Raw genomic sequence first — 114,561 nt, 5'->3', positions numbered from 1 at the left:
GCGCCTGCGGCGGGTTGGGTCCGTTACCTGCCGTTGAGCCGCGCCAGCGAGGCACCGCGTGTCTGGGACGAGCTGCCGCTGAGTCGAACCCTGGGCACCCGCCAGGCCAACCAGGAATATCGGATTGGCATCGCCAGCGAGAGTTTTCCCCAGCTGTACACGCAATGGCTGGCGTGCCGCACACTCAGTGAGACTCAGCGGCGTCTGTTGCCGGAAACCGTGGCCGGTTGGGCGCGGCAACCGAAAATCGTCCCGATCATCATCGATGAGCAGGCCAGCCGAGCCAATCTGGATCTCACCCTTAAAAGCCTTGCCGGTCAGCTTTATGCGCCGGAGCTGACCCTGGTGTTGTCCAGCGCCTGTACCGAAGCTCAGCTCGATGAGCGGGTGTTCAACCTGCCGTTGCAGGAAGACTGGTGCGCGCAACTCAACGCATTGCTGGCGCAACTCGACGGCGTCGACTGGTTCTACGTGCTGCGTGCCGGCGATCGTCTGGTGGAGCCGGCGCTGTTGCTGCTGGCCGAGCGCATCAGTGCATCACCGAGTGCATTGTGTGTGTATGGCGACGAAGGCGGATTGCGTGATGGTGAATCGGCAGACCCGGTTTTCAAGCCGGATTTCAACCTGGACCTGATGCGCAGTTATCCCTACGTCGGGCGATCCCTGGCGTTCCAGCGTGAGCGTTTCCTGGCGCTGGGTGGTTTCAATTCAAGCTACGGCGAGCTGGCGCCTCACGATGTGCTGTGGCGCATGGTCGAGGATGACGGCATCAAGGTCGTCGAACATATTGCCGAGGTGATGCTGGAGTCGACATTCGGCCTGGCACAGTGGCTGGCGCTGCCCGAAGTCATTGAGCTCAACCCGCAAGTGTTGGAGGCGCATCTTCAGCGATTGGACGTTGCCCACGAGATTCGCCAGGGCAGTTTTACCTTGCTCAATCGTGTCGATTACCTGCACGCGGATCGGCCGCTGGTGTCGATCATCATTGTCTGCAAGGACCAGTTGGCGGTGCTGCAGCGCTGTGTCGAAAGCCTGTTGGAGAAAACTGCCTACAGCGAGTACGAGTTGCTGCTGGTCGACAACGGCAGTGAGTCTGCGCAGACGCTTGAGTGGCTGAGCGCCATGGCGCAGCTGGGCTCAGACCGGTTGCGGGTGCTGACGTATCCGCAGCAGGGGAATGTCGCGGCGACGCGCAACTTCGCGGCGCAACAGGCTCGTGGTGAATACCTGCTGATGCTTGACCCGTATGTGGTGGTCACCCGTGCGGACTGGCTGGATGAGTTGCTCAATCATGCGCAGCGTCCAGAAGTCGGTGTGGTCGGGGCCAAGCTGTTCAATCCTGACGGTTGCGTGCTGCATGCCGGTCTGATTCTCGGGCTGCATGGGCCGGCCGGTTCACCATTTTTCGGTGACTCGCTGAACGCCGCCGGCTACATGCACCGGTTACAGGTGGTTCAGGACTTGAGCGCGGTCGGAGCGGATTGCCTGATGGTGCGCAAGGCGATATTCGAGAGTGTCGGAGGGCTTCAGGCGGAGGATTTTGCCTTGACCCTCAACGAGGTGGACCTGTGTTTGCGGGTCCGTCAAAACGGCTATCTGGTGGTGTGGACGCCGTACGCCCAACTGGCCCTGGGGACACAGCCCGCGGCGGCACCGGACAAAGCCGAGCAGGCGCTGCGCACGCAAGAACAGGAAACCTTCTACCGGCGCTGGCTGCCCGTCGTTGCTCGCGACCCGGCGTACAACCCGAACCTGATGCTGAATACGCTGGGAGGCTCCAGTTACAGTCTGGAGCCAGGCTTGCGCACCGGCTGGAGCCCGTTTTCCGTTCGCCAGTTACCGAAGGTCATGGCGTTGCCGGTCAATTCCTCGGCGGTCGGTCACTATCGGGCGATCCAGCCGCTGGTCGAACTGGAGAAGGCCGGTCGGGCGACCGGGCGGATCTACTACGACCTGCCGTCGGTCATCGAGATCGAGCGTGAGGCACCGGACGTGATCATTTTGCAGGGGCGCTACAGTGAAGGGCCGATCAACGAGATTGCTGCCTTCAAGCCCTATACCAAGGCCCGACTGATTTACGAACTGGATGACTATGTCATCAAGGCGCCGAAGAAGAACTTGCACATTCGCAATATGCCGGACAACGTCGAGATGGAGCGTCTGGTCCGTCGCGGCATCGGCCTGTGCGATCGGGTGGTGGTTTCAACTCAACCACTGGCCGATGCGTTGTCGTCGATGCATCACGACATTCGGGTCGTGCCGAACATGCTCGCGACTCATCTTTGGGATGGTCTGCGCAGTCAGCGTCGCACCTCTAAAAAGCCACGGGTTGGCTGGGGTGGCGGTACCAGTCACTCGGGCGACCTGGCGATCATTGCCGATGTCGTTCGCGAACTGGCCAACGAGGTGGATTGGGTGTTCTTCGGTATGTGTCCCGAAGAGTTGCGCCCTTACATGCATGAGTTCCATGGCGTGATCGATCTCAGTGTCTACCCGGCGAAACTGGCCAGCCTGAACCTCGACCTGGCACTGGCACCGCTGGAGTTTCATATCTTCAACGACTGCAAGAGCAATCTGCGTCTGCTGGAATACGGCGCCTGCGGCTACCCGGTGGTCTGTACCGATACCGAGGCGTATCGGGGTTATCTGCCATGCACTCGGGTTGTCAGCAACAGCACCGATGAGTGGTTGCAAGCCATCCGCATGCACCTGGCCGACCCGGACGCCAGCTACCGCATGGGCGATGAACTGCGCGAGGCGGTGCTGCGCGACTACATGCTGCGCGGAGATAACGTGCGGTACTGGGAAAATGGCTGGTTGGCCGACTGACGCCCGCTTACCTTCGTAGGAGCTGCCGCAGGCTGCGATCTTTTGACCTTGGCGGCCTGGCAGCCGACCAAGCTCTCGCAGATGTACACAGTCCAACTGTGGGAGCTGGCTTGCCTGCGAAGGCGGCCTGACAGCCGGCCAATCTCTCGCAGACGTACACCAATCAACACTGTGGGAGCGAGCTTGCTCGCGATGGCGGCCTGATAGCCGACCAATCTCTTGCAGGTGTACATATCCATTCCTGCGGTAACGGCCACTTAGGGTTCCGCCCTTACGGCGAGTCCCTTTTTCAAACGCCAAAAAGGAACCAAAAGGCTTCGCCCCAAGCGTACGGCACCTCGCCTAGGCTCGGCGTACCCTCACTCCGGCATTCATCAGGGGGCATCGCCTACGGTCTGCTTCGCGACGACCTCCTCTCGATGTGTCCGGCTGCGCCGTACGGCGCTGCGCGCCAACCCCCTGCTGAACACCTCCACTCGGCCTCCCGAAAGGGGCGGGTGGATCAAGATCAAGAGCTGCAGGCGAGCTAACGCTCGGCCTGTTGAGTGGTGAAGGCGAGCCACTTCATTGCGGGCGGTTGATATCCGTAGCTGGCGCAGGCTTCGGTTCCCGTGTCAGCGCCAGCTGGCGCGTTTCCTGCAAGTCCCCCTGAAAATCGCCATAAATCGAGCATGTGCGGTGCAGCCGGAAGGTGATGGGTGCAGCCTCATACGATTTATCCAGACGGTCGCAAAGCCTTGCAGGGCTTGGGCTGGCCCTGTGACGAACAAGAGGGGACAAGATGAAGGCAGTTATTCTGGCGGGTGGCCTGGGCACGCGGATCAGCGAAGAGTCGCACCTCAAGCCCAAGCCGATGATCGAGATCGGCGGCAAGCCAATTCTCTGGCACATCATGAAGCAGTATTCCGCACACGGAATTCACGACTTCGTGATTTGTCTGGGCTACAAGGGCTACGCGATCAAGGACTTTTTCGCCAACTATTTCCTGCATACCTCTGACGTCACGTTCGACATGTCGAACAACCGCATGGACGTTCACCAGAACTACAGCGAGCCTTGGCGTGTCACTTTGATCGACACCGGCGAAGAGACCATGACCGGTGGCCGTTTGCGTCGTGCCAGCCGCTATCTGGAAGATCAGGAAGCGTTCTGCTTTACCTATGGTGACGGTGTTTCGGACCTGAATATTGGCGCGCTGGTGGATTTCCACTTGAGCAGCGGCAAGCTGGCCACGGTCACGGCGGTGCAGCCACCCGGACGTTACGGCGCGCTGGAACGCGACGGCGATCTGGTGCGCGGTTTTACCGAGAAACCTCGCGGTGATGGTGGCTGGATCAACGGTGGCTTCTTTGTCTTGTCACCCAAAGTGCTGTCGCTGATCAAAGCCGACGAGACGGTCTGGGAATCCGAGCCGTTGATGACGCTGGCTGCCGAGGGGCAACTGAATGCCTTCCAGCACGATGGTTTCTGGCACCCGATGGACACCCTGCGTGACAAGAACCATCTGGAGCACCTGTGGCAGAGCGGGGAGGCCCCATGGAAACAGTGGGACTGAGTTCGCAATTCTGGCGCGGCAAGCGGGTACTCGTCACCGGGCATACCGGTTTCAAAGGCGGTTGGTTGACGCTGTGGCTACACAGCCTGGGGGCTGAGGTCACGGGCTTTGCCCTGGACCCGTCCACCGAGCCGAGTCTGTTCGAACTGGCGCGCGTTGCTGAAGGCATTAATGACCAGCGCGGCGACTTGCGTGACCTGGGTGCGTTGCTGGAGCTGATCGCCGAGGTTCAGCCAGAAATCGTCCTGCATCTGGCAGCGCAACCATTGGTGCGCGAAGGCTACCGTGACCCGCTCGGGACTTACTCGAGCAACGTCATGGGCACGCTCAATCTGCTGGAAGCGATTCGCCAGATTGGCGGGGTACGTGCGTGCGTGCTGGTGACCACCGACAAGGTCTACGCCAATCAGGAATGGCTGTGGCCCTATCGCGAGAACGAAGCCCTTGGCGGCCATGATCCTTACAGCAGCAGCAAGGCGTGCTGCGAATTGTTGGCACAGTCTTACGCGGCCTCGTTTTTCCCTGCCGAGCGGCATGCCGAGCACGGTCTGGCATTGGCCACGGCGCGGGCCGGGAATGTGCTCGGTGGCGGTGATTTCGCCCCGGAACGGTTGATTCCCGATGTGCTCAAGGCGTGGTCGGCGAATGAGCCGGTGACCCTGCGTTACCCACAAGCCGTTCGCCCTTGGCAGCACGCGCTGGAACCGCTGGCCGGTTACCTGCAATTGGCGGCGGGTCTGTATGAGCACGGCCCGCAATTCGCCGGTGCGTGGAACTTCGGGCCGAGTGAAGGCGACATGTGCAGCGTCGGTGAAGTGGTTGAACTGCTCTCCAAACGTTGGCCGCACGCGCGAGGTTTGCGTGTCGAACCGAGTGAGTTGCATGAGGCCGGCCTGTTGCGCCTGGACAGCAGTCGCGCCCGTCAGTTGCTGGCATGGCAGCCGCGCTGGTCGCTGCAAGACTGTCTGACGCACACGCTGGATTGGCACCTGGCCTGGGAAAATGGCGATGACATGCGAGCCATCACGCTGAATCAGCTGAACCTGTATCGGGGGCTGCGGTGAGTGAATTTCGCATCAGTGCGTTGCCTCTCCGGGGCTTGTTCAGTGTTCAGCACAAACGCCATGAAGATCAGCGCGGGCACTTCGCCCGGCTGTTCTGCGAGGGCAGCCTGAGCGCCTTTGGCGAGCCGTTCCATATTCGTCAGATCAACCAGTCCTGCACCCGTGAGCGCGGTAGCGTGCGCGGTTTGCATTATCAGAATGCCCAGGCCCCGGAAGCCAAGCTGATCACCTGCCTGCGCGGTGAAGTCTGGGACGTCGCGGTCGATCTGCGACCGGATTCGGCGACCTTTTTGCAGTGGCACGCCGAGCACCTGCGCGCCGGTGATGGTCGCAGCCTGTTGATTCCTGCCGGTTTCGCCCATGGCTTTCAGACCTTGAGCGACGATGCCGAGCTGCTCTATTTGCACAGCGCCGATTACGCCCCGGATCACGAGGGTGGCCTGTCGGTGCTCGATCCGCGTCTGGCGATTGCCTGGCCCGAGCCTGTCAAAAATCTGTCGACCCGGGATGCCGCTCATCCCTGGCTTGATGACCATTTCCCTGGAGTGCGTCTATGAACTGCCGAGGTTGCGGCACCCCGTTGGCGTTGCCGTTGATCGATCTGGGCACCTCGCCGCCGTCCAATGCGTACCTGCGGGCCGAGCAGTTGGAGCAGGCCGAGCAATGGGTCCCGTTGAAAGTTGCGGTCTGCCAGGAATGCTGGCTGGTACAGACCGAGGACTACACCAGCGCCGACAGTCTGTTCGATGCCGACTATGCGTACTTCAGTTCCTTTTCCAGTACCTGGCTGGCCCATGCCGATCGGTATGTGGCCGAGATGGTCGAGCGTTTCGGGCTGACCGCCGACAGTCGTGTCGTGGAAATTGCCGCCAACGATGGCTACTTGCTGCAGTACGTTGCACAACGCGGTATCCGTTGCCTCGGCGTCGAGCCGACCCGCAGCACGGCACAGGCCGCGCGGGAAAAAGGCCTGGACATACGCGAGCTGTTCTTCGGTCGCGACAGCGCCTCGCAGTTGCTGAGCGAAGGCTGGGGCGCGGACCTGATGGCCGCCAACAATGTGCTGGCGCATGTGCCGGACATCAATGATTTCCTCAGCGGTTTCGCGACGCTGCTCAAACCCACGGGCGTGGCGACGTTCGAGTTCCCGCAGCTGCTGACGCTGATGGCCGGGCAGCAGTTCGACACCCTTTACCACGAGCATTATTCCTATTTGTCGCTGACCGCCGTACAGCGTTTGTGCGAGTGCAATGGTCTGGAAGTTTTCGATGTCAGCGAGCTGCCGACCCATGGCGGATCGCTACGGGTGTTCGTGCAGCGTGCCGATGGTGTGCGCCGTGAAGTGACGCCTGCAGTGCAACAACAGTTGCAGGTCGAGCAGTTGGCCGGGGTGAAAACCGCTGCCTACTACGCGACCCTGGCCCCGGCCGCGGAACAGATCAAGCACGGACTGCTGCGTTTCCTCTTGCAGGCCAAGGCCGAAGGTAAACGCGTAGTCGGTTATGGCGCCGCCGCCAAAGGCAACACCTTGCTCAACTATGCCGGCGTCAAGCCAGACCTGCTGGCCTGGGTGGCGGATGCCAACCCGCACAAGCAAGGCAAGTTCTTGCCGGGCAGTCGCATTCCGGTGGTGTCTCCCGAGCGGATTGAAATCGAGAAACCGGACTATGTCCTGGTGCTGCCATGGAACCTGCTGGACGAGATCACCCAGCAATACGCGGTTGTCCGCAGTTGGGGCGCGCGTTTTGTCGTTGCCATTCCGGAGTTGAGCTTCAGATGAGCCGAATTCACTACACCAAGCCCAGTGTGGGCGAGCTGGAAGCCAAGTACGTGCTGGATGCTGTGCAGCATGGCTGGGGCGAGCGTTGCTACGAATACATCACACGTTTCGAGAAGTCCTTCGCGCAGCATATGGGCGTGCCCTATGTCATCGCGACGTCCAGCTGTACCGGAGCCCTGCACATGGGCATGGCCGCACTGGGGATCGGCCCGGGCGATGAAGTGATTCTGGCCAACACCAACTGGATCGCCTCGGCGGCCCCCATTGATTACCTGGGCGCGACGCCGGTTTTTGTCGACGTGTTGCCGGACAGCTGGTGTCTGGACCCGGAGCAGGTCCGGCAAGCCATTACGCCACGGACCAAAGCCATCGTGGCGGTGCATTTGTACGGCAACCTGTGCGATCTGGACGCGTTGCTTGCGATCGGTCGCGAGCACGGGATTGCGGTCATCGAAGACGCTGCCGAAGCCATCGGCTCGCAATGGCGTGGTAAAGCCGCGGGTTCGTTGGGGGCCTTCGGCGCCTTTTCCTTTCATGGCACCAAGACCATGACCACCGGGGAAGGCGGGATTTTCGTGACCTCGGACAAGGCGCTGTATGAACGAGTGCTGACACTCTCCAACCACGGTCGGGTCAGTGGTAGCACGCGTCAGTTCTGGCCGGATTTCATCGGTTTCAAATACAAGATGAGCAATCTGCAGGCCGCTATCGGTTGCGCCCAGATCGAACGTGTCGATGAGCTGATCGACCGCAAACGCGCGATCTTCGATCGGTATGCCCAGGGACTGCTGGATATCCCGTTGCTGTCCATGAACCCGCAACCGGAGCATTCCAGGAACGGTTACTGGATGCCCACGGTGGTGTTCCATGAAAGCACCGGTATTACCCGAGAGCTGTTGATCGAAGCCTTTCAAGCGGCGGATATCGATGCCCGGGTGTTTTTCTGGCCGTTGTCGGCGTTGCCGATGTTTGCCGATAAGCCGGTGCACACGCCGACGGCTTTCTCGCTGTCGGAGCGGGCGATCAATCTGCCGAGCTACCACGATATGACCGACGCTGATCAACAGCGGGTGATCGAGGTGATTCGCACGGTCTGCCAGCAAAGGAATGTGCTGTGAAGGTCTACCTGTTGGGCGCGGCGAACCCTGAAGCAGTGCGCATGATCGGCTCCGTCAAACGGGCCAACCCTGCTGTGGAATTTGCCTTTCTCGACAACGATGCAGCCAAGCACGGCACGCTGTTTCATGGCGTGCCGGTGATCGGCGGCGTAGAGCGTGTGGCCGACTTGAAAGGCCCCGACACGCACTTCGTGAACCTGATCACCCGCGACACCAAAACCCGTTACGAGACGACACGGCAGATCATCGAGGCCGGCGGAACGCTGGGCAACTTCCTGCACCCCGGTATCGATCTGAGCATGACGCGCATGGGCACCGGCAACTATCTCCAGGAAGGCGTGATCATTCAGGCCGAAGTGTCCCTGGGCGATAACAGCAGCATCAGCTACGGCAGCCTGATCGGGCACGAAGGCCGGATCGGGCATAGCGTGTTCATGGCGCCCGGCGTTGCTATCGCCGGCTGCGTCGAAGTGGCTGACGGCGCTTTCATCGGCACCAACGCCACCATTCTTCCGCGTTTGCGGATAGGCCGCTGGGCAACGGTCGGCGCCGGCGCCGTGGTCACCCGGGACGTTCCCGACTATGCAGTCGTCGTCGGCAATCCCGCACGAATTATCAAGACTCAGGCTGTCCCTTATCGGGACGGTCGGGTTTTCAACTAACAACACCCCGTATCGGAGCGTTTGCATGAATCCTCATGAGCAGTTTCGCGAAGAAGTAAGCCAGAACATCGAAGGCTTGCAGCAGGACAAAAAACTTCAGTCCGAGTCGCTGGACTGGGTCGGTGTCACGGCCAAACACAAATACACCTACAACTTCAGCTGGATGGGCCGGCCGATCATTCAGTTTCCTCAGGACATGGTTGCCATGCAGGAAATCATCTGGGACCTGCGCCCGGATGTGATCGTCGAAACGGGCATCGCCCACGGCGGCTCCCTGGTGTTTTACGCCTCGATGCTGGAACTGATCGGCCACGGCGAAGTGCTGGGTGTGGACATCGACATTCGTCAACACAACCGCGAAGCCATTGAAGCCCACCCGATGGCGCGACGCATCAGCATGATCCAGGGTTCGAGCATCGATCCGGCCATCGTTGATGAAGTGCGTGCGCGGGTTGCCGGCAAGAAAGTGCTGGTAGTTCTGGACTCCAACCACACCCACGAACACGTCCTTGAAGAATTGCGCCTGTACGCGCCGATGGTTTCGCTCGGCAGCTACTGCGTGGTGATGGACACCGTGGTCGAAGACATGCCGCAAGACGCTTTCCCGGATCGTCCGTGGGGCAAGGGCGATAACCCGAAAACTGCTGTCTGGGCCTACCTGGAAGAAAACCGCGACTTTGAAATCGATGCGCGGATTCACAGCAAGCTGCTGATCACCGTGGCGCCGGACGGCTATCTGCGTCGGGTTCGTTAAGCAACGACATCATTGTTGAGTTCATCGGGCGATACGCCGGTTGTGGGGAAAGACTATGCAAGGCAAGTACGGTTCTGAAAGCGGATTACCATTGAACGAGTTGTTGACGGTGGTACTCATCACCCACAACCGCCCGGCCTTCGCGCGCCGGGCGGTGAAGTTCTACAGTGCCTTGCCTTGCAGGATTCTGGTGCTGGACTCTTCGACCCAGGTCACCGATGGCATCGACGGCGTGTACCCCTCGGTCGACTATCAGCACCTGCCGCAGTACGGTTATTGGGGCATTCGGGCCAAGCTCGACTATGGCGTACAGCAAGTCACCACGCCCTACATGGTGTTTGCCGCCGACGATGACTTCATCGTGCATGACGCCCTCGACGCTTCGGTGTCGTTCCTGGAAGCGAATCCGGATTACGGCATGTGCCATGGCTATTGCCTGATGTACCTGACCCTGGCCAACAGCGTGAGCTACTACCGTCGGGACAAGAAGGTCTGTGAGGACTATTCATCCGAGCGCGCGCAGGACCGGGTCATCGACTTCATGCATCAGTACATCCCGCCGTTCTATGCGGTTCACCGCACTGAGCTGTTGCGTGACTGGTACGCGCTCATGCCGGAGAACACCATCTTCGAATGGCAGGAAATCGGCCATGCGTACTACATGCTGGCAATGGCCAAGGCGCGAATTCTGCCGATCCCGTATGTGGTGCGAGAGGTCAATTACCTTGAGTCGGAGCACAACACCGAGATCTACAGCACCCTGACCCTCGCCGATGCCAAATCGGTAGCGGATCGTGAAGCGTTCGCCCAATTGCTGGCGACGTTGCCGAGTACCCGCACCGGTCTTGATGTGGAGCAGGCCAGGCAATTGGCACTGGACAGTTTCGAGGCGCTGGCCGACAGCTTGCGCAACCGTCGGGCGTTGACTGCCGAGCCGATTTTCGAATCGCGCTGGAACAATGTGCAGAAGGGGCCGGACCGCCAATTCGGGCTTTTGCAATACGTCGAAATGCCTTTCTACAATCAACAGTTCTTCGACCTGTTGAGCCAGTTTGAATTTCTGCTGCACGCCATGCCGGCCGGCCGCGTTCAGCTTCAGGGGCTCGAAGGTATCTGGACGATGCAGGCTGACATGATGCGGCCACGCAATAACGACACCCCTGAAAGCGTTGTCGAGCGCCTGGGGTACGCGTACGCCAGCAACCCGTTCAACCGTCAGGTGGTCAAGCGTCTGGCGCAGCAGTTGGAGCTTCTGGGCGAAGCGGACGACGCGCGGGACATGTTCGCCTGGGCCGAGCGTCTGGACGCAGTGTCGACTCAAGGCAATGACGAGGTGTTCGGTGCCATGCGCTCCGGTCGCCTGCTCAAGTGGCTGGCGGCGCGCACCCCGGACGCTGACGAAGTCGCTGCGACGTCGCGTTATCTGGCTGCCCACAACGGCGGTCCACAGTTCGGCATTCTGGTGCTGGATCTGGACAACGACGCGGCCAAGCTACAGATCACCCTCGACAGTCTGCTGGAAGGTCACAACCACGCCTTCAAGATTGTGGTGTTCACCACGGGCGAGCCGCTGGCGGCAACGACGGTGCACAACACCTTGCACTTTGTCTGCGTGACGCAGGCCAACTATGTCGACAAGCTTAATCAGATCACGCGTCAATCGCCGTGCGACTGGTTGCTGCTGGTCGAGGCGGGGGACGAGTTCACCGCTGGCGGTTTGTTGCGTGCAGGTCTGGAACTGCACGCCGCGCCCGAATGCCGAGCGGTGGCAGCGGACGAGATTCAGCGTGACACCACTGGCGCGCTGATCGATGTGTTCCGTCCAGGCTTCAACCTCGACCTGCTGCAAAGCCTGCCAGCGCTGATGGCGCGGCATTGGCTGATCCGCAAGGATGTGTTGTTGGACGCGGGCGGTTACCAGGCCGACTTCAGCAAGGCGCTGGAGTTCGACTTGCTGCTGCGCATCATCGAGCAGGGCGGCCTGGCCTGGCTGGCTCATCTGGACGAACCGTTGCTGATCGCCCGGGCGCCGGTGCTGGAAGACAATGCCCACGAACGTCAGGCGTTGATCCGTCATCTCGCGACCCGTGGCTACAAGGCGCAAATCAGCTCCGCCGAGCCTGGTACTTATCAAATCGATTACCGTCACACCGAGCGTCCGCTGGTGTCGATTATCGTGGCGAGCCAGGACAATCTGGAGCAGCTGCAACGGTGCCTGACCGGGATTGTGCAACGAACCCGCTACACCCGTTACGAAGTGCTGATCGCCGACAACGCGAGCCAGTCACCGGACATCCAGCAATGGCTGGACAGCCTCGGGCAGCCGGGCGACAAGGTCCGTGTCCTGCGGGCGCACGAGCGTCTCAGCCTGTCGGCGTTGTATAACGAGGCCAGTCAGCAGGCCCAGGGTGAATACCTGGTGCTGCTGGCGGCAGACAGCGAAGTGGTCAACCCGAACTGGCTCGATTCCCTGCTCAACCAGGCCCAGCGCCCGGAAGTTGGCGTGGTCGGCGCCAAGCTGCTGGATCGCGACGGCAAAGTGACTCAGGCCGGGCTGATTCTGGGCATGAACGACGGCGTCGGTTCGGCCTTCGTCGGCGAGCCGAAGGATGCCAAGGGCTACCTGAATCGCCTGGTGCTGGAGCAGAATTACTCCGCCGTCTCGGCGGTGTGCCTGATGATCCGCAAAGCGTTGTTCGACGAGGTTGGCGGGTTGGACGAACACGCGTTTGCCAACACCTACGGCGATGTCGATTTGTGCCTCAAGGCCGGTCAGGCCGGCTATCTGGTGGTGTGGACGCCGCAAGTGCAGGTCATCCATCCAGGCACCTTGCCCGATGCACCGCAGGCACTTGCGGCCTTGCGTGAAAAATGGGCCGGGCCGTTCCAGCATGATCTGGCGTACAACAAGAACCTCGCCCTGACCGGCAAGGGTTTCACCCTTGGCAATGCGACCAGCGTGGATTGGGCGCGGTTGCTGGTTTAAGTCTGGCGTAACGGTAGAGGGGCGCTGTCCATGTTCATTGGCAAATTGATTCTCGCTTCCGGCAACTGCCGGGAGTGTCTGGATGGGGTATGGATGAGCGGGTTCCCGTCATGCTGACCTATCAGATTCCTTATGGTTGCCAGAGCATCGAGCAAGCGGATATCGATGCGGTGGTGCAGGTGCTCCAATCACCCTGGTTGACCCAAGGGCCAACCATTGCGCGTTTCGAGAGCGCGATGGCCGAACATTGCCAGGCTGATTTTGCCGTGGCCGTGTGCAATGCCACGGCGGCGTTGCACATTGCCTGTCTGGCGGCAGGGTTGGGGCCGGGGGATCGGTTGTGGACCAGCCCGAATACCTTCGTCGCGTCCGCCAACTGTGGGCGCTACTGCGGGGCCGAGGTGGACTTTGTCGACATCGATCCGCTGACCTTGAATCTCGACGCCCGGTTGCTGGCAGCAAAACTTGAAGTTGCCGAGGCCGCTGGACAAATGCCCAAGGTCGTCGTGGCAGTGGCCTTTGCCGGCCAGAGCTGCGACATGCGCACCCTGGCCGCGCTGGCCGAGCGTTACGCTTTCACCTTGATTGAGGATGCCTCCCACGCGGTGGGCGCTTCGTATCTGGGGCGACCGGTGGGGTGTGGTGAGTTTGCGGCAATGACGATTTTCAGTTTTCATCCGGTGAAGATCATCACCTCGGCCGAAGGCGGCATGGTGTTGACCAATCGCCCGGAACTGGCCGAGCGCCTGCGGCGCTTGCGTAGCCATGGGATCACCGGCGATCCGGCGCAGATGGACGTGCCCGATCACGGCTTGTGGTATTACCAGCAACTGGAGCTGGGCTTCAATTACCGGATGACCGACCTGCACGCGGCCCTGGGGCTATCGCAGATGGCCCGGCTTGACAGCTTTGTCGCCAAGCGACGTCAATTGGCCGCCCGCTATGACCGTTTGCTGGCGGATTTGCCGCTGGTATTGCCGGTCGCCCAAGCGGGCGCCGAATCAGCGTGGCATCTGTACGTGGTGCGTTTGCGGCTTGACGAGATCAGTGTCACGCAGCGCGAAGTATTCGATACGCTGAGAGCTGCCGGGATCGGTGTGAACCTGCACTATATTCCCGTGCACCTGCAACCGTACTACCGCGAATTGGGCTTTGAAGAGGGTGATTTCCCTGAAGCCGAACGTTATTTCAGAGAGGCAATCAGTTTGCCGCTATTCCCGCTTCTAAGCGATGAGCAGCAGGATTACGTGGTTGAGCAATTGCGCCGGCTGATCGAATAAATATTGCTCAATAGCCCGTAGGAGCTGCCGAAGGCTGCGATCTTTTGATCTTGTTTTTCGGCGATCTTGAAAAGATCAAAAGATCGCAGCCTTCGGCAGCTCCTACGGGGATAGCACCAGGCCATAGTCATGAGCGGATGGGAATGTGTGATGCGCGAACTGAGCGAGCAGGAAAAATTCTGGCAAGGCGACTTCGGTAACCAGTACGTCGACCGCAACGTGGGCCAGCCTTTGGTGGCGGCCAACCTGGCGTTGTTTGCCAAGGCGTTGACGCGGGCCGGGCGTATCGACAGCCTGGTGGAGCTGGGCACCAATGCCGGCAACAACCTGCAGGCGCTGCGTCAATTATTGCCGCAGTGCGAACTGTTTGGCGTGGAGATCAATGCCAACGCATATGCCCAGGCGCAGGCACTGGGGATTGCGCAGATCTGGCACGGTTCGTTGTTCGACTTCCCCCGCGAACGCACCTTTGACCTGACCCTGAGCAAAGGCGTGTTGATTCACCTGGCGCCACAACTGCTGCCGGCGGCCTATGCGCAGCTGTATGAACTGAGTCGGCGCTACATATTGATCGCCGAGTACTACAACCCGGCGCCGGTCGAGGTGTCATATCGCGGTAACAGCGGCAAGTTGTTCAAGCGCGATTTTGCCGGTGAAATGCTTGATCGCTATGATGACTTGCAACTGGTGGACTACGGGTTTGGCTATCACCGCGACCCGCAATTCCCGGTGGATGACATCACCTGGTTTCTTCTGGAAAAACGCCGTTGAGCAACGTCGCCATCATCCCGGCCCGCGGTGGCAGCAAACGCATACCGCGCAAGAACCTCAAGCCGTTTGACGGCGTGCCGATGATTGCCCGTTCAATTCAAACGGCCCTCGATTCGGGGTTGTTCGCCCAAGTGGTGGTCAGCACCGACGATGACGAAATCGCCGATCTGGCCCGAGCCAGTGGTGCGCAGGTGCCGTTCGTGCGCCCGGCAGCTCTGGCCGATGATTTTACCGGTACGGCGGCGGTGATTGTCCATGCACTGGAAGAACTGCATCGACAGGGCAGCGACTTTGATTACGCCTGCTGCATTTACGCCACCGCGCCACTGCTGCAAACGCGGTTTCTGCAACAGGGTCTGGAGCGGCTGGAACAGCATCCGGACAAGTCGTTTGCGTTCTCGGTGTGCGACTTTGGTTTTCCGGTGCAGCGTGCCCTGACTCTTGACGATCAGGGCGCCTTGAGTGCGTTGTACCCGGAATTTCGTAACACTCGCTCCCAGGATTTGCCGCCGGCCTATCAGGACGCCGGGCAGTTCTATTGGGGCCGCAGCAGTGCCTGGTTGCGCGGCGATGTGTTGTATTCGTCGCAGAGCCTGCCGGTGATCCTGCCGCGCCATCTGGTGCAAGACATCGACACCCTCGAAGACTGGAAGCGCGCCGAGTACCTGTACGCCGCACTGAAGGCTGGCGGTGAATTGCAATGAGAGTGCTGATCCGTGCCGACGCCTCGCCGACCATTGGCAGCGGCCACATCGCCCGCTGCCTGACCTTGGCCAGAGCCTTGCGCCAGATGGGCGCGCACGTCGCGTTTGCCTGTCGCCTGTTGCCGGGGCATCGGCTCGACAGTCTCGCCGCTGAAGGCTTTGAAACCTTCGCGCTGCCGGATCGCTATCCCGATGAAGACCCGCAGCAAGCCATCGAGGCCATGCTGCTGTGGCAGGCGGACATCGCCGCGCTGGGGCAAGCGCTGGAACAGCACGCGACGTTCGACTGGATCATTGCCGACCATTACGGCCTCGATCACCACTGGCAGACCGCCGCCCGTCGCTGGGCACCACGGATCGGCGCAGTGGATGATCTGGCAACTCGCACCTACAGCGTCGATCTGCTGCTCAACCAGAATCTTTCTGGCACGCCAGAGGCCTATGCTTCGCTGCTTGCCCCGGGATGTCAGACCTTGTTTGGTCCGCGTTTCGCCATGCTGCGGGATGAGTTCTGCTGCCCGGCAATCAAAATCAAACCCCGGGCCAAGCGCGTACTGGTGAACTTCGGCGGCTTCGATGCGGAGAGGCAGACTCACCATGCGATGCTCGCGATGACCGATTTCCATGAACTGGAAGTCGACTTCGTCGCCGGTGCCGACAACCCGGCGTGGGAGCAGATGCAGGCGCTGGCGGTCAGTCGCCCGAACTGGCGTTTACAGCGTTTTGTCAACGACTTTTACCGGCTGATGACCGAAGCCGACCTGTTTATCGGCGCCGGTGGCGGCACCAGTTGGGAGCGGGCGGCCATGGGGCTGCCGACGATTTGTATTGCGGTGTCGAACAATCAGCAGGCCAATGGCGAGGTCATGGCGACGTCGGGCGCCCATGTGTTCCTGGGCGCGCGGGAGCAGGTCAGTGTCGAGCAACTGCGCCAGGCTATCGGCTTTGTCGCGGGTAATCAGGGCTTGCGCCAGAGTCTGGCCGAGCGCTCTCGGCAATTGGTCGATGGCCGTGGGGCGCAGCGGGTCGCGGCGGCGCTGGCCGGTGCTGTGCTGCCGGTGCGCAAGGCGACGCTGGACGATGCGCGTCTGTTGTTTGATGGACGTAATGCCGAGGCGGTACGGCGCTGGTCGCTGGACAACCGCAGCATCGACTGGCAAGCGCACCAGGCCTGGCTGGCCGCGAGTTTGAGCAGTCAGCAGCGCTTGCTGTTGATTGCCGAGGCCGGTGATGGCCCGGTTGGCGTGCTGCGCTACGACCTTCATGGGGTGAGCGCCGAAGTCTCGATTTATTTGTTCGAAGGCCGTTTCGGTCTGGGATGGGGCAGGGTGCTGCTGGCTCGTGGCGAAGCCTTTGTGACGGCCCATTGGCCGCAAGTGCGCACCATCACCGCACAGGTGTTGCCTGCCAACCGGCCGTCGCTGAGCCTGTTTCGCGAAGCCGGTTTTACCCAGAGCGCTTGCGCGTTCACGCGCGTATTGAAGGAGCACAGACATGACTAGCTTCAAGATTGGCGACCGCATGATCGGTGTCGATGCGCCACCATTCATCATCGCCGAGATGAGCGGCAACCATAATCAGTCTCTGGAGGTCGCGTTGCAGATCGTCGAGGCCGCGGCCAAGGCTGGCGCGCATGCCTTGAAACTGCAGACCTACACCGCGGACACCATGACCCTGGACCTGGATCACGACGAGTTCTTTATCAAGGATCCCAATAGCCTTTGGGCAGGCACTTCGCTGTATGCGCTATACGAGAAGGCGCACACCCCGTGGGAATGGCATGCGCCGATCTTTGCCCGGGCCAAAGAGCTGGGCATGCTGGCGTTTTCGACACCCTTCGATGAGACCGCCGTGGATTTCCTCGAAAGCCTGGACGTGCCGGCCTACAAGATCGCCAGTTTTGAAAACACCGACTTGCCGCTGATTCGCCGGGTGGCGGCCACCGGTAAGCCGCTGATCATTTCCACCGGCATGGCCAGCATCGCCGAGCTGGATGAAACCGTGCGTGCAGCGCGTGCGGCAGGCTGCAAGGATCTGGTGCTGCTCAAATGCACCAGCACTTACCCCGCCACGCCGGCCAACAGCAACGTGCGAACCATCCCGCACCTGCGCGAACTGTTTGGTTGCGAAGTGGGATTGTCCGATCACTCCATGGGCGTCGGGGTCTCGGTAGCGGCGGTGGCCCTTGGGGCGACGGTGGTGGAAAAGCACTTCACCCTGGATCGGGCTGCCGGCGGTGTCGACGCGAGTTTCTCGCTGGAACCGGCCGAACTGGCCAGTCTGGTGGTCGAGACCGAGCGCGCCTGGCAGGCCTTGGGGCAGGTGCGTTATGGCGTCACCGAGGCCGAGCAGAAGTCGCTGGTGTACCGTCGTTCGCTTTACGTTGCCCGGGACATGGCCGCCGGTGAGGTGTTCACGTCAGAGAACCTGCGAGCCATTCGCCCGGGTCTGGGCCTGGCGCCCAAGCACGCTGAAAGCATTATCGGACGACGTGCCCGCGAGCCTCTAAAGCGCGGCACTCCGCTGGCCTGGTCGCTTATCGAATGAGCGCTTGTGTGGCAGATTGCGCAAAATAGCGTGACCTGCGAGTCATAACGCGCATCTTCACTGTATTGTATTGATCGGGAAGATGGCGCCTGGCCGGGTAATCGGCTCAGTGATAGCCCTTTAGGCTTTCCGTGGTTGCCCGTTGCGGGCCTATGTGTCGGCGCCCCTCGATTCGTGCGAACGGGGGTATTCAGCTGTTTATTATTGGGAAGCCGTAATGATTGGCATAAAAAGCATTGCGAGCTACGTACCTGTAGCCGGCGTGGACAATTACGCACAAGGTGCAAAATTCGAAAAGGATGAAAAATTCATCCTGGGCAAGATCGGTTCCGCTTTCCTGCCGCGTAAAGACGCCGGGCAGGAAACCTCGGACCTGTGTGTCGAAGCGGTCAATGCGTTGTTTGCCAACAACCCCGAACTCAAGCGCGAATCGATCGATGTGCTGATCGTCGTCACCCAGAACGGCGACGAAGAAGGTCTGCCGCACACCGCAGCAATCGTTCAGGACAAGCTCGGTCTGCCTACCACCGTTGCCGCCTTCGATATCTCCCTGGGCTGCTCTGGCTACGTTTACGGCATCTACGCGATCAAGGGCTTCATGGAAGCCGCGGGCCTGAAGAACGGCCTGTTGGTGACCGCCGACCCTTACTCGAAAATCGTTGACCCCGAAGATCGCAACACCACCATGCTGTTCGGTGATGCCGCCACCGCGACCTGGATGGGCGAAGACGCCCCGTGGCAGTTGGGCAAGGCCAAGTTCGGCACCGACGGCTCCGGCGCACCGCACCTGAAAGTCACTGATGGGGTGTTCTTCATGAACGGTCGTCAGGTGTTCAACTTTGCGTTGCTGAAAGTCCCGGCGCATTTGCGCGAGTTGCTCGATGAGTCTGGCCTGCACGCCGACGATATCGATGCGTTCTGCATTCACCAGGGCAGTGCGGCGATTGTTGACGCCGTGGCGCGGCGCTTCGAAGGTGATCCTGAAAAATTCATCAAGGACATGGTCGAGACCGGTAATACCGTGTCTTCGAGCATTCCGTTGTTGCTGGAAAAACACGTACTCGACTCCAAATGGAAGCGCGTCGCGTTGAGCGGTTTTGGTGTAGGGCTCTCGTGGGGTTCGGCAATCATTTATCGCCCCTGAATCTTGTGGCATAAAACATAGCGTCCAAGGTGTAGCCTTGAACGCTATTTTTTTTTGCCTGAATGACAAGCGAGGCAGCATGAGCGACAGCGTTGCAGACAATTTCCAGGTGATAGAACGTCGCTGGCCGGCGCTGCATGTACGGTTGATGACTGAAGACAGCGCGGCGGTTCAGGCTGAGCTGGTGGAAGGTTTGGGGTCGACCCTGAGCATTGCCGGTATCCAGCTCACCAGTCGCCATGACCGCACGCGCGAAGCGCGGTTGCAAGCGGCCAGCCTGCCGCCGGCAAGCAACGTGGTCCATGTCTACGGCACAGGGCTGGGTGACTTGCAGTCTGTACTGCTTGAAAACACCGAGCTCCAGCGTTTGTACGTGCATATTCTCAATGGCGCGATTTTCTCGTTGACGTTGCAGTTGCTCGATCAGCGGCACTGGCTCAGTGATCCGCGGGTCGAGTTGATCTATGCCGGCGACTTGTCGGACATCCACCTGCCGTTTTTTGCGTTACCGTCCGAGATGCTGCTGGCAGATGATTTCAATGCCAAGATTCGCGATCGGCTGATCAGCGAAGTGCACCTTACCTTCAACAATCGTGAATTCGATCCGCAGTCTCCGGCGATCATTGAGCGGCTGGAGGAGAGTCGTGAGCTCGTTAGCCGTGATCGCGATGTGGCCGAGTTGTTCGCGACGTGTACCGGTCGGGAAGTCTATGTGATCGGCACGGGGCCAAGCCTTGAGCTGCATTTCGATCAGCTTCGGGCGGTGAGCGAGCGCGAGCAGCGTCCCTTGTTCATCAGTGTCGATACTGCCTACCGACCGTTGCGCGAGCATGGTATCCGGCCGGATCTGGTGGTCAGTATCGACCGGCGAATCAGCTTCAGGCACTTGCCGCCCGAGGACTCCGACAACATCCCGCTGGTGTACCTGCCCATGAGCGATCCGCAGGTGCTGAAAGCCTGGAAGGGCACGCGTTATGTCGGGTATTCCGCCAGCCCGGTCTATGCCGCTATTCGCCAACAGATCAGCAAGGCTGATCTGTATGTGGGTGGCAGCGTGATCCACCCGGCGGTGGATCTGGCGGTGAAGATGGGCGCGGACCGGATTACCCTGTTCGGTGCCGACTTTGCGTTCCCGATGAACAAAACCCATGCTGGCTGGAATGATGGCGATCTGGGGCAGGGGGTAAACCTGGCCAAGCACTGGGTGCTCGATGGACACGGGCAGCGGGTTCGAACGCAGTTGAACTTCCGCAGTTACCTGTGTGAGCTGGAGCGCTACATTGCCGGGCATCCGCAGGTCCGCTTTTTTAACAGCAGCCGGGCCGGGGCGATGATTGTGGGGACGACGTTCAATCAGGAGTTCGTGCAATGAACGGGCTTGCACAATGCATTATCGATTGCCGGCAGTGCGCCGGGCTGTTTCGTCTGGGGCGTGATGTCGAGGCAGCGCTGACCATGGTCGATGTGTTCGATAAGGTGCAAGACCTTCTTTGCGATACCTCGCAAGAGATCCAGCAACAGTGGGCACAACTGCTCGTGTCGATGCTGGCCGCTCAGGAGGCGCAGGACTGGCTGCGGTTGGCCGACACCATGGAGTATGAATTGATCGATTTGCTGGAAGCCGGTCACGCTCACCACTGAATAGTTTTCTGCCGACAAAGGCGATCCTCTCGCGGCCCTGTTGTCGGCAATTTCCTGACGTCATTTTTCTCTCGTGGGTCTCGTACAAGCCTTTGTTTTCGCGGGGGTGGCAGTGTGATGGCAATTTTTTTCAAAAAAGCCCTCAAGCAACCTGCAATCGCGACGATAACTACTACGAAGGTTCTCTAGGCCACACCCGGCGGTTGCCAGGGCCGGAAGCCGCAGTACCCAACCAACGAGGAACTCACCATGTCTTTAGGCGTAAACACTAACGTCGCTTCCCTGTCTGTTCAGAAAAACCTGAACAATGCCGCTAACGCTCTGCAGCAGTCGATGACTCGCCTGTCTTCCGGCCTGAAAATCAACAGCGCCAAAGACGACGCTGCCGGCCTGCAGATCGCTACCCGTATGAGCAGCCAGATCCGCGGCCAGACCGTAGCTATCAAAAACGCCAACGACGGCATCTCGATGGCTCAGACTGCTGAAGGCGCTCTGCAAGAGACCACCAACATTCTGCAACGTATGCGTGAACTGGCTGTCCAGGCACGTAACGGCACCAACGGCACAGCTGACCAGACCGCGACCAACGCGGAATTCACTCAGATGTCCGACGAGCTGACTCGTATTTCCCAGGCTACCAACCTGAACGGCAAAAACCTGCTGGACGGTTCCGCTGGCAGCATGACCCTGCAAGTGGGTTCCAACACCGGTACTGCCAACCAGATCACTCTGACCCTGAGCAGCAAGTTCGACGCCGCCAGCCTGTCGGTTGGTAGCGGTACTACTGTTCTGACCGGTGCTACCAGCGCTGCTGCTGGTTCCGCCATCGACGGCGCAATCACTGCAATCGACGCTGCACTGGCCACCGTTGGTGCCGTTCGTGCAAACCTCGGTGCTGCACAGAACCGTCTGACCAGCACCATCTCCAACCTGCAGAACGTCAACGAAAACGCCACCGCTGCACTGGGTCGCGTACAAGACACCGACTTCGCAGCAGAAACTGCTCAGCTGACCAAGCAGCAAACCCTGCAGCAAGCTTCCACCTCGGTTCTGGCTCAAGCCAACCAACTGCCTTCCGCTGTACTGAAGCTGCTTCAGTAATTTCGGAATGAGTTTTGGCGGGGGAGTGTGCTGGTCGCGCTCTCTCGCTTTTTTACGTTAAGAGGTGATGGATATGGACATGAGCGTGAAGCTGAACTTGTCTTACCCGACCGCTCAGCCGGCGAGTACGACTGCCGACAAATCGGCTGCAGCACCTCGTAGCAGCAGTGACAGTGTGCAGGCTGTGGCTGGAAGTAAGGACGCGGACGCGCAAAAGCTGAAACTGGCCGTGCAAGAGATCGAAAAGTTCGTACAGTCGATCAAGCGCAACCTGGAGTTCTCTATCGATGAGGCTTCCGGCAGGGTGGTGGTGAAGGTGATTGCCACTGAATCGGGTGAAGTGGTGCGACAAATCCCTTCCGAAGAGGCGTTGAAGCTGGCGGACAGTTTGAGTTCGGCGAGCAATGTGCTGTTCGACGCAAAAGCCTGACAACTGGCATGAATAGTGTTTGTACGCTGATTTGACGGCGTGAGTGGTCAAAAGACCGGCGACAGACAGAAAGGGAGATGCACATGGCAAGTCCAATTTTACCGGGTACAGGTCTGGGTTCCGGCCTGGATATCGGTTCGATCGTTACAGCGTTGGTCAACAGCGACAAGTCGGCCAAGCAGACTCAGATCACCACTCAATCCTCGCTCAACACCTCGAAAATTTCCGGTGTGGGTTCGCTGAAAAGTGCTTTGGCCGCTTATCAGGCCGCCATGGACAAGCTCAATAGCTCGACAAGCCCTGCGTTTGGCGGGTTTGCGGCTACCTCGTCGACTCCGGCGAACTTGACCGTGACCTCCGATAACACTGCGGTCAACGGTACTTACAGTATTAATGTGAAGAATCTGGCTACCGGTTCCAAAGTTGCCAGTGCTTCTTTTGCAGGCGGTGCTACCAGTGCCATTCCGAGTGGTACTTTGAATATCAGTCAAAATGGCACTGCCTACAACGTCACTATCCCGTCCGGTGCGACGCTGCAGTCGACTCGCGATGCAATCAACACCACGCTGACAGCCCAGGGCATCACCGCCAACATCGTCACTGACAGTAACGGTTCGCGTCTGGTGATCGGGTCGACCACGACGGGCAAGGGCTCGGACCTTACTGTCAGTGGTATTGCCGGTCTGGCAATCGACGGCACCAAGATGATGGGCACTATCCCGGATCCGTCGTCGACAACTGGGGGGACGATGCCTGATCCTGCCAGTGCCGGTACTATCGGCGCGTTTGCCACTGATGCAAGCCTGACGATTGATGGTCTGGCAGTCACCAGCAAAACCAATACCGTCAATCAGGCGGTGGGTGGCTTGAGCATGACGCTGGTTGCACCGGGCACCTCGACGGTGACTGTAGCGACCAACACCACCGGTTTGCAGACGTCGATACAGTCGTTCGTCGACGCCTATAACACGCTGGTGAAGACGGTGACGTCGCTGACCCAGGCCTCGGCCGATGCCAATGGCAAGCTGACCGTCTCTGCGGCGCTGACCGGTGACTCGATGCCGCGCTCGTTGATTGCCGATATTCGCAATCAGCTGGTGACTCCTGGGCCAGGGGGGCAATTGGCGGTGTTATCGCAATTAGGTATCACCACCGATCAGAAACTCGGCACGCTGAATTTCGACTCCGTCAAGTTCAACGCTGCGATGACTACCAAGGGGTTGAGTAGTCAGGTCCAGACGCTGTTCACCGGGACCAACAGCACCAATGGCCTGCTGGCCCGGATGAGCGCGGCGATCAAGCCCTACTCGCAGACTGGTGGCATTCTTGATCAGCGCACCACCAGCCTGAACAAGCAGAAAAACGATCTGAGCAATCAGCAGGTGGCGCTGGACCTGCGCGTTACCACACTGACCGCGACGCTGACTGCCAAGTACAATGCCATGGACCTGTTGGTCGGGCAGATGAAGGCGACGTCGACCAGTATCACGTCGTTCTTCACCTCCTTGAACGCACAGAAGTCCGGCTAGTTTTTGAGCTAGCGCCAAAAACCCGGCTGCGTTTTTAACGCGCCGGGTTTTTGCCTTTTGATTTTAAAGTTTTTTGACTCGTAGACGATACATTGGTTATACGAGCCCTTGAATTGTGATGAGGTAGAGCATGAATCCGATGTTAGCCCTTCGGCAATATCAGAAAATTGGAGCGCAGGCCCAAACCTCCGAAGCCAGTCCGCACCGGTTGGTGCAGATGTTGATGGAGGGGGGGCTGGATCGCATTGCTCAGGCCAAAGGCGCCATGGAGCGAAAGGATATTCCGGGCAAAGGTGTGTTCATCAGCAAGGCCATCGGCATCATTGGCGGCTTGCGTGAAGGCCTGGACCTTGAGAACAAGGCGGATGAAGTAGGGGAGCTGGATAATCTCTACGTCTACATGATGAAGCGTCTGGCTGAGGCCAATATCAAGAGCGATCCGAAGATCCTCGACGAGGTCGCCGATTTGCTGGGTACGGTCAAAGAAGGCTGGGATGCCATCGCAGCGCCAGGTCCGCAGTTTTAAGGAGATCACCATGAGTCTTGTACTGCAGCGTATCGAACAAACCCGTGAAGCTCTGGTCGATGCACTGGCCGAGCGTAATTGGGAAGCTATCGGTCAATTGGACCTGGATTGCCGTTCCTGCATGGAAGACGTTTTGAGTGAGGCTTCGCTGGATGAGGCGGCGTTGCGCGATAACCTCGAGGAGTTGCTTGGGGTGTATCGGCAGTTGTTGGAGGCGGCGACGGGGGAGCGTCAGGCAATATTCGATGAGATGTCACAGATCCATCAAGCACAGAACGCGGCAAAGGTTTACCATCTGTTCGGTTAATCCTCAGTTAATCCGACCGTAGTGCGCCATAAATTTGACTGTGCACGGTTTTTTGACTTAACTAGTGGCTGTTTGAAGATTTCAGGCGTCTACCAGGCTTAACGTGCCTGCAAGCGTCTAGCTTGCCCACTCATTTCGGGCATTGAGTTGACTAGGGAAGTTGCTATTGCATGTGGCGTGAAACCAAAATTCTGCTGATTGATGACGATAGCGTCCGCCGCCGCGACCTGGCGGTGATTTTAAATTTTCTTGGCGAAGAAAATTTACCCTGTGGTAGCCATGACTGGCAGCAGGCTGTCGGCTCTTTGTCATCAAGTCGTGAAGTAATCTGTGTCCTCATCGGGACCGTAAATGCTCCTGGCGCTCTTCCGGGCCTGTTAAAGACACTCGCTACCTGGGATGAGTTCCTTCCGGTTTTGTTAATGGGCGATAATTCTTCCGTTGACCTGCCAGAAGACCAGCGTCGCCGGGTGCTTTCCACTCTGGAGATGCCGCCCAGCTACAGCAAGTTGCTGGACTCCCTGCATCGCGCCCAGGTTTATCGCGAGATGTACGACCAGGCCCGTGAGCGCGGTCGTCACCGTGAACCGAATCTATTCCGTAGTCTTGTCGGCACCAGTCGGGCGATTCAACACGTGCGCCAGATGATGCAGCAAGTGGCCGACACCGATGCCAGCGTGCTGATCCTCGGTGAGTCCGGTACGGGCAAGGAAGTGGTCGCGCGCAATCTGCACTACCACTCCAAGCGACGCGACGCGCCGTTTGTGCCGGTCAACTGCGGGGCTATTCCGGCCGAGTTGCTGGAAAGCGAACTGTTCGGCCATGAGAAGGGCGCCTTTACCGGGGCCATCACCAGCCGCGCCGGGCGTTTTGAGCTGGCCAATGGCGGTACGCTGTTCCTCGACGAGATCGGTGATATGCCGCTGCCGATGCAGGTCAAGCTGCTGCGGGTATTGCAAGAGCGCACCTTCGAGCGTGTGGGGAGCAACAAGACCCAGAGCGTCGACGTGCGGATCATTGCCGCAACCCACAAGAATCTCGAAAGCATGATCGAGGTCGGCAGCTTCCGTGAGGATCTGTACTACCGCCTTAACGTCTTCCCGATCGAAATGGCGCCGCTGCGTGAGCGTGTCGAAGATATTCCGTTGCTGATGAACGAGCTGATTTCGCGCATGGAGCACGAGAAGCGCGGTTCGATTCGCTTCAATTCGGCGGCGATCATGTCGCTGTGCCGTCATGGCTGGCCGGGCAACGTTCGTGAGCTGGCCAACCTGGTCGAGCGTATGGCGATCATGCATCCGTACGGGGTGATCGGCGTGGTCGAATTGCCGAAGAAATTCCGTTATGTCGATGACGAAGACGAACAACTGGTCGATAGCTTGCGCAGCGATCTTGAAGAGCGGGTAGCCATCAACGGCCATGCCCCGGACTTCAGCGCGAACGCCATGCTGCCGCCAGAAGGCCTGGACCTCAAGGACTACCTCGGTGGTCTGGAGCAGGGTCTGATCCAGCAGGCGCTGGATGATGCCAATGGCATCGTGGCGCGTGCCGCCGAGCGCCTGCGCATTCGACGTACCACCCTGGTGGAGAAGATGCGCAAGTACGGCATGAGTCGTCGTGATGGAGATGAACAGGCGGACGATTGACGCCTGTTTTTCAACCCGCTGAATAATGGGCGGTTTTTTTTAGGCACGGGTATTGCTACGTCCCTCGCAACGTTCCGTTTAACTGACGGTCAGCCAGCGAGAGAGCACGATGCCCCACGCCGCCCAAATGTCTCCTGCCTCCGAAGCTTCGGGGCAATCGTCCTCTGTAGAGCAGGCAAGTCGGCTTGGCCTTGAGCAGGCGTTCGCGCTGTTCAGTCAGATGTCGAGCCAACTTACCGACTCCTACAGCATGCTTGAAGCGCGGGTCACCGAGCTCAAGGGCGAGCTGGCAGTGGTCAGCGCTCAGCGCATGCAAGAGCTGGCCGAAAAAGAGCGCCTGGCCAACCGGCTGCAAAACCTTCTCGACTTGTTGCCTGGCGGCGTCATCGTCATTGATGCCCAGGGGATCGTGCGCGAAGCCAATCCGGCGGCCAGCGAGCTGCTGGGTCTGCCGCTTGAAGGCGAGTTGTGGCGTCATGTCATTGCGCGCTGCTTTGCCCCGCGCGAAGACGACGGTCATGAAATTTCCCTGAAGGATGGTCGGCGTCTGTCGATTGCCACGCGTTCGCTGGATGCTGAGCCGGGGCAGTTGGTGCTGCTCAATGACTTGACTGAAACCCGACATTTGCAAGCTCAGCTGGCTCGCCATGAGCGTCTGTCGTCTCTTGGGCGGATGGTTGCTTCCCTGGCACATCAGATTCGTACGCCGTTATCCGCGGCATTGTTGTACGCCAGTCATTTGACTGAGCAGGAACTGCCGGTCGCCACCCAGCAGCGGTTTGCCGGACGTTTGAAAGAGCGCCTGCATGAGCTCGAGCATCAGGTGCGTGACATGCTGGTGTTCGCTCGCGGTGAGCTGCCGTTGACCGATCGCGTGACGCCCAAGGCGCTGATGCAATCGCTGCAAGCGGCGGCATTGACTCATGTTCAGGATTGTCCGGTGCGTTGGCAGTGCGACAGCCATGCCGGGGAATTGCTGTGTAATCGCGACACGCTGGTCGGTGCGCTGCTGAACCTGATTGAGAATTCGATTCAGGCCAGTGCCGGCAATGTGCGCCTGAAAGTTCATCTATACACCCGTGGAAATACCCTTCGGCTGTGCGTCAGCGATAACGGCGACGGTATAGATGCGACAGTGCTGGCGCGCCTGGGTGAACCGTTTTTCACCACCAAAACCACCGGCACCGGTCTTGGCCTGACCGTGGTCAAGGCGGTGGCCCGTGCTCATCAGGGAGAATTGCAACTGCGCTCGCGGCCGGGCCGCGGCACCTGTGCGGTGGTGACTTTGCCGTTTTTTTCTTGTAAGCGGCCCAGCGCTCAAGGCGTGGAGTGAGGTTGATGGCAATCAAGGTTTTACTGGTCGAAGATGACCGCGCGCTGCGCGAGGCGCTAACGGATACGCTGCTGCTGGCCGGTCATGATTACACCGCAGTGGGTTCGGCCGAAGACGCACTGCAGGCTGTGGCGAGCGAGTCATTCAATCTGGTGCTCAGTGACGTCAACATGCCGGGCATGGATGGTCATCAGTTGTTGGGATTGTTGCGTATTCGCCATCCGCAATTGCCGGTATTGCTGATGACCGCTCATGGCGCGGTCGAGCGCGCAGTCGACGCAATGCGTCAGGGAGCGGCAGACTATCTGGTCAAGCCATTCGAGCCCAAGGCGTTGCTGGATCTGGTGGCGCGCCATGCCTTGGGGTGTCTGGGGGCGACAGAGGGCGAAGGCCCGGTAGCGTTCGAGCCGGCCAGTGCGCAGTTGCTTGAGCTGGCAGCCCGTGTGGCGCGAAGTGATTCGACGGTGTTGATCTCTGGCGAGTCAGGCACCGGCAAAGAGGTGCTGGCGCGTTATATTCACCAGCACTCGCACCGCGCGAGTCAGCCGTTCATTGCGATCAATTGTGCGGCGATCCCGGACAATATGCTCGAAGCGACGTTGTTCGGTCATGAGAAGGGCTCATTCACGGGCGCCATTGCGGCCCAGGCCGGCAAGTTCGAGCAGGCCGATGGCGGGACCATTCTGCTCGACGAAATTTCTGAAATGCCCTTGGGGCTCCAGGCCAAGCTGCTGCGCGTTTTGCAGGAGCGTGAAGTCGAGCGCGTGGGGGCGCGCAAGCCGATTGCTCTGGATATCCGGGTGGTTGCAACCACTAACCGGGATCTGGCGGGCGAAGTGGCGGCGGGGCGTTTTCGTGAAGATCTTTACTATCGCCTGTCGGTGTTTCCGCTGGCCTGGCGTCCGTTGCGTGAGCGCACTGCCGATATCTTGCCGCTGGCCGAGCGTCTGCTGGCCAAGCACATCAATAAAATGAAGCATGCCGCTGCCAGGCTATCGCCCGAGGCCCGGGCGTGCCTGATTGGTTATCCGTGGCCGGGCAACGTGCGTGAGCTGGACAACGCCATTCAGCGGGCGCTGATTTTGCAGCAGGGTGGCTTGATTCAGCCGCAGGATTTCTGTCTTGCAGGGCCGGTCGCTTGCGCGCCATTGCCGGTATTGGCGCCTGTTCCGATGTCGGCGCGAATGCTTGAGGTCGAGGCGCCGCAAGGCGATTCAGCGGGTGCGCTGGGCGATGACCTGCGACGTCGCGAGTTCCAGATGATCATCGATACGTTGCGTTCCGAGCGCGGGCGGCGCAAGGAGGCGGCCGAGCGACTGGGTATCAGTCCGCGGACCTTGCGCTACAAATTGGCGCAAATGCGCGATGCCGGAATGGATGTCGAAGGTTATTTGTTTGCGACCTGAGTTCCTATACGCCGCATACCGTAGGAGCTGCCGCAGGCTGCGATCTTTTGATCTTCGATGTCCTTGAATACGCCAAAAGATCGCAGCCTGCGGCAGCTCCTACAGGTAAGGCGCCACCCAAGACTTTTATGAAAGGTCGGCATGGAGCTGGCACCCTTGTTGCTAACACCACTCTATCCGCCGAGTGAGTGTCAAAAAATTGCGGGTCGTCAGAGAGAGTAGACCATGAGCCAGGGAATTGAATTTAATCGGTTGATGTTGGACATGCGGTCCATGCAAATGGACGCCATGGCCCAGCCGAAAGCCGCCGTCGCGGTGCCGGAAATGGGCGGTAGCAGCTTTTCCGACATGCTCGGCAAGGCCGTCAACAAGGTCAACGATACCCAGCAGGCTTCGAACCAACTGGCCAATGCGTTCGAAATTGGCAAAAGCGGCGTCGACCTGACGGATGTGATGATTTCCTCGCAGAAGGCCAGCGTGTCTTTCCAGGCGTTGACCCAAGTGCGTAACAAGCTGGTACAGGCATACCAAGACATCATGCAGATGCCGGTCTAAGGAAGTATTGAGTCATGGCAGAAGCAGTCGCCGATAACGTTCCGGCCAAGGCCACACCTGTCGACGGAAAACCGCCGTTGTTTGGTCTGTCCTTCCTGGAAAACCTTTCCGAGATGACCATGCTGCGTCAGGTGGGCCTGTTGGTTGGCCTGGCTGCAAGCGTGGCGATTGGTTTTGCCGTGGTGCTGTGGTCGCAGCAACCCGACTATCGGCCGCTGTACGGCAGCCTTGCCGGTATGGACGCCAAGCAGGTCATGGCAACCCTGGCCGCCGCCGACATTCCCTACACGATTGAACCCAACTCCGGTGCCTTGCTGGTCAAGGCCGATGATGTGGCGCGTGCGCGGCTCAAGCTCGCCGCTGCTGGCGTCACTCCCAGCGACGGCAACATCGGTTTTGAAATCCTCGACAAGGATCAGGGTCTGGGGACCAGTCAGTTCATGGAAGCGACCCGTTATCGTCGCGGCCTTGAAGGTGAGCTGGCGCGGACCATTTCCAGCCTGAACAACGTCAAGGGTGCCCGTGTGCACCTGGCCATTCCGAAAAGCTCGGTATTCGTGCGTGACGAACGCAAGCCAAGCGCATCGGTACTGGTTGAGCTGTATTCCGGTCGTTCACTGGAACCGGGACAGGTTCTGGCCATTATCAATCTGGTGGCGACCAGTGTTCCCGAGTTGAGCAAGTCGCAAATCACCGTCGTCGACCAGAAGGGCACCTTGCTCTCCGATCAGGCGGAAAACTCCGAACTGAGCATGGCCGGCAAGCAATTCGATTACAGCCGCCGCATGGAAAGCATGCTCACCCAGCGCGTGCACAATATTTTGCAACCGGTGTTGGGCAACGATCGCTACAAGGCTGAAGTCTCCGCCGACGTGGACTTCAGCGCGGTCGAGTCGACCTCGGAGCAATTCAACCCGGATCAGCCGGCGCTGCGCAGCGAGCAGTCGACGTCCGAACAGCGTACTGCCAGCAACGGCCCGCAAGGTGTTCCCGGTGCTCTGAGCAATCAGCCGCCTGCGCCTGCCTCCGCGCCGCAAACCACCGGTGGTTCGAGCGCTTCTGCTGGCATGGTGCAGCCAGGTCAGCCGCTGCTTGATGCCAACGGTCAGCAAATCATGGACCCGGCAACCGGTCAGCCGATGCTGGCGCCGTATCCGGCGGACAAGCGTCTGCAATCCACCAAAAACTTCGAACTCGACCGTTCCATCAGCCACACCAAACAACAGCAGGGCCGTTTGAGTCGCCTGTCGGTTGCGGTCGTTGTGGATGATCAGGTCAAGGTCAACCCGGCCAACGGTGAAACCACTCGTACGCCTTGGAGCACCGATGATTTGGCGCGCTTCACGCGTCTGGTGCAGAGCGCCGTCGGTTTTGACGCCAGCCGTGGCGACAGTGTCAGCGTGGTCAACGTGCCGTTCTCGGCCGAGCGTGGCGAAGTCATCGCCGACATCCCGTTCTACTCGCAACCCTGGTTCTGGGATGTGGTGAAACAGGTTCTCGGGGTGTTGTTCATTCTGGTGCTGGTGTTTGGCGTGCTGCGTCCGGTGCTCAACAACATCACCGGCGGCGGCAAAGGCAAGCAACTGGCGGGTCTGGGCAGCGATGTCGAGCTCGGCGGCATGGGCGGTCTGGACGGCGAACTGGCCAACGATCGCGTCAGTCTCGGCGGCCCGCAAAGTATTCTGCTGCCTAGCCCGAGCGAAGGCTATGACGCACAGTTGAACGCAATCAAGAGTCTGGTGGCCGAAGATCCGGGTCGTGTGGCTCAGGTCGTGAAAGAGTGGATTAACGCAGATGAGTGATAACCGAGCCGCTATCGCCAAACTCAGCCGGGTCGACAAAGCCGCGATTCTGCTGCTGTCCCTGGGTTCAACCGATGCTGCGCAAGTGCTGCGCCACATGGGGCCTAAAGAGGTCCAGCGTGTGGGTGTGGCCATGGCGCAGATGGGCAACGTGCACCGTGAGCAGGTCGAGCAGGTGATGAGCGAGTTCGTCGACATCGTCGGTGATCAGACCAGCCTCGGCGTCGGCTCCGATGACTATGTGCGCAAGATGCTCACCCAGGCGCTGGGCGAAGACAAGGCCAACGGCCTGATCGACCGTATTCTGCTGGGTGGCAATACCAGTGGTCTGGACAGCCTGAAATGGATGGAGCCGCGTGCGGTGGCGGACGTGATCCGTTACGAGCACCCGCAGATCCAGGCGATCGTCGTGGCCTATCTCGATCCGGATCAGGCTGGCGAAGTGCTCGGCAACTTCGACCATAAAGTGCGGCTGGATATTATTTTGCGGGTCTCGTCGCTGAACACCGTGCAGCCGGCGGCCCTGAAAGAGCTGAACCAGATTCTCGAGAAGCAATTCTCCGGCAACTCCAATGCCGCGCGCACCACCCTGGGTGGTATCAAGCGTGCAGCCGACATCATGAACTTCCTCGACAGCTCGATCGAAGGTCAACTGATGGACTCGATCCGCGAAGTCGACGAAGACCTGTCCGGTCAGATCGAAGACCTCATGTTCGTGTTCAACAACCTGTCCGATGTCGACGACCGTGGAATTCAGGCGTTGCTGCGCGAAGTTTCCTCGGACGTGCTGGTGCTGGCCCTCAAGGGCTCGGACGAAGGCGTCAAGGAAAAGATCTTCAAGAATATGTCCAAGCGTGCGGCCGAATTGCTGCGCGACGACCTGGAGGCCAAGGGCCCGGTACGCGTCAGCGATGTGGAAACCGCACAGAAAGAAATCCTCACCATTGCCCGCCGTATGGCCGAAGCCGGAGAAATCGTTCTCGGCGGGAAGGGCGGCGAGGAAATGATTTAACGCTATGGCATCCAAGAGTGATGAGTCGCCCACCGACCTGATCCGTGCGCGCGATGTCGGTGGTTTTGATCTCTGGTCGTTGCCCAGCTTCGACCCGTACGTCCCGGAGCCTGAACCCGAGCCTGAGCCCGAACCGCCGGAGATGGAAGAAGTGCCGCTGGAGGAAGTCCAGCCACTGACCCTCGAAGAGCTCGAAAGCATTCGTCAGGAAGCCTACAACGAAGGCTTCGCCACCGGCGAGAAAGAAGGTTTTCACAGCACCACGCTCAAGGTTCGTCAGGAAGCTGACGTGGCCCTGAGCGCGAAGCTTGCCAGCCTTGAATTGCTGATGGGCAATCTGTTCGAGCCGATTGCCGAGCAAGATACGCAGATCGAGAAATCCCTGGTCGGTCTGGTTCAGCACATCGCCAAACAGGTGATTCAGCGCGAACTGGCCATCGACTCGATGCAAATCGAACACGTCATGCGCGAAGCCTTGAAGTTGCTGCCATTGGGCGTCGGGAATGTGCGCCTGTACATCAATCCGCAGGACTTCGAGCAGGTCAAGGCATTGCGCGAGCGCCATGAAGAGACCTGGCGCATCGTCGAAGACGAAGCCATGTTGCCGGGCGGGTGCCGGGTCGAAACCGAGCACAGCCGCATCGACGCGACAGTCGAAACCCGTATCACGCAAATCATGGCCAAGCTGTTCGATCAGTTGCACGATCAGGCGCTGCATCCGGCCGAGGCGGATTTGACGCTGGAACTTCCGGTCAGCGAAAAACCCTCTGCCGCACTGCTTGATCCTGAACTGGAAACCGTTGATGCGCCTTGATCGCACCAGCTTCGGCAAGCGCTTGAGTACTTACGCGCACGCCACCGAGTTGCCCGGTCAACCGATCCTCGAAGGGCGCTTGCTGCGCATGGTGGGCCTGACGCTTGAAGCTGAAGGCTTGCGTGCTGCCATGGGCAGCCGCTGTATGGTGATCAACGACGACAGTTATCACCCGGTACAGGTCGAAGCCGAAGTCATGGGCTTCTCTGGCAGTAAAGTATTTCTGATGCCGGTCGGCAGTGTCGCCGGCATTGCTCCAGGCGCCAGGGTTGTACCCTTGGCCGACACCGGCCGCTTGCCGATGGGCATGAGCATGCTCGGGCGCGTACTCGATGGCGCCGGCCGTGCACTGGACGGCAAGGGCGGGATGAAAGCCGAAGACTGGGTGCCGATGGACGGTCCGACCATCAACCCGCTCAAGCGTGATCCCATCAGCCAGCCGCTGGACGTGGGCATTCGCTCCATCAACGGATTATTGACAGTCGGTCGCGGCCAGCGCCTCGGTCTTTTCGCCGGCACCGGTGTCGGCAAGAGTGTGCTGCTGGGCATGATGACCCGCTTCACCGAGGCCGACATCATCGTGGTCGGGCTGATCGGCGAACGGGGGCGTGAGGTCAAGGAGTTCATCGAACACATTCTCGGTGAGGAGGGGCTCAAGCGCTCCGTGGTGGTTGCGTCTCCGGCGGATGATGCGCCACTGATGCGTTTGCGCGCTGCCATGTATTGCACGCGAATCGCCGAGTATTTCCGCGACAAGGGCAAGAATGTTCTGTTGCTGATGGACTCCCTGACCCGTTTTGCTCAGGCACAGCGAGAAATCGCCCTGGCCATTGGTGAGCCGCCAGCGACCAAGGGTTATCCGCCGTCAGTATTTGCCAAGCTGCCGAAACTGGTTGAGCGCGCCGGTAATGCCGAGGCGGGCGGCGGTTCGATCACCGCGTTTTATACCGTGTTGTCCGAAGGCGACGATCAGCAGGACCCGATCGCCGACGCCGCGCGGGGTGTGCTCGACGGGCACATTGTGCTGTCGCGCCGTCTGGCGGAAGAGGGGCACTACCCGGCGATCGACATCGAGGCGTCCATCAGTCGGGTCATGCCGTCGGTGGTCACTGCGGATCACATGATGCGTGCGCAGTACTTCAAGCAGCTCTGGTCGCGTTACCAGCAAAGTCGCGACCTGATCAGCGTCGGCGCCTACGTGGCGGGCGGCGATCGGGAAACCGATCTGGCGATCTCGTTGCAGCCACAATTGGTCAAGTACCTGCGTCAGGGCCTGAACGACAGCATCAGCCTGGGTGAGAGTGAGGCGTATCTTGCTTCGATCTTCGCCCCGGCGGCTGGCGGCTAACACCTCATGGCCCGGAGCCGGTCAGCGCGTCTGGCGCCCGTGGTCGACATGGCTGAAAAGGCCGAAAAGACCGCCGTCCAGCGCCTGGGGCACTTCCAGGGCCAGGTGCGCTTGGCCGAGAGCAAGCTCGCCGACCTCGAAAACTTTCGCCTCGAGTACCAGGAGCAATGGATCGAGCGCGGCAGCCATGGCGTCTCGGGACAATGGTTGTTGGGGTATCAGGGCTTTCTCGCGCAGTTGGGGACCGCTATCGATCAGCAGCGCCAAAGCCTGGCCTGGCACCAAAACAACCTGAACAAGGCGCGTGAAGCCTGGCAGCAGGCTTTTGCCCGGGTTGAAGGGTTGCGCAAACTGGTGCGGCGTTACATCGATGAAGCCCGCCAACTCGAAGACCGGCGCGAGCAGAAGCTGCTCGACGAGCTTTCCCAGCGTTTGCCGCGCCACGACCCGTATTGAGAGCGTTGGTTTCAAAAGATCGTCCGAACGCGGCCCGAGCCTTCGGCAGCTCCTACGGGATCGGGTTTGCATGCGGTCAATGTAGGAGCTGCCGAAGGCTGCGATCTTTTAACCTTGCTCACGCTCCCCGCAAGTGCTAAACCTTCTACACGTTGCCAATGACAGGGAAGCCGTAACATGTCAGTCGTTACAGAAGTATCGCCGGATGGGCAAAAACTCACGATTTCGGTCAAGGGGCGGTTCGATTTCGCCAAGCATCAGGAATTTCGTGACTCCTACGAGCGCCCTGACGGGCAGATGCCAAACTCGGTGGTGGTCGACTTGAAGGAAGCGACCTACCTCGACAGTTCGGCGCTGGGTATGTTGCTGTTGCTGCGTGATCACGCCGGTGGCGACAACTCTGATATTCGCGTCGTCAACAGCAGTTCCGATGTGAAGAAAATCCTCGCCATCTCCAATTTCGACAAGTTGTTCGACATCAGTTGACCGTCATGTCGACGCTGCCCGAGCCACTGACGGTGCTGATCGCTGAAGACAGCGCGGCCGATCGCTTGCTGCTGTCGAGTATTGTCCGTCGTCAAGGGCATGAGGTGCTGACGGCGGCCGACGGTGCAGAGGCGGTCGAGCTGTATCGGCAGCAGCGTCCGCAACTGGTGCTGATGGACGCGATGATGCCGGTGATGGACGGTTTCGAAGCCGCGCGGCAGATCAAGCTGCTGGCTGGCGAAACCCTGGTGCCGATCATCTTCCTGACATCGCTGACAGAAAGCGAGGCCCTGGCGCGTTGCCTGGAGGCGGGTGGTGACGACTTTCTGGCAAAACCTTATAACCGGGTGATCCTGGGCGCCAAAATCAAGGCGATGGACCGCTTGCGGCGGTTGCAGGCGACAGTCCTGGAGCAGCGCGATCTGATTGCCAGGCACCATGAGTACCTGCTCAATGAGCAGCGGGTGGCCAAGGCGGTGTTCGACAAGGTCGCTCACTCCGGTTGCCTGAGTGCCCCCAACATCCGTTACTCACAATCCCCCTACGCACTGTTCAACGGCGATCTGTTGCTGGCGGCATTCACTCCGGCCGGTGACATGCATGTGCTGCTGGGGGATTTCACCGGTCATGGCCTGCCGGCGGCGGTCGGCGCCATGCCGCTGGCGGAAGTGTTCTATGGCATGACCGCCAAGGGTTACGGTCTGGCGGAAATGCTGCGCGAAATGAACGCCAAGCTCAAACGTATCCTGCCGGTGGATATGTTCTGTTGCGCGACCCTGTTGTGCCTGAGTTTTCAGCGCCGCTCGGTGGAAGTCTGGAACGGCGGTATGCCGGATGGCTATCTGCATCACACTGCCAGCGGCAAGCGCACCACGTTGCTGGCGCGGCATCTGCCGCTGGGTGTATTGAGCTCGCAAACCTTTGATGATCGCACCGAAGTGTTCTCGATGAGCCTCGGCGACCGGGTATTCCTGTTGTCGGACGGCGTGATCGATACCTGTGATGCCAATGAGCAACTGTTTGGTGTCGAGCGATTAGAGCGGGTATTTGCCGACAACCGCCAGCCAGAACGGTTGTTCGAGGAGATTGAACAAGCGTTGCGGGATTTTCGGGGCGAGGCGCGTGATGACGTCAGCATGGTTGAGGTCAGTCTGCTCGAGGCCGCACAAGTCAGTCCTCCGGCGATAGTCTATTCCGACAGTGGCCAGTCCTCTCCGCTGGACTGGTCGGTGAGTTTCGAGTTTCGTGCGGACACGCTCAAGCGCTTTAATCCGATGCCTTATCTATTGCAGCTGTTGGTTGAAGTGCATGGGTTGCGGGCGCAAAGCGCGACACTTTACAGTGTGCTGGCTGAGCTCTATTCCAATGCACTGGAGCACGGTGTGCTGGGACTCGATTCGAGTATCAAACGCGATGCCGCCGGGTTTGCGCAATATTACGAGCAGCGCAATGCGCGTCTGGAGGCGCTTGAGGATGGCTACCTGCGGGTGCATATGCAGCTGTCGCCGCAAGGTGCGGGTGGCTGTCTGGTGGTTGAAGTTGAAGACAGTGGCGCGGGGTTCGACGTGCAACGGGTCATGGCTCGACCTGTCGACAGTGGCTGCTTGTCAGGTCGCGGGGTGAGTCTGGTCCGCCAATTGTGCCGCAACGCCAGTTGGTCGGATGACGGCCGGCGTGCCCGCGTGGAGTTTTCCTGGGGGGCTCAGGCATAATCCGCACATTCTTGATCAAGGAGCGAACAAGTGACTGACATTCATCTGGATCACGACGTACTGGGTGCGCTGCAAGAAGTAATGGAAGATGAGTACCCAACGCTTCTGGATACCTTTCTTCAGGACTCCGAAGAGCGTTTGACTCAATTGCACAAAACCCAGGACCCTGATCAATTGCTCAGTACTGCCCACAGCTTCAAGGGCAGTAGCAGCAACATGGGCGCCAGGCGTCTGGCTGAGTTGTGCGGTGAGCTGGAACTGCGAGCCAGGGAAAAACAGACCTTCGGCATCGAAAAGCTGGTAGGCGAGATTGACGGAGAGTTCGCCATCGTCCGGCGCCTGTATCGTGAAGAGCGCCAGCGTTTTCATTGCTGAACGCATCATCGGCGCAGGTTTTTTCAGCGCCTGATCAAACTTGGCTCGAGCCTTGCAGTTCTGTTTCTCGACTGTACCTACGATCCCAGTGCAGCGGAGACCGTTATGCCCCTCGCCCCGAACTCGCTTCTTCAGGCTGCCTCGCAGGCCAAAACTCAGGCTGCGTCTGCCAACGTGTCTGTCAATGCCCCGGCAGCGCCTGTAGAGCCCAGGGATAAGGCCGCAAGCTTTTCTCAGGTCTACGCCAAACAGTCGCAAGCGACTCCTGCGTCAAGTGCCGACGGGGCGGGCAAGTCTGCGCGTGACAAAGTGGCGGATAACTCCGGCAAAAAGGTATCGCCTGACAACAAGTCTGCCGCCTCGCAACCGACGGTTGCCGATAACGGCAAATCCTTGCCCGCCGACAAGCCGGCGGATACCGTCGGCGATAAGGCCGCAAGCGCCGACGCAAAGGTCACGGATACTCCGGTGGCGGATAGCGCTCCGGTCGACCCTGCTCTTGATCCGGCGCTAGCGCAGGCGGTGCAACCGGCGCCGATGCCAGTGCCCGCACCAGACCCGCAAACACCGCCAGTGGTCACTCAGGCTCAGCCCCTGCCTCAGGTCGACGCAGCGCTTACGGCTGCGGTGACGCCTCTGCCGGCTGCGCCCGCTACACCTGCGGCCGCGACTGATCCCTCGTTCGATCCTGCATCCGATCCCTTGGACGCGATGCCGACCTTGCGTCTGGCGCTGGAGCAAAGTGGTCACGTGTCGGCTTCCAGTCAGTCCCCGACAAAAGCGGCGCCGGATCAGACCGATAGTGAGCCAACCGCGGCGCAGAACTTTGCCAACGGCATGGCAAGCATGCTTGACGTGCAAACCAGCAAGGACAGCACCAGCCAGGGGGGTGAAAAGTCCTTCAGCGGTTTGATCGATGATGGACTCAAGGATCTGAAGTCGGCGACCAGCGACACGCGCGTTGATGATTTTGCCAACCGTCTGGCGGCGCTGACCCAGGCCGCCACACCGAAGACCGCGAATGCATTGCCGGTGAATCAACCGATCGCCATGCATCAGAGCGGCTGGACCGAAGAGGTGGTCAATCGGGTCATGTACCTGTCGAGCGCCAACCTCAAGGCTGCCGATATTCAGCTTCAGCCGGCGGAATTGGGTCGCCTGGATATTCGGGTGAACATGGTTCCCGATCAGCAGACTCAAGTGACCTTCATGAGCGCTCACGTTGGTGTGCGTGAAGCGCTGGACAGTCAGATGCATCGTCTGCGCGACATGTTTGCCCAGCAAGGCATGGGGCAGGTCGACGTCAATGTCTCCGACCAGTCTCGCGGCTGGCAAGGGCAGCAGCAGGCTCAGCAGGGGCAGGGCGGGCCCGCCAGTGCCAATGGTGGTCGCCTCTCGGCGGATGAAGAGTTGCCGGTGAGCGTGGCTGAAGCGGCTGCCAACACCACCAGTGTCATCGGCTCCAGTGCGGTCGACTACTACGCCTGACCAAGCGTCAAACCCTGTGGGAGCGAGCTTGCTCGCGATGAGGCCTTAACAGTCGATATCTTTGTGGACTGTTACACCGCTATCGCGAGCAAGCTCGCTCCCACACTGGTCTTGTAGTGTTTTTTGGATTGCGCTCAATCCCCACCATCCCCCTTCTGACACTTCTGGCATAACACTTGCTCTTGCCTTGCCGTGCAACTGTGAAAACTCGAATAGTGACGGATTATTGGCATGGCGAAGAGCGAAGCAGCAGTGAAAGACCCCGCCGGGAAAGGCAAACTCAAGCTTATTCTCGTGATTGTGCTGGCCGTGCTGCTGGCGATCGGCCTGTCGGTGGGCGCGACCTGGTACTTCATGCACAGCGCTCAGAGCAAGCCTGCGCCAGCGGCCGAAGCCGCCAGCAACGTCAAGCCAGCGGCGATTTATGAGCCAATGGCTCCAGCCTTTGTCGCCAATTACAACCAGAATGGCCGTCAACGCTACATGCAGGTGAGCATTACCCTGCAGGCGCGTAATCAGGCGGATCTGGATGCGCTGAAAGTGCATATGCCGGTGATTCGCAACAACCTGGTCATGCTGTTCTCGGGGCAGAGTTTCGACACCCTGGCGACGCCGGTCGGTCAGGAAATGCTGCGCCAGAAAGCCACTGCCAGTGTGCAGGAAGTGGCGCAGAAGGAAGTCGGCAAAGTCGTTATCGACCAGTTGCTCTTTACCAATTTCGTACTGCAGTAGGAACACGACATGGCCGTGCAGGACCTGCTGTCCCAGGATGAGATCGATGCGCTGTTGCATGGTGTCGATGACGGTCTGGTACAGACCGACAACGCTGCTGAACCGGGCAGTGTCAAAAGCTATGACCTGACCAGTCAGGATCGCATCGTCCGTGGACGCATGCCGACCCTGGAAATGATCAACGAGCGGTTTGCCCGTTACACGCGTATCAGCATGTTCAATATGCTCCGGCGTTCGGCAGACGTTGCCGTGGGTGGCGTGCAGGTAATGAAGTTCGGCGAATACGTGCACTCGTTGTACGTACCGACCAGCCTCAACCTGGTCAAGATCAAGCCGTTGCGCGGTACCGCGCTGTTCATCCTTGACGCCAAGCTGGTGTTCAAGCTGGTGGATAACTTCTTCGGCGGTGACGGTCGTCACGCCAAGATCGAAGGCCGTGAATTCACTCCGACCGAATTGCGCGTCGTGCGCATGGTGCTGGAACAGGCCTTCGTCGACTTGAAAGAGGCCTGGCAGGCGATCATGGAAGTCAACTTCGAGTACATCAACTCGGAAGTGAACCCGGCCATGGCCAACATCGTGGGGCCGAGCGAGGCGGTGGTGGTCTCGACCTTCCACATCGAACTCGATGGCGGTGGTGGCGATCTGCACGTGACCATGCCGTACTCGATGATCGAGCCGGTCCGCGAAATGCTCGATGCCGGCTTCCAGTCGGACCTCGACGATCAGGACGAACGTTGGGTCAACGCCCTGCGTCAGGACGTGCTGGACGTTGACGTTCCGATCGGTGCCACGGTTGCCCGTCGCCAATTGCGCCTGCGGGACATTCTGCACATGCAGCCGGGTGATGTGATCCCGGTCGAGATGCCGGAAGAAATGATCATGCGCGCCAACGGCGTGCCGGCCTTCAAGGTCAAGATGGGTTCCCACAAGGGCAACCTGGCGTTGCAAGTGATCGAGCCGATCGAGCGCCGCTGATCGGCGCTCGTACACCTTCGCTTTTAAATGACGGCTCCAATTGAATGGCTGCCCGCCGAGGACAAATGATGGCTAACGATATGAATACCCAGGACGACCAGGCTCTGGCTGATGAGTGGGCTGCGGCCCTTGAAGAGACGGGTGATGCCGGGCAGGACGACATTGATGCCTTGCTGGCCGCCGATGCAGCGACTTCGTCGTCCTCCAGCCGTCTGGCGATGGAAGAATTCGGCAGCGTGCCGAAGAACAACGAGCCGGTGACCCTTGATGGTCCTAACCTGGATGTGATTCTGGATATCCCGGTGTCGATCTCCATGGAAGTCGGCAGCACCGATATCAACATTCGCAACCTGCTGCAGCTCAACCAGGGCTCGGTGATCGAGCTTGACCGTCTGGCCGGCGAACCGCTGGACGTACTGGTCAACGGCACGCTCATCGCTCACGGCGAAGTGGTGGTGGTCAACGAGAAGTTCGGCATCCGCCTGACCGACGTGATCAGCCCAAGCGAACGCATCAAGAAGCTGCGCTGAGTGAAGGCGTTTCTCGGCGTATTGCTGACCTTGCCGCTCAGTGCGTGGGCGGCAGAACCGGTAGCAGCGGTCGCGACACCTGCAATCAGCGCCGGCGTGACCGGGCAGTTGACTCAGTTGGTGCTGGGTTTGCTGCTGGTGCTGGGCCTGATCTTTTTCCTCGCCTGGTTATTGCGCCGCGTTCAGCAGGCGGGTCCTGCCGGCAAGGGGCAAGTGATCGAGCTGATCGGCTCGCGCGCCCTTGGGCCGCGTGATCGTCTGGTACTGGTGCAAGTCGGCAACGAGCAGATTCTGCTCGGGCTGACCCCCGGCACTATCACTCCGTTGCATGTGCTCAAAGAGCCGGTACAAGTGCCGAGCGCCGAGCAGGCGACCCCCGAGTTTGCCCAGCGCCTGATGGAGTTGTTGGGTAAAGATAAGGATAAGAAGTAATGCCGTTGCGCATCCTGTTGACGTTGGTCCTGATGCTGGCCGCGCCGTTGGCGTTCGCCGCCGACCCGTTGTCGATTCCGGCGATCACCTTGGGCACGAACGCCAATGGCGCTCAGGAATATTCGGTCAGCCTGCAAATCCTGCTGATCATGACCGCGCTGAGCTTCATTCCGGCGTTCGTCATGCTGATGACCAGCTTCACCCGGATCATCATCGTTTTCTCGATCCTGCGTCAGGCCCTGGGCTTGCAACAGACGCCGTCGAACCAGATCCTCACCGGCATGGCGCTGTTTCTGACCATGTTCATCATGGCGCCGGTCTTTGATCGGGTGAATCAGGACGCCTTGCAGCCTTATCTGGCCGAGAAGCTGACGGCTCAGGATGCGGTGGCCAAGGCGCAAGTGCCGATCAAGGACTTCATGCTGGCGCAGACCCGCAGCAGCGACCTTGAGCTGTTCATGCGTCTGTCCAAGCGCACCGACATCGCGACGCCGGATCAGGCACCGCTGACCATTCTGGTGCCGGCCTTCGTCACCTCGGAGCTGAAAACCGCATTCCAGATCGGCTTCATGATCTTCATTCCGTTCCTGATCATCGACCTGGTCGTTGCCAGTGTGCTGATGGCCATGGGCATGATGATGCTCTCGCCACTGATCATTTCGCTGCCGTTCAAGATCATGCTGTTCGTGCTGGTGGATGGCTGGGCATTGATCATCGGTACGCTGGCGAGCAGTTTCGGTGGTGTTTAGAACCTTGTGGGCGGGTAGGGCGATATGACTCCTGAAGTTGCGGTAGACCTGTTCCGTGAAGCGCTTTGGCTGACCACCATGATGGTCGCCATACTGGTGATTCCGAGTTTGCTGGTGGGGTTGCTGGTGGCGATGTTCCAGGCTGCCACGCAGATCAACGAACAGACCCTGAGCTTCCTCCCGCGTTTGCTGGTGATGCTGGTGACCCTGATCGTCGCCGGCCCTTGGCTGATACAAACGTTCATGGAATACATCCTGCGCTTGTACAGCAGTATTCCGCAGTTGATCGGCTAAGCCATGTCGTTGCTGGCGCTAACTGACGCGCAAATCAGTACCTGGGTGGCAAGCTTCATGCTGCCGCTATTTCGGGTCGGCGCAGTGCTGATGACCATGCCGGTCTTCGGCACGACCCTGATGCCCAGGCGTATTCGGATGTATTTCGCACTGGCGATAACGGTGGTCATCACGCCGGGCCTGCCGCCGATGCCGCAGGTCAATCCGCTGGATTTGAGTGGTCTGCTGCTGATTGCCGAACAGATCCTCATTGGCGCGCTGCTGGGGTTCTCCTTGCAGCTGTTCTTTCAGGCGTTCGTGGTCGCCGGGCAGATCATTTCAATCCAGATGGGCATGGGCTTCGCGTCCATGGTCGACCCTACCAACGGCGTGTCGGCGGCCGTTATCGGACAGTTTTTGACGATGCTGGTGACGCTGCTGTTTCTCGGCATGAATGGCCATCTGGTGGTGTTTGAAATCCTCACGGAAAGCTTCACGACCCTGCCGGTGGGCAGTGGCATGCTGGTCAATCATTTCTGGGAAATGGCCGGCAAAATGGGTTGGGTGCTGGGGGCCGCGCTGCTGCTGGTATTGCCGGCAATCACTGCGCTGCTGGTGGTCAACATTGCCTTTGGGATCATGACCCGCGCGGCACCGCAACTGAATATCTTCTCTATCGGTTTTCCGCTGACCCTGGTGTTGGGCCTGGTGATTTTCTGGGTCACCCTGGGGGATATTCTCAATCAGTACCAACCGTTGGCTGTCGAGGCTTTGCAGTTGTTGCGCGATATGGCACAGGCGCGCTGAGTCATGGCGGAGAGCGAGAGCGGTCAGGACAAGACAGAAGACCCCACGGACAAGCGCAAAAAGGACTCCCGTGAAAAGGGCGAGATCGCTCGCTCCAAAGAGCTCAATACCTTGGCGGTGATGCTGGCCGGGGCGGGAGCGCTGTTGATTTACGGCGGTGGGCTGGCGCTGGACTTGCTGGAAATCATGCGCCTGAACTTCTCCCTGCCTCGTGAAGTGGTGCTCACTCCGGGTGCCATGGGCCTGTATCTGCTGAACTCGGGCAAGATCGCGATTCTCGCAGTGCAGCCGGTGCTGCTCTCCTTGCTGCTGGCGGCGATCATTGGTCCGATTTCCCTGGGTGGCTGGCTGTTCGCGGGCAGTAGCCTGGCGCCGAAGTTCAGTCGAATGAACCCGGCCAATGGCCTCAAGCGGATGTTTTCCTCCACGGCGTTGATCGAGTTGCTCAAGGCTCTGGCAAAGTTCCTGCTGGTGCTGTTCGTCGCGCTGAGCGTGCTGCGCTCGGACATCGACGATTTGCTGCGAATCGCCCATGAGCCGCTGGAGCAGGCGATTATCCACAGCGTGCAACTGGTGGGCTGGAGCACGTTATGGATGGCCTGCGGGCTGATTCTGATCGCGGCGGTCGATGTGCCGGTTCAGTTGTACCAGAGTCACAAGAAACTACTGATGACCAAGCAGGAAGTGCGCGACGAGCACAAGGATCAGGAAGGTCGCCCGGAGGTCAAGCAGCGGATTCGCCAGTTGCAGCGTGAGATGTCCCAGCGGCGGATGATGGCGGCCATTCCTGAGGCCGACGTGGTCATTACCAACCCGACCCACTACGCGGTGGCGCTCAAGTACGACCCGGAGAAGGGTGGCGCGCCGATGCTGGTCGCCAAGGGTAACGACTTCCTGGCGCTGAAGATCCGCGAAATAGCAGTGGCTAATGAGGTCTTGCTGCTTGAGTCGCCGGCTCTGGCGCGTTCGATCTACTATTCCACCGAGCTTGACCAGGAAATTCCTGGTGGGCTCTATCTGGCGGTCGCCCAGGTACTGGCCTACGTCTATCAGATTCGTCAGTACCGCGCCGGCAAGGGCAAGCGGCCGGATCCACTCAAGGACGATTTGCCGATTCCACCGGATCTGCGCCGCGATTCTTGACCGGCTCATCTCTTGGCGGCGTACGCCGATCAAAATTGTGGGAGCTGGCTTGCCTGCGAAGGCGGCCTGACAGCCGACCAACCTCCTACAGATGTACATCAATCAAAACTGTGGGAGTTGGCTTGCCTGCGATGGCTGCCTGACAGCCGACCAATCTTTCGCAGATGTACACCAATCAAAACTGTGAGAGCTGGCTTGCCTGCGATGGCGGCCTGACAGCCGACCAATCTCCCGCAGATGTACACCAATCAAAACTGTGGGAGCGAGCTTGCTCGCGATGGCGGCCTGACAGCCGACCAACCTCTTGCAGATGTACACAGTTCAACTGTGGGAGCGAGCTTGCTCGCGAAGGCGGCCTGACAGCCGACCAACCTCTTGCAGATGTACACAGTTCAACTGTGGGAGCGAGCTTGCTCGCGAAGGCGGCCTGACAGCCGACCAACCTCTTGCAGATGTACACAGTTCAACTGTGGGAGCGAGCTTGCTCGCGATGGCGGCCGGACAGCCGGCCAATCTCTTGCAGGTGTACATATCCATTCCTGCGGTAACGGCCACTTAGGGTTTCGCCTGACGGCGACTCACTTTTTTTACAAGCGCCTAAAAAAAGTAAGCAAAAAAACGCTCGCCCCAAGCGTCCGGCCCCTCGCCTAGGCTCGGCGTTCCCTCGCTCCGGTGTCCATCAGGGGGCATCGCCTACGGTCTGCTTCGCGACGACCTCCTCTCGATGTGTCCGGCTGCGCCGTACGGCGCTGCGCGCCCACCCCCTGCTGAGCACCTCCACTCGGCCTCCCGACGGGGCGGGTGGATCAAGATCAAGAGCAAAGCACGGCGGCCTGACAGCCGGCCTGAGTGGTTGGGGTGTGCCACTTCGTGGAGGGTGGGTGATATCTGTAGGAGCTGCCGAAGGCTGCGATCTTTTGATCCTGGCGGCCTGACAGCCGACCTGTCTTTCGTGGATGTACACAGATCAAACTGTGGGAGCGAGCCTGCTCGCGAAGGCCGCGCCGCGGTGTATCAGGAGAATTGCTAATAGCCGTTTGAGCTGATGACCAAACACCTGAAAGCCCCGTCTTCAAGAGAAAGGCGGGGGCTTTTTATTCAATCGCGATTATTACCTGGCGCCCCCAGCACCTTCACCACGTCATCGATCACCGCCTTACTCATCTCCTGCAAATAATGCGATGCCCAGGCATAACGGTCCTTACCGCGTTCCATCGCTGCATCTTCGGCCAGCATCTTGGAGAGGTGGAGGAGGTCGGAGACGTGGGACAAGGCAGTGAGCAGAGGGACGCCACTGTTGACGCGGAACAGGGCTTGATCGTTGTGGATGGAGAAGGGGGTGAGTCCGGCGGTTTTTAAATCGTGGAGGTGCGAAGATTTGTTCATGGTGAGGTTCTCGTTTACTGGTTAGAGCTGCCTCGTTTACTCATCAGGTTTCCACGCCCGGTCGCTGATTTGGCAGCGACCACCGAAGACTAGCGATGCCACTTCCGAGGGGCAACCTTGAAAACCTGTCGGACGTTTCCCTGTGTTTCGCCGTCCTGTGGCTGTTTCAGGGAATGCGCGCTGAATGTTCCGGTCTACCCCCGTAGCAGCTGGCGAAGCCTGCGTTCGGCGACGTAGTCGTCGTAAAATCATGTGGCGCGGCGTGCTTGATTCACCGCGTTAGCTGGGTTTACGACCGCTTCGCGGCCGAACGCAGGCTTCGCCAGCTGCTACGGATCGCGTTGATGATCGTTCCCGCGCGGTCTATCTGTTGTCTTTCAAACCTTGTATTCCCACCCCCCCCGCAAAAGTTGGAAGGCTTCTTGCAATAGCCCGCCTGCGCCCGCTTCAGGCGTCAAAAGTTTGCTTCAAGGAACGGGGAATACCGGTGGATCGCTCTCAGTTAATCAACAGTGCCCGCAGCAACCTGGCAGACCTCAGTCGAGGCAATCTGGGTGTGCCGCTGTTGCTGTTGGTCATGCTGGCAATGATGATGTTGCCGGTCCCGCCGTTCCTGCTCGACGTGTTCTTCACCTTCAACATTGCGCTGTCGATTGTCGTGCTGCTGGTCTGTGTCTACGCCTTGCGGCCATTGGACTTCGCGGTGTTCCCGACCATTCTGCTGGTCGCCACATTGTTGCGACTGGCGTTGAACGTGGCCTCGACCCGGGTGGTCATGCTCCACGGTCAGGACGGCCATGCCTCCGCTGGCAAGGTGATTCAGGCTTTCGGTGAGGTGGTGATCGGCGGTAACTACGTGGTTGGTATCGTGGTCTTCGCGATTTTGATGATCATCAACTTCGTCGTGGTGACCAAGGGTGCCGGGCGGATTTCCGAGGTCAGCGCGCGCTTTACCCTTGATGCGATGCCAGGCAAGCAGATGGCTATCGATGCCGACTTGAACGCCGGCCTGATCGATCAGCCCGCCGCCAAGCTGCGCCGTATGGAAGTCGCCCAAGAGGCCGAGTTCTATGGTTCGATGGACGGTGCCAGCAAGTTCGTGCGCGGTGACGCCATCGCCGGCCTGCTGATTCTGTTCATCAACCTGATTGGTGGTATGGCGGTCGGGATTTTCCAGCACGGCATGACCTTCGGTGATGCCGGCAAGGTTTACGCACTGTTGACCATCGGTGACGGTTTGGTGGCGCAATTGCCATCACTGCTGCTGTCGACCGCTGCGGCGATCATGGTGACCCGTGCTTCCGGTTCGGAAGACATGGGCAAACAGATCAATCGGCAGATGTTCGCTTCGCCAAAAGCGTTGGCGGTGGCGGCCGGTTTGATGGCGGTCATGGGCCTGGTGCCGGGCATGCCGCACTTCTCGTTTCTCAGCATGGCGGCCGTGGCCGCGGGTGCCGCGTATCTGTTCTGGAAGAAACAAAACATCGTCAAGGTTCAGGCTCTGGAAGAGGTCAAGCGCCAGCAGGAGCTGCTGCCATCGCCGGCGCGAGCCATGGAAACCAAAGAGCTGGGCTGGGATGACGTGACCCCGATCGACATGATCGGCCTGGAAGTCGGTTACCGGCTGATTCCGCTGGTGGATCGCAACCAGGGTGGTCAGTTGCTGGCGCGGATCAAGGGCGTGCGCAAGAAGCTTTCCCAGGATCTGGGCTTTCTGATGCCGACGGTGCACATTCGCGACAACCTCGACCTGGCGCCGAGTGCTTACCGCCTGACCTTGATGGGGGTAATCCTCGCCGAGGCGGAGATTTATCCGGATCGCGAGCTGGCGATCAATCCGGGGCAGGTCTACGGCACACTCAATGGCATTACCGCCAAAGATCCGGCCTTTGGGCTGGAGGCGGTCTGGATCGAAATCAGTCAGCGTCCGCAAGCGCAGTCTCTGGGGTACACCGTGGTCGATGCCAGCACGGTGGTGGCGACTCACCTCAACCAGATTCTGTACAAGCACTCCAGTGAGCTGATCGGCCACGAAGAAGTTCAGCAGCTCATGCAGTTGCTGGCCAAAAGTTCGCCAAAGCTGGCCGAAGAGCTGGTGCCGGGCGTTGTTTCGCTGTCGCAACTGCTCAAAGTGCTGCAAGCCTTGTTGGCCGAACAGGTTCCGGTTCGCGACATTCGCAGCATTGCCGAGGCCATCGCGAACAATGCTTCCAAGAGTCAAGATACTGCCGCTCTGGTGGCCGCCGTCCGCGTTGGCGTATCGCGCGCTATCGTCCAAAGCATTGTAGGCACTGAGTCCGAGCTGCCTGTGATCACCTTGGAGCCAAGGTTGGAACAAATATTGCTCAATAGTCTTCAGAAGGCAGGACAAGGCTCGGAAGAGGGCGTTCTGCTGGAGCCAAGCATGGCAGAGAAGCTGCAACGCTCGTTGATCGAAGCCGCGCAGCGTCAGGAGATGCAAGGTCAACCGGTGATTCTGCTGGTAGCGGGTCCGGTACGCGCGATGCTCTCGCGGTTCGGACGTCTGGCAGTCCCGGGGTTGCATGTGTTGGCGTATCAGGAAATCCCTGACAACAAGCAAGTGACCATCGTTGCGACAGTAGGGCCCAACGGCTGAGGTAGTGGTTTATGCAAGTTAAGCGTTTTTTCGCCGCCGATATGCGTCAGGCCATGAAGCTGGTTCGCGATGAGCTGGGCGCTGATGCCGCCATTATCGGCAATCGCCGGATCGCCGGTGGTGTCGAGCTGACGGCTGCCCTGGATTACAAGCTGTCAGCGCTGGCCCCGCGTGTGCCGAACATTGAACTCGAAGACGAGTTGCGCAAGACCCAGTCGCGGATTGTCACGGCTCAGGCTGAGTTGAGCCTGCGTGGCGACGGTGAGAGTGACGCGAGCGCCGGCACCAATCGCCAGCTGTTCGCCGGCTTGCCGCTGACCGCTGCGGAGCCTTTGATCGAGCCGACCTTCGCTGAGCGGCCGCGTCCTGCGCCAGCGCCTGCGCCGTCCGCCGGGGTAGACCCGCGAGCGTTCGACTCGATGCGTTTCGAGCTCAATGGGCTGCGCGAATTGCTGGAAGTGCAGTTGGGCTCGCTGGCCTGGAACCAGCTGCAAGGCAGTCGCCCGCAGCAAGCCAACCTCTGGCGTCGCCTGCAACGCATTGGCCTGTCCGGCCCGCTGTCGCGCGATCTGCTGGAGTTGATTACTGAAATTGAAGAGCCTCGTCAGGCCTGGCGCATGCTGTTGGCGCACCTGGCGCGGATGATCGTCACCCCCGAGATCGAACCGCTGGAAGAGGGCGGCGTGATTGCCATGGTCGGCCCTGCCGGCATGGGCAAGACCACGACGCTGGCCAAGCTGGCCGCACGTTACGTGCTCAAGTACGGCGCGCAGAACATCGCGCTGGTGAGCATGGACAGCTACCGCATCGGTGCTCAGGAACAACTCAAGACTTTGGGGCGTATCCTCAATGTCTCGGTGACTCACGTCGACCCGGGCCAGTCCCTGGCGCAAGCCCTTGATCCGCTGCTGCGCAAGCGTGTGGTGTTGATCGACACCGCCGGCCTGCAAGCCAGTGATCCGGCGTTGCGCATGCAGCTGGAAAGCCTGGCCGGTCGCGGGATCAAGTCGAAGAATTATCTGGTGCTGGCCACTACCAGCCAGAAACAGGTGCTGACTGCCGCTTATCACAGTTACAAGCGGTGCGGGCTGGCAGGCTGCATCCTGACTAAACTGGATGAAACAGCGAGTCTGGGCGAAGTGTTGAGCCTGGCGATCAGTCACGAATTACCTGTCGCTTATCTGACCGATGGGCCACGGATTCCAGATGATCTACATTTACCGCGCCGGCATCAGTTGGTCAGTCGCGCCGTAAGCGTGCAGATGCAGGAAGAACCCAGCGAAGAAGCCATGGCTGATATGTTCGCTGACCTCTACCACAGCCCGACCAAGCGCGTCGGCTGAGGTAATAATGAATAGATTTGTATCTACATCGATGGCCTGCCATGCATTGTTCCGAAGTGAGCGCGCAGCCAGTCATGTAGCCCGCGTCTAAGCAAGACAAGGTAAAGAACGAACATGGGCAGCATGCATCCCGTACAGGTGATCGCAGTGACCGGCGGCAAAGGTGGCGTCGGGAAGACTAATGTGTCAGTGAACTTGTCCCTGGCTCTTGCTGAGCTCGGCCGGCGCGTCATGCTGTTGGACGCCGATCTGGGGCTGGCGAACGTCGACGTCCTGCTGGGGCTCACGCCCAAGCGTACGCTGGCCGACGTCATCGAAGGCCGCTGTGAGCTGCGCGATGTATTACTTCAGGGGCCGGGCGGAATTCGTATTGTTCCAGCAGCGTCCGGTACCCAGAGCATGGTTCACCTCAGTCCAGCCCAGCATGCTGGCCTGATTCAGGCATTCAGCGACATTGGCGACAACCTCGACGTATTGGTCATCGACACGGCGGCGGGTATTGGTGAGTCGGTCGTCAGTTTTGTTCGCGCGGCCCAGGAAGTGTTGCTGGTGGTTTGCGACGAGCCGACGTCGATCACTGACGCCTACGCGCTGATCAAACTGCTCAACCGCGATTACGGCATGAACCGCTTCCGCGTGCTGGCCAACATGGCGCAAAGCCCGCAGGAAGGACGAAATCTGTTCGCCAAGTTGACCAAGGTCACGGACCGCTTCCTCGACGTCGCCTTACAATACGTCGGTGCGGTGCCTTACGACGAATGCGTACGCAAGGCTGTGCAGAAACAACGCGCCGTGTATGAAGCCTTTCCTCGTTCCAAATGTGCGCTGGCGTTCAAGGCCATCGCGCAGAAAGTCGATACCTGGCCGCTGCCTGCCAATCCGCGTGGGCATCTGGAGTTTTTCGTCGAGCGTCTGGTGCAGCAAACTGCGGGTCCGGTTCTATGACAGCCAGCGGTTATAACCTGTACAAGAAGTCGGCGCGTGACGCGCAGTACGAACTGATCGAGCGTTACGCACCACTGGTAAAACGGATTGCCTATCACCTGTTGGCGCGCTTGCCGGCCAGTGTTCAGGTCGAAGACCTGATCCAGGCGGGAATGATCGGTTTGCTTGAAGTGTCGACCAAATACGACGCGAGCAAAGGTGCGAGTTTCGAGACGTACGCGGGGATCCGTATCCGTGGTGCGATGCTCGATGAAGTCCGCAAGGGTGACTGGGCGCCACGCTCGGTCCACCGCAATACCCGGATGGTGAGTGACGCGATTCGCTCAATTGAAGCTAAAACCGGGCGTGACGCTAAAGATCACGAGGTTGCGGCCGAACTCCAATTGAGTCTCGACGATTATTACGGGATTTTGAATGACACCTTGGGCAGTCGCCTGTTCAGCTTCGACGATCTGTTGCAGGACGGCGAGCATGAAGGGCTGCACGAGGATGGCGCGAGTGCTCATCTCGAACCGTCGCGCGACCTGGAAGATGAACGCTTCCAGGCTGCACTGGCGGATGCGATTGCCAATTTGCCGGAGCGTGAGCGACTGGTGTTGGCGCTGTACTACGACGAAGAGCTGAACCTCAAGGAAATCGGTGAGGTCCTGGGGGTCAGCGAATCGCGGGTCAGCCAGTTACACAGCCAGTGCGCGGCCCGTTTGCGGGGGCGTTTGGGGGAGTGGCGAGCGCGCTGACAGCAGTGTGGGGACACTGCGAACGAAACAGGCATGGCGTAACGCTGTGCCGGTCTCAATCCGTTGTGCTCCAGACAGTCGTTGAGTGCTCTGCCTGATTGATTGAATGGCGCGTCCAGGTGCTGGGCGCGTTTAAGACTGCTTGGAGGTCGAATTGGACAAGAACATGAAAATCCTCATCGTTGATGACTTCTCAACGATGCGGCGGATCATTAAGAACCTGTTGCGTGACCTTGGGTTCACCAACACGGTCGAGGCGGACGACGGTATTACCGCCATTCCCGTCCTCAACAGCGGGAGCATCGACTTTCTGGTAACGGACTGGAACATGCCTGGCATGACCGGTATCGATCTGCTGCGCCATGTGCGCGCCGATGAAAAACTTAAGCATCTTCCGGTACTGATGGTCACTGCCGAAGCCAAGCGCGAGCAGATCATCGAAGCCGCTCAAGCCGGTGTAAACGGCTATGTGGTCAAACCCTTCACGGCCCAGGCGTTGAAAGAAAAGATCGAAAAAATATTCGAACGCATCGGTTGATGTGCGGAGCCACTGCGCCACGGGGGGAGCTATGGAGCAAAGAGAATCTTCACAGGGCGATTTCGAATCGACCCTGAAAAAACATGCCCAGGAACTGGTCGAAAGCCTTGAAAAGGGCAGGTTCGGCGACGCTGTGCAACTGATCCATGAGCTCAATCAGACCCGTGACCGCGGCCTGTACCAGGAAGTGGGCAAGCTCACTCGTGAACTGCATAGCGCGATCGTCAATTTTCAGATTGACCCGCACATGCCGCAAGCCGAGGAAGTCTCGCAGATCACGGATGCTACCGAGCGCCTGTCCTATGTGGTCAAGCTGACTGAGGCGGCCGCGAACCGCACCATGGACCTGGTCGAGAACAGCACTCCGCTGGTCAATGGTCTGAGCACCGATGCCCAGGCCTTGAGCACGGACTGGGGGCGCTTCATGCGTCGCGAAGTCGGTGCCGAAGAGTTCCGCGAGCTGGCCCGGCGTGTCGACGCTTTCCTGACGCGTAGCGTCGAGCAGACTCAGGTCGTCTCGGGCAACCTCAACGATATTCTGCTGGCTCAGGATTACCAGGATCTAACCGGTCAGGTGATCAAGCGCGTGACCCAATTGGTCACCGAAGTCGAAAGCAACCTGCTCAAGCTCGTGCTCATGGCCAGTCAGGTCGACCGCTTTGCGGGCATCGAACATGACCATGAAGCGATGCTGGCTGAAAAAGATCCGCAAAAACATCTCTCGCAGGGTGAAGGTCCGCAGATTCATGCCGATAAACGAGAAGACGTTGTGTCCGGTCAGGACGATGTAGACGATTTGCTTTCCAGCCTTGGATTCTAGGAGCACCCATACACATGAGCTTCGGCGCCGATGAAGAGATCCTTCAGGATTTCCTGGTTGAGGCCGGCGAGATTCTAGAGCAACTGTCCGAGCAACTGGTCGAGCTGGAAAGCCGACCCGATGATGCGGACCTGCTCAATGCAATTTTTCGCGGTTTTCACACTGTAAAAGGGGGCGCCGGCTTCCTCCAGCTCAACGAGCTGGTGGAGTGCTGTCACATCGCCGAGAACGTGTTCGACATCCTGCGCAAGGGTGAGCGTCGCGTCGACTCGGAACTGATGGACGTGGTTCTCGAAGCGCTGGACGCGGTGAACAGCATGTTCAGCGAAGTCCGCGAACGTGCACCAATCACTGCGGCTACGCCGGAACTGCTGGCGGCTCTGGCGCGTCTCGCCGAGCCTCAAGCGGCCGATGTGGCACCTGTTGCTGAAGTGGTCGAAACACCTGCCGCTGAAAGCGAATCGGGCGACATCACCGACAATGAATTCGAACTGCTGCTGGACTCGCTGAACGCGGTCAAGGCTGAGGCCGAAGCATCCGTTGTCCAGGCACCTCAAGCGGCTGCCGGCAGCGATGAAATCACCGATGCCGAGTTCGAGTCGTTGCTCGACCAGCTACACGGTAAAGGCCAGTTCGCCGCCGATGCGGTGGTAGCGCCAACTGCACCGGTTGCCCCGAAAGCGGCAGGCGACAGCTCTGACATTACCGATGACGAATTCGAAGCATTGCTCGATCAGTTGCATGGCAAAGGCAACTTTGCCGTTGATGCACTGGAGTCGGCAATTGCCGCCGTTCCGGCGCCAGCCGCACCTGTGGCCGCGGCAGCCGGCAGCGATCTGATCTCCGATCACGAGTTCGAGTCGCTGCTCGACGAATTGCATGGCAAAGGCAAGTTTACCGAGGTCGGCACAGGTTCTGCTGCCTCGGTGGCGGCACCAGTCGCCAAGGCCGCAGCCCCCAAGCCTGTCGCCAAAGCGCCTGAGCCAAAAGCTGAAGCGCCGAAGCCTGCTGCCGCTGCTGCACCGGCTCCGGCCCGTGCACCGGCTTCTCCGCCACCGGAAAAACCGGCCAGTGAAGCCGAGACCACCGTCCGCGTGGATACCGCGCGTCTCGACGAAATCATGAACATGGTCGGCGAGCTGGTACTGGTCCGTAACCGTCTGGTTCGTCTGGGGCTTAACAGCGGCGACGAAGCCATGTCCAAGGCCGTGTCGAACCTCGACGTGGTCACGGCCGACTTGCAGACCGCGGTGATGAAGACCCGGATGCAGCCGATCAAGAAAGTTTTCGGGCGCTTCCCACGACTGGTTCGCGATCTCGCGCGTCAGTTGAAGAAAGAGATCAACCTGGAACTGGTCGGCGAAGAAACCGACCTCGACAAGAACCTCGTCGAGGCCCTGGCCGACCCGTTGGTCCACTTGGTGCGCAACTCGGTCGACCACGGTATCGAAGAACCGGCTGATCGTGAGGCGATGGGCAAGCCTCGCAGCGGCAAAGTGATTCTGTCCGCAGAACAGGAAGGCGATCACATCCTGCTGTCCATCTCTGATGACGGCAAGGGCATGGACGCTGATGTTTTGCGCGGTATCGCCGTGAAGAAAGGCTTGATGGACAAGGATGCGGCGGACCGTCTCAGCGAGTCAGACTGCTTCAACCTGATCTTCGCGCCGGGTTTCTCGACCAAAACCGAGATCTCCGATGTGTCCGGTCGTGGCGTGGGCATGGACGTGGTGAAAACCAAGATCGCCCAGCTCAACGGCACCATCAATATCTACTCGACCAAGGGCAAAGGCTCGAAGATCGTCATCAAGGTCCCGTTGACCCTGGCGATCATGCCGACGCTGATGGTCATGCTCGGCAATCAGGCCTTCGCCTTCCCGCTGGTCAACGTCAACGAGATCTTCCACCTCGACCTGTCGCGCACCAATGTGGTCGACGGTCAGGAAGTGGTGATCGTGCGGGACAAGGCGTTGCCACTGTTTTACCTCAAGCGCTGGCTGGTCAGCTCCGCCGCTCACGAAGAGCAGCGTGAAGGCCATGTGGTGATCCTTTCGGTGGGCACTCAGCGGATCGGCTTCGTCGTCGATCAACTGGTGGGCCAGGAAGAAGTGGTCATCAAGCCATTGGGCAAAATGCTCCAGGGAACCCCGGGCATGTCCGGCGCCACCATTACCGGTGACGGCCGCATCGCCTTGATTCTCGATGTTCCGAGCATGCTCAAGCGTTACGCCGCACGGCGTATTTGATTCTGGTGGAGCGGGGCGACTGAGCCTCGCTCCGTCTAACGGAGTGTTTATGGCAGTCAAAGTCCTGGTGGTGGATGATTCCGGTTTTTTCCGCCGCCGCGTCTCGGAAATTCTCTCAGCGGATCCGAGTATCCAGGTCGTCGGTACGGCGACCAACGGTAAAGAGGCGATCGATCAGGCCCTGGCCCTCAAGCCAGACGTGATCACCATGGACTACGAGATGCCGATGATGGATGGCATCACGGCGGTGCGGCACATCATGCAGCGCTGTCCTACCCCGGTTTTGATGTTCTCCTCGCTGACGCACGAAGGCGCTCGGGTCACCCTCGATGCGCTGGACGCTGGCGCGGTGGATTTCCTGCCGAAGAATTTCGAAGACATCTCGCGTAACCCCGAGAAGGTCAAGCAATTGCTGTGCGAAAAGGTTCACAGCATTTCGCGCAGTAACCGTCGTTTCAGCGCCTACAGCGCCCCGGCACCAGCCGTCGCGCCTGCCCCGACACCTGCACCGTCGAGTTTCGGCAGTTACGGCAGCAGTGCACCTGCACCTGTACCTGCGCGTCCGGCTCCGGCACCGATTCCTGCGCGCGCACCGGCTACCAGTGCATCGTCGCCGGCACCGAAACGCAAAGCCTACAAACTGGTTGCCATTGGTACTTCAACGGGTGGCCCGGTGGCGTTGCAGCGGGTGCTGACGCAGCTGCCGGCAAACTTCCCGGCGCCGATCGTGTTGATCCAGCACATGCCGGCGGCCTTCACCAAGGCCTTTGCCGAACGTCTGGACAAGCTCTGCCAGATCAGCGTCAAGGAAGCCGAGGATGGTGACATCCTGCGTCCTGGCCTGGCCTTGCTGGCACCGGGTGGTAAACAAATGATGATCGACGGCCGTGGCGCGGTGAAAATCCTCCCGGGCGACGAGCGTCTGAACTACAAGCCGTGCGTGGATATCACCTTCGGTTCGGCGGCCAAGTCCTACGGTGACAAAGTTCTGGCGGTAGTGCTCACCGGCATGGGCGCCGACGGTCGCGAAGGCGCGCGTCTGCTCAAGCAGGGCGGCAGTGCGGTCTGGGCTCAGGATGAAGCCAGTTGCGTGATCTACGGCATGCCGATGGCGATCGTCAAAGCCGATCTGGCAGACGCGATTTACAGCCTTGACGAGATCGGCAAGCACTTGGCCGAGGCGTGCATCTGATGGATGTATTGAGCCTTATCGGGATCATCATGGCGTTCATCGCCATTATTGGTGGCAACTACCTGGAAGGTGGTCATCTCGGTGCCTTGGCCAATGGCCCTGCGGCGTTGATCGTGCTTGGCGGGACCATCGGCGCTGCGTTGTTGCAGTCGCCGATGAGTGCCTTCAAGCGTGCCATGCAGATTCTCGGCTGGATCCTGTTTCCACCGCGCGTCGACCTGGCCGGTGGCATCGACCGCGTGGTCAACTGGAGCCTTACCGCGCGCAAGGAAGGTTTGCTCGGGCTTGAAGGCGTAGCGGACACCGAACCCGACAGCTACTCGCGCAAAGGCTTGCAGCTGCTGGTCGATGGCGCTGAACCCGAGTCGATTCGCAGCATTCTGGAGGTGGATTTCTACACCCAGGAAAGCCGTGACATCGAAGCGGCCAAAGTCTTTGAAAGCATGGGCGGCTACGCGCCGACCATCGGCATCATCGGTGCGGTCATGGGCCTGATCCACGTCATGGGCAACCTCGGCGATCCGTCGCAACTGGGCAGCGGTATTGCCGTGGCGTTCGTTGCGACCATCTACGGTGTGGCCAGCGCCAACCTTGTATTGTTGCCGATTGCCAGCAAACTCAAGTCCATCGCATTGCGGCAGTCGCGTTATCGCGAAATGTTGCTGGAAGGCATTCTGTCGATCGCCGAAGGTGAAAACCCTCGCTCCATTGAGTTGAAGCTTCAAGGCTTCATGGATTAAGGGAATAACCTCATGGCACGCCGTCGTCAGCATGATGAACACGTCAATCACGAGCGCTGGCTGGTGTCCTACGCGGACTTCATCACGCTGCTGTTCGCTTTTTTCGTGGTGATGTACTCCATCTCTTCGATCAACGAAGGCAAGTACAAGGAAATTTCCGAAGCGCTGGTGGGGGTTTTTACCAACTCCGACCGCGCCCTCAAGCCGATCCCTATCGGCGACGAGCGTCCGAAGACGGTCACCCCGGCCAAACCGCTGGTCAAGGACAGCGAGCAGATCGATGCCGGCATCGCCCAGGCCAGCAAGGATCCGCTCAAAAGCATTGCAGACGACATCAGTGCAGCGTTTGGCGATTTGATCAGCTCCAATCAGATGACCGTGCGTGGTAACGAGTTGTGGGTCGAAATCGAACTGAATTCCAGCCTGCTGTTCGGCAGCGGTGATGCGATGCCCAGCGATATCGCGTTCAACATCATCGACAAGGTCGCAGCGATTCTGAAACCGTTCGACAACCCGATTCACGTTGAAGGCTTCACCGACGATCAACCGATCCGCACCGCGCAGTACCCGACCAACTGGGAGCTGTCCTCGGCCCGTTCGGCGAGTATCGTGCGCATGCTCGCCATGCAGGGTGTCAACCCTGGGCGACTGGCCTCGGTGGGTTATGGCGAGTTCCAGCCGGTGGCCAATAACGCGACCACCGAAGGGCGTGCGCGTAACCGGCGGGTAGTGTTGGTGGTGTCGCGCAATCTCGATGTACGCCGCAGCCTGACCGGTACCGGAACCGCCAATGCAAAACCCGACGCTGCGTTGAAGCGTGCTGGCACACAAACTGCACCGACGACTGTCAAGTCGCCGGGACGTGAGAGTGCCGTCAATTCTCCGTCACCCGGCTTATAACGTTGAGCTATTTCTCGGTTGTATCTGTTCGACCGGGAGGAACGATCTGAATGAGAGTCTGGGCAGTCGCCAATCAAAAGGGTGGTGTTGGTAAAACCACTTCCTCCATCGCTTTAGCCGGTTTGCTGGCTGAGGCGGGCAAGCGCGTGGTTGTGGTCGATCTTGACCCGCACGGCTCCATGACCAGCTACTTCGGTTACGACCCCGACAGCCTGGAACACAGCAGCTACGACCTGTTCCTGCACAAGGGCAGCGTGCCGCAAGGCCTGCCCGGGCAACTGCTGCTGCCGACCAGCGACGAACGTATTTCCCTGTTGCCGTCGAGCACCGCTCTGGCCACCCTCGAACGCCAGTCGCCAGGGCAGAGTGGCCTGGGCCTGGTGATCGCCAAGAGCCTGGCGCAGTTGTGGCAGGACTTCGATTACGCGTTGATCGACAGTCCACCGTTGCTCGGTGTGTTGATGGTCAATGCCTTGGCGGCCAGCCAGCAACTGGTGATTCCGGTGCAGACCGAGCACCTGGCGGTGAAAGGCCTGGAGCGCATGGTCAACACCCTGGCGATGATCAACCGTTCGCGCAAACAAGCGTTGCCGTTCAGCATCGTGCCAACCTTGTTCGACCGTCGCACCCAGGCCTCGCTGGGAACCTTGCGGGTGCTGCGCGACATGTACCCGGAAGAAATCTGGCAAGGCTACATCCCGGTCGATACCCGATTGCGTGATGCCAGCCGTGCCGGTCTGACACCTTCGCAGTTCGACGGCAAGAGCCGTGGAGTACTGGCTTATCGTGCGTTGCTCAAACACTTGCTGGCCCAACAACTTGTTCCGCAGGTGGCGTGAGGTGAATCTTCTTTCTGTAGGAGCTGCCGCAGGCTGCGATCTTTCGATCTTGCTCTGTGACGCCCTGGAAACCGTTAAAAGATCGCAGCCTTCGGCAGCTCCTACGGGAGTGGCGTCTCGATGAGCCGGCCAGTAAAAATCACCAGCCGACCGCAACTGGCGTTGCAATCCTATCTGGATGCGTTGTTGCAAGACGCGACCGAGGAATGGCCGTCAGAGGTCGAGGTATTACCCGAAGTCGTAGAAGTCGTCGAGGTCGTCGAAGCCATTGAGGTTCAAGGCGCGCTGGACGAGTTCCAGGCTGCGGTGCTTGAAGAGCAGGCCCGTGATGCGCAAAAGCCAGCGGCTGCGGCGCCCGTTGTAGCGCCAGTTACCAAGACGCCAAGCGTGGCGCCGGTACTGGAAGCGCCCGCACCGATTCTGGCGCCAGTCTCATCCGTCGCACCGTTGCTGCAAGTGCTGGTCGAGCCGGTGGTCGAAGTTCATCTGCCACCGAGCAACACGCCACCACCAGTGGAAAGCGATGGCCGGCCAAGTTGGGCTGCCGAACCGTTCGAATGCCTGCTGTTCGACGTCGCTGGTTTGACCCTGGCCGTGCCGTTGGTCTGCCTGGGTTCGATTTACTCGTTGGCCGGTCATGAGCTGACGCCGTTGTTTGGTCAGCCTGAATGGTTCCTGGGGATCTTGCCGAGTCAGGCGGGCAACCTGAAGGTGCTGGATACCGCGCGCTGGGTCATGCCCGATCGCTATCGCGATGACTTCCGCCAGGGCCTGCAATACGTGATCTCGGTTCAGGGCTATGAGTGGGGGCTGGCGGTGCATCAGGTCAGCCGCTCGTTGCGCCTGGACCCGAACGAAATCAAATGGCGCAGCCATCGGGGTCAACGGCCATGGCTGGCCGGTACGGTGATTGAGCACATGTGTGCGTTGCTGGATGTCTCGGAGCTGGCGGAGCTGATCGCCAGCGGCGGTGCCAAGCACATGGGCGGCAGCAAACCGTCCCACAAACCTACATAACAAACAGCTGGCTGCATACAAGGTGCGGCCGGACAGAACACACACCGCCACAGGCGGTTTTTCGAGGGGTCAGGGTATGAATGATAAGGCGTCGTCTGCAAAGGGTTCCGAAGATCCGATCCTGCAATGGGTAACCTTCAAGCTGGACAATGAAACCTACGGCATCAACGTGATGCGCGTTCAGGAAGTCCTGCGTTACACCGAAATCGCTCCGGTTCCGGGTGCGCCAAGCTATGTGCTGGGCATCATCAACCTGCGCGGCAACGTGGTGACCGTGATCGACACCCGTCAGCGTTTTGGCCTGATGAATGCCGAGATCAGCGACAACACCCGTATCGTGATCATCGAAGCCGACAAGCAAGTGGTCGGGATCATGGTCGACAGCGTGGCTGAAGTGGTTTACCTGCGTCAGTCGGAAATCGAAACCGCGCCTAACGTCGGTAACGAAGAGTCGGCCAAGTTCATCCAGGGCGTGTGCAACAAGAACAACGAGCTGCTGATCCTGGTCGAGCTGGACAAGATGATGAGCGAAGAAGAGTGGTCGGAACTGGAGAGTATCTGATTGATTCTCGAGGTTGCTGTCATTGTACTGGGGCTCCTTTGGGTAGGGACCCTGGCGATGTTCCTGGCTTACACCCGTAAACAGCGAGAGCTGGCAGCGCTGCAAGCCCAGCGTGATGCGTTGCGTGATCAGCGCATCAAGGACCTGGCCAAGCGCGTCGACGATTACCAGAACGGTAACGTGCGCATGGGTGAAGACCTGCATGAACTGCGTGCGGTGGTCGGCCCCTTGCCAGACAAGCTGGCCCAGCTCGAACAGCGCGACCCGTCGAGCCTGTCATTCGCTCAGGCGGCACGTCTGGTGGGGATGGGCGCCAGCGTCGACGAATTGACCCAGTCCTGCGGCCTGACCCAGGCAGAGGCGGAGTTGATGAGCAAGTTGCACAAGAGCTGATTTTTGCGATTGGGCTGAGATTGCTATCGCGAGCAAGCTCGCTCCCACAAGGGGTCGGTGGTGGGCACAAAATGTGTGAACGCCGCCAATTCATTGTGGGAGCGAGCTTGCTCGCGAAGGCGTCCTTGAAACCTCAGTAATCATCCCCGCGTTCTGTCACATCCTTCTCAACCCTCCGCGCATTCGGATCCTGTCCCGCCGGGAGCTTGCCCTTCAGGCTCCGCGTCCTCAGAGCGGGATTACGCTCCCGTAGTCCCCTGCCTATAGTTTTTGCGGATTCCGCCGGATTGTGATCACGACCCGTCATCGTTAAATTGTTCACCGCTGATCAACGACGCCTGTTTCAGGTATTTGCAGTGCCAAGGAGGCTTATGCTCGACATTTTGCGCGGTACACCGCTGTGGGTTTATGCAGTCTTTTTTATCCTGACTTATTACGGTGTCAGTGCTTGTTTCAAGAGTCATGAATCGAAGAGGTCGTTGCAGATCACGCCGGCGATATTTGTCGTCATTTCCCTAGTCTCTCTGAAATTCTCCCAGGGTGCTGCGATCCCGCTCTCAGTGTATGCGCTGGGATTACTGGCGGGTTGGATTCTGGCATTGCGCTTTTACTCGTACCAAAGCGTAGAGCGCGATGGGCAGCGTCTGGTGTTGGGTGGCACCGTCAAGGTGCTGATTGTGTATTGGGGTTTCTTTGCCTGGCGTTACTACAGCGGGTACCAGGCAGCCATGCATCCGGAACTGGCTGATGAAGTGTCGGCGGTGGCATGGTCAGCATTGGGAGCCGGCATTATCAATGGTCTGATTGTTGGTCGCAGTTTCAGGCTTTTGCGTTTTTTCAAATCTGATAACGAGGCGACAGCGCCCTCGAAACCTCAGTAGTCATCCCCGCGATCAGTCACATCCCGCTCCACCATCGGCGCCTGCGAGTCATAGCCTTGCGGAAACTTGCCCTTGAGTTTCCACGCAAACGCAATGATCTCGGCAATCGTGCGGTACAACTCCTCTGGAATACTGTCCCCCAGTTCCATCCTCGCCAGCAGTTTCACCAGCTCGGCGTTCTCATAAATCGGCACTTCATAATCGCGGGCGATCTTCAGAATGGCTTCGGCCAGTTCGTCATCGCCTTTGGCGGTGAGTGTCGGAGCGTGGCTGCCGTCGTACTTGAGGGCGATCGCCTGGCGCGGTGGCGTGTGGTTGTTCATGCGGTTTCGTCGACCCAGCGTTGTTCGAGGCGGGTTTGATTGCCTTGGGGCGGTGTGCCGAGGTGGCAATTCAAATCGCCAACATTCAGACCTGATGCCAGCAACTGCGCACGTAATCCGCCCAAGTTACTTTCGATCAGGCTGGCGGTATAAGGCCGTTCGGCCCAGAGCTGGCTGGTGAGTTTGCCCTGAGCAAGCTGTGCCTGGATTTGCAGCGGCCCGAGGGGTTCCATGTCGAACGCCAGCTCGACCCGCCAGAGTCGCTGTTTCGGCTCGCGCTCGACGGATTTCTCGTGCTGTTCCTTTTCCGGTGTGTCCTCGCGTTGAAACTTGACCTGCAACGGCACGATGTCCTGCAGATTACGCATGGGGATTTCCAGCTGCCAGGTGGTTTGCAACTTGCCATCCTCGGTCATGCCGGTCTGTTCCAGGCTCGACAGTTGATGGCTTTGCAGGCGGGAAACGGCCGCAGCGGCCAGCCGCAGCAAGTGCTCCAGGTCACCTTCACCCTCCAGGCTTTGCAGCAACCGCGAGGGCAGGGGGAAGCTGCTCGGCTGCGGTTTGGCGCTGACCTGGCCGAGGGTGCCGAGGGCGCTGCGGACAAAGCTTGGTAGCACCTGGGCCAGGGTGTTGGCGGCGATAACCGCGTTGAAACTGGTATTGGCTGGCAGGCCGGGTGCCAGTTGGGCGATCAGTCGCAGCAAATTGCCTTTCATGTCCGGTGTCAGGGCAGGGTTCTGTCCGGCGAGCAATTTGGATTCCAGAAACAACCCACTGTTGGCCAGCGCCTGCGCCAGGCCTTTGGGCGTACTCAGCTGCTGAGCATCCGGCAGGTCGGCGAGCAGTTTGTCGACGGCAGCACGCAGGTCGTCGGAGGTGGTGTCGGAGTCTGGCAGATTTTGCAGGGCGTCGATCAGCCCGCTCAAAGAACCTTGGCGACTTTGCTGGGCCAGCAATTGCTGGGTCACCGCCAGTTGTTCCTGACGGCTGGCCAGTGGCACGAAACTCAGGCTTTGCGCGCCCTGGACCAAGGCGCTGAGCAGGCTGCCGATGCGTAACGGTTGTGGGCTGTCGATGCTCAAGGTGCTGCCACTTAATGCGGTATTGAGCAAACTCACCAGCGAACGATAGACCGCCGGCTGCCCCGGTGTTTGCGGCATCAGTAGGCTGGTCAGGACTTTACCTTGCAGCAACGTGCCGACCGGTAATTGTGAGGTGTCGAGGCGGGTGAGGGTGGCGACGTTGGAAGCGATGGCCTGCTGCACGGTGATTGCCAGGCTGCCGGCTGAAGGCTGGCTGACCGTCAGGTTGGTGCCCTGAGGCAACGGCTGGTTGCTGGTGGCTTGCACGGTGGTCTGGCGACCGCTGTCGAGGGTGACTTTGAGCAGCAGCTGGAAAGTCTGGTCGTTCTGTTTGAGCGACAACACTTCAGCGCTGGCGCTCTGGCCCGCGGCGATCAAACCTTCCACCGGGGTCTGCAACTTGAGCAACTCACCACTGACCACGAGCGGGCGCGAGGTGGCCGGCGTCGTAGGGGGCAGTGGAAGGATGTTCATCTCGCCGGTCATCAGGTCACACCCTGTCGAAATTGCCCTCTTTGGAGTAGGACATGACATGTATAATGCCGCCCCGTTGTTGTCGGGGCGCGGAAAACATCGCAAATGTTTGACGCAGCTCTCTAGAACAGGCCGTCAATGCATCTATGCTGCATCACTTTAACGGCCGCTCCACTGCCGACTTGAACCGTAAAGGCCCGCGATCTCTTGACCATCCCTCTACTAGAAGCCGTAGCGCTCGCCTGTGAGCGAGACTGGCGGATGCTCTTCGAAAACCTCGAGTTGCGTCTGGGCAGCGGTGACATGTTGCAGATCAGCGGCCCCAACGGCAGTGGCAAGACCAGCCTGCTGCGCCTGCTCGCCGGGTTGATGCAGCCGACCAGTGGCCAGGTGCTGCTCAACGGCCAGCCCTTGAACACACAACGCCCGGAGCTGGCCCACAACCTGTTATGGATCGGTCACGCCGCCGGAATCAAGGACCTGCTGACCCCCGAAGAGAACCTGAGCTGGCTCTGCGCGTTGCATCAGCCCGCCACCCATGAGGCGATCTGGCAGGCGCTGGCAGCGGTAGGACTGCGTGGTTTCGAAGATGTTCCTTGTCACACTCTGTCCGCCGGTCAGCAACGCCGCGTGGCCCTTGCTCGCCTGTATCTGGACAGCCCGGCACTGTGGATTCTCGACGAACCGTTTACCGCGCTGGATAAACAAGGCGTCGCACAGCTGGAAGAACACCTGGCCGCACACTGCGAGCGAGGCGGCATGGTGATTCTGACCACCCACCATACATTGACCCGGATGCCGGCCGGTTACCGCGACATCGATTTGGGGCAGTGGGCCGTATGAGTGTTTTTGCACTGTTGGTCGCCCGTGAGGCGCGTTTGCTGTGTCGTCGTCCTGCCGAGCTTGCCAACCCCCTCGTATTCTTCGCCATTGTTGTCGCATTGTTCCCATTGGCGGTCGGACCTGAGACACAATTGTTGCAAACCTTGTCACCGGGGCTGGTCTGGGTCGCCGCCCTTTTATCGGTTTTGCTCTCGCTGGACGGGCTTTTCCGCAGTGATTTCGAGGATGGATCCCTTGAACAGTGGGTCCTTTCGTCGCACCCCCTGCCTCTTCTGGTTTTGGCAAAGGTGCTGGCACACTGGGTGTTTTCCGGCTTGGCACTGGTGTTGCTTGCCCCGTTATTGGCGTTGATGCTCGGTTTGCCTGCCGCCTGTCTGCCGGTTTTGCTCTTGTCGCTGTTGCTCGGTACACCGGTACTGAGCTTGCTCGGTGCGGTGGGCGCGGCGCTGACGGTCGGTTTGAAGCGTGGCGGCTTGCTGCTGGCATTGTTGATTCTGCCGCTGTACATCCCGGTGTTGATTCTCGGCAGTGGCGCCTTGCAGGCTGCCTTGCAGGGCATGCCGGCAACCGGTTATCTGCTGTGGCTTGGTAGCCTGACCGCCCTGGCGGTAACCCTGACACCCTTTGCAATAGCTGCTGGCCTGAAGATCAGCGTCGGCGAATAATAATGAGGTCTGGTTAAAATTTAACCGCTTTTTTTTAAGAAAGGCAGACCCTGACTTTGCGTGACAACGCAAAGCAACCGTGATGGAAACAGTAATGAACTGGACCTGGTTTCATAAGCTCGGCTCGCCCAAATGGTTTTACGGCATCAGCGGCAAACTGCTGCCCTGGCTGAGCGTCGCGGCGTTGCTGCTGATCGGCGTCGGCGTGGTCTGGGGCCTGGCCTTCGCACCGCCGGACTACCAGCAAGGCAACAGCTTTCGAATCATCTACATTCATGTACCGGCCGCCATGCTGGCTCAGTCCTGCTACGTGATGCTGGCGGTCTGCGGCATCGTCGGGCTGGTGTGGAAGATGAAACTGGCGGACGTCGCCCTGCAATGCGCGGCGCCGATCGGTGCCTGGATGACCGCCGTGGCACTGGTCACCGGGGCGATCTGGGGCAAACCGACCTGGGGCTCGTGGTGGGTCTGGGATGCGCGCCTGACGTCGATGCTGATTCTGCTGTTCCTGTATTTCGGTCTTATTGCACTGGGCAACGCCATCAGCAATCGCGACAGCGCGGCCAAGGCCTGCGCGGTGCTGGCGATTGTCGGCGTGATCAACATCCCGATTATCAAGTACTCGGTGGAGTGGTGGAACACCCTGCACCAGGGCGCGACCTTCAGCCTCACTGAAAAACCGGCTATGCCGGCCGAGATGTGGCTGCCGTTGCTGCTGACGGTGCTGGGTTTCTACTGTTTCTTCGGCGCGGTGCTGTTGCTGCGCATGCGCCTTGAAGTGCTCAAGCGCGAAGCCCGTGCAAGCTGGGTAAAAACCGAAGTGCAAAACAGCCTGGAGGCCGCGTAATGAGTTTTGCTTCATTCGGCGACTTCCTCGCCATGGGCCATCACGGTCTTTATGTCTGGTCGGCTTATGGCATCTGCCTGGCGGTACTGGCTCTCAACGTGGCTGCGCCGATCCTGGCCCGCAAGCGTTACCTGCAACAAGAGGCGCGTCGTCTGCGCCGGGAGAACAGCAAGTGAATCCGCTGCGTAAAAAACGTCTTGTCATCATTTTCGCGATTCTGATCGGAGTTGGCGCCGCCGTCGGCCTGGCCCTGAGTGCCTTGCAGCAGAACATCAATCTGTTTTACACGCCGACCCAGATCGCCAATGGCGAAGCCCCGCAAGACACGCGCATCCGTGCTGGCGGCATGGTCGAGAAGGGCTCGCTGCAGCGTTCCGGCGACTCGCTGGACGTGAAGTTCATCGTCACCGACTTCAACAAATCCGTGACCATCACCTATCGCGGCATTCTTCCGGACCTGTTCCGCGAAGGGCAAGGCATCGTTGCGTTGGGCAAACTGAATGCGGACGGTGTGGTGGTGGCTGACGAAGTGCTGGCCAAGCACGATGAGAAGTACATGCCGCCCGAAGTGACCAAGGCGCTGAAAGACAGTGGTCAAACCGCTCCAACACCCGCGAAGGAGGGTTGATCGATGACTTCCGCACTCTTTGGTTCAGGGCTGTTCATCCCCGAGTTGGGCCATCTGGCGATGATTCTCGCCCTGTGCTTTGCCATCGTTCAGGCCATCGTGCCGTTGCTCGGTGCCTGGCGCGGTGACCGCATGTGGATGGGCCTGGCGCAGCCAGCGGCCTGGGGCCAGTTTACGTTTCTGGTGTTCGCCTTCGGTTGCCTGACTTACGCCTTCATGACCGATGATTTTTCCGTCGGTTATGTCGCCAACAACTCCAACAGCGCCTTGCCGTGGTACTACAAGTTCAGCGCAGTGTGGGGTGCCCACGAAGGCTCGTTGCTGCTCTGGGCGCTGATTCTCGGTGGCTGGACCTTCGCTGTATCGATCTTCTCCCGGCAGTTGCCGCAGGTCATGCTGGCTCGCGTGCTGGCGGTGATGGGCATGATCAGCACCGGCTTCCTGCTGTTCCTGATCCTTACGTCGAACCCGTTCGCACGGATTCTGCCGCAGATTCCCACGGATGGTCATGACCTCAACCCGTTACTGCAAGACATCGGCCTGATTGTTCACCCGCCGATGCTCTACATGGGTTACGTCGGTTTCTCGGTGGCCTTCGCCTTCGCTATCGCAGCCTTGCTCGGCGGTCGTCTGGATGCGGCGTGGGCGCGTTGGTCGCGACCTTGGACCATCGTCGCCTGGGCGTTCCTCGGCATCGGCATCACCCTCGGCTCCTGGTGGGCCTACTACGAACTCGGCTGGGGCGGCTGGTGGTTCTGGGACCCGGTGGAAAACGCCTCGTTCATGCCTTGGCTGGTCGGTACGGCGCTGATTCACTCGTTGGCCGTGACTGAAAAACGCGGTGTGTTCAAAAGCTGGACCGTGTTGCTGGCCATTGCAGCGTTCTCGCTGAGCCTGCTGGGGACTTTCCTGGTGCGTTCCGGCGTGCTGACCTCAGTGCACGCGTTTGCCTCGGACCCTGAGCGCGGCGTGTTCATCCTGATCTTCCTGCTGTTCGTGGTCGGTGGTTCGCTGACGCTGTTCGCCCTGCGTGCCCCGGTGGTCAAGAGCCACGTTGGCTTCAACCTGTGGTCGCGTGAAACCCTGCTGTTGGGCAACAACCTGGTGCTGGTGGTCGCGGCTTCGATGATTCTGCTAGGCACCTTGTATCCGCTGGTGCTCGACGCCCTGACCGGCGCCAAGATGTCGGTCGGCCCGCCGTATTTCAACGCGTTGTTCATTCCGTTGATGGCGTTGCTGATGGTGGTGATGGCGGTCGGCGTGCTGGTGCGCTGGAAAGACACGCCGGTGAAATGGCTGGTAAGCATGCTGATCCCGGTGTTGCTCGGCAGTGCTGCGCTGGCGGTTGTGGCCGGCATTGCTTATGGCGACTTCAACTGGGCCGTGCTGGCGACCTTCATGCTTGCCGCATGGGTATTGCTGGCCGGCGTGCGCGACATTTTCGACAAGACCCGCAACAAAGGCCTGATCAAAGGCCTGCCAACCCTGACCCGCAGCTATTGGGGCATGCAGGTGGCGCACCTGGGTATCGCCGTCTGCGCCCTGGGCGTGGTGCTTTCGAGCCAGAACAGCGCCGAGCGCGATTTGCGTCTGGCGCCGGGTGAATCCATGGACCTGGCCGGTTATCACTTCATCTTCGAAGGCGCCAAGCACTTCGAAGGACCGAACTTCACCTCCGACAAGGGCACCATTCGAGTGATCCGCAGCGGCAAGGAAGTCGCGGTGCTGCACCCGGAAAAACGTCTGTACACCGTACAGAACTCGATGATGACCGAAGCCGGTATCGACGCCGGTTTCACCCGTGACCTTTACGTTGCCCTCGGCGAGCCGCTGGAGAATGGCGCCTGGGCTGTGCGCGTACACGTCAAACCGTTCGTGCGCTGGATCTGGTTTGGCGGTTTGCTGACAGGTTTCGGTGGATTGCTGGCGGCGCTGGATCGTCGTTATCGGGTCAAGGTCAAGAGCCGCGTGCGTGAAGCGCTGGGCATGACGGGAGCCACTGCATGAGACGTTGGTTAATGGTGTTGCCACTGGCGCTGTTTTTGGTGGTGGCGGTGTTTCTTTATCGGGGTCTCTATCTGGACCCGGCCGAGCTGCCCTCGGCGATGATCGGCAAACCGTTCCCGGAGTTTTCCCTGCCGGCCGTGCAGGGCGACAAGACCTTGAGCCGCGCGGACCTGCTGGGCAAACCGGCACTGGTCAACGTCTGGGGTACCTGGTGCATTTCCTGCCGGGTCGAGCATCCGGTGCTGAACAAACTGGCCCAGCAGGGCGTGGCGATCTACGGCGTCAACTACAAGGACGTCAACGTCGATGCCTTGAAGTGGCTGGTGGAGTTCCACAACCCGTACCAGATGAACATCCGCGACGAGGAGGGCTCATTGGGCCTGAACCTTGGTGTTTACGGCGCTCCGGAAACCTTCTTCATCGACGCCAAAGGCATCATCCGCGACAAATACGTCGGGGTGATCGACGAAGTGGTCTGGCGCGAAAAACTGGCGGCCAAGTATCAGGCGTTGGTCGACGAGGCTAAACCATGAAGCGCTGGATTGCTGCAGCCGTACTCGGCCTGAGTATCGCCGGCGTCGCTCACGCGGCCATCGATACTTACGTGTTCGCCAATGACGCCGAGCGCGAGCGCTTTCACGAGCTGACCAAAGAGCTGCGTTGCCCAAAGTGCCAGAATCAGGACATTGCCGATTCCAACGCGCCGATCGCCGCTGACCTGCGCAAAGAGATTTTCCGCATGCTCGGCGAGGGCAAGGACAACCAGCAGATCATCGACTTCATGGTCGACCGCTATGGCGACTTCGTGCGCTACAAGCCTGCCCTGAACAGCAAGACTGCATTGCTGTGGTTTGGTCCGGCCGGGCTATTGCTCGGTGGCGTGCTGGTGATCGCCTTGATCGTCCGTCGTCGGCGCGCCGAACGCACTGCAGGCCCGGATACGCTTTCTGCCGAGGAGCGCAAGCGCCTCGACCAACTGCTGGACAAAAACACTGATGATTGATTTCTGGCTCGCTGCAGGTCTGCTTCTACTGGTTGCCCTGAGTTTTCTGTTGATCCCGGTTTTGCGTGGCCGTCGTGCCCAGCGTGAAGAGGATCGTACCGCGCTGAACGTGGCGCTTTACCAAGAGCGCGTGGCTGAGTTGCAGGCTCAGCAGGCCGAAGGCGTACTCGATTCGACGCAAATGGACGCCGGGCGTGACGAAGCGGCCCGTGAGCTGTTGGCCGATACCGAAGGGGCTGACACTGGTCGGGTTTCCCGTCTGGGCAAGCCGCTGCCGCTGCTGGCGGCGATCCTGGTCCCGGTGTTGGGCTTGGGTCTGTATCTGCATTTCGGTGCCAGTGACAAGGTCGAACTGACCCGCGAATTCGCCCAGGCACCGCAATCGATGGAAGAGATGACCCGTCGTCTCGAACGTGCTGTCGCGGCGCAACCGGATTCTGCCGAAGGCCTGTATTTCCTTGGTCGTACGTATATGGCTCAGGATCGACCTGGCGATGCGGCGAAGATCTTCGAGCGCACCGTGGCGCTGGCGGGTCGTCAGCCTGAACTGCTCGGCCAATGGGCCCAGGCGCAGTACTTTGCCGACAACAAAAAGTGGTCGGACAAGGTCCAGGCGCTGACCGACGAAGCGCTTAAAGCCGATCCTAAAGAAGTCACCAGCCTTGGACTGTTGGGCATCGCGGCTTTCGAAGGCGAGCGTTATCAAGAGGCCATCGACTACTGGAGTCGTTTGCTGGCGCAACTGCCGCCGGAAGATAACTCACGCAGCGCGCTGCAAGGCGGCATTGCACGGGCGACCGAAAAATTGCAAGCGAGCGGCGGTACTGTCGCCAAGGCGCCAGTTGTAGCAGCCAAGCCAGCCGCGCTGCTGAAAGTGACGGTCGATCTGGCGGCGAACGTGAAAGCCAAGGTACAGCCGGGTGACAGCGTGTTCATCTTCGCTCGCGCTACCTCAGGTCCTCCAGCGCCGTTGGCGGCCAAACGCCTGACCGTCGCCGACCTGCCAGTGACCGTTGAGCTGGGCGATGCCGACGCAATGATGCCGCAATTGAAACTGTCGAACTTTCCTGAAGTCCAACTGGTCGCGCGCGTTTCCCGTGCTGGCCAACCGACTGCCGGCGAGTGGGTCGGTCGCAGCGAGCCCTTGGCCAGCAGCACTACCGCGCCGCAACAATTGACCATCGACAGCCCAGATAAATAACCAGGAAATCCGCTATGACCGCCATCGCTCGTATCACCTTGCTCAGTCTAGTCTTGGGGTTAAGCGCATGTGCGGTCCAGCAGCCTTCACATGAAGGCACCTTGCCGCCAATCCCGTCATCGTATCCAGGCAATAAACCGAGGCCGACGACCGCTCCTGGCCAGCCGGTGACCCCAAACAAACCCGCAAAACCACAGCCACGCACCTCCGCAAGCTTCGCCCCACCACCCGGCGGCAACAGCCACTGGGATCCGAAGCTCGGCGTCTACGTCCTCGACGACCAGACCGACACCTTCTACCGCCAGCGCACCTACTACCGTTGGAACAACGGCTGGAGCCGCAGCATCAGCCCGAATGGGCCGTGGGAAGAAACCGACATCCATGGCGTTCCTTCCGGGCTGGGAAGGCAATTCGGACAGTAACGATAACGGCGACCTCAGGGTCGCCGTTTTTGCAGGTGGGTTCAATGAACCAACCGGCTCACTCTCTACGCAAATCACCGCTCGATTCAACACCCTGTAAAACAACCGTACGTCATGCATCGGTTTTTTGTGCTTGAGTAAATATAACTCTAGAGTTATTTTTATTCAGGCCGGTGCAAGGAGGCGCGCCGGGCTTCACTACCCGGTGGCCAGTTACGCAGGAGATCCGTAATGCAATATCCCATCTGTATCGAGTGGGGCGACGAGAACACCGCCATCGGTATTCAGATCCCCGATATTCCGGGCGCCGTCACCGCAGGCGACACGTTTGAAGAGGCTTACAACGCGGCGGTCGAAGTTGCTCATCTCATGTTGCAAGAGATCGTATCCGGCGGGGAGGACATTCCGATGCCGACTTCAGCTGCGACGCACCGGAGCAACCCGGACTTTGCCGACATGGGCTGGGGCATGCTGGAGCTCGACATCGCGCCTTATCTCGGCAAAACCGAGAAGGTCAACGTGACGTTACCCGGCTACGTTATCCAGCGCATTGACCGTTATGTGCGTGAGCACAATGTCAAAAGCCGCTCTTCGTTTTTGGCGGACGCGGCGATGGAGAAGTTGGTGCGGCATTGAGGGCCGTTCGCGGGCGGTGGTTCGATGCCCGCGAAGCTTTCATCTTGTCCCGTAGCGCATATGATTTATGTGAGCGGTGAGCTCTCTTGTATCAGTCATTTTTCAACGTTTTATCAATGGAAACCGGTCCCATGAAAACGATGTTTGGTAGCCTGATACGCAACATTGGCGCGATTTCCCTGGGCTGCGTGCTGATCGCCACTTCGGCTCTGGCCGAGGACGCACCGGGCATGCGTATCGGCGTGCGCGGTGAAATCACCGGCGTGTCCGCAGATGTCTTGGAAGTGCACGCCAACAGCGGCGATAACGTGACCATTCAGTTGACCAAGGACACCCAGGTTCGCGCGGTAACCCTGGCCAACATCGAAGACATCAAGCCCGGCAGTTACATTGGCACTGCGGCAATACCGCAAGCCGACGGCTCGCTCAAGGCGCTGGAAGTGCATGTGTTCCCGCCCGAAATGGCCGGCACCGGCGACGGTCACCGCCCATTCGATCTGGTCAAGGGCAGCAGCATGACCAATGGCAGCGTCGGCGACCTGGTGGTCAGCAATGGCCGGATCCTGACGGTCAATTACAAGGGTGGTCAGCAAACGATCCTGGTACCGGAAGACGTGCCGATCGTCAACCTGACGCCCGGCGATCGCAGCTTGCTCAAGGTTGGGGTCAAGGTCGTGTTGTTCGCCACTCAAAGTGCCGATGGCACGCTGACAGCGCAATCGATCTCGGCCGGCAAGGGCGGCGTGGCGCCACCGATGTAGAGTTTTCACCGAAATCGCTAGTGAATGCTCCCCAAGGAGTGCCTTGGGGTGGAGGGTTCTTTCCTGACAGTTACGTTTCCAGGTATTGCAGCGGCGGAGTTTGGGTAGAACCCCGATGGGCATTAGTTTAGGTTTCCCGATCGACTCAGAAAATCGGGAGTTCCTATGCAGAAGTCAGTTTTGAACCCGCCAACCGTTTTCAACTCGCTTCAGTACGGTTTCAGCCAGGCCGTTGAAGTGTGTGGCGGGCGCCGTTTACTGCTATCCGGCCAGGTCGGTGTCGATGAGAGTGAGCACACCGTCGCCCCAGGGCTGCGCGCGCAAACGGACAAGGCATTCCAAAATATCGAAGAAATACTGGTTGGGGCGGGTGGGGACCTGTCCCATGTTGTCATGATGAGGATCTACATTGTCGAATCTGCCCGTGATGAGCAGGATGAAATATCCAGCGTGCTGCTGGAGCGTTTTCCGAACAATCCTCCAGCGTCCTCATGGATCATCGTTAGCGGTCTGTCACTGCCGCAATGGCTGATCGAGGTTGAGGTGGAAGCAATTCTTCCTTAGCTGAATCAGAATTACAGCGACAAAAAAGGCGACCTGCGAAGGTCGCCTTTATCATGGCCGATGCTTACTGCCCGCTGTAAATCTGGTCGAAAATCCCGCCATCGTTGAAGTGGGTTTTCTGCACGGTGCGCCAGTCACCGAAGGTCTTTTCCACCGACAGGAAGTCGACTTTCGGGAAACGGTCGGTGTACTTGGCAAGTACCGCCGGGTCACGCGGGCGCAGGTAGTTGGCGGCGGCGATTTCCTGGCCTTCCGGGGACCACAGGTACTTCAGGTATTCCTCGGCGGCAGCGCGGGTGCCTTTCTTGTCGACGACTTTGTCGACCACGCTCACCGGCGGTTCGGCTTCGGCGGAGACGCTTGGGTAGATCACTTCGAACTGGTCGCGGCCGAATTCGCGGGCGATCATTTCCGCTTCGTTTTCGAAGGTCACCAGCACGTCGCCGATCTGGTTGGTCATGAAGGTGGTGGTGGCGGCGCGGCCGCCGGTGTCGAGTACCGGGGCTTGTTTGAACAGCTTGCCGACGAAGGCCTTGGCCTTGTTCTCGTCACCGCCGTTTTTCAGCACGTAACCCCAGGCCGACAAATACGTGTAGCGGCCGTTGCCCGAGGTTTTCGGGTTGGGCACGATCACCTGCACGCCGTCCTTGAGCAGGTCGGGCCAGTCTTTCAGGGCTTTCGGGTTGCCCTTGCGAACGATAAACACGGTGGCGGAAGTGAACGGTGCGCTGTGGTCCGGCAGGCGCGTGACCCAGTTGTCCGGCACCAGTTTGCCGTTATCGACCAGGGCGTTGATGTCGGTGGCCATGTTCATGGTGATGACGTCAGCCGGCAGGCCATCGATCACGGAGCGGGCCTGTTTGCTGGACCCGCCGAAGGACATCTGCAAGGTGATGTTTTCGTTGTGCTCGGCTTGCCAGTGTTTCTGGAAGGCAGTGTTGTAGTCCTTGTAGAAATCGCGCATCACGTCGTAGGACACGTTGAGCAGGGTCGGTGCGGCCTGGGCCACGCTCGCGAGGGCCAGGCCAGCGGCCAGAAGTGAGGCGCCAAAGATCTTTTTCACTGCACATTCCTTTTTGGGTAGGCGCAGCCTTCGGCAGCTCCTACGGGCTATTTGTTATTCATCAAAGAGGTGTCGACACCTTGTGCCGTCGACTATAGCCGGGGCTGCATATCCCTTTAAAGATTAAAAAGTACTTTGCTTATTCTATTTTCTTGAACAGTGCATTGCCGCAGCGTGAGCAGAATGCCGCGCTGTGTTCGTGGTGGTTCTTGCTGCACACCGGGCAGTCATGTTGCTGCTGTTCGCCGCGCATGGCGTTGGCCAGTTCGGCGGTAAAAATCCCGGTGGGGACGGCGATGATCGAGTAACCGGTGATCATTACCATCGCCGAGATGACCTGCCCAAGCGCAGTCCTTGGCACGATGTCGCCATAACCGACAGTGGTCAGGGTGACGATCGCCCAGTAGATGCCTTTCGGAATGCTGGTGAACCCATGCTCCGGGCCTTCGACCACGTACATCAGTGTGCCGAACACCGTTACCAGCGTGCAGACGCAGAGCAGGAATACGAGGATTTTCTGCTTGCTGCCGCGCAGGGCATCGAGCAGGTAATGGGCCTGTTTCAGGTAGGGACCGAGCTTGAGCACACGGAAGATCCGCAGCATCCGGATGATCCGGATGATCAACAGGTACTGGGCATCGCTGTAATACAGCGCGAGGATCCCCGGAACAATCGCCAGTAAGTCCACCAATCCATAAAAGCTGAAAGCGTAACGCAGAGGCTTGGGCGAGCAGTACAGGCGCAGGATGTACTCGGCCAGGAAAATCACCGTGAAACCCCATTCGATATACGCCAGGAAGCTGGCGTAGTTCTGATGGACATCGTCGATACTGTCGAGGATCACCACAACCAGGCTGGCGAGAATGATCAGCAGCAGCGTTTTATCGAAGCGCCGCCCGGCGACCGTGTCGGTATGGAAAATCATCACGTACAGGCGGTTGCGCCACGTGTCGTTGCTGTCCATTCAAATCGCCTTGGCCATAAATCAGCGCAGCCTAGGTTGATTCTCCGTGGTTTGGCAAGGTGCACGGTCTGTGGCCGCTTGGCGTAGCAGGCGAATACCCGAATGCAGCAACCAGCAGGCGAGGATGAACGGCGCTGTCAGGGTCGCCAACCCCGCGGCAGCGAAAGCCGGTGTGAGGAGAATCGCCAGTGCAATCCCCAGCAGCGGCAACCAGGGTTGACGGCGTTGCTGACTGAAGGCGAGGGCGGCGAGTGCCGGGTTGTAGCCATAAAGGCCGAGCAATGCGCCGGAGGTTTCGTTGAGCCACAAAGCGCAGGCCAGGCCCGCGCAGGAACCGACCAGCGCCCAGACGGCGGCGCGGCGGTTGGCAAGCAACAGCCCCGCAGCGATCAACACACCCGCCAGGGGATGGTCGAGGAAAATGACCTGGCCCAGGCCTTTGAACTCGGCGCCGAGCAGGTTCAGGGCATCGAGTGCCGGCAGTGGCGCAGGGGGCGAGGGTGCCGGTGCGGCAAAGCTCAGCAGTATCCAGCCCAATCCCACGAAAGGTGCGGTATAGGCGGGCAGGAAATGCGGGTCGCGAGCGCGCTTGAGCCATTGCTCGGTGATGATCGCGCTCAGCCCGCCGCAGGCGATGATCAGTGGCGGCAGCATGGCTGACCAACGAAATTGCAGGCTCAGCAACAGGCCGAGCAATACGCCGTTGTAGCTGAAGAGCCCGGCCTGGCGATCAGCCTTGGCGTAGCCACGACGTTGCGCTGTAAGCAAACCGGCCACGCCACCCAACAGGGCGCCGCCGAGCAATGTCGGAGCGGTAAACAGGATGGCCAACAGGCACAGCAGGCCACACAGCGGATGGCGCTGGAGGAAAATCTGGCTGAAGCCGTTGAGCAGGGCAGTGGCCCAGTCGGGGCAGTGGGTGTTGAAGTGGTTTGAGGGCATTTCGAGTCTATGTCTGGTAAACCGAGGCGCCCCCATCGCGAGCAAGCTCGCTCCCACATTGATTTTGTGTCGGGCACAGATCCAGTGTGGGAGCGAGCTTGCTCGCGATGAGGCCAGTACGGGCGCTAAATCAATGTCTCGATGCGCAACGAGTTAGTTGATCCCGGCTGACCGAAAGGCACCCCCGCAGTGATCAACAACGTGTCGCCGCGCTTGGCCATGCCTTGCGCCTGGGCGATTTCCAGCGCGGTGGAGCACACCTCGTCGACCTGCCGCAGACGGTCATTGACCACCGAATGCACGCCCCACGCCACGCTCAAGCGCCGCGCAGTTGAAAGGTTCGGCGTCAGGTTGAGGATCGGCACCGCTGGCCGCTCCCGCGCCGCACGCAAACTCGAACTGCCGGATTCGCTGTAGTTCACCAACACCGCCACCGGCAGGATGTTGCTGATCCGGCGGATCGCGCAGCTGATAGCGTCCGAGGTAGTGGCTTCGGCTTTTGGCCGGCTGACGTCCAGTTGCGCCTGGTAATCCGGGCCGCTTTCGACCTGACGGATGATCTTGCTCATCATCTGCACCGCTTCAAGTGGGTAATCGCCCGAGGCAGTTTCCGCCGACAGCATCACCGCATCAGCACCTTCGGCCACGGCGTTGGCGACGTCAGTCACCTCGGCGCGGGTCGGCGCCGGGGAGAAACGCATCGACTCCAGCATCTGGGTCGCCACTACCACCGGTTTGCCAAGCTGGCGGCAGGTGCTGATGATGTTTTTCTGGATCTGCGGCACGCTCTCGGCCGGCACTTCCACGCCCAGATCGCCACGGGCAACCATGATCGCGTCGCTCAGCTCGGCGATTTCGCGCAGTTGTTCAACGGCCGACGGCTTCTCGATTTTCGCCATCAAAAAGGCTTTGTCGCCGATCAGCGCGCGGGCTTCACGAATGTCTTCCGGACGCTGCACAAACGACAGCGCGACCCAGTCCACACCCAGCTCCAGACCGAAGCTCAGGTCACGACGATCCTTGGCGGTCAACGGGCTGAGTTCGAGTACCGCTTGCGGCACGTTCACACCTTTACGATCCGACAGTTCGCCACCGTTGAGCACCGTGGTGTCGATGGCATCGGCGTACTTGGTCACCACCCGCAGACGCAGTTTGCCGTCGTCCAGCAGCAGGTCCATGCCGGGTTCCAGCGCGGCGATGATTTCCGGATGCGGCAGGTTGACCCGACGCTCGTCACCCGGCGTGGCGTCGAGGTCCAGGCGCAGGGCCTGACCACGCACCAGTTGCACCTTGCCCTCGGCAAACTTCCCGACCCGCAGTTTCGGGCCTTGCAGGTCCATCAGAATGCCGAGCGGGTAATTGAGTTGTCGCTCGACTTCGCGGATCCACTGGTAGCGCTGGGCGTGGTCGGCGTGATCGCCGTGGCTGAAGTTCAGGCGAAAGATGTTTACCCCGGCTTCGACCAGTTCGCGGATCTCATTGATTCCGTCGGTGGCGGGGCCGAGGGTGGCGAGGATTTTGACCTTTTTATCAGGCGTCATTTTCAGGGCTCTCGAGGATCAGGATGGCGCGGAAGTCGTTGACGTTGGTGCGCGTCGGCTCGGTGACGATCAGCCCGTCGAGCGCGGCGAAATAGCCGTAGCCATTGTTGTTGTCCAGTTCATCGCTGGCGCTCAAGCCGAGGGCGGCGGCGCGGGCGTAGCTGTCCGGGGTCATGATTGCGCCGGCGTTGTCTTCGGAGCCGTCGATGCCGTCGGTGTCACCGGCCAGTGCGTAGACGCCGGGCAGACCTTTGAGGCTGTCGGTCAGGCTCAGCAGGAACTCGGCGTTGCGTCCGCCACGGCCATTGCCGCGTACGGTGACGGTGGTTTCGCCGCCAGAGAGAATCACGCAAGGCGCGGCCAACGGCTGACCGTGCAGCACCACTTGGCGCGCGATGCCAGCGTGGACTTTCGCCACCTCGCGGGATTCGCCTTCCAGGTCACCGAGGATCAACGGGCTGAAACCGGCCTGACGGGCTTTCACCGCGGCTGCTTCAAGGGATTGCTGCGGGCGGGCAATCAGCTGGAAATGGCTGCGGGCGAGGCTCGGATCACCCGGTTTTACGGTTTCCGATTCCGGGCTTTGCAACCAACTGCGCACCGACGCCGGAATCTCGATGGCGTAGCGTTTGAGAATCGCCAGGGCTTCGACCGAGGTGCTCGGGTCGGCCACGGTTGGGCCGGAAGCGATCACCGTGGCGAGGTCGCCTGGGACATCGGAAATCGCGTAGGTATAAACAGTGGCAGGCCAGCAGGCTTTGCCGAGGCGGCCGCCCTTGATCGCCGAGAGGTGCTTGCGCACGCAGTTCATCTCGCCGATGGTCGCGCCGGACTTGAGCAGGGCTTTGTTGATCGCTTGTTTGTCGGCCAGGGTGATGCCGGCTGCTGGCAAGGCGAGCAAGGCCGAACCACCGCCCGACAGCAGGAAGATCACGCGATCGTTTTCGGTCAGATTGCTAACCAGTTCCAGCACCCGTTTCGCCACGGCCAGACCGGCTGCATCAGGCACCGGGTGGGCCGCTTCGACCACTTCGATTTTTTCGCATGGGGCGCCGTGACCATAGCGGGTGACCACCAGGCCAGACACTTCACCCTGCCAGCAGCGCTCGACCACCTGGGCCATGGCCGCGGCGGCTTTGCCAGCACCGATGACGATCACTCGACCGCTGCGATCTTTGGGTAAATGGGCTTCGAGGACATGCTGCGGATGGGCAGCGTCGATGGCTGTGGCGAACAGCTCGCGCAGGAATTGTTGCGGATCGACCGACATGGCGGGCTCCCGATTTCTTGTTATTGGGGTAGGACGACAGCGGGTGTTGCGACGCGGTCCAGTGTGGGAGCTGGCTTGCCTGCGATTCAGGCGACATGGTGTATCAGGTACACCGCGGCGATTTCATCGCGAGCAAGCTCGCTCCCACAGGGGACCGAGCCAGCTTCATGCAAGGGGTTTATTTATCTCGAATCGAGAAGTTCGCCATGTGTTCCAGGCCCTTGATCAGCGCCGAGTGGTCCCAGTTGCTGCCACCGATGGCCGCGCAGGTGCTGAACACTTGCTGGGTGCCTGCGGTGTTAGGCAGGTTGATGCCCAGCTCGCGCGCACCGGCCAGCGCCAGGTTGAGGTCCTTCTGGTGCAGGCTGATACGGAAGCCTGGATCGAAGGTGCCTTTGATCATGCGCTCGCCGTGTACTTCGAGGATCTTCGACGAGGCAAAACCGCCCATCAGCGCCTCACGCACCTTGGCTGGATCAGCACCGTTTTTCGAGGCGAACAGCAGGGCTTCGGCCACGGCCTGAATGTTCAGCGCAACGATGATCTGGTTCGCCACTTTGGCGGTTTGACCGTCGCCATTGCCACCGACCAGAGTGATGTTCTTGCCCATGCTCTGAAACAGCGGCAATGCACGTTCGAAAGCATCGCTGTCGCCACCGACCATGATGCTCAGGGTCGCGGCTTTGGCACCGACCTCACCACCGGACACCGGGGCGTCGAGGTATTGCGCGCCTTTCTCGTTGATTTTCGCGGCGAACGCTTTGGTCGCGGTCGGCGAGATCGAGCTCATGTCGATGACCACCTTGCCTTTGCCAACACCGGCGGCGACGCCGTCGGCACGGAACAGCACGTCGTCGACTTGTGGGGTATCCGGCACCATGACGATGATGAATTCGGCTTCCTGAGCGACTTCTTTCGGGCTCGCCAGAGCGACCGCGCCAGCGGCGACCAGATCAGCCGGGGCAGGGTCGTGGTGCGCCGACAGGAACAGGCTGTGACCGGCTTTCTGCAGGTTCAACGCCATTGGGTGGCCCATGATGCCGGTGCCGATAAATCCGATTTTAGCCATGAGAAAATCCTCTTGTTTTTATAGCTGCTTGCAAACAAATGGGGGACTGCTGCTTTTGTGGGAGCGAGCTTGCTCCGGGCGGCGTTCCGACGATGAGGCCATAACATTCAGCATCTATGTTGACTGTCCTACCGCTATCGCGAGCAAGCTCGCTCCCACAGGGAAATCACTTCAAATTGCGTTATGGGTCTTCAACCAACCGAGACCCGCCTCAGTGGTGGTCAGCGGCTTGTATTCACAACCGATCCAACCCTGGTAACCGATACGATCCAGGTGTTCGAACAGGAAGCGGTAGTTGATTTCACCGGTGCCCGGCTCGTTGCGGCCCGGGTTGTCGGCCAGTTGAATGTGGTTGATCTCTTCCAGGTGCGTCGCCATGGTGCGGGCCAGGTCGCCCTCCATGATTTGCATGTGGTAGATGTCGTATTGCAGGAACAGGTTGGCACTGCCCACTTGTTCGCGAATCGACAGTGCCTGAGCGGTGTTGTTCAGGTAGAAGCCCGGGATGTCACGGGTGTTGATGGCTTCCATCACCAGTTTGATGCCCACCGCTTGCAGCTTGTCGGCGGCATATTTGAGGTTGGCGACAAAGGTCTTTTCCACGGTGGCATCGTCTACGCCTTGTGGGCGGATGCCGGCCAGGCAGTTGACTTGGGTGTTGCCCAGAACCTGTGCATAAGCGATCGCCAGATCGACGCCGGCGCGGAACTCTTCCACGCGATCCGGATGGCAGGCGATCCCGCGTTCACCCTTGGCCCAGTCACCGGCCGGCAGGTTGAACAGCACTTGGGTCAGACCGTTGGCATCCAGTTGAGCCTTGATGTCGGCGGAGCTGAAATCGTACGGGAACAGGTATTCGACACCACTGAAGCCGGCTTTGGCGGCCGCTTCGAAGCGGGCAAGAAAATCCTGCTCGGTAAACAGCATGGACAGGTTGGCTGCGAAACGCGGCATGGTGGTCTCCTAAATTTGTGAGGCCTCCTGTGGGAGCGAGCTTGCTCGCGATGGCGGTGTGCCAGACAACAGAAATGTTGAATGTGCTGGCCTCATCGCGAGCAAGCTCGCTCCCACAGGGGGGCATGATCAGTCCAGCAACGAAATCGCCGTTGGCGCGTCGGCGCCGACCAGCGCCAGGTCTTCGAATTCGTTGACGGCGTTGATCTCGGTGCCCATCGAAATGTTGGTCACGCGCTCCAGGATGATCTCGACGATCACCGGCACCTTGAACTCCTCGATCAGCTCTTGCGCCTTGCGCAGGGCAGGGGCGATGCCGGCCGGTTCGAACACGCGCAGAGCCTTGCAACCCAGGCCTTCGGCAACCGCTACGTGGTCAACCCCGTAACCGTTGAGCTCCGGTGCGTTGAGGTTGTCGAAGGACAGCTGCACGCAGTAGTCCATGTCGAAACCGCGCTGTGCCTGACGGATCAGACCCAGGTACGAGTTGTTCACCACGACGTGGATGTACGGCAGTTTGAACTGCGCGCCCACCGCCAGTTCTTCGATCATGAACTGGAAGTCGTAGTCGCCCGAAAGTGCCACGACCTTACGGCTCGGGTCAGCCTTGACCACGCCCAGCGCTGCCGGAATGGTCCAGCCCAGAGGGCCGGCCTGACCGCAGTTGATCCAGTGGCGCGGTTTGTAGACGTGCAGGAACTGCGCGCCGGCAATCTGCGACAAACCGATGGTGCTGACGTAGCAGGTGTCTTTACCGAACACCTGGTTCATCTCTTCGTACACGCGCTGCGGCTTGACCGGCACGTTGTCGAAGTGAGTCTTGCGGTGCAGGCTGGCTTTGCGCTGCTGGCAGTCTTTGAGCCAGGCGCTGCGGTCCTTCAATTTGCCGGCGGCTTTCCACTCGCGGGCGACTTCGATGAACATTTTCAGTGCCAGGCCAGCATCGGAAACGATGCCCTGATCCGGCGTGAACACACGACCGATCTGGGTCGGTTCGATGTCGACGTGAATGAATTTGCGGCCTTCGGTGTACACCTCAACCGAACCGGTGTGACGGTTGGCCCAACGGTTACCGACGCCCAGCACCACGTCGGATTTGAGCATGGTCGCGTTGCCGTAGCGGTGCGAGGTCTGCAAGCCAACCATGCCGACCATCAGCGGGTGATCGTCCGGGATCGTGCCCCAACCCATCAGGGTCGGGATAACCGGGATGCCGGTCAGTTCGGCGAACTCCACCAGCAGGTCGCTGGCGTCGGCGTTGATGATGCCGCCACCGGCTACCAGCAATGGACGCTCAGCCTGATCGAGCATGGCCAGGGCCTTTTCGACTTGCTTGCGGGTTGCCGCTGGCTTGGCCAATGGCAGTGGTTCGTAAGCGTCGATGTCAAATTCGATTTCGGCCATCTGCACGTCGAACGGCAGGTCGATCAGCACCGGGCCTGGGCGGCCGGAGCGCATTTCATAGAAGGCTTTCTGGAACGCATAAGGCACCTGGCCCGGTTCCAGAACAGTGGTCGCCCATTTGGTCACTGGCTTGACGATGCTGGTGATATCGACAGCCTGGAAGTCTTCCTTGTGCATACGGGCGCGGGGTGCTTGCCCGGTGATGCAAAGAATCGGGATCGAGTCGGCCGAGGCGCTGTAGAGCCCGGTGACCATGTCGGTGCCGGCAGGGCCGGAGGTGCCGATGCACACGCCGATGTTGCCGGCCTTGGTGCGGGTGTAACCCTCGGCCATGTGCGAGGCGCCTTCAACGTGGCGAGCGAGGACGTGATCGATGCCGCCGACCTTTTGCAGGGCGGAGTACAGCGGGTTGATTGCAGCGCCCGGAATGCCAAAAGCGGTATCAACCCCTTCACGGCGCATCACCAGAACGGCGGCTTCGATTGCTCTCATTTTGCTCATGGTTTTGTGCCTCTTTACGTTTTGTAATTGTATACAAGTGGCTTTGCGCAGAGTGTATTCACGGCGGACGGCGCAGGTCAATCCATTTTCTCAAGCGGCTGTTTCATTCGTCGGAGGGCCATAAACACCGTGGCGTTTCGTCGCATGAGCTGCTTTTCGAGAATTACTGTATACAAAAAAATAATTCATTGTGTTCTATTTGTTGTATCGGGCTTCTCAATATGCAGAAACCCAAAGGCTTTCCCATAACAAGATAAGGACGGCACCCATGAGCGCTTTAACCTTGAAAGTCGCAGTCAGCCTGACCGGTCAGGCCATAGCCGCGGGGCACAAGATCGCCGCGGCACCGCTGACCATTGCAGTACTTGATGCCGGTGGGCATTTGTTGAGCTTGCAGCGCGAAGACGGCGCCAGCCTGCTTCGCCCACAGATCGCCATCGGCAAAGCCTGGGGCGCGATCGCAATGGGCAAGGGCTCGCGGCTATTGGCACTGGACGCACAACAGCGTCCGGCGTTTATCGCCGCGTTGAACAGCCTGGGTCAGGGCAGCGTCGTACCCGCGCCGGGCGGCGTGCTGATTCGGGATCAGGACGGGGTTGTGCTGGGGGCGATTGGCATCAGCGGCGATACCTCGGACATCGACGAACAATGCGCGATCAGCGCCATCGAGGAGCAGGGGTTGCGGGCGGATGCGGGTGTGACTGCCTGATTTTTTCGTTGATTGACCTACCGCTATCGCGAGCAAGCTCGCTCCCACAGTGGACTTGGGATGAACACAAAATATGTGTACATCAGCAATCCCTGTGGGAGCGAGCTTGCTCGCGATGACTATCTACCAGACACATCCTGCTAAAAGTCTGCCCCGCTTTCCGGCATTCGCGGAGCTAGCCTTCTTCATGACTTGATCATGGAAGGGCGAGGGAATGCCGGATCTACCCGCTTCACATCGCTTGCGCATCGGCCGCTATGCCGAACAGAACCGAATTTATCTGCTGACCACCAACACACTCGACCGAGAGCCGGTTTTTGAAGAGTTCGCCTTGGGCAGATTGATCGTTGATCAATTTCGAAGTGCACAGGATCAGGGCTGGGCGAACTCGTTGGCCTGGGTCGTCATGCCCGATCACTTTCACTGGTTGATCGAGTTGCAGTTCGGGTCGTTGAGTGAACTGATGCAAAAAACCAAGTCATTGAGTCCGAGAGCGGTGAACAGGGCAACTGGGTGCAAGGGCAGTCTTTGGCAGCAGGGCTATCACGATCGAGCGCTGCGGCGAGAGGAGGGCTTGGTAGAGCTTGCTCGTTATGTTGTTGCCAACCCGCTGCGGGCGGGGTTGGTGGAGCGACTGGGCGATTATCCGCTGTGGGATGCTGTTTGGGTTTGATTAAAAACCGAGTCGCCTCCATCGCGAGCAAGCTCGCTCCCACAGTGGTTTCGTTGTGAACACAAAATATGTGAGCACGCAGGTTAAATGTGGGAGCGAGCTTGCTCGCGATGGGGGCGCTGCGGTCTACCTGTCAGGCTCGCAGCCCTTGAGCACCAACCGGATGATGGTCTGCGCCGCCGCTTCGTAGTCGCTTTCATCCAGCTTGGCCTTGCCGGTGACGGCGGAGATCTGCCAGTCGAAGTCGGCGTAGGTCTGGGTTGCGGCCCAGATGCTGAACATCAGGTGATTGGGGTCGATGGGGGCGATCTGGCCGCGATCGATCCAGGTCTGGATGCAGTCGATGTTGTGCTTGGCCTGGGCGTTGAGCTGTTCGACCAGGTCGGCGCTCAGGTGCGGTGCACCGTGCATGATCTCGCTGGCAAACACCTTGGACGCGAACGGCAGGTCGCGGGAGATGCGAATCTTCGAGCGAATGTAGCCGCTGAGCACTTCGCTGGGCACACCGTCGGCGTTGAACGGCGTCGAGGCCGCAAGGATCGGCTCGATGATGCTTTCAAGGACCTCGCGGTAGAGGTTTTCCTTGGATTTGAAGTAGTAGTAGACGTTGGGCTTGGGCAATCCCGCCTTGGCCGCGATGTCACTGGTTTTGGTCGCGGCGAAGCCTTTGTCGGCAAACTCTTCACTGGCGGCACGCAGGATCAGTTCTTTATTGCGTTCGCGGATAGTGCTCATAAACCAGGTGATTCCTTGCCTGTGCTGGCGGTTGCGCATGGTAGCACCGGCCTCGCGCGGCGCTCAAGAATGCTGCCGGCTGCCCCTCATCGTTTGAGCCTGTCTCGGGGCTGAACAAACGGCCGGATGGGCAAGTGAATGGCAGGCGCACTGCTAAAGTTCAAGTGAGCGATCAGGCCTTTTGGCCATTTCTTGTGTAAACGGCCCGGCATTCACTTCGCATCGCTGCGTTTGGTGTTCAGCCCGTTTGAGTGAGAAATCGTGGTGAAGAGCAGGCGAGGCAAATTCGCTCTGGTGATCGGGGCTGTGCTGCTGGTGTTGTTGGCCGCCGCCCTGTGGTTTTACCGCGAGAGTGGACAACACAAAGGCAAGCCTGCGCTGCTTGCCGAGCCGGTGGCGGTCGCGGCGGTGACTTTGCAGGATGTGCCGGTATACATCGACGCCCTGGGGACGGTCACGCCCACCCGCAGTGTGACCGTGGTGACGCAGGTCAACGGTATTCTCGCCTCGGTCGAATTCGAGGAAGGCCAACAGGTGCGCAAGGGGCAGGTCATCGCGCGGATCGACGACCGGGCGTTGAAGGCGCAACTGGCGGTGGCCAGAGGCACGCTGGCTCACGATTCAGCGCTGTTGAGTAATGCCCAGCGCGATCTGGCGCGCTTTCGCGAACTGATCAAGGTCGGTTCCACCAGCCAGCAAACCCTCGATACCCAGGCGTCCCTGGTGCAGCAGCAACAAGGTACGGTCGCCGCCGATCAAGGCAGTGTGCAGAACCTCGAAGTCCAGTTGAGTTACTGCACCATCAGTTCACCGGTCGATGGCGTGGTGGGTTTGCGGCTGGTCGATCCGGGCAACTACGTGACCACCGCCAGTACCACGGGCATTGCAGTGATTACCCAGATGCGCCCGGCGACGGTGGTGTTCGCGGTGCCCGAGGATGATTTGGGCGCGATCCATCAAGCGATGGCCAAAGGACCGGTGACGGTGCTCGCCTACGACCGCAACAAGCACAGCCTGCTGGGCACCGGCCTCATGCTGGCGCTGGATAATCAGGTTGATACCAGCACTGGCACGATCAAGGTCAAGGCGCAGTTCGACGATTCCGGCAATGCGTTGTTTCCCAATCAGTTCGTCAACGCCCGGCTCAAGGCCGACACCCTGAGTCAGGTGCCGGTGACGCCGACCACTGCGATTCAACATGGCAGCAAGGGTGACTTCGTGTTTGTGGTCAACGGCGACAAGGCCAGCTTGCGCAACATCAAGGCAGGTCCTTCGATGGGCGACGTCACGGCGATTCTCGATAACGGCCTCAAGCCCGGCGAGCAGGTGATCACCGAGGGCGCGGATAAACTCGATGATGGCTCGTCCGTGAAGGTCGTCGCCCAATGAACAGCTGCCAGCCATGAACGTCTCGCGGCCCTTTATCGAGCGGCCGGTCGCCACCACCCTGTTGATGGTAGCGGTGTTGCTGCTGGGGATGTTGGGTTATCACTTGCTGTCGGTGTCGGCGCTGCCCGAGGTCGATTACCCGACCATTCAGGTGTTTACCCAATACACCGGCGCCAGTCCGCAGGTGGTCAGTTCGTCGATCACTGCGCCACTGGAGCGACAGCTCGGCGAGATGCCGGGGCTCAAATCGATGAACTCCACCAGCTCCGACGGCGCCTCGGTGATTACCCTGCAATTTGATCTGGCGTTGTCGCTGGATATCGCCGAACAAGAGGTACAAGCCGCCATTAACGCTGCCGGGACGTTTCTGCCGACGAACCTGCCGTACCCACCGGTGTACAGCAAGGTCAACCCGGCAGACGCCCCGGTGCTGACCCTTTCGTTGACTTCCGACGTGTTGCCCCTGACCAAAATCGAAGACCTTGCCGACACTCGGCTGGCGCAGAAAATCTCGCAGATCACCGGTGTCGGTCTGGTGACCATCAGCGGCGGTCAGCGCCCGGCGGTGCGGGTTCAGGCCAATACCTCGGCGCTGAACAACCTGGGCCTGTCATTGGAAGAGCTGCGCACGGCGCTGGGCAATGCCAACGTCAATCAGGCCAAAGGCAACATCGATGGCAAGTTCCAGGCGTACTCGATTGGCGGCAACGATCAGCTGCAATCGGCGGATGAATATCGCGACCTGGTGATTGCCTATAAAAACGGCGCGCCGATTCGTCTGGCGCAGATCGCCAGTTCCATTCAGGGGCCGGAGAATCCGCGTCAGGCGGCCTGGACCGACAGCACGCCATCAATTCTGCTGAACATCCAGCGCCAGCCCGGGGCCAACGTGATCGATGTGGTCGACCGGGTTCAGCAACTGCTGCCCAAGTTGCGCGCCAGTTTGCCGGGTACGTTGAAAGTCGCCGTGCTCACCGACCGCACCCAGACCATCCGCGCCTCGGTCACCGACGTGCAGTACGAATTGAGTGTGGCGGTGGTGTTGGTGGTGCTGGTGATATTTCTGTTCCTGCGTGAGATCCCGGCGACGGTGATTCCGGCAGTGACGGTGCCGCTGACCCTGATCGGTACGCTGGCGGTGGCCTACGCGTTGGGGTTCTCCCTGAACAACCTGACGCTGATGGCGCTGACCATCGCCATCGGTTTTGTGGTCGATGACGCCATCGTGATGATCGAAAACATCACGCGCTACATCGAGGCCGGAGAGCCGCCCATGCAGGCCGCGCTCAAGGGTTCGGAGCAAATCGGCTTCACCATCATTTCGCTGTCGGTGGCGCTGATTGCGGTGATGATCCCGCTGCTGTTCATGGGCGATGTAGTGGGCCGGTTGTTTCGCGAGTTCGCCATGACCGTGGCGGTGACCATCGTTATTTCTACGCTGATCTCGCTGACCCTGACGCCGATGATGTGCGCGCGAATGCTCAAGCCCCGGCAGCAGGAACGGCGGGTCGACTTCTTCGACCGGGTCAATAGCCACTACCTGCGCGGTCTGGACTGGGTACTGGAACACCAGCTGCTGACACTGATCTCGGTGGTATGCACCGCGTTGCTGACCCTGTTGATGATCGTGGTCATGCCCAAGGGGTTTTTTCCCGAACAGGACACCGGACTGATTCAGGGCATCTCCCAGGCCTCGCCGACCATTTCGTTCCAGCAGATGCAGGTCGAGCAGCAGCGACTGGCCACGAGGATTCTGCGTGATCCGGCGGTCGAGAGTCTGTCGTCCTTTGTCGGGATCGACCAGACCAACCCGACGATCAACCAGGGCAACCTGCTGATCAACCTCAAGCCCCGTGGTGTACGCGACAGCAGCGCGGCGGTGATCCGCAGGCTGTCGGATGCGAACAGCGATGACGCCGGCATTCGTCTGTACCTGCATGCAGTGCAGGACCTGACGCTGGATGCCACGGTGTCGACCACCAGCTATCGCCTCGGTCTGCAAGCCACCGATCCGCAGGTGCTGGCGCTGTGGACCGGCAAGCTGCTGACGACGCTCAAGCACGACCCGATGTTCAGCGATGTGCAAAGCCAGGCGTTGCAGTTCGGCAATCAGATCCAGTTGACCTTCGACCGCGCCACCGCCTCGCGCCTGGGCATCACGCCGCAAGCTATCGACGATGTGCTGTACGACGCATTTGGTCAGCGTCAGGTGTCGACCCTCTACACCCAGCTCAACCAGTATCACGTGGTGCTGGCCACCGATCATCCGCCGCGCAATCTGGCCGATCTGCTCACTGGTTTGTACGTGAACATTCCGGGTGGCGGGGTGGCGCCGCTGTCGAGTATGGCGAGCATGCAGCTGGTGCGCACGCCGATTACCATCAACCGACTCGGGCAGTTTCCCTACGCTGACGTGTCGTTCAACCTTGCTCCCGGTCAGACCCTCGGCGCAGCGGTGAACCGGCTCAAGGACGTCGAGGCGCAACTCGGTTTGCCGTTGACTGTGCAAGCGTCGCTGGAAGGCGCGGCGGCGACCTTTGAGGCGTCATTATCCAATCAAGTGTTTCTGGTGCTCGCGGCGATTGTCGTGGTGTACCTGATGCTGGGGATTCTCTACGAAAGCTTCGTGCACCCGGTGACGATTCTCTCGACCCTGCTGTCGGCGGCGTTAGGCGCGTTGCTGGCGCTGCTGATCACTGGCACGCAGTTCGACATCATTGGCCTGATCGGCATCGTGCTGCTGATCGGCATCGTCATGAAGAACGGCATCATGATGGTCGACTTCGCCCTGGAGCTGCAGCGCAAGGGCGGTTTGAGCCCACAGGCGGCGATCCGGCAGGCGGCCGAACTGCGTTTTCGGCCGATTCTGATGACCAGCATGGCCTCGCTGTTCGGTGCGGTACCGTTGGCGCTGGGCACCGGGATCGGCTCCGAGCTGCGGCATCCGCTGGGGATTGCGATCATCGGCGGGCTGCTGCTCAGCCAATTGCTGACGCTGTTCTCCACGCCGGTGATTTTCCTCGCCATGCATCGGCTGGAACGCCGCTTCACTGGGCGACGTCCGGTCGTTGAGGGCTGATGGCGATGAACCTCAGCGCGCCGTTCATCCAGCGCCCAATTGCCACCACCTTGCTGGCGGCGGGGCTGGCGCTGGCCGGTATCCTGGCATTCCTGTTGCTGCCGGTGGCGCCCTTGCCGGAGGTGGATTTTCCGACCATCAGCGTCCGTGCGTCGCTGCCCGGAGCGGACCCGAGCACCGTCGCCAGTTCGGTGGCAACGCCGCTGGAGCGCCAGTTCGGACAGATCGCCGGCGTCACCCAGATGACCTCGTCCAGCACCCTGGGCGCGACCCGGATTAACCTGCAATTCGATTTGAACCGCGACATCAACGGTGCCGCGCGAGACGTGCAGGCGGCGATCAACGCGGCACGAACCAACCTGCCGAGTGACCTGTCGGGAAACCCGACCTACCGCAAGGTCAACCCCGCCGACTCGCCGATCCTGGTCATCAGCCTGACCTCGGACAGCGCCACGCCGGGGCAAATGTACGATGTCGCCTCGACCCTGCTTGCACAGCGTTTGCTGCAAACCAGCGGCGTCGGTGATGTGACGGTCGGTGGCGGCGCCTTGCCGGCGGTGCGCATCGAGCTGAACCCGGATCGCCTCAACCACTACGGCGTCAGCCTCGAACAGGTGCGGGCGGTTCTCACATCGTCCAACGCCAATCTGCCCAAGGGCTCGGTGGCCGTCGGGACCCAATCCCAGGGCATTGCGGCTAACGACATGCTCTACAGGATGGACGATTACGCGCCGCTGGTGGTCAAGCAGCACAACGGCGATGTGGTGCGCATTTCCGACCTTGGTTACGTACGCGAAGACGTCGAGGATTTGCGCAACTTCGGCCTGTCCAACGGCAAATCGGCGGTGCTGCTGGTGGTGTTCAAACAGCCAGGGGCGAACGTCATCAGCGCCGTGGATGCGGTGAAAGCCGAACTGCCGTTCCTGCAAAGTTCGATTCCGGCAAGCATCAGACTCAATATCCTGATGGACCGCACCACCACCATTCGTGCGTCGTTGCACGATGTCGAGTTGTCGCTGATCGCCTCGATTGTGCTGGTGACACTGGTGACGTTCGGGTTCTTTCGCGATTGGCGCAGCACCCTGGTGCCGGCCATTGCGGTGCCGTTGTCGCTGCTGGGCACCTTTGGGGCGATGTATTTCCTTGGGTACAGCCTGAACAACCTGTCGCTGATGGCGTTGACTATATCCACCGGGTTTGTGGTGGACGATGCGATCGTGGTGGTCGAGAACATCATGCGTCACCTGGAGAAAGGTGAGAGTCGTCTGCACGCAGCGCTGGTGGGCGCGCAGGAGGTTGGTTTCACCGTACTGACCATCAGCATGTCGCTGGTGGCGGTGTTCATTCCGTTACTGCTGATGGGCGGGATTGTCGGGCGGCTGTTTCGCGAGTTTTCGATCACCTTGTCGGTGGCGATCATGATTTCCATGCTGATCTCGCTGACAGTCACGCCGATGCTGTCCAGCGTATTGCTGCGCACTCAGGAGCAGGTGGCGAAGGGTAGCGATCAACCCGATTCGCGATTTCACCGGTTTTACGACCGAACCCTCGGCTGGGTCATCGATCACTCGATGCTGATGGGCCTGCTCACGTTGTTGGTGATCGTGTTCGCCGGCGTGTTGTATGTGCTGGTGCCCAAGGGCTTTTTTCCACAGGAAGACACCGGGCGTTTGTCCGGCAGCATTGTGGCGCCACAAAGCGTTTCCTATGCGGCGATGCAACGCAGTTTCAGGGAGATCAACCAGAAGGTACTGGGTAACCCGAACGTGCTGACGGTTGGCGGTTTTGTCGGCGGTGGTGGGGGCGGAGGCGGGGCGATCAACACGGCGCAGTTGTTCATTGCCCTCAAACCGCTGGCCGAGCGCCGGGACAGCGCCGATCAGGTGATCGCGCAAGTCCGCCACACCCTCGGCGAGATGCCGGGCACGCGCCTGTATTTGCAGTCGTCCCAGGACATCACCGTCGGTGGTCGCCAGAGTGGCGCGCAGTACCAGTACACGATGACCGCCGATGACCAGAGCGCACTGGATGAATGGGTGCCCAAGGTACTGGCGGTGTTGCATGCGTTGCCGCAACTGACTGACCTCAACACCGATCAGCAGGACAACAGCCTGCTGGCCAACGTGAAGATCAATCGCGATGCGGCGGCTCGGCTCGGGGTCAGCATTTCGGCGGTCGACCAGACGCTTTACGACGCCTTCGGCCAGCGCCAGGTCTCGACCATTTACCGCGCCGCCAACCAGTACCACGTGGTGATGGAAGTAGCGCCGCCCTATTGGACCGACCCGGCAACACTCACCTCGATCTATGTACCGGTAGGCACGGTCGCGGTCAGCAAGGGCCGGAATGTCGCGCCGAACCTGAGCGTCAGCGCCAATCCGCAGCTGGTGCCGTTGTCGGCGCTCGCCGATTATTCGGTGGATCGCACGGCCATTTCCATTAGTCACCAAGGCACTTTTCCGGCGGTAACGGCGTCGTTCAACCTGTCGTCCGGTGTGTCCATCGGCCAGGCCACGGCATTGGTGGACAATGCCGTGGCACAGCTGCGAATGCCCGCCAGCGTGGTCGGGCAATTCGCCGGTACGGCTCAGGTGTTCCAGTCGTCGGTGGCCAGCGAGCCGTTGCTGATCTGCGCAGCACTGTTGTCGGTGTATATCGTGCTGGGCATCCTCTACGAAAACCTGACACACCCGCTGACCATCCTCTCGACCTTGCCGTCAGCCGGCGTGGGCGCGCTCATTGCCTTGTTGTTGACCGGCACTGAGCTGTCGATCATTGCACTGGTGGGGGTGATTTTATTGATCGGTCTCGTCAAGAAGAACGCGATCATGATGATCGACTTTGCGATCAGCGAGCGCCGGGAGCAGGGGCTCAATGCCAAGGACGCGATTCGCCGGGCGTGCCTGATTCGCTTCCGGCCGATCATGATGACGACGCTGGCCGCGATTCTCGGCGCATTGCCGTTGGTGCTCGGCAGCGGCTATGGCTCGGAGCTGCGTCGGCCGCTGGGCATTTCGATTATTGGCGGGCTGGTGTTCAGCCAGATGCTGACGCTTTACACCACCCCGGTGATCTATCTCTGGCTCGATCGGGCGTCAAGGCGCCTGGGGAGACGTGAATGAGCAGTGAACACAAATCCTTCGTAGCAGCTGGCGAAGCCTGCGTTCGATCGCGTAGCGGTCGCCAAAAGGCTGACGGCGACTTCGTCCCCGAACGCAGGCTTCGCCAGCTGCTACAGGGCGTCGTGCTTTGTGTTGTGCTGGGTGGCTGCATGGTCGGCCCTGACTATCAAAAGCCGGCCATCGAATTGCCAATGAGCTTCAAGGAAAGTGCGCAATGGCAGCGTGCGCAGGCCAATCCGCAGGGGGCGCTGGACAGTCAGTGGTGGTTTTCATACCAGGACCCGATTCTCAATGATCTGATTGCGCGTTCAGCCAGGGCCAACCAATCGATCATTGCCGCGGAAGCGGCCTATCGTCTGGCGCAGGCCCAGGTGGCGTCGAGCCGGGCCGGGTTGTGGCCGACGGTGGGCGTCGGATTGTCCGGATCGCGGGGTGTTGGCGCAAATAGCAGTAGCAGCACGGGTACGAGTACCTCATCTGGCAGCAGCTCTGGCGGTGTCGTGCAAACGGTCAGCGCCACCTTGAGCGCCAGCTGGGAGCCGGATCTGTGGGGCCTGGTGCGGCGCGGGATCGAGTCGAGTCAGGCGTCGGCCCAGGCGTCCGATGCGCTGCTGGCGGGCGTGCGGCTGTCCATCAGCGCCAGTGTCGCCAGTAACTACCTGGGCTTGCGTCAGCTGGACATTGACGTCGGCTTGTTGCAACAGCAGCAGGCGATCAATCAGCAGTTACTGACGATGATTCAGGTTCAGACTGTGCAAGGCACCGCGACCAACGATCAATTGCTGGTCGCCCAGGATCAACTGACCAGCGTGGTCGCTGCCTTGCAAACTGCACAGCGCTCGCGTGAGCAGTTCGAGCATGCGCTGGCGGTATTGGTGGGGGTGGCGCCGGCGCAATTCAATCTGCCGCCCACCGCGAACTATCGCTTCGTGCTGCCCATGCCGCCGCTGAGCTTGCCGTCGAGTCTGTTGCAGCGCCGTCCCGATGTGGTGTCCGCCGAGCGTGCGGCAGCGGCGGCGAATGCGAAGATCGGCGTGGCCGAGGCGGCGTTTTTCCCCACTTTGGATCTGACCGGTCAGGTCGGCTATCGCGGTACGGCACTGGGTGGCCTGTTCAGCGTACCGAACCGGGTCTGGACCCTCGGCCCGGCGCTGGCCGAAACCATTTTCGAGGGCGGTGCCCGGAAAGCCGCGGTGCAGCAGGCCCGGGCCAGTTACGATCAGGATGTCGCGAACTATCGCGGCACGGTGCTCGGCGCATTGCAAAACGTTGAAGACAACCTCTCGGCGATCAATCACCTGCACACCCAGGCTCAGGCCTTCGAGCAGATCTACCAGCGCAACCGGCAATTGTTTGGCAGCCAGGAGGCGCAAAAACGCGCGGGCACCGTCAGTCAGCAAACCGTGTTGACTCAGCAGTTGGTCCTGCTGCAAGCCGAGCAGAGCCTGCGCGATACCCAGGGTTTACTGAGCCAGGGTAGCGTCGCGTTGTTCCAGAGCCTGGGCGGAGGCTGGCACGTGCAATCGGCTGCTCAAACCGATCATTGAGGTGTCTCGCTTCCCGCGCACCGAGCGCGTTATGCTCCGCGCACTTTTTATTTGTGTAGGGAAGCTTGACCCATGGCTGGAAGCAGTTTGCTGGTGTTGATCGACGATATCGCTGCGGTACTCGACGATGTCGCGCTGATGACCAAGATGGCCGCGAAGAAGACCGCCGGCGTGCTTGGCGACGATCTGGCGCTCAACGCCCAGCAGGTATCCGGTGTGCGCGCCGAGCGGGAAATCCCGGTGGTCTGGGCCGTGGCCAAGGGCTCGTTTCGCAACAAGCTGATCCTGGTGCCGTCGGCGTTGGCCATCAGTGCATTGATCCCCTGGATGGTGACGCCGTTGTTGATGGTCGGTGGCGCGTATTTGTGTTTCGAAGGCTTCGAAAAGCTCGCGCACACATTCCTTCACAGCAAGGCTGAAGATCAGTCGGAACACGCGCAATTGGTCGAAGCTGTAGCTGATCCGGCGACTGATCTGGTGGCGTACGAGCAGGACAAGATCAAAGGCGCGGTGCGCACCGACTTCATCCTTTCGGCTGAAATCATCGCCATCACCCTCGGCACCGTGGCCGGTGCAACGCTGATGCAGCAAGTGATTGTGGTTTCAGGCATCGCTATCGTCATGACCGTCGGCGTTTATGGCCTGGTGGCAGGCATCGTCAAGCTCGACGACCTTGGCCTGTGGCTGACCCGCAAGCCCGGGCAAATGGCCAAAAGCGTCGGCGGCGCCATTCTGCGCGCGGCGCCGTACATGATGAAAAGCCTCTCGGTGATTGGTACGGCGGCGATGTTCCTGGTGGGCGGCGGGATCCTGACCCACGGCGTGCCGGTGGTGCATCACTGGATTGAAGGCGTGAGCGCAGGTGCCGGTGGTGCCGGGTTTATCGTGCCGACGTTGCTCAACGCTGTGGCGGGGATTATTGCCGGCGCGATGGTATTGGCGGGCGTCATGGTCGTCAGCAAGGTCTGGAAAGCAGTCAAAGGCTGAAGCCTGGACACTTCCCACAGGCAACAAATATCGAGTGTGGGAGCGAGCTTGCTCGCGATGAGGCCAGTACATTCAGCATTGATGTTGACTGTCAGACCGCTATCGCGAGCAAGCTCGCTCCCACAGTGGATTTGTGGTGTTTGAGATACCTATGAAAAAGGCCATTCGAGCGGATCGAATGGCCTTTTTTGTTAGCCGCTGAATGCCTTACTCGGCGATCTGCAACTTGCGTGCTTCGGTGTACACGTAACGCACTTTCTCGTATTCGAACGGCGAGTTCAGCTGGCCGTAGCGGAAGTTGGTCTGGTAGCGCTTGTCGATGCCGCGCAGGACCCAGATTTCCGGGTGGTTTGCGCTGACTTTCGACACGTTCAGGTAGTTGATCGCCGACTCCGCCGTATAGTCGACCGCAAGACCGGCGGTATCGCGCAGGTTTGATGGGCCGAGGATTGGCAGCATGAGGTAGGCGCCACCCGGAACCCCGTAGAAGCCCAGTGTCTGGCCGAAGTCTTCGACCTGGCGCGGCAGGCCCATGGCGGTGGCCGGGTCCCACAGGCCGCCGATGCCGATGGTGGTGTTGAGCAGCAAGCGCCCGGTGGTTTGCATCGAGCGCTGGCCCTTGAACTGCAGCAAGCTGTTGACCAGGTTGGGCACGTCGCCCAGGTTGTTGAAGAAGTTGCTGACGCCGGTGCGCAGGAAGCTTGGGGTGATGTAGCGATAACCGTCGACCACCGGCAGGAACACCCACTGATCGAAGCGATAGTTGAAGTGGTAGACCCGACGGTTCCACGACTCCAATGGGTCATAGACGCTCAGCGCACTCAGGGTCGAGCGTTCGAACTCGCGCTGGTCCAGTCCCGGGTTGAACTTGAGTTTGGTCATGGGCTCGGTGAAGCCGTCCTGATCGACTACGGTCGTGCTGTTGGCCTTGCTGTTGTCGGCATTGGCATAACCTGCGCAGAGCAACGCGGCGAGAAGCAGAAAATGTTTAGCCACGGAAGAACTCCAGCATGGCGTCGGCGTTGACGCGGTAGTTGAGGTTGCCGCAATGGCCGCCGTGAGGGTAAACGGTCAGGCGGTCGCCGAAGGTTTTACGCAGGAAGCCGAGGTCGCCCGGGCCGAGGATCACGTCGTCGGCATTGTGCATCACGGCGATTTTCGGGCTGTCGTGCAGGTAGTCCTTGAGCGCGTAGAGACTGACCTGGTCGATCAACTGCAAGATGCTGCCGCCGTCGGTGCGGGCGCGCCACATCGGGATCACCTGCTCGGTGAGGTAGCAGTCGAAATCACATTGCAGCGCACGTTTGAGAAATGGCGTGAGGCTGGTGCCTTCGGTGATCGGGAACTTGGGCGGGGTAATCAGGCCGCGACGGTTGATCAGGTCCGAGGTAAAGGCAATGTCGGCCGCCGAGAAGCGAAACGAGGTGCCGATCAGCATGGCCATCTGTTCGTTGGTCAGGTGCTGTTTCGATTGCTGAAAGTCATAGACCAGTGCGTCGTTGAGGTCGATGTAGCCTTTCTGCTGGAAGTAGCGCGTCAGCTTGTTGAGCACCAGTTCATAGAAAGTGGTGCTGTTGTTGATGCCCTTGACCTCGGTTTGTACCAGCTTGTCGAGGTTGGTGACGGAGGTGTAGAGGTTGACCGGCGGGTTGAGCAGCAAGACTTTCTTGAAGTTGAAGCTGCGTCGGGTTTCATCCAGTTTGCTGACAAACGCCGCATCCAGCCCGCCCAGGCTGTAGCCGGTGAGGTAGTAGTCGGTGATCGGCAGCTTCGGGTTTTGCGCACGAACCGCTTGCATCACGCGGTACATGTCCTCGGCGTCTTCCTTGGACACGCCGGGTGTGGCGAAGCGCGAGGCGGCGCTCATGAAGTCGAAACTGGTCGGTGAGGACAGTTGAACGACGTGATAACCGGCCTTGTAGTAGAGCTTTTTCAGGTATTCGTTAATGCTGCTGTCGAAGCGTGCGCCAGTGCCGGCAATCAGGAAAATCAGCGGTGCGGCGTGATCCTGTGTGGCCATGCGATAGGTGAGCTTTTTCACTGCCCAGAAATTGTCCGGCAGGTTGAACTCGCGCTCCGGGCGCAGCGTCAGGGTGTAATCCGACTGGTGGATCTGGTCATTGGACGGTAACTCGGGACGCAACTCCGGCGGGGTCGTGGCGATGGTCGCCTCGAACGGGTTGGTCAAGGGGTAGCCATAGCTGACGGCGTCGATGTCTGCCGCCAGCGCGGACGCACTCAAGATAAGGCCGCCAAACAAGGCAGCAAAGCGCAAGGAACGGAGCATGACTAAATCCCTTAGAGGAAGGTGCCTGATGAGGTTCGCAGGCTATGACCACCGGGAATGCGCCAAAGTGCCATGGGGCGGCACCAAAGAGGCTGAATTCGGATCAATAGCGGCTGAACGATACACTTTGCAGCGATTGTCTGAACAGATTTCTAATGGTCTCGCTTGCTTACCGCTGGCGGGCGATTAAGCTGGGCGCCGTTTTCGTTTATCGGAGTGCTTCATGTCTCGCCGTCTGCCCGTGATTATTTTGCTTATCGCCTTGCCGCTGTGGCTGGCCGCCAGTTATGGCCTGCGTTATGTCCTGATGGAGGATGCGCAGTGGGTCGGTCTTTGCGTTGATGAGGCGAGCCGTTGGGAATGCCAGGCACGTTCAACCCTGGGCTTGATGATTCACTTCAAGGTGATGGGCTGGGCTGCATTGGCGGCAGCGTTGTTGGGCTTTGTCGTGCCGGGACGTGCCGGCTGGTGGCTGGCGGTGCTGGCGCTGGTGTTCGGATTTCCGGCTTTGGCGTTGTACAACACCGGCATTGCGGTATTTGCCGTGGTGATCGCGGGGTTGCGGTTGGTCCGGGCTTCGCGAGCTACCTGATAGACCGTCATCGCGAGCAAGCTCGCTCCCACATTGGATCATCTGCGTACACAAATTATGTGAACGACAGAGATCAAGTGTGGGAGCGAGCTTGCTCGCGATAGCACCGGCAGGTGCTCTATACAAATTAAGCGTTGCGCACCCGCAAGCTGCGCCACAGCGCGGCGACCATCAGCAGGCAAACCAGCGCCCAGCCCCAGGCTTGCTGGTTGAACAGGCCTTCGCGGTACAGCTGCGGGGCGATGCTGGCGCCGATGATGAAGGCCAGCAGGGCGATTTCCCGACGCGGTGCGCTGACCGGGCGAATCAGATAGACCAGCGCCGGCAGCAGCAGGGCGGCGCTCGGGAAGCTGCGATAGCGCGGTTCGAACACCAGCGCCAGCATCATCACTGCACAAGCGAACCCCGCAGCAGCGAGCAGCCAGCCAGCGCGACGTTCCAGCGCATTGAAGGCGCGTTCACGCCAACCGGTTCTGGCACTGAGGAACAACGCCGCGTGGGCCAGCACCAAAAAGTTCAGACCCGTCAGTAACGCGGCCGAGATCCACTCATCGGCAAAACGGCTGGTGACGCGAGCCAGTTCACCCCAAGTGCCAATGGAGCACGCAGCGACCGCGCCGAGCAGTGGCAATACCAACGCCGCGCGAGTACTGCGTACACGGCCGCCAAGCATCAGCGTACCGAGGAAAATCAGGCCGCCGACGGCCAGCCATTGCGGCCAGAACGGCAGGTTGGTAACGGGGCCTGCCAGCACGCCCTTGTCCTGACGGTTTGCATCGAACAGCCCCCAGTAACCGCCGACCGCACCTTCACTGGCGCGTTTCCACGGCTGGTCAAAGGCTTCGATCAGGTTGTAATGCCAGCCTTGCTGCTCGGCCATTGCCACAAAACCACGAATGAACTTGGCTTCATTGACCCGGCTCGGTACTGCAGTTTCTCGTTGGCGACCTTCGCTCGGCCAGCCGGTTTCGCCAATCAGCACGTCCTTGGGCGCGAAGCGACTGCCGAAGATCTGCCGAACCTCGGCGACGTGCTGGAGGGCGGCGTCGATGTTGGAGGGATCATCTTCCCAGTACGGCAGCAAATGGATGGTCAGGAAGTCCACCGCCGGGGCGACCTCGGGATGCTTGAGCCAGAACTCCCAGACGTCGGCGTAGGTCACCGGCTGTTTGACGTGACTCTTGACGTGGTTGATCAGCTTGGCCAATTGCGCGCCGGTGACTTCCTTGCGCAGCAGGGTTTCGTTGCCGACGATCACCGCACTGATCACGTCCGGGTTGGCGTTGGCCTCGGCGATCAGCAGATCGACTTCCTTGGCGGTGTCCACCGGATTGCTGTTCACCCAGGCGCCGATCATCAGTTTCAAGCCATGTTTGCGCGCCAGATCCGGCAGTGCTTCGAGGCCGGTCATCGAATAGGTGCGAATGCACTCGAAGCGGGTTGCCAGCAACGCGAGGTCGGCGTCCATGCGCTCGGGGCGCAATTTGAACGGTTGATCGAACGGCGATTGGTCTTTATCGAACGGTGTGTACGAGGCGCATTGCAACTTGTGCGTAGCGCTGGCCACATCTGGCAGCACCACCGGTTGGCCGAGCCCGTACCAGTAACCACCAAGGGCAAACAGGCCAAGCAGGCAGGCAAATAGATAAGCGACGAAAGGGAAACGCGAGGTGGCGGGCATGGTCAGGCCGTCTGGGAACAAAGCCGCGCATCTTACCTGCATTTGTCCCGAGCTTGGTGACCTGCATGATTTTGACATGCAAAGTTCGGGCGGGTATTGCCGGGGTATTTTTACAGGTCGCGGTTACTGGCGTTCTGATGTCGTTTCTCGTTGTGTTGAGGTCGCAGACAGAGCAGGTCGCCTTGGGCGCGAGGTTGATTATCGAGGCATCAGTACTCCGCTGATGTTCGAACGAGTTTGCAGTGAGGCGTGATGGGGGCGCTGTGCACCATAACAATACGTTGACGCTGCTCGGCATCCGTCGGGCGCAGCACTTTCGGGGAAGTAACGATGAAGATGCGACGACTCTTGGGCGCAGGTGCGGCTTTGGTACTGGCGATCAGTTCTACTGTGGCCAGCGCCGAAGGCAAGGCAGTGACTATCGGTTATGTTGACGGTTGGTCGGACAGCGTTGCCACGACCAACGTGGCGGCTGAAGTGATCAAGCAAAAACTCGGTTATGACGTGAAGCTGCAAGCCGTGGCCACCGGGATCATGTGGCAGGGTGTGGCTACCGGCAAGCTCGATGCGATGCTGTCAGCCTGGCTGCCAGTGACTCATGGCGAATACTGGGCGAAGAACAAGGATCTGGTCGTCGATTACGGCCCGAACTTCAAGGACGCGAAAATCGGTCTGATCGTACCGGAGTACGTCAAGGCCAAGACCATCGACGATCTTAAAACCGACGAAAGCTTCAAAGGCCGGATCGTCGGCATCGACGCCGGTTCAGGTGTGATGCTCAAGACCGATCAGGCGATCAAGGACTACGGTCTGAGCAACTACACCCTCAAGGCCAGTTCCGGTGCCGGCATGATTGCCGAGCTGACCCGTGCCGAGAAGAAAAACGAATCCATCGCTGTCACCGGTTGGGTGCCACACTGGATGTTCGCCAAGTGGAAACTGCGCTTCCTGGACGACCCAAAAGGCGTTTATGGCGCGGCTGAAACCGTGAACAGCATCGGTAGCAAAGAACTGGCAACCAAAGCGCCGGAAGTCGCGAAGTTCCTGAAGAACTTCCAGTGGGCGTCAAAAGACGAAATCGGCGAAGTCATGTTGGCCATTCAGGACGGTGCCAAACCTGAAGTGGCGGCCAAGGACTGGGTGACCAAACACCCGGAACGCGTCGCCGAGTGGACCAAGTAATTTGATCTAACGCGTCTAGTCAGTACTTTCCAGGGCCGCTTGGCATTTATGCCAAGCGGCCCTTTGTATTTCAGGCAGGTTAACGGTGTATTACCGTTGTTTTTTATCGGCTAAAAATTGGCGAAATGGTCAGGTCGTTCTAATACTAAGGTCGTCTGGAACCTGTTCCGCAGCCGCATAGAGTGGATACGTTCCAACAATAATCTGTGCTGCGAGGATAAAAACAATGAACGACAGCATTTACCTCTCGATTCAAAACAGCCCGCGCTTCAAGGAGCTGGTTCGTAAAAGGGAAAGGTTCGCCTGGATTCTTTCGGCGATCATGCTTGGGCTGTATTCCGGATTCATTCTTCTGATTGCTTATGGGCCGCATGTGCTGGGGGCGAAGATCAGCCCCGGGTCATCGATTACCTGGGGCATCCCGATTGGGGTAGGGCTGATTGTTTCGGCCTTCGTCCTGACAGCCATCTACGTACGACGCGCCAATGGCGAGTTCGACGACCTGAACAATGCGATTCTCAAGGAGGCTCAGCAATGATCCGGCGTCTATTGGCAGCTTTAGGCATTACAGCCTTCGCACCGGCAGTTTGGGCTGCCGAGGCGCTCACCGGCGAAGTGCACAAACAACCGCTCAATGTTTCGGCGATCCTGATGTTCGTGGTGTTCGTCGGCGCAACGCTGTGCATCACTTACTGGGCCTCCAAGCGCAACAAGTCGGCAGCCGACTACTATGCGGCGGGCGGCCGGATCACCGGTTTGCAGAACGGTCTGGCGATTGCCGGTGACTATATGTCGGCGGCGTCCTTCCTGGGGATTTCCGCGCTGGTGTTCGCGTCTGGCTACGATGGTCTGATTTATTCGATCGGCTTCCTGGTGGGCTGGCCGATCATTCTGTTCCTGATCGCCGAGCGCCTGCGTAACCTGGGCAAGTACACGTTTGCCGACGTGGCGTCCTACCGCCTTGGGCAAACCCAGATTCGCACCCTTTCGGCCTGCGGTTCGCTGGTGGTGGTGGCGTTCTACCTGATCGCGCAAATGGTCGGTGCCGGCAAGCTGATCCAACTGCTGTTCGGGCTCGATTACCATGTGGCGGTGATTCTGGTGGGGATCCTGATGTGCCTCTATGTGTTGTTCGGCGGCATGCTGGCGACCACCTGGGTGCAGATCATCAAGGCTGTGCTGTTGTTGTCCGGTGCGTCGTTCATGGCGCTGATGGTGATGAAGCACGTCAACTTCGACTTCAACACGCTGTTCTCCGAGGCGATCAAGGTTCACCCTAAAGGTGAAGCGATCATGAGCCCGGGCGGTCTGGTGAAAGACCCGATCTCGGCATTCTCCCTTGGCCTGGCGTTGATGTTCGGTACCGCGGGCCTGCCGCATATCCTGATGCGTTTCTTCACCGTGAGTGATGCTAAAGAAGCTCGTAAAAGCGTGCTGTATGCCACCGGCTTCATCGGCTACTTCTACATCCTGACGTTCATCATTGGCTTTGGCGCGATCCTGCTGGTCAGCACCAACCCGGCCTTCAAGGACGCTACGGGGGCGCTGTTGGGTGGCAACAACATGGCAGCGGTGCATCTGGCCAATGCGGTGGGCGGCAGTATCTTCCTCGGCTTCATCTCGGCGGTGGCCTTCGCCACCATTCTGGCGGTGGTTGCCGGTCTGACCCTGGCCGGGGCCACGGCGGTGTCTCACGACCTGTACGCCAGCGTGATCAAGAAGGGCAAGGCCAACGAGAAAGATGAGATCCGTGTTTCGAAGATCACCACCATCGCCTTGGGCGTATTGGCGATTGTTCTGGGCATTCTGTTCGAAAGCCAGAACATTGCGTTCATGGTAGGTCTGGCGTTCTCTATCGCTGCCAGCTGCAACTTCCCGGTGCTGCTGCTTTCCATGTACTGGAAGAAGCTGACCACTCGCGGTGCGATGGTCGGTGGCTGGATGGGGTTGGTCAGTGCGGTGGGCCTGATGGTGCTGGGTCCAACCATTTGGGTACAGATCATGGGGCACGAGAAGGCGATCTTCCCGTATGAGTACCCGGCGCTGTTCTCGATGGCCATTGCCTTTGTCGGGATCTGGTTCTTCTCCATCACTGACAAGTCCGCTGCGGCTGACAATGAGCGGGCGCTGTTCTTCCCGCAGTTCGTTCGCTCGCAGACCGGGTTGGGGGCGAGTGGGGCGGTGTCGCACTAACGTACAGACATGTATGAGCTTCTATATATAAGCTGCGTTAAATAGAAATGCCCCGATCGAGAGATCGGGGCATTTTTGTTTGGGGGAATACGCTCTTTGTAGCAGCTGCCGAGCCTGCGAGGCTGCGTTCGGCTGCGCAGCGGCCGTAAACCCTGCATGCACGATGTACCTGAGGGAACGACGCGTCTGATTTGCGACTGCTGTGCAGCCGAACGCAGCCTCGCAGGCTCGACAGCTGCTACAGGTGGGGGGAGGGTGGTACAAACAAAAACGGCCTCTGCTCTTGGTTAAGAGGCAGAAGCCGTTTCCGGTGCAGCCAAGACGTTATCGCAAGACAGGTCTTATTTGCGGTCTTCCAGTTTGGTGATGTCGCGCGACTCGTAGCCGGTGTACAGCTGGCGCGGGCGGCCAATCTTGTACGGGCTGGAGAGCATTTCTTTCCAGTGGGAGATCCAGCCGACGGTCCGCGCCAGGGCGAAGATCACGGTGAACATGCTGGTTGGAATGCCGATCGCCTTGAGGATGATCCCCGAGTAGAAGTCGACGTTCGGGTACAGCGAGCGCTCGATGAAGTACGGGTCGGTCAGGGCGATCTCTTCCAGGCGCATAGCCAGTTCGAGTTGCGGATCGTTCTTGATGCCCAGTTCCTTGAGAACTTCGTCGCAGGTCTTTTTCATGACGGTAGCGCGTGGGTCGCGGTTTTTGTAAACCCGGTGACCGAAGCCCATCAGTTTGAACGGATCGTTCTTGTCCTTGGCCTTGGCGATGAACTTGTCGATGTTCGAGACATCGCCAATTTCGTCGAGCATGGTCAGCACTGCTTCGTTGGCGCCGCCGTGAGCCGGGCCCCAGAGTGCAGCGATACCGGCAGCGATGCAGGCGAACGGGTTGGCACCCGACGAGCCTGCCAGGCGTACAGTGGAGGTCGATGCGTTCTGCTCGTGGTCGGCATGGAGGATGAAGATCCGGTCCATGGCCTTGGCGAGTACCGGGCTGATCGGTTTGATCTCGCACGGGGTGTTGAACATCATGTGCAGGAAGTTTTCCGCGTACGACAGGTCGTTGCGCGGGTACATCATGGGTTGGCCCATGGAGTACTTGTAAACCATCGCTGCCAGGGTCGGCATCTTGGCAACCAGACGGATCGCGGAGATTTCGCGATGCTGCGGGTTATTGATGTCCAGGGAGTCGTGGTAGAAGGCCGAAAGGGCGCCGACTACACCGCACATGACGGCCATTGGGTGGGCGTCGCGACGGAAGCCGTTGAAGAAGGTCTTCAGTTGCTCATGAACCATGGTGTGGTTCTTGACGGTGCTGACGAACTGGGCCTTCTGCTCTGCGGTCGGCAATTCGCCGTTGAGCAGCAGGTAGCAGGTTTCCAGATAGTCCGACTTCTCGGCGAGTTGCTCGATCGGGTAGCCGCGGTGCAACAAAATGCCGTTGTCGCCGTCGATATAGGTAATCTTCGACTCGCAAGAGGCGGTCGACATGAAACCCGGGTCAAAAGTGAAACGGCCCGTGGCCGTCAGGCCCCGAACGTCGATTACATCGGGACCAACGGTGCCGGTTAAAATGGGCAGCTCGACGGGGGCTGCGCCCTCGATGATCAACTGCGCTTTTTTGTCAGCCATGTGGCCTCCTATTTATGCTTGAAATCATCAGACAGACCCCCCACGCAGGGCCCGCACCACTATAGTGAGATAAATTCGAATGTCAATTTGCCTAAAGTCTTGCTCCAGAAGGCTTTAACCGGACTTTTTCCTCGAAATTGCCTGCCATTTACGCCTTTTATCCCGCTTGCGCAATGAGCTATTAGGGGAAGGTGTTTGCGTTGTCATTAGTAGCCTAACTGTCTATACTCGGCCACCGACCGCCAGGGGCTTTTGGGCCTGCTTTATTGGGGGTCGCATCCCTGGGTGGTGGTTACCTGACCAGTGCACTCCCCAACAACTTTGCCCTGATTGTTAGGGGCTCTTCAGTGTGAAAAAAAGCCGTGAATAGCCAACGACCTGTAAACCTAGACCTAAGGACCATCAAACTCCCCATCACCGGCGTTACGTCGTTTCTTCACCGTGTTTCCGGCATCATCCTCTTCCTGGGCCTTGGCATCATGCTGTACGCATTGAGCAAATCCCTGGGTTCCGAGGAAGGTTTTGCCGAGGTGAAGGCATGCTTGACCAGTCCGCTGGCCAAGTTCGTAGCATGGGGCCTGCTGTCCGCCTTGCTGTATCACATGGTGGCCGGTGTACGCCATCTGATCATGGACATGGGCATCGGTGAGACGCTGGAAGGCGGCACGCTGGGCTCGAAAATCGTCATCGCCGTTTCCGTGGTGATGATCGTTCTGGCGGGAGTTTGGATATGGTAACCAGCGTTACGAACCTATCGCGTTCGGGCCTCTATGACTGGATGGCACAACGTGTGTCTGCGGTCGTTCTCGCGGCATATTTCATCTTCCTGATCGGATACGTCGTTGCGCACCCAGGCCTTGGCTACGCCCAATGGCATGAACTGTTCGTACACAACTGGATGCGTATTTTCAGTCTCCTGGCCCTCGTTGCCCTGGGCGCTCACGCCTGGGTCGGCATGTGGACCATCGCGACCGACTACCTGACGCCAATGGCGCTGGGCAAGTCCGCGACTGCAGTACGTTTCCTTTTCCAGGCAGTATGCGGCGTTGCGATGTTCGCGTACTTCGTCTGGGGCGTGCAGATTCTTTGGGGTATCTGATTCATGGCTAACACAGTTAATACGCTTTCGTTCGACGCCATCATCATTGGCGGCGGCGGTGCTGGCATGCGCGCTGCGCTGCAACTGGCACAAGGTGGTCACAAGACTGCCGTTATCACCAAGGTTTTCCCGACTCGCTCGCACACCGTATCCGCCCAGGGTGGCATCACCTGCGCCATCGCTTCCGCTGATCCGAACGATGACTGGCGCTGGCACATGTACGATACCGTCAAGGGTTCCGACTATATCGGTGACCAGGACGCTATCGAATACATGTGTTCCGTAGGCCCGGAAGCGGTCTTCGAGCTCGAGCACATGGGCTTGCCGTTCTCCCGTACCGAACAGGGTCGCATCTACCAGCGTCCGTTCGGCGGTCAGTCGAAAGACTTCGGTAAAGGTGGCCAGGCTGCCCGTACGTGCGCCGCTGCCGACCGTACCGGTCACGCACTGCTGCACACCCTGTACCAGGCCAACCTGAAGGCCGGCACCGTATTCCTCAACGAATACTACGGCGTCGACCTGGTGAAGAACGAAGATGGTGCCTTTGTCGGCATGATCGTGATCTGCATCGAAACCGGCGAAACTTCCTACGTTCGCGCTAACGCCACCGTATTGGCGACTGGCGGTGCAGGTCGTATCTACTCGTCCACCACCAACGCCCTGATCAACACCGGTGACGGCGTTGGCATGGCTCTGCGTGCTGGCGTGCCGGTACAAGACATCGAAATGTGGCAGTTCCACCCGACCGGCATCGCCGGCGCCGGTGTACTGGTTACTGAAGGCTGCCGCGGTGAAGGCGGTTACCTGATCAACAAGCACGGCGAGCGTTTCATGGAGCGTTATGCTCCGAACGCCAAAGACCTTGCCGGTCGTGACGTCGTTGCCCGTTCGATGGTTAAAGAAATCATCGCCGGTAACGGTTGCGGTCCGGATGGCGACCACGTAATGCTGAAACTCGATCACCTCGGTGAAGAAGTTCTGCACAGCCGTCTGCCAGGCATCATGGAGCTGTCCAAGACCTTCGCTCACGTCGATCCAGCCGTAGCGCCGATCCCGGTTGTTCCAACTTGCCACTATATGATGGGCGGCGTTGCCACCAACATTCATGGTCAGGCAATCACTCAGGACGCCGACGGCGTTGACCAGATCATTCCTGGTCTGTTCGCGGTAGGTGAAGTGGCGTGCGTATCGGTTCACGGTGCCAACCGTCTGGGCGGCAACTCGCTGCTCGACCTGGTGGTATTCGGCCGTGCCGCTGGCCTGTTCCTGGAGCAGACCCTGAAAGAAGGCGTTGACTACACCCGCGCTCGCCAGTCCGACATCGACGCAGCCCTGGCGCGTCTCGATGGCCTGAACTCGCGTACCGAAGGCGAAGACGTCGCGACCCTGCGTAAAGAGCTGCAAAGCTGCATGCAGAACTACTTCGGTGTATTCCGCACTGGCGAATACATGCAGAAGGGTATTGCTCAGTTGGCTGATCTGCGTGGCCGTATCGCCAACGTCAAGATCAACGACAAGAGCCAGGCGTTCAACACTGCTCGTATCGAAGCCCTGGAACTGCAAAACCTGCTGGAAGTGGCCGAAGCTACCGCCATCGCTGCAGAAATCCGCAAAGAGTCCCGCGGCGCTCACGCCCGTGAAGACTATGAAGACCGCGACGACGAAAACTGGCTGTGCCACACCCTGTACTTCCCGGGTGACAAGCGCGTTACCAAGCGTGCCGTGAACTTCTCGCCGAAGACTGTTCCGACTTTTGAACCTAAGATTCGGACTTATTAAGGGTGGCCGCCATGTTGCAAGTCAGTGTTTATCGCTACAACCCTGATCAGGACGCTGCGCCGTTCATGCAGGAATTCCAGGTCGACACCGGTGGTAAAGACCTGATGGTGCTGGACGTACTGGCCCTGATCAAAGAGCAGGACGAAGGTTTCTCCTATCGTCGCTCTTGCCGTGAAGGTGTTTGCGGTTCCGACGGCATGAACATCAACGGCAAAAACGGTCTGGCCTGCGTCACGCCGCTGTCTGCTGTCGTCAAAGGTAACAAGTTGATCGTTCGTCCTCTGCCAGGTTTGCCGGTTATCCGTGACCTGGTCGTCGATATGAGCATCTTCTACAAGCAATACGAAAAGGTTAAGCCATTCCTGCAGAACGACACGCCGGCTCCGGCCATCGAGCGTCTGCAGACTCCTGAAGAGCGTGAAAAGCTTGACGGTCTGTACGAGTGCATCCTGTGCGCTTGCTGCTCGACCTCTTGCCCGTCCTTCTGGTGGAACCCGGACAAGTTCCTGGGTCCAGCTGCTCTGCTGCAAGCCTACCGCTTCCTGGCAGACAGCCGCGACACCAAGACTTCCGAGCGTCTGGCTTCGCTGGATGACCCGTTCAGCGTATTCCGCTGCCGCGGGATCATGAACTGCGTCAACGTATGTCCGAAAGGCCTGAACCCGACTAAGGCTATCGGTCACATACGTAACATGCTGCTGCAAAGCGGCGTGTGATTCAGCTGTTGTACCCGTAGGACCGCTGTACCCGTAGAGGCTAAGGCGCGGGCTTCAACCCGCGTCGTAGCTATAACCAGAGTGGCAGCCCATAAGGCTGCGGCTCTTATTTTGAAGAAATGAGACAAGCAGGGGCATCCGGGCCGGTACCCGGACTATCAGCGTGATCCTAAGTGGCTTGTTTTGGTCGCTGCACTCGGACTTCTGCAAGCTTGCTCGGTGTCTTCGCCGATGGTGTTCCCCTAACCGAGGGTGACCAAGCATGCAAGAAAGCGTGATGCAGCGCATGTGGAGCAGCGGCTATCTTTCAGGTGGTAACGCGGCCTATGTGGAAGAGCTTTATGAGCTCTACCTGCACGACCCTAACGCTGTGCCAGAAGAGTGGCGCACCAAATTTCAGACGTTGCCCGCTGACGGCAACGCTGCCACCGATGTATCGCACTCGACAATTCGCGATCATTTCGTGCTGCTGGCAAAGAACCAGCGCCGCGCCCAACCGGTTTCCGCCGGCAGCGTGAGCAGTGAGCACGAGAAGAAGCAAGTTGAAGTACTGCGACTGATCCAGGCCTACCGTATGCGTGGCCACCAGGCAGCCCAGCTTGACCCGCTGGGGCTGTGGCAGCGTCCTGCACCTGCAGACCTGTCGATCAATCATTACGGCTTGACCAATGCCGATCTTGATACGACCTTCCGTGCCGGCGACCTGTTCATCGGCAAAGAGGAAGCGAGCCTACGCGAAATTCACGAAGCGTTGCAGCAGACATATTGCCGCACCATCGGCGCTGAATTTACGCACATCGTCGATTCCGAGCAGCGCCATTGGTTCCAGCAGCGTCTGGAAGGCGTGCGTGGCCGTCCAGTGTATTCGGAAGATATCAAGAGCCACCTGCTCGAGCGCGTCACCGCAGGCGAAGGTCTGGAAAAATACCTGGGTACCAAATACCCGGGCACCAAGCGTTTCGGCCTGGAAGGCGGCGAGAGCCTGATTCCGATGCTTGACGAGCTGATCCAGCGCTCCGGTTCCTACGGCACCAAGGAAATCGTTATCGGCATGGCCCACCGTGGCCGTCTGAACGTGCTGGTCAACACCTTCGGCAAGAACCCGCGCGAGCTGTTCGACGAGTTCGAAGGCAAGAAGAAGGTCGAGCTGGGTTCCGGTGACGTTAAATACCACCAGGGCTTCTCCTCCAACGTGATGACCGCAGGCGGCGAAGTCCACCTGGCCATGGCATTCAACCCGTCCCACCTGGAAATCGTTTCGCCAGTGGTCGAGGGTTCGGTGCGTGCCCGTCAGGATCGTCGTAACGACCCTACCGGTGAGAAGGTCCTGCCGATTTCCATCCACGGTGACGCGGCATTCGCCGGTCAAGGCGTGGTCATGGAAACCTTCCAGATGTCGCAGACCCGCGGCTTCCGGACTGGCGGTACCGTTCACATCGTGATCAACAACCAGGTTGGCTTCACCATCAGCAACCCGGAAGACTCGCGCTCCACCGAGTACGCCACCGACGTTGCGAAAATGATCCAGGCGCCGATCCTCCATGTGAATGGTGATGATCCGGAAGCCGTATTGTTCGTAACCCAGCTGGCCATCGATTACCGCATGCAGTTCAAGCGCGACGTGGTGATCGACCTGGTCTGCTACCGTCGTCGCGGTCACAACGAGGCCGACGAGCCAAGCGGCACCCAACCTCTGATGTATCAGCAGATCACCAAGCAGCGCACTACTCGTGAGCTGTATGCCGATCGTCTGACCCAGAGCGGTGTGCTTGACGTTGCACGTGTTCAGGCGAAAGTCGACGAATACCGCAACGCGCTGGACAACGGTCTGCACGTAGTGAAAAGCCTGGTCAAAGAGCCGAACAAAGAGCTGTTCGTCGACTGGCGTCCGTACCTGGGCCACGCCTGGACTGCGCGTCACGACACCACGTTCGATCTGAAGACCCTGCAAGAGCTGTCCGCCAAGCTGCTGGAAATCCCGGAAGGTTTCGTGGTTCAGCGCCAGGTTGCGAAGATCTACGAAGACCGTCAGAAAATGCAAGCCGGCGGCCTGCCGATCAACTGGGGTTACGCCGAAACCATGGCGTACGCGACCCTGGCGTTCGAAGGTCACCCGATTCGCATGACCGGCCAGGACATCGGCCGCGGTACGTTCTCGCACCGTCATGCGGTATTGCACAACCAGAAAGACGCGGGCACCTACATCCCGTTGCAACACCTGTATGAAGGCCAGCCACGTTTCGACCTGTACGATTCGTTCCTGTCCGAAGAAGCCGTACTGGCGTTCGAATACGGCTACTCCACCACCACGCCTGACGCGCTGGTGATCTGGGAAGCCCAGTTCGGCGACTTCGCCAACGGTGCCCAAGTGGTTATCGACCAGTTCATCACCAGCGGTGAGCACAAGTGGGGCCGTCTGTGCGGTCTGACCATGTTGCTGCCACACGGTTATGAAGGTCAGGGTCCGGAGCACTCGTCGGCTCGTCTGGAGCGTTACCTGCAGCTGTGCGCTGAGCACAACATTCAGGTATGCGTACCGACTACGCCGGCTCAGATCTACCACTTGCTGCGTCGTCAGGTGATTCGTCCTCTGCGCAAACCGTTGGTAGTCCTGACTCCGAAGTCGTTGTTGCGTCACAAGCTGGCCATCTCGACCCTGGAAGATCTGGCCGAAGGTTCGTTCCAGACCGTTATTCCGGAAATCGATGCGCATGATCCGAAAAAGGTCACTCGTCTCGTGCTGTGTAGCGGCAAGGTCTACTACGACCTGCTGGAAAAGCGCCGTGCCGAAGGTCGTGACGACATCGCAATCGTGCGTCTTGAGCAGCTGTACCCATTCCCTGAGGACGACTTGATTGAAGTCCTGGCTCCTTATTCCAACCTCAAACACATCGTTTGGTGTCAGGAAGAGCCGATGAACCAGGGTGCCTGGTACTGCAGCCAGCATCACATGCGCCGCATCGTTGGCGGTCACAACAAGTCTCTCGTACTCGAGTACGCGGGCCGTGACGCTTCTGCTGCACCTGCTTGTGGTTATGCATCGATGCACGCCGAGCAGCAGGAAAAACTGCTGCAAGACGCCTTTACTGTTTAACGCCTTCGCGCACCTGAAACCGAATTTAAGGAACCACAGACAATGGCTATCGAGATCAAAGCCCCCACTTTCCCGGAATCGGTTGCCGATGGCACCGTTGCCACCTGGCACAAAAAACCGGGCGACGCGGTCAAGCGCGACGAACTGATCGTCGACATCGAAACCGATAAAGTCGTACTGGAAGTGTTGGCTACCGCTGATGGCGTGCTGGGCGCTATCGTCAAGAACGAAGGCGACACCGTTCTGTCCGACGAAGTCCTGGGCTCCATCGGGGAGGGCGGTGCTGTTGCCGCCGCTCCGGCTGCCGCTGCCGCGCCTGCACAGGCTGCTGCTTCGGCCGCTGCTGGCGAAGACGATCCTGTTGCTGCACCGGCTGCTCGCAAGCTGGCTGAAGAAAACGGTATCAACATCGCTTCCGTTGCCGGTACTGGCAAAGGCGGTCGTGTGACCAAGGAAGACGTGGTTGCAGCGGTAGCTGCCAAGAAAGCCGCTCCGGCTGCCGCGCCTGCCAAGGCTGCTGCCCCGGCTGCCGCTGCTCCTGTGTTCGCTGCTGGCGACCGCACCGAGAAGCGCGTACCGATGACCCGCGTGCGTGCCACCGTGGCCAAGCGCCTGGTTGAAGCCCAGTCGAACATGGCGATGCTGACTACCTTCAACGAAGTCGACATGACTGAAGTCATGGCCCTGCGTTCGAAGTACAAGGACCTGTTCGAGAAATCCCACAACGGCGTGCGCCTGGGCTTCATGTCGTTCTTCGTGAAAGCGGCCACCGAAGCGCTGAAACGCTTCCCGGCAGTCAACGCTTCCATCGACGGCGGCGACATCGTGTACCACGGCTATGCTGACGTCGGCGTTGCCGTGTCGAGCGATCGTGGCCTGGTGGTACCGGTTCTGCGTAACGCCGAACTGATGAGCCTGGCTGAAATCGAAGGCGGCATCGCTACCTTCGGCAAGAAGGCTCGCGACGGCAAGCTGACCATCGACGAAATGACCGGTGGTACGTTCACTATCACCAACGGTGGTACATTCGGCTCGATGATGTCGACCCCGATCGTCAACCCGCCGCAAGCAGCAATCCTGGGCATGCACAACATTCTGCAGCGTCCAATGGCGATCAACGGTCAAGTTGTTATCCGTCCGATGATGTACCTGGCTCTGTCCTACGATCACCGTTTGATCGACGGTAAAGAAGCTGTGACCTTCCTGGTTACCATCAAGAACCTGCTGGAAGACCCGGCTCGTCTGCTGCTGGATATCTGATTTCGTTGCACGGGCCGTTCAGTGATGGGCGGCCTTTCTGTAATGACCAGCTTCGTCCCACGACGGTCCCCAAAAGGGGCCGTCCGGTTTGATTCGAGAAGGAATGACACATGACTCAGAAATTCGACGTGGTAGTGATTGGCGCGGGCCCTGGCGGCTACGTGGCTGCCATTAAAGCAGCGCAACTGGGCCTCACCACTGCCTGCATCGAGAAATACACCGACAAGGAAGGCAAACTGGCCCTCGGCGGTACTTGCCTGAACGTCGGCTGCATTCCGTCCAAGGCGCTGCTGGACAGCTCCTGGAAGTTTCACGAAGCGCAAGACGGCTTCGCGATCCACGGTATCAACCACGCTGGCGTGACCATGGACGTGCCAGCAATGGTCGGCCGCAAGGCCAACATCGTCAAAGGCCTGACCTCCGGCGTTGCTACCCTGTTCAAGGCTAACGGCGTGACCTCCCTGCAAGGCCACGGCAAACTGCTGGCCGGCAAGAAAGTCGAACTGACCAAGCCTGACGGTACTGTCGAAATCATCGAAGCCGAGAACGTGATCCTCGCTTCGGGCTCGCGTCCGATCGACATCCCACCGGCTCCGGTTGACCAGAAAGTCATCGTCGATTCGACTGGCGCTCTGGAATTCCAATCGGTTCCAAAACGTCTGGGCGTGATCGGCGCTGGCGTGATCGGTCTGGAACTGGGTTCGGTATGGTCCCGTCTGGGGGCTCAAGTGACTGTCCTGGAAGCCCTGGACACGTTCCTGATGGCTGCTGACACCGCCGTTTCCAAAGAAGCTCTGAAGACCCTGACCAAACAAGGTCTGGACATCAAGCTGGGCGCGCGCGTTACCGGTTCCAAAGTCAACGGCGAAGAAGTCGTGGTGACCTACACCGACGCCAACGGTGAACAGACCATCACTTTCGACAAGCTGATCGTAGCCGTTGGTCGCCGTCCAGTGACCACCGATCTGCTGGCAGCAGACTGCGGTGTGACCATTGACGAGCGTGGTTTTGTGTTCGTTGACGATCATTGCGCCACCAGCGTACCGGGCGTTTTCGCTATCGGTGACGTGGTTCGCGGCATGATGCTGGCACACAAGGCCTCGGAAGAGGGCATCATGGTTGTCGAGCGCATCAAGGGTCACAAGACCGAGATGAACTATGACCTGATCCCTTCGGTTATTTATACTCACCCGGAAATTGCATGGGTCGGTAAAACCGAGCAGGCCTTGAAAGCTGAAGGCGTTGAAGTTAACGTCGGCACTTTCCCGTTCGCAGCCTCTGGCCGTGCCATGGCAGCCAACGACACCGGTGGTTTCGTCAAAGTCATCGCCGATGCCAAGACTGACCGCGTACTGGGCGTCCACGTGATTGGCCCGAGCGCAGCAGAACTGGTACAGCAGGGCGCAATCGGCATGGAATTCGGCACTAGCGCCGAAGACCTGGGCATGATGGTTTTCTCCCATCCGACCCTGTCCGAAGCCTTGCACGAAGCAGCTCTGGCAGTGAATGGCGGCGCCATTCACATTGCCAATCGCAAGAAACGCTAAGCGGATAATAAGAAACCACGGCGGTTTGGCCCGTCGTGAGCCTTGCATGCAAGACTCACCGCGGAATATCCGCTGGACGCAGTCTTGCGTAGCTGCACCGGGTATCCGGAAAGGCTACGCAAGCAGCAGTCACA

The 114,561-nt window shown here is 59.6% G+C and carries 105 protein-coding genes and 1 pseudogene (1 of these 106 only partly in view); 89 read left to right on the top strand and 17 right to left on the bottom strand.

The window, feature by feature from the left end; all coding sequences use genetic code 11:
- The 43 genes from BK659_RS01135 to flhB all read left to right on the top strand — a co-directional run.
- Positions 1 to 2,829 carry the 3' portion of a glycosyltransferase gene (locus BK659_RS01135; RefSeq protein WP_123423353.1) on the top strand. 768 nt of this gene lie to the left of the window's left edge, so only the last 2,829 of its 3,597 coding nucleotides appear in the window; the start codon falls outside the window, past its left edge; it ends in the stop codon at positions 2,827 to 2,829.
- A 781-nt stretch (positions 2,830 to 3,610) separates the two neighbouring features.
- Positions 3,611 to 4,384 (top strand): glucose-1-phosphate cytidylyltransferase, encoded by a 774-nt coding sequence (rfbF, locus tag BK659_RS01130; protein ID WP_103315589.1) that lies wholly within the window; start codon positions 3,611 to 3,613, stop codon positions 4,382 to 4,384.
- On the top strand, positions 4,366 to 5,448 hold the full coding sequence (gene rfbG, locus BK659_RS01125; RefSeq protein WP_123423352.1) for a CDP-glucose 4,6-dehydratase: 1,083 nt from the start codon (positions 4,366 to 4,368) through the stop codon (positions 5,446 to 5,448). Before rfbF ends, rfbG begins: the two co-directional genes overlap by 19 nt.
- A complete protein-coding gene (locus BK659_RS01120; protein WP_123423351.1) occupies positions 5,445 to 6,005 on the top strand; it encodes a dTDP-4-dehydrorhamnose 3,5-epimerase family protein in 561 nt (186 codons plus the stop codon). Before rfbG ends, BK659_RS01120 begins: the two co-directional genes overlap by 4 nt.
- Entirely contained in the window at positions 6,002 to 7,228 is a 1,227-nt protein-coding gene (locus tag BK659_RS01115) for a class I SAM-dependent methyltransferase (RefSeq protein WP_123423350.1), read from the top strand. The genes BK659_RS01120 and BK659_RS01115 overlap by 4 nt, the downstream gene beginning before the upstream one ends.
- Entirely contained in the window at positions 7,225 to 8,346 is a 1,122-nt protein-coding gene (locus BK659_RS01110; RefSeq protein ID WP_123423349.1) for a DegT/DnrJ/EryC1/StrS family aminotransferase, read from the top strand. The genes BK659_RS01115 and BK659_RS01110 overlap by 4 nt, the downstream gene beginning before the upstream one ends.
- On the top strand, positions 8,343 to 9,008 hold the full coding sequence (locus tag BK659_RS01105) for an acetyltransferase (RefSeq protein ID WP_123423348.1): 666 nt from the start codon (positions 8,343 to 8,345) through the stop codon (positions 9,006 to 9,008). Before BK659_RS01110 ends, BK659_RS01105 begins: the two co-directional genes overlap by 4 nt.
- A 25-nt stretch (positions 9,009 to 9,033) precedes the next feature.
- Positions 9,034 to 9,762, top strand: coding sequence for a cephalosporin hydroxylase family protein (locus BK659_RS01100; protein ID WP_123423347.1), 729 nt, complete (start codon positions 9,034 to 9,036; stop codon positions 9,760 to 9,762).
- 55 nt (positions 9,763 to 9,817) lie between these two features.
- Positions 9,818 to 12,748 (top strand): TIGR00180 family glycosyltransferase, encoded by a 2,931-nt coding sequence (locus BK659_RS01095; RefSeq protein WP_123423346.1) that lies wholly within the window; start codon positions 9,818 to 9,820, stop codon positions 12,746 to 12,748.
- A gap of 110 nt (positions 12,749 to 12,858) precedes the next feature.
- Complete coding sequence (gene pseC / locus BK659_RS01090; RefSeq protein ID WP_123423416.1) at positions 12,859 to 14,028, top strand: UDP-4-amino-4,6-dideoxy-N-acetyl-beta-L-altrosamine transaminase; 1,170 nt, start codon at positions 12,859 to 12,861, stop codon at positions 14,026 to 14,028.
- A gap of 150 nt (positions 14,029 to 14,178) precedes the next feature.
- Positions 14,179 to 14,799 carry a pseudaminic acid biosynthesis-associated methylase gene (locus BK659_RS01085; RefSeq protein ID WP_123423345.1) on the top strand — a complete coding sequence of 207 codons (621 nt, stop codon included), beginning with the start codon at positions 14,179 to 14,181 and terminating at the stop codon, positions 14,797 to 14,799.
- Positions 14,796 to 15,503, top strand: coding sequence for a pseudaminic acid cytidylyltransferase (gene pseF / locus BK659_RS01080; protein ID WP_123423344.1), 708 nt, complete (start codon positions 14,796 to 14,798; stop codon positions 15,501 to 15,503). The genes BK659_RS01085 and pseF overlap by 4 nt, the downstream gene beginning before the upstream one ends.
- Complete coding sequence (pseG, locus tag BK659_RS01075) at positions 15,500 to 17,005, top strand: UDP-2,4-diacetamido-2,4,6-trideoxy-beta-L-altropyranose hydrolase (protein WP_123423343.1); 1,506 nt, start codon at positions 15,500 to 15,502, stop codon at positions 17,003 to 17,005. The genes pseF and pseG overlap by 4 nt, the downstream gene beginning before the upstream one ends.
- Entirely contained in the window at positions 16,998 to 18,050 is a 1,053-nt protein-coding gene (gene pseI / locus BK659_RS01070) for a pseudaminic acid synthase (protein WP_123423342.1), read from the top strand. The genes pseG and pseI overlap by 8 nt, the downstream gene beginning before the upstream one ends.
- Before the next feature lie 217 nt (positions 18,051 to 18,267).
- A complete protein-coding gene (locus BK659_RS01065) occupies positions 18,268 to 19,194 on the top strand; it encodes a ketoacyl-ACP synthase III (protein WP_123423341.1) in 927 nt (308 codons plus the stop codon).
- 79 nt (positions 19,195 to 19,273) lie between these two features.
- Entirely contained in the window at positions 19,274 to 20,566 is a 1,293-nt protein-coding gene (locus BK659_RS01060; protein WP_123423340.1) for a motility associated factor glycosyltransferase family protein, read from the top strand.
- Entirely contained in the window at positions 20,563 to 20,835 is a 273-nt protein-coding gene (locus BK659_RS01055; RefSeq protein WP_123423339.1) for a hypothetical protein, read from the top strand. Before BK659_RS01060 ends, BK659_RS01055 begins: the two co-directional genes overlap by 4 nt.
- A gap of 249 nt (positions 20,836 to 21,084) precedes the next feature.
- Entirely contained in the window at positions 21,085 to 21,936 is an 852-nt protein-coding gene (locus BK659_RS01050; protein WP_123423338.1) for a flagellin domain-containing protein, read from the top strand.
- A gap of 73 nt (positions 21,937 to 22,009) precedes the next feature.
- Positions 22,010 to 22,366, top strand: coding sequence for a flagellar protein FlaG (locus tag BK659_RS01045; protein WP_123423337.1), 357 nt, complete (start codon positions 22,010 to 22,012; stop codon positions 22,364 to 22,366).
- 83 nt (positions 22,367 to 22,449) lie between these two features.
- Complete coding sequence (fliD, locus tag BK659_RS01040) at positions 22,450 to 23,895, top strand: flagellar filament capping protein FliD (protein WP_123423336.1); 1,446 nt, start codon at positions 22,450 to 22,452, stop codon at positions 23,893 to 23,895.
- A 130-nt stretch (positions 23,896 to 24,025) separates the two neighbouring features.
- Complete coding sequence (gene fliS, locus BK659_RS01035; RefSeq protein WP_123423335.1) at positions 24,026 to 24,421, top strand: flagellar export chaperone FliS; 396 nt, start codon at positions 24,026 to 24,028, stop codon at positions 24,419 to 24,421.
- Between the two features lie 10 nt (positions 24,422 to 24,431).
- Positions 24,432 to 24,728 (top strand): flagellar protein FliT, encoded by a 297-nt coding sequence (gene fliT / locus BK659_RS01030; RefSeq protein WP_123423334.1) that lies wholly within the window; start codon positions 24,432 to 24,434, stop codon positions 24,726 to 24,728.
- Positions 24,729 to 24,898: 170 nt separating this feature from the next.
- Positions 24,899 to 26,374, top strand: coding sequence for a sigma-54 dependent transcriptional regulator (locus BK659_RS01025; RefSeq protein ID WP_123423333.1), 1,476 nt, complete (start codon positions 24,899 to 24,901; stop codon positions 26,372 to 26,374).
- A 127-nt stretch (positions 26,375 to 26,501) separates the two neighbouring features.
- On the top strand, positions 26,502 to 27,707 hold the full coding sequence (locus BK659_RS01020) for a sensor histidine kinase (protein ID WP_185015269.1): 1,206 nt from the start codon (positions 26,502 to 26,504) through the stop codon (positions 27,705 to 27,707).
- 5 nt (positions 27,708 to 27,712) lie between these two features.
- A complete protein-coding gene (gene fleR, locus BK659_RS01015; RefSeq protein WP_123423331.1) occupies positions 27,713 to 29,113 on the top strand; it encodes a sigma-54-dependent response regulator transcription factor FleR in 1,401 nt (466 codons plus the stop codon).
- Positions 29,114 to 29,338: 225 nt separating this feature from the next.
- Positions 29,339 to 29,668 carry a flagellar hook-basal body complex protein FliE gene (gene fliE, locus BK659_RS01010; RefSeq protein ID WP_123423330.1) on the top strand — a complete coding sequence of 110 codons (330 nt, stop codon included), beginning with the start codon at positions 29,339 to 29,341 and terminating at the stop codon, positions 29,666 to 29,668.
- A 14-nt stretch (positions 29,669 to 29,682) separates the two neighbouring features.
- Positions 29,683 to 31,470, top strand: coding sequence for a flagellar basal-body MS-ring/collar protein FliF (gene fliF / locus BK659_RS01005; RefSeq protein WP_123423329.1), 1,788 nt, complete (start codon positions 29,683 to 29,685; stop codon positions 31,468 to 31,470).
- Positions 31,463 to 32,482, top strand: a complete 1,020-nt coding sequence (gene fliG, locus BK659_RS01000) for a flagellar motor switch protein FliG (protein ID WP_019692390.1) — start codon at positions 31,463 to 31,465, stop codon at positions 32,480 to 32,482. Before fliF ends, fliG begins: the two co-directional genes overlap by 8 nt.
- A 4-nt stretch (positions 32,483 to 32,486) precedes the next feature.
- A complete protein-coding gene (gene fliH / locus BK659_RS00995) occupies positions 32,487 to 33,296 on the top strand; it encodes a flagellar assembly protein FliH (RefSeq protein WP_123423328.1) in 810 nt (269 codons plus the stop codon).
- Positions 33,286 to 34,644 carry a flagellar protein export ATPase FliI gene (fliI, locus tag BK659_RS00990; RefSeq protein ID WP_123423327.1) on the top strand — a complete coding sequence of 453 codons (1,359 nt, stop codon included), beginning with the start codon at positions 33,286 to 33,288 and terminating at the stop codon, positions 34,642 to 34,644. Before fliH ends, fliI begins: the two co-directional genes overlap by 11 nt.
- Positions 34,645 to 34,650: 6 nt before the next feature.
- Entirely contained in the window at positions 34,651 to 35,100 is a 450-nt protein-coding gene (gene fliJ, locus BK659_RS00985; RefSeq protein WP_123423326.1) for a flagellar export protein FliJ, read from the top strand.
- 177 nt (positions 35,101 to 35,277) lie between these two features.
- Positions 35,278 to 35,586 carry an STAS domain-containing protein gene (locus BK659_RS00980; RefSeq protein ID WP_123423325.1) on the top strand — a complete coding sequence of 103 codons (309 nt, stop codon included), beginning with the start codon at positions 35,278 to 35,280 and terminating at the stop codon, positions 35,584 to 35,586.
- Between the two features lie 5 nt (positions 35,587 to 35,591).
- Positions 35,592 to 37,298, top strand: coding sequence for a fused response regulator/phosphatase (locus BK659_RS00975; RefSeq protein ID WP_123423324.1), 1,707 nt, complete (start codon positions 35,592 to 35,594; stop codon positions 37,296 to 37,298).
- Between the two features lie 30 nt (positions 37,299 to 37,328).
- Positions 37,329 to 37,673, top strand: a complete 345-nt coding sequence (locus BK659_RS00970) for an Hpt domain-containing protein (protein WP_123423323.1) — start codon at positions 37,329 to 37,331, stop codon at positions 37,671 to 37,673.
- A gap of 105 nt (positions 37,674 to 37,778) precedes the next feature.
- The gene (locus BK659_RS00965) at positions 37,779 to 39,161 is read left to right on the top strand and encodes a flagellar hook-length control protein FliK (protein WP_123423322.1); all 1,383 of its coding nucleotides are present in this window, start codon (positions 37,779 to 37,781) and stop codon (positions 39,159 to 39,161) included.
- A 231-nt stretch (positions 39,162 to 39,392) separates the two neighbouring features.
- A complete protein-coding gene (gene fliL, locus BK659_RS00955) occupies positions 39,393 to 39,893 on the top strand; it encodes a flagellar basal body-associated protein FliL (RefSeq protein ID WP_071551276.1) in 501 nt (166 codons plus the stop codon).
- 9 nt (positions 39,894 to 39,902) lie between these two features.
- A complete protein-coding gene (gene fliM / locus BK659_RS00950; RefSeq protein ID WP_010456950.1) occupies positions 39,903 to 40,871 on the top strand; it encodes a flagellar motor switch protein FliM in 969 nt (322 codons plus the stop codon).
- Positions 40,872 to 40,939: 68 nt separating this feature from the next.
- Positions 40,940 to 41,401, top strand: a complete 462-nt coding sequence (fliN, locus tag BK659_RS00945; protein WP_123423321.1) for a flagellar motor switch protein FliN — start codon at positions 40,940 to 40,942, stop codon at positions 41,399 to 41,401.
- Complete coding sequence (gene fliO / locus BK659_RS00940) at positions 41,402 to 41,833, top strand: flagellar biosynthetic protein FliO (protein WP_123423320.1); 432 nt, start codon at positions 41,402 to 41,404, stop codon at positions 41,831 to 41,833. It abuts the gene before it with no gap.
- Entirely contained in the window at positions 41,833 to 42,582 is a 750-nt protein-coding gene (gene fliP / locus BK659_RS00935) for a flagellar type III secretion system pore protein FliP (RefSeq protein WP_071551272.1), read from the top strand. The genes fliO and fliP overlap by 1 nt, the downstream gene beginning before the upstream one ends.
- A 24-nt stretch (positions 42,583 to 42,606) precedes the next feature.
- Positions 42,607 to 42,876: a flagellar biosynthesis protein FliQ gene (fliQ, locus tag BK659_RS00930; protein ID WP_123423319.1), complete on the top strand. Its 270-nt coding sequence runs from the start codon at positions 42,607 to 42,609 to the stop codon at positions 42,874 to 42,876.
- Between the two features lie 3 nt (positions 42,877 to 42,879).
- The gene (gene fliR / locus BK659_RS00925) at positions 42,880 to 43,662 is read left to right on the top strand and encodes a flagellar biosynthetic protein FliR (RefSeq protein WP_123423318.1); all 783 of its coding nucleotides are present in this window, start codon (positions 42,880 to 42,882) and stop codon (positions 43,660 to 43,662) included.
- 3 nt (positions 43,663 to 43,665) lie between these two features.
- Positions 43,666 to 44,805, top strand: a complete 1,140-nt coding sequence (flhB, locus tag BK659_RS00920) for a flagellar biosynthesis protein FlhB (RefSeq protein WP_123423317.1) — start codon at positions 43,666 to 43,668, stop codon at positions 44,803 to 44,805.
- Positions 44,806 to 45,903: 1,098 nt separating this feature from the next.
- On the opposite strand, the gene BK659_RS00915 is transcribed toward flhB, so the two are convergent.
- The gene (locus BK659_RS00915) at positions 45,904 to 46,191 is read right to left on the bottom strand and encodes a DUF3077 domain-containing protein (RefSeq protein ID WP_123423316.1); all 288 of its coding nucleotides are present in this window, start codon (positions 46,189 to 46,191) and stop codon (positions 45,904 to 45,906) included.
- Positions 46,192 to 46,678: 487 nt separating this feature from the next.
- Between BK659_RS00915 and flhA the strand changes: the two genes are divergently transcribed.
- The 14 genes from flhA (at position 46,679) to BK659_RS00845 (ending at position 61,080) form a co-directional block, all read left to right on the top strand.
- Positions 46,679 to 48,808 (top strand): flagellar biosynthesis protein FlhA, encoded by a 2,130-nt coding sequence (gene flhA, locus BK659_RS00910; protein ID WP_123423315.1) that lies wholly within the window; start codon positions 46,679 to 46,681, stop codon positions 48,806 to 48,808.
- Between the two features lie 11 nt (positions 48,809 to 48,819).
- Positions 48,820 to 50,151 carry a flagellar biosynthesis GTPase FlhF gene (gene flhF / locus BK659_RS00905; RefSeq protein ID WP_123423314.1) on the top strand — a complete coding sequence of 444 codons (1,332 nt, stop codon included), beginning with the start codon at positions 48,820 to 48,822 and terminating at the stop codon, positions 50,149 to 50,151.
- A gap of 114 nt (positions 50,152 to 50,265) precedes the next feature.
- A complete protein-coding gene (fleN, locus tag BK659_RS00900; protein WP_019692370.1) occupies positions 50,266 to 51,096 on the top strand; it encodes a flagellar synthesis regulator FleN in 831 nt (276 codons plus the stop codon).
- Positions 51,093 to 51,833 carry an RNA polymerase sigma factor FliA gene (fliA, locus tag BK659_RS00895; protein WP_007894214.1) on the top strand — a complete coding sequence of 247 codons (741 nt, stop codon included), beginning with the start codon at positions 51,093 to 51,095 and terminating at the stop codon, positions 51,831 to 51,833. The genes fleN and fliA overlap by 4 nt, the downstream gene beginning before the upstream one ends.
- 166 nt (positions 51,834 to 51,999) lie before the next feature.
- The gene (locus BK659_RS00890) at positions 52,000 to 52,371 is read left to right on the top strand and encodes a chemotaxis response regulator CheY (protein WP_008006721.1); all 372 of its coding nucleotides are present in this window, start codon (positions 52,000 to 52,002) and stop codon (positions 52,369 to 52,371) included.
- 31 nt (positions 52,372 to 52,402) lie between these two features.
- Positions 52,403 to 53,191 (top strand): protein phosphatase CheZ, encoded by a 789-nt coding sequence (locus BK659_RS00885; RefSeq protein ID WP_123423313.1) that lies wholly within the window; start codon positions 52,403 to 52,405, stop codon positions 53,189 to 53,191.
- A 14-nt stretch (positions 53,192 to 53,205) separates the two neighbouring features.
- Positions 53,206 to 55,437 carry a chemotaxis protein CheA gene (locus tag BK659_RS00880; RefSeq protein WP_123423312.1) on the top strand — a complete coding sequence of 744 codons (2,232 nt, stop codon included), beginning with the start codon at positions 53,206 to 53,208 and terminating at the stop codon, positions 55,435 to 55,437.
- A gap of 49 nt (positions 55,438 to 55,486) precedes the next feature.
- Positions 55,487 to 56,629 carry a protein-glutamate methylesterase/protein-glutamine glutaminase gene (locus BK659_RS00875; RefSeq protein ID WP_123423311.1) on the top strand — a complete coding sequence of 381 codons (1,143 nt, stop codon included), beginning with the start codon at positions 55,487 to 55,489 and terminating at the stop codon, positions 56,627 to 56,629.
- Positions 56,629 to 57,369 carry a flagellar motor protein gene (locus BK659_RS00870; protein WP_123423310.1) on the top strand — a complete coding sequence of 247 codons (741 nt, stop codon included), beginning with the start codon at positions 56,629 to 56,631 and terminating at the stop codon, positions 57,367 to 57,369. Before BK659_RS00875 ends, BK659_RS00870 begins: the two co-directional genes overlap by 1 nt.
- Positions 57,370 to 57,381: 12 nt before the next feature.
- Positions 57,382 to 58,269 (top strand): flagellar motor protein MotD, encoded by an 888-nt coding sequence (motD, locus tag BK659_RS00865; RefSeq protein WP_123423309.1) that lies wholly within the window; start codon positions 57,382 to 57,384, stop codon positions 58,267 to 58,269.
- A gap of 50 nt (positions 58,270 to 58,319) precedes the next feature.
- Positions 58,320 to 59,108 (top strand): ParA family protein, encoded by a 789-nt coding sequence (locus tag BK659_RS00860; RefSeq protein WP_054596306.1) that lies wholly within the window; start codon positions 58,320 to 58,322, stop codon positions 59,106 to 59,108.
- 120 nt (positions 59,109 to 59,228) lie between these two features.
- Positions 59,229 to 60,125, top strand: a complete 897-nt coding sequence (locus BK659_RS00855) for a CheW domain-containing protein (RefSeq protein WP_123423308.1) — start codon at positions 59,229 to 59,231, stop codon at positions 60,123 to 60,125.
- Positions 60,126 to 60,201: 76 nt separating this feature from the next.
- Complete coding sequence (locus BK659_RS00850; protein ID WP_008024622.1) at positions 60,202 to 60,687, top strand: chemotaxis protein CheW; 486 nt, start codon at positions 60,202 to 60,204, stop codon at positions 60,685 to 60,687.
- Positions 60,688 to 61,080, top strand: a complete 393-nt coding sequence (locus BK659_RS00845) for a DUF2802 domain-containing protein (protein ID WP_123423307.1) — start codon at positions 60,688 to 60,690, stop codon at positions 61,078 to 61,080. It abuts the gene before it with no gap.
- Between the two features lie 133 nt (positions 61,081 to 61,213).
- On the opposite strand, the pseudogene BK659_RS00840 reads toward BK659_RS00845, so the two are convergent.
- Positions 61,214 to 61,300, bottom strand: a pseudogene (locus tag BK659_RS00840) (EscU/YscU/HrcU family type III secretion system export apparatus switch protein); the annotation flags it as partial.
- Between the two features lie 151 nt (positions 61,301 to 61,451).
- Here BK659_RS00840 and BK659_RS00835 point away from each other — a divergent pair.
- Positions 61,452 to 61,961 (top strand): DUF6622 family protein, encoded by a 510-nt coding sequence (locus tag BK659_RS00835; RefSeq protein WP_123423306.1) that lies wholly within the window; start codon positions 61,452 to 61,454, stop codon positions 61,959 to 61,961.
- On the opposite strand, the gene BK659_RS00830 is transcribed toward BK659_RS00835, so the two are convergent.
- The gene (locus BK659_RS00830; protein WP_123423305.1) at positions 61,955 to 62,284 is read right to left on the bottom strand and encodes an EscU/YscU/HrcU family type III secretion system export apparatus switch protein; all 330 of its coding nucleotides are present in this window, start codon (positions 62,282 to 62,284) and stop codon (positions 61,955 to 61,957) included. The genes BK659_RS00835 and BK659_RS00830 overlap by 7 nt on opposite strands.
- Positions 62,281 to 63,852: a flagellar hook-length control protein FliK gene (gene fliK, locus BK659_RS00825; protein WP_123423304.1), complete on the bottom strand. Its 1,572-nt coding sequence runs from the start codon at positions 63,850 to 63,852 to the stop codon at positions 62,281 to 62,283. Before fliK ends, BK659_RS00830 begins: the two co-directional genes overlap by 4 nt.
- A 249-nt stretch (positions 63,853 to 64,101) precedes the next feature.
- On the opposite strand from fliK, the gene ccmA reads away from it, so the two are divergent.
- The 13 genes from ccmA (at position 64,102) to BK659_RS00760 (ending at position 73,417) form a co-directional block, all read left to right on the top strand.
- Positions 64,102 to 64,683 carry a cytochrome c biogenesis heme-transporting ATPase CcmA gene (gene ccmA / locus BK659_RS00820; RefSeq protein WP_259740201.1) on the top strand — a complete coding sequence of 194 codons (582 nt, stop codon included), beginning with the start codon at positions 64,102 to 64,104 and terminating at the stop codon, positions 64,681 to 64,683.
- On the top strand, positions 64,680 to 65,348 hold the full coding sequence (ccmB, locus tag BK659_RS00815; RefSeq protein WP_123423302.1) for a heme exporter protein CcmB: 669 nt from the start codon (positions 64,680 to 64,682) through the stop codon (positions 65,346 to 65,348). Before ccmA ends, ccmB begins: the two co-directional genes overlap by 4 nt.
- A gap of 94 nt (positions 65,349 to 65,442) precedes the next feature.
- Complete coding sequence (locus tag BK659_RS00810; RefSeq protein WP_123423301.1) at positions 65,443 to 66,195, top strand: heme ABC transporter permease; 753 nt, start codon at positions 65,443 to 65,445, stop codon at positions 66,193 to 66,195.
- Entirely contained in the window at positions 66,195 to 66,371 is a 177-nt protein-coding gene (gene ccmD / locus BK659_RS00805) for a heme exporter protein CcmD (RefSeq protein WP_019692354.1), read from the top strand. Before BK659_RS00810 ends, ccmD begins: the two co-directional genes overlap by 1 nt.
- On the top strand, positions 66,368 to 66,823 hold the full coding sequence (ccmE, locus tag BK659_RS00800; protein ID WP_123423300.1) for a cytochrome c maturation protein CcmE: 456 nt from the start codon (positions 66,368 to 66,370) through the stop codon (positions 66,821 to 66,823). The genes ccmD and ccmE overlap by 4 nt, the downstream gene beginning before the upstream one ends.
- Before the next feature lie 3 nt (positions 66,824 to 66,826).
- Positions 66,827 to 68,830: a heme lyase CcmF/NrfE family subunit gene (locus tag BK659_RS00795; protein ID WP_123423299.1), complete on the top strand. Its 2,004-nt coding sequence runs from the start codon at positions 66,827 to 66,829 to the stop codon at positions 68,828 to 68,830.
- Positions 68,827 to 69,363 (top strand): DsbE family thiol:disulfide interchange protein, encoded by a 537-nt coding sequence (locus BK659_RS00790; RefSeq protein WP_123423298.1) that lies wholly within the window; start codon positions 68,827 to 68,829, stop codon positions 69,361 to 69,363. The genes BK659_RS00795 and BK659_RS00790 overlap by 4 nt, the downstream gene beginning before the upstream one ends.
- Entirely contained in the window at positions 69,360 to 69,833 is a 474-nt protein-coding gene (locus BK659_RS00785; protein ID WP_123423297.1) for a cytochrome c-type biogenesis protein, read from the top strand. The genes BK659_RS00790 and BK659_RS00785 overlap by 4 nt, the downstream gene beginning before the upstream one ends.
- On the top strand, positions 69,826 to 71,034 hold the full coding sequence (gene ccmI, locus BK659_RS00780; protein WP_123423296.1) for a c-type cytochrome biogenesis protein CcmI: 1,209 nt from the start codon (positions 69,826 to 69,828) through the stop codon (positions 71,032 to 71,034). Before BK659_RS00785 ends, ccmI begins: the two co-directional genes overlap by 8 nt.
- A 14-nt stretch (positions 71,035 to 71,048) precedes the next feature.
- A complete protein-coding gene (locus tag BK659_RS00775) occupies positions 71,049 to 71,456 on the top strand; it encodes a hypothetical protein (protein WP_123423295.1) in 408 nt (135 codons plus the stop codon).
- 231 nt (positions 71,457 to 71,687) lie between these two features.
- Complete coding sequence (locus BK659_RS00770) at positions 71,688 to 72,092, top strand: type II toxin-antitoxin system HicB family antitoxin (RefSeq protein ID WP_123423294.1); 405 nt, start codon at positions 71,688 to 71,690, stop codon at positions 72,090 to 72,092.
- Between the two features lie 131 nt (positions 72,093 to 72,223).
- A complete protein-coding gene (locus BK659_RS00765) occupies positions 72,224 to 72,853 on the top strand; it encodes a DUF5666 domain-containing protein (protein ID WP_185015266.1) in 630 nt (209 codons plus the stop codon).
- 165 nt (positions 72,854 to 73,018) lie between these two features.
- Positions 73,019 to 73,417 (top strand): RidA family protein, encoded by a 399-nt coding sequence (locus tag BK659_RS00760; RefSeq protein WP_123423293.1) that lies wholly within the window; start codon positions 73,019 to 73,021, stop codon positions 73,415 to 73,417.
- 64 nt (positions 73,418 to 73,481) lie between these two features.
- Here BK659_RS00760 and BK659_RS00755 read toward each other — a convergent pair whose 3' ends face one another.
- From BK659_RS00755 to gcl, 8 genes are all read right to left on the bottom strand, one after another.
- Positions 73,482 to 74,480 carry a sulfate ABC transporter substrate-binding protein gene (locus BK659_RS00755; protein WP_123423292.1) on the bottom strand — a complete coding sequence of 333 codons (999 nt, stop codon included), beginning with the start codon at positions 74,478 to 74,480 and terminating at the stop codon, positions 73,482 to 73,484.
- Between the two features lie 139 nt (positions 74,481 to 74,619).
- Positions 74,620 to 75,444: an ion transporter gene (locus tag BK659_RS00750; protein ID WP_123423291.1), complete on the bottom strand. Its 825-nt coding sequence runs from the start codon at positions 75,442 to 75,444 to the stop codon at positions 74,620 to 74,622.
- A gap of 21 nt (positions 75,445 to 75,465) precedes the next feature.
- The gene (locus tag BK659_RS00745) at positions 75,466 to 76,386 is read right to left on the bottom strand and encodes an urea transporter (protein WP_123423290.1); all 921 of its coding nucleotides are present in this window, start codon (positions 76,384 to 76,386) and stop codon (positions 75,466 to 75,468) included.
- 125 nt (positions 76,387 to 76,511) lie between these two features.
- Positions 76,512 to 77,927 carry a pyruvate kinase gene (gene pyk / locus BK659_RS00740; protein ID WP_123423289.1) on the bottom strand — a complete coding sequence of 472 codons (1,416 nt, stop codon included), beginning with the start codon at positions 77,925 to 77,927 and terminating at the stop codon, positions 76,512 to 76,514.
- Positions 77,917 to 79,197 (bottom strand): glycerate kinase type-2 family protein, encoded by a 1,281-nt coding sequence (locus BK659_RS00735; protein WP_123423288.1) that lies wholly within the window; start codon positions 79,195 to 79,197, stop codon positions 77,917 to 77,919. The genes pyk and BK659_RS00735 overlap by 11 nt, the downstream gene beginning before the upstream one ends.
- Positions 79,198 to 79,375: 178 nt before the next feature.
- Complete coding sequence (locus BK659_RS00730) at positions 79,376 to 80,266, bottom strand: 2-hydroxy-3-oxopropionate reductase (protein WP_123423287.1); 891 nt, start codon at positions 80,264 to 80,266, stop codon at positions 79,376 to 79,378.
- 171 nt (positions 80,267 to 80,437) lie between these two features.
- A complete protein-coding gene (gene hyi / locus BK659_RS00725) occupies positions 80,438 to 81,220 on the bottom strand; it encodes a hydroxypyruvate isomerase (protein ID WP_054593439.1) in 783 nt (260 codons plus the stop codon).
- A 129-nt stretch (positions 81,221 to 81,349) separates the two neighbouring features.
- On the bottom strand, positions 81,350 to 83,125 hold the full coding sequence (gene gcl, locus BK659_RS00720) for a glyoxylate carboligase (RefSeq protein ID WP_123423286.1): 1,776 nt from the start codon (positions 83,123 to 83,125) through the stop codon (positions 81,350 to 81,352).
- Positions 83,126 to 83,393: 268 nt separating this feature from the next.
- Between gcl and BK659_RS00715 the strand changes: the two genes are divergently transcribed.
- Both BK659_RS00715 and BK659_RS00710 read left to right on the top strand, forming a co-directional pair.
- Positions 83,394 to 83,834 carry a GlcG/HbpS family heme-binding protein gene (locus tag BK659_RS00715; RefSeq protein ID WP_123423285.1) on the top strand — a complete coding sequence of 147 codons (441 nt, stop codon included), beginning with the start codon at positions 83,394 to 83,396 and terminating at the stop codon, positions 83,832 to 83,834.
- A 214-nt stretch (positions 83,835 to 84,048) separates the two neighbouring features.
- Positions 84,049 to 84,507 carry an REP-associated tyrosine transposase gene (locus tag BK659_RS00710; RefSeq protein ID WP_123423284.1) on the top strand — a complete coding sequence of 153 codons (459 nt, stop codon included), beginning with the start codon at positions 84,049 to 84,051 and terminating at the stop codon, positions 84,505 to 84,507.
- Positions 84,508 to 84,633: 126 nt separating this feature from the next.
- Here BK659_RS00710 and BK659_RS00705 read toward each other — a convergent pair whose 3' ends face one another.
- Positions 84,634 to 85,242: a TetR/AcrR family transcriptional regulator gene (locus tag BK659_RS00705; RefSeq protein WP_123423283.1), complete on the bottom strand. Its 609-nt coding sequence runs from the start codon at positions 85,240 to 85,242 to the stop codon at positions 84,634 to 84,636.
- A gap of 261 nt (positions 85,243 to 85,503) precedes the next feature.
- Between BK659_RS00705 and BK659_RS00700 the strand changes: the two genes are divergently transcribed.
- The 5 genes from BK659_RS00700 (at position 85,504) to BK659_RS00680 (ending at position 95,366) form a co-directional block, all read left to right on the top strand.
- Positions 85,504 to 86,631 (top strand): efflux RND transporter periplasmic adaptor subunit, encoded by a 1,128-nt coding sequence (locus tag BK659_RS00700; protein WP_123423282.1) that lies wholly within the window; start codon positions 85,504 to 85,506, stop codon positions 86,629 to 86,631.
- Positions 86,632 to 86,644: 13 nt separating this feature from the next.
- On the top strand, positions 86,645 to 89,710 hold the full coding sequence (locus BK659_RS00695) for an efflux RND transporter permease subunit (RefSeq protein ID WP_123423281.1): 3,066 nt from the start codon (positions 86,645 to 86,647) through the stop codon (positions 89,708 to 89,710).
- A 5-nt stretch (positions 89,711 to 89,715) separates the two neighbouring features.
- Positions 89,716 to 92,832 carry an efflux RND transporter permease subunit gene (locus BK659_RS00690; protein ID WP_123423414.1) on the top strand — a complete coding sequence of 1,039 codons (3,117 nt, stop codon included), beginning with the start codon at positions 89,716 to 89,718 and terminating at the stop codon, positions 92,830 to 92,832.
- A complete protein-coding gene (locus BK659_RS00685; RefSeq protein WP_123423280.1) occupies positions 92,829 to 94,379 on the top strand; it encodes an efflux transporter outer membrane subunit in 1,551 nt (516 codons plus the stop codon). Before BK659_RS00690 ends, BK659_RS00685 begins: the two co-directional genes overlap by 4 nt.
- 72 nt (positions 94,380 to 94,451) lie before the next feature.
- Positions 94,452 to 95,366 carry a DUF808 domain-containing protein gene (locus BK659_RS00680; RefSeq protein WP_123423279.1) on the top strand — a complete coding sequence of 305 codons (915 nt, stop codon included), beginning with the start codon at positions 94,452 to 94,454 and terminating at the stop codon, positions 95,364 to 95,366.
- Between the two features lie 207 nt (positions 95,367 to 95,573).
- Here the strand turns inward: BK659_RS00680 and BK659_RS00670 are convergent, their stop codons facing one another.
- Both BK659_RS00670 and BK659_RS00665 read right to left on the bottom strand, forming a co-directional pair.
- Positions 95,574 to 96,362, bottom strand: a complete 789-nt coding sequence (locus BK659_RS00670; RefSeq protein WP_123423278.1) for an MlaA family lipoprotein — start codon at positions 96,360 to 96,362, stop codon at positions 95,574 to 95,576.
- Entirely contained in the window at positions 96,355 to 97,653 is a 1,299-nt protein-coding gene (locus BK659_RS00665; protein ID WP_123423277.1) for a serine/threonine protein kinase, read from the bottom strand. Before BK659_RS00665 ends, BK659_RS00670 begins: the two co-directional genes overlap by 8 nt.
- Positions 97,654 to 97,876: 223 nt before the next feature.
- Here BK659_RS00665 and BK659_RS00660 point away from each other — a divergent pair, with 223 nt between their 5' ends.
- Positions 97,877 to 98,245 (top strand): hypothetical protein, encoded by a 369-nt coding sequence (locus BK659_RS00660; RefSeq protein ID WP_123423276.1) that lies wholly within the window; start codon positions 97,877 to 97,879, stop codon positions 98,243 to 98,245.
- 127 nt (positions 98,246 to 98,372) lie between these two features.
- On the opposite strand, the gene BK659_RS00655 is transcribed toward BK659_RS00660, so the two are convergent.
- Complete coding sequence (locus BK659_RS00655; RefSeq protein WP_123423275.1) at positions 98,373 to 99,968, bottom strand: glycoside hydrolase family 17 protein; 1,596 nt, start codon at positions 99,966 to 99,968, stop codon at positions 98,373 to 98,375.
- Between the two features lie 288 nt (positions 99,969 to 100,256).
- Between BK659_RS00655 and BK659_RS00645 the strand changes: the two genes are divergently transcribed.
- From BK659_RS00645 to BK659_RS00635, 3 genes are all read left to right on the top strand, one after another.
- Positions 100,257 to 101,108: a glycine betaine ABC transporter substrate-binding protein gene (locus BK659_RS00645; RefSeq protein ID WP_123423274.1), complete on the top strand. Its 852-nt coding sequence runs from the start codon at positions 100,257 to 100,259 to the stop codon at positions 101,106 to 101,108.
- A gap of 226 nt (positions 101,109 to 101,334) precedes the next feature.
- Positions 101,335 to 101,646: a DUF485 domain-containing protein gene (locus BK659_RS00640; RefSeq protein WP_019692327.1), complete on the top strand. Its 312-nt coding sequence runs from the start codon at positions 101,335 to 101,337 to the stop codon at positions 101,644 to 101,646.
- The gene (locus BK659_RS00635; protein WP_123423273.1) at positions 101,643 to 103,301 is read left to right on the top strand and encodes a cation acetate symporter; all 1,659 of its coding nucleotides are present in this window, start codon (positions 101,643 to 101,645) and stop codon (positions 103,299 to 103,301) included. The genes BK659_RS00640 and BK659_RS00635 overlap by 4 nt, the downstream gene beginning before the upstream one ends.
- A 341-nt stretch (positions 103,302 to 103,642) precedes the next feature.
- Here BK659_RS00635 and gltA read toward each other — a convergent pair whose 3' ends face one another.
- Entirely contained in the window at positions 103,643 to 104,932 is a 1,290-nt protein-coding gene (gltA, locus tag BK659_RS00630; protein WP_123423272.1) for a citrate synthase, read from the bottom strand.
- A 362-nt stretch (positions 104,933 to 105,294) separates the two neighbouring features.
- Here gltA and sdhC point away from each other — a divergent pair, with 362 nt between their 5' ends.
- The 7 genes from sdhC (at position 105,295) to lpdA (ending at position 114,427) form a co-directional block, all read left to right on the top strand.
- Positions 105,295 to 105,669 carry a succinate dehydrogenase, cytochrome b556 subunit gene (gene sdhC, locus BK659_RS00625; RefSeq protein WP_123423271.1) on the top strand — a complete coding sequence of 125 codons (375 nt, stop codon included), beginning with the start codon at positions 105,295 to 105,297 and terminating at the stop codon, positions 105,667 to 105,669.
- Complete coding sequence (gene sdhD, locus BK659_RS00620) at positions 105,663 to 106,031, top strand: succinate dehydrogenase, hydrophobic membrane anchor protein (RefSeq protein ID WP_123423270.1); 369 nt, start codon at positions 105,663 to 105,665, stop codon at positions 106,029 to 106,031. The genes sdhC and sdhD overlap by 7 nt, the downstream gene beginning before the upstream one ends.
- Positions 106,032 to 106,034: 3 nt before the next feature.
- Positions 106,035 to 107,810 carry a succinate dehydrogenase flavoprotein subunit gene (sdhA, locus tag BK659_RS00615; protein ID WP_123423269.1) on the top strand — a complete coding sequence of 592 codons (1,776 nt, stop codon included), beginning with the start codon at positions 106,035 to 106,037 and terminating at the stop codon, positions 107,808 to 107,810.
- Between the two features lie 11 nt (positions 107,811 to 107,821).
- Positions 107,822 to 108,526 carry a succinate dehydrogenase iron-sulfur subunit gene (locus BK659_RS00610; RefSeq protein WP_019692321.1) on the top strand — a complete coding sequence of 235 codons (705 nt, stop codon included), beginning with the start codon at positions 107,822 to 107,824 and terminating at the stop codon, positions 108,524 to 108,526.
- 262 nt (positions 108,527 to 108,788) lie between these two features.
- The gene (locus BK659_RS00605) at positions 108,789 to 111,620 is read left to right on the top strand and encodes a 2-oxoglutarate dehydrogenase E1 component (RefSeq protein WP_123423268.1); all 2,832 of its coding nucleotides are present in this window, start codon (positions 108,789 to 108,791) and stop codon (positions 111,618 to 111,620) included.
- 42 nt (positions 111,621 to 111,662) lie between these two features.
- Positions 111,663 to 112,880: a 2-oxoglutarate dehydrogenase complex dihydrolipoyllysine-residue succinyltransferase gene (gene odhB, locus BK659_RS00600; protein ID WP_123423267.1), complete on the top strand. Its 1,218-nt coding sequence runs from the start codon at positions 111,663 to 111,665 to the stop codon at positions 112,878 to 112,880.
- A 110-nt stretch (positions 112,881 to 112,990) separates the two neighbouring features.
- A complete protein-coding gene (gene lpdA / locus BK659_RS00595) occupies positions 112,991 to 114,427 on the top strand; it encodes a dihydrolipoyl dehydrogenase (RefSeq protein WP_123423266.1) in 1,437 nt (478 codons plus the stop codon).
- Positions 114,428 to 114,561 lie beyond the last annotated feature (134 nt).

Origin of the sequence: Pseudomonas brassicacearum, assembly GCF_003732225.1 — a bacterium.
GTDB lineage: Bacteria > Pseudomonadota > Gammaproteobacteria > Pseudomonadales > Pseudomonadaceae > Aquipseudomonas > Aquipseudomonas brassicacearum_E.
This window is presented reverse-complemented; position numbering and strand designations above follow the sequence as displayed.

What these genes read in the sequence shown, in the direction of transcription:
- rfbF (WP_103315589.1), top strand. Translation starts at nt 3,611, where the DNA reads ATGAAGGCAGTTATTCTGGCGGGTGGCCTGGGCACGCGGATCAGCGAA.
- rfbG (WP_123423352.1), top strand. Translation starts at nt 4,366, where the DNA reads ATGGAAACAGTGGGACTGAGTTCGCAATTCTGGCGCGGCAAGCGGGTA.
- BK659_RS01115 (WP_123423350.1), top strand. Translation starts at nt 6,002, where the DNA reads ATGAACTGCCGAGGTTGCGGCACCCCGTTGGCGTTGCCGTTGATCGAT.
- BK659_RS01110 (WP_123423349.1), top strand. Translation starts at nt 7,225, where the DNA reads ATGAGCCGAATTCACTACACCAAGCCCAGTGTGGGCGAGCTGGAAGCC.
- BK659_RS01100 (WP_123423347.1), top strand. Translation starts at nt 9,034, where the DNA reads ATGAATCCTCATGAGCAGTTTCGCGAAGAAGTAAGCCAGAACATCGAA.
- BK659_RS01095 (WP_123423346.1), top strand. Translation starts at nt 9,818, where the DNA reads ATGCAAGGCAAGTACGGTTCTGAAAGCGGATTACCATTGAACGAGTTG.
- pseC (WP_123423416.1), top strand. Translation starts at nt 12,859, where the DNA reads ATGCTGACCTATCAGATTCCTTATGGTTGCCAGAGCATCGAGCAAGCG.
- BK659_RS01085 (WP_123423345.1), top strand. Translation starts at nt 14,179, where the DNA reads ATGCGCGAACTGAGCGAGCAGGAAAAATTCTGGCAAGGCGACTTCGGT.
- pseG (WP_123423343.1), top strand. Translation starts at nt 15,500, where the DNA reads ATGAGAGTGCTGATCCGTGCCGACGCCTCGCCGACCATTGGCAGCGGC.
- pseI (WP_123423342.1), top strand. Translation starts at nt 16,998, where the DNA reads ATGACTAGCTTCAAGATTGGCGACCGCATGATCGGTGTCGATGCGCCA.
- BK659_RS01065 (WP_123423341.1), top strand. Translation starts at nt 18,268, where the DNA reads ATGATTGGCATAAAAAGCATTGCGAGCTACGTACCTGTAGCCGGCGTG.
- BK659_RS01060 (WP_123423340.1), top strand. Translation starts at nt 19,274, where the DNA reads ATGAGCGACAGCGTTGCAGACAATTTCCAGGTGATAGAACGTCGCTGG.
- BK659_RS01055 (WP_123423339.1), top strand. Translation starts at nt 20,563, where the DNA reads ATGAACGGGCTTGCACAATGCATTATCGATTGCCGGCAGTGCGCCGGG.
- BK659_RS01050 (WP_123423338.1), top strand. Translation starts at nt 21,085, where the DNA reads ATGTCTTTAGGCGTAAACACTAACGTCGCTTCCCTGTCTGTTCAGAAA.
- BK659_RS01045 (WP_123423337.1), top strand. Translation starts at nt 22,010, where the DNA reads ATGGACATGAGCGTGAAGCTGAACTTGTCTTACCCGACCGCTCAGCCG.
- fliD (WP_123423336.1), top strand. Translation starts at nt 22,450, where the DNA reads ATGGCAAGTCCAATTTTACCGGGTACAGGTCTGGGTTCCGGCCTGGAT.
- fliS (WP_123423335.1), top strand. Translation starts at nt 24,026, where the DNA reads ATGAATCCGATGTTAGCCCTTCGGCAATATCAGAAAATTGGAGCGCAG.
- fliT (WP_123423334.1), top strand. Translation starts at nt 24,432, where the DNA reads ATGAGTCTTGTACTGCAGCGTATCGAACAAACCCGTGAAGCTCTGGTC.
- BK659_RS01025 (WP_123423333.1), top strand. Translation starts at nt 24,899, where the DNA reads ATGTGGCGTGAAACCAAAATTCTGCTGATTGATGACGATAGCGTCCGC.
- BK659_RS01020 (WP_185015269.1), top strand. Translation starts at nt 26,502, where the DNA reads ATGTCTCCTGCCTCCGAAGCTTCGGGGCAATCGTCCTCTGTAGAGCAG.
- fleR (WP_123423331.1), top strand. Translation starts at nt 27,713, where the DNA reads ATGGCAATCAAGGTTTTACTGGTCGAAGATGACCGCGCGCTGCGCGAG.
- fliE (WP_123423330.1), top strand. Translation starts at nt 29,339, where the DNA reads ATGAGCCAGGGAATTGAATTTAATCGGTTGATGTTGGACATGCGGTCC.
- fliF (WP_123423329.1), top strand. Translation starts at nt 29,683, where the DNA reads ATGGCAGAAGCAGTCGCCGATAACGTTCCGGCCAAGGCCACACCTGTC.
- fliG (WP_019692390.1), top strand. Translation starts at nt 31,463, where the DNA reads ATGAGTGATAACCGAGCCGCTATCGCCAAACTCAGCCGGGTCGACAAA.
- fliH (WP_123423328.1), top strand. Translation starts at nt 32,487, where the DNA reads ATGGCATCCAAGAGTGATGAGTCGCCCACCGACCTGATCCGTGCGCGC.
- fliI (WP_123423327.1), top strand. Translation starts at nt 33,286, where the DNA reads ATGCGCCTTGATCGCACCAGCTTCGGCAAGCGCTTGAGTACTTACGCG.
- fliJ (WP_123423326.1), top strand. Translation starts at nt 34,651, where the DNA reads ATGGCCCGGAGCCGGTCAGCGCGTCTGGCGCCCGTGGTCGACATGGCT.
- BK659_RS00980 (WP_123423325.1), top strand. Translation starts at nt 35,278, where the DNA reads ATGTCAGTCGTTACAGAAGTATCGCCGGATGGGCAAAAACTCACGATT.
- BK659_RS00975 (WP_123423324.1), top strand. Translation starts at nt 35,592, where the DNA reads ATGTCGACGCTGCCCGAGCCACTGACGGTGCTGATCGCTGAAGACAGC.
- BK659_RS00965 (WP_123423322.1), top strand. Translation starts at nt 37,779, where the DNA reads ATGCCCCTCGCCCCGAACTCGCTTCTTCAGGCTGCCTCGCAGGCCAAA.
- fliL (WP_071551276.1), top strand. Translation starts at nt 39,393, where the DNA reads ATGGCGAAGAGCGAAGCAGCAGTGAAAGACCCCGCCGGGAAAGGCAAA.
- fliM (WP_010456950.1), top strand. Translation starts at nt 39,903, where the DNA reads ATGGCCGTGCAGGACCTGCTGTCCCAGGATGAGATCGATGCGCTGTTG.
- fliN (WP_123423321.1), top strand. Translation starts at nt 40,940, where the DNA reads ATGGCTAACGATATGAATACCCAGGACGACCAGGCTCTGGCTGATGAG.
- fliP (WP_071551272.1), top strand. Translation starts at nt 41,833, where the DNA reads ATGCCGTTGCGCATCCTGTTGACGTTGGTCCTGATGCTGGCCGCGCCG.
- fliQ (WP_123423319.1), top strand. Translation starts at nt 42,607, where the DNA reads ATGACTCCTGAAGTTGCGGTAGACCTGTTCCGTGAAGCGCTTTGGCTG.
- fliR (WP_123423318.1), top strand. Translation starts at nt 42,880, where the DNA reads ATGTCGTTGCTGGCGCTAACTGACGCGCAAATCAGTACCTGGGTGGCA.
- flhB (WP_123423317.1), top strand. Translation starts at nt 43,666, where the DNA reads ATGGCGGAGAGCGAGAGCGGTCAGGACAAGACAGAAGACCCCACGGAC.
- BK659_RS00915 (WP_123423316.1), bottom strand. Translation starts at nt 46,191, where the DNA reads ATGAACAAATCTTCGCACCTCCACGATTTAAAAACCGCCGGACTCACC.
- flhF (WP_123423314.1), top strand. Translation starts at nt 48,820, where the DNA reads ATGCAAGTTAAGCGTTTTTTCGCCGCCGATATGCGTCAGGCCATGAAG.
- fleN (WP_019692370.1), top strand. Translation starts at nt 50,266, where the DNA reads ATGGGCAGCATGCATCCCGTACAGGTGATCGCAGTGACCGGCGGCAAA.
- fliA (WP_007894214.1), top strand. Translation starts at nt 51,093, where the DNA reads ATGACAGCCAGCGGTTATAACCTGTACAAGAAGTCGGCGCGTGACGCG.
- BK659_RS00890 (WP_008006721.1), top strand. Translation starts at nt 52,000, where the DNA reads ATGAAAATCCTCATCGTTGATGACTTCTCAACGATGCGGCGGATCATT.
- BK659_RS00885 (WP_123423313.1), top strand. Translation starts at nt 52,403, where the DNA reads ATGGAGCAAAGAGAATCTTCACAGGGCGATTTCGAATCGACCCTGAAA.
- BK659_RS00880 (WP_123423312.1), top strand. Translation starts at nt 53,206, where the DNA reads ATGAGCTTCGGCGCCGATGAAGAGATCCTTCAGGATTTCCTGGTTGAG.
- BK659_RS00875 (WP_123423311.1), top strand. Translation starts at nt 55,487, where the DNA reads ATGGCAGTCAAAGTCCTGGTGGTGGATGATTCCGGTTTTTTCCGCCGC.
- BK659_RS00870 (WP_123423310.1), top strand. Translation starts at nt 56,629, where the DNA reads ATGGATGTATTGAGCCTTATCGGGATCATCATGGCGTTCATCGCCATT.
- motD (WP_123423309.1), top strand. Translation starts at nt 57,382, where the DNA reads ATGGCACGCCGTCGTCAGCATGATGAACACGTCAATCACGAGCGCTGG.
- BK659_RS00860 (WP_054596306.1), top strand. Translation starts at nt 58,320, where the DNA reads ATGAGAGTCTGGGCAGTCGCCAATCAAAAGGGTGGTGTTGGTAAAACC.
- BK659_RS00855 (WP_123423308.1), top strand. Translation starts at nt 59,229, where the DNA reads ATGAGCCGGCCAGTAAAAATCACCAGCCGACCGCAACTGGCGTTGCAA.
- BK659_RS00850 (WP_008024622.1), top strand. Translation starts at nt 60,202, where the DNA reads ATGAATGATAAGGCGTCGTCTGCAAAGGGTTCCGAAGATCCGATCCTG.
- BK659_RS00835 (WP_123423306.1), top strand. Translation starts at nt 61,452, where the DNA reads ATGCTCGACATTTTGCGCGGTACACCGCTGTGGGTTTATGCAGTCTTT.
- BK659_RS00830 (WP_123423305.1), bottom strand. Translation starts at nt 62,284, where the DNA reads ATGAACAACCACACGCCACCGCGCCAGGCGATCGCCCTCAAGTACGAC.
- fliK (WP_123423304.1), bottom strand. Translation starts at nt 63,852, where the DNA reads ATGACCGGCGAGATGAACATCCTTCCACTGCCCCCTACGACGCCGGCC.
- ccmA (WP_259740201.1), top strand. Translation starts at nt 64,102, where the DNA reads ATGCTCTTCGAAAACCTCGAGTTGCGTCTGGGCAGCGGTGACATGTTG.
- ccmB (WP_123423302.1), top strand. Translation starts at nt 64,680, where the DNA reads ATGAGTGTTTTTGCACTGTTGGTCGCCCGTGAGGCGCGTTTGCTGTGT.
- BK659_RS00810 (WP_123423301.1), top strand. Translation starts at nt 65,443, where the DNA reads ATGAACTGGACCTGGTTTCATAAGCTCGGCTCGCCCAAATGGTTTTAC.
- ccmD (WP_019692354.1), top strand. Translation starts at nt 66,195, where the DNA reads ATGAGTTTTGCTTCATTCGGCGACTTCCTCGCCATGGGCCATCACGGT.
- BK659_RS00795 (WP_123423299.1), top strand. Translation starts at nt 66,827, where the DNA reads ATGACTTCCGCACTCTTTGGTTCAGGGCTGTTCATCCCCGAGTTGGGC.
- BK659_RS00790 (WP_123423298.1), top strand. Translation starts at nt 68,827, where the DNA reads ATGAGACGTTGGTTAATGGTGTTGCCACTGGCGCTGTTTTTGGTGGTG.
- BK659_RS00785 (WP_123423297.1), top strand. Translation starts at nt 69,360, where the DNA reads ATGAAGCGCTGGATTGCTGCAGCCGTACTCGGCCTGAGTATCGCCGGC.
- ccmI (WP_123423296.1), top strand. Translation starts at nt 69,826, where the DNA reads ATGATTGATTTCTGGCTCGCTGCAGGTCTGCTTCTACTGGTTGCCCTG.
- BK659_RS00775 (WP_123423295.1), top strand. Translation starts at nt 71,049, where the DNA reads ATGACCGCCATCGCTCGTATCACCTTGCTCAGTCTAGTCTTGGGGTTA.
- BK659_RS00770 (WP_123423294.1), top strand. Translation starts at nt 71,688, where the DNA reads ATGCAATATCCCATCTGTATCGAGTGGGGCGACGAGAACACCGCCATC.
- BK659_RS00765 (WP_185015266.1), top strand. Translation starts at nt 72,224, where the DNA reads ATGAAAACGATGTTTGGTAGCCTGATACGCAACATTGGCGCGATTTCC.
- BK659_RS00760 (WP_123423293.1), top strand. Translation starts at nt 73,019, where the DNA reads ATGCAGAAGTCAGTTTTGAACCCGCCAACCGTTTTCAACTCGCTTCAG.
- BK659_RS00750 (WP_123423291.1), bottom strand. Translation starts at nt 75,444, where the DNA reads ATGGACAGCAACGACACGTGGCGCAACCGCCTGTACGTGATGATTTTC.
- BK659_RS00745 (WP_123423290.1), bottom strand. Translation starts at nt 76,386, where the DNA reads ATGCCCTCAAACCACTTCAACACCCACTGCCCCGACTGGGCCACTGCC.
- pyk (WP_123423289.1), bottom strand. Translation starts at nt 77,927, where the DNA reads ATGACGCCTGATAAAAAGGTCAAAATCCTCGCCACCCTCGGCCCCGCC.
- BK659_RS00735 (WP_123423288.1), bottom strand. Translation starts at nt 79,197, where the DNA reads ATGTCGGTCGATCCGCAACAATTCCTGCGCGAGCTGTTCGCCACAGCC.
- BK659_RS00730 (WP_123423287.1), bottom strand. Translation starts at nt 80,266, where the DNA reads ATGGCTAAAATCGGATTTATCGGCACCGGCATCATGGGCCACCCAATG.
- hyi (WP_054593439.1), bottom strand. Translation starts at nt 81,220, where the DNA reads ATGCCGCGTTTCGCAGCCAACCTGTCCATGCTGTTTACCGAGCAGGAT.
- gcl (WP_123423286.1), bottom strand. Translation starts at nt 83,125, where the DNA reads ATGAGCAAAATGAGAGCAATCGAAGCCGCCGTTCTGGTGATGCGCCGT.
- BK659_RS00715 (WP_123423285.1), top strand. Translation starts at nt 83,394, where the DNA reads ATGAGCGCTTTAACCTTGAAAGTCGCAGTCAGCCTGACCGGTCAGGCC.
- BK659_RS00710 (WP_123423284.1), top strand. Translation starts at nt 84,049, where the DNA reads ATGCCGGATCTACCCGCTTCACATCGCTTGCGCATCGGCCGCTATGCC.
- BK659_RS00705 (WP_123423283.1), bottom strand. Translation starts at nt 85,242, where the DNA reads ATGAGCACTATCCGCGAACGCAATAAAGAACTGATCCTGCGTGCCGCC.
- BK659_RS00695 (WP_123423281.1), top strand. Translation starts at nt 86,645, where the DNA reads ATGAACGTCTCGCGGCCCTTTATCGAGCGGCCGGTCGCCACCACCCTG.
- BK659_RS00690 (WP_123423414.1), top strand. Translation starts at nt 89,716, where the DNA reads ATGAACCTCAGCGCGCCGTTCATCCAGCGCCCAATTGCCACCACCTTG.
- BK659_RS00685 (WP_123423280.1), top strand. Translation starts at nt 92,829, where the DNA reads ATGAGCAGTGAACACAAATCCTTCGTAGCAGCTGGCGAAGCCTGCGTT.
- BK659_RS00680 (WP_123423279.1), top strand. Translation starts at nt 94,452, where the DNA reads ATGGCTGGAAGCAGTTTGCTGGTGTTGATCGACGATATCGCTGCGGTA.
- BK659_RS00665 (WP_123423277.1), bottom strand. Translation starts at nt 97,653, where the DNA reads ATGCTCCGTTCCTTGCGCTTTGCTGCCTTGTTTGGCGGCCTTATCTTG.
- BK659_RS00660 (WP_123423276.1), top strand. Translation starts at nt 97,877, where the DNA reads ATGTCTCGCCGTCTGCCCGTGATTATTTTGCTTATCGCCTTGCCGCTG.
- BK659_RS00655 (WP_123423275.1), bottom strand. Translation starts at nt 99,968, where the DNA reads ATGCAGGTAAGATGCGCGGCTTTGTTCCCAGACGGCCTGACCATGCCC.
- BK659_RS00645 (WP_123423274.1), top strand. Translation starts at nt 100,257, where the DNA reads ATGAAGATGCGACGACTCTTGGGCGCAGGTGCGGCTTTGGTACTGGCG.
- BK659_RS00640 (WP_019692327.1), top strand. Translation starts at nt 101,335, where the DNA reads ATGAACGACAGCATTTACCTCTCGATTCAAAACAGCCCGCGCTTCAAG.
- BK659_RS00635 (WP_123423273.1), top strand. Translation starts at nt 101,643, where the DNA reads ATGATCCGGCGTCTATTGGCAGCTTTAGGCATTACAGCCTTCGCACCG.
- gltA (WP_123423272.1), bottom strand. Translation starts at nt 104,932, where the DNA reads ATGGCTGACAAAAAAGCGCAGTTGATCATCGAGGGCGCAGCCCCCGTC.
- sdhD (WP_123423270.1), top strand. Translation starts at nt 105,663, where the DNA reads ATGGTAACCAGCGTTACGAACCTATCGCGTTCGGGCCTCTATGACTGG.
- sdhA (WP_123423269.1), top strand. Translation starts at nt 106,035, where the DNA reads ATGGCTAACACAGTTAATACGCTTTCGTTCGACGCCATCATCATTGGC.
- BK659_RS00610 (WP_019692321.1), top strand. Translation starts at nt 107,822, where the DNA reads ATGTTGCAAGTCAGTGTTTATCGCTACAACCCTGATCAGGACGCTGCG.
- BK659_RS00605 (WP_123423268.1), top strand. Translation starts at nt 108,789, where the DNA reads ATGCAAGAAAGCGTGATGCAGCGCATGTGGAGCAGCGGCTATCTTTCA.
- odhB (WP_123423267.1), top strand. Translation starts at nt 111,663, where the DNA reads ATGGCTATCGAGATCAAAGCCCCCACTTTCCCGGAATCGGTTGCCGAT.
- lpdA (WP_123423266.1), top strand. Translation starts at nt 112,991, where the DNA reads ATGACTCAGAAATTCGACGTGGTAGTGATTGGCGCGGGCCCTGGCGGC.